Genomic DNA, 103,941 nt, shown 5'->3' on the forward strand with positions numbered 1-103,941 from the left:
TTTTTTATTGTATTACCGATAAGGTCATTTATTGTAAATTATTTTCTTGATTTCACTTTCGCTTAAATCATATATTTCCATTATCCCTATTTCTCTTAACTCTAAGGCTCTATCTTTCATAAAATGGAAGTAAGGACTATAACTACCAACTTTGAGTGTTATAACGACGATTTGACAATTATTTTCTAATTCATGATTTATATTTTCAACGTAAAAATGATTTATTGGAATTAAAGCACTAACAAAAGGTAAATTTATTGTTTCGCCAATTCTTGGAACATGTGTTAGTTTATCAACAGTAAATTGACATCTGTAATTAAAATAAGAAATATAAAAGTGATAAATAGCCTTGTTGAAGCTTAAATTTAATTTGCGTTCATATGTGAAAATTTTTGAATGCATTTTCAATAAAAGCTTTCTTAATATATGTGATTTTAAATTTGTAGCTGCTTCAATATCTTTCATTTTTGGAAAAGGAATATCTAACTCTTCATCAAGATAGTCTTTTGCTAAAACAAAATCGATTATTGGTTTGTATTCTAAATCATCTTTAAAAAGATCTTTCAATTGATTACCAATATAAATAAAGTCTTTAATTATTTGTTTTACTGATACTTGTGTTTCCATGATTTACATTTTTATATAAAAATAATAAATTAAGAAACTAAATGATTGTGGGGATAATGTGGGGATATATTGCAAATAAAAAACCCTAACTAATTGATATTCAATCGTTAGGGTTTTAATTCTGCGGAGAAAGAGGGATTTGTCTACTACAAAATTCACCAATAAAATCAACACTTTACAAAGTATGTTGTTTAAGTGACTCCTCGACTGACTCCTCTTTTATAAGGCTACTATTATTCTAAATTCAAAGTACTCAAATATAAGCATAATTATTTGAATATTAAAGTATCAAGACTAAAAATTGAACTAGTTATTTTAAAGCTTAGTAGTGCTTTTTTGATTAAAATTTGTCTGAAGTATTTTTCAATTTTAACCAAAAATCAAGTGAGTTACTTGTTCATATTTTATGCCACTATATGTACAGAACTCATCAATCGTTAGAAACTCATTTTCGAGCTTATTGAGGTCTTTTTTTATCTTTTGCAACAATCTAGTACTTTGACGATAACTCTTGCCTGTTATACGTTGTATGTCCTTTGGATAGATGCACACCCTCTGATTTTTCAATTTCATACTTTATCTATAGCTTTGATATAGCGATGCTATACTTCTGACGAGCAGAAAATCTTCTGCAATTTAATTATAATTTTTCATACTCATTAATTGTGCCTTTATGCTCATTTAAGACACTTGTGTCGATTTTGGACATATGGTACACTTATGACTTTTTCTTTGCAGAAATGCTTTGTAAACTTTGTATTAATCATTCGAAATGTGGTTGCAACTGATTGAAAGAATGAAGGAGATTTTAAAAGAATGTTTAACGAAATTTTGAAGTTATGGCTAGACAGAAAGGCATAATTAAATTGAAAGGTACTATCGGGGATATTACCTTTTACAAAACGCAAGATGGTCATTTAGCTCGTGAGAAAGGTGGAATTGACGCAAGCAGAATTGCGAGTGATCCTGCGTTTCAGAGAACACGTGAAAACGGTTCTGAATTTGGTAGAGCTGGAAAAGCCGGAAAGATTTTGCGCACCGCTTTAAGACCATTGCTTTTGAATTCTGCTGATGGTAGAATGGTGAGTCGTTTGACTCAAACAATGGTAAAAGTAATTCAAGCTGATGCTGTGAGTGAAAGAGGATTACGAAATGTAATTGATGGAGAAATTGAATTGGTACTAGGTTTCGAATTTAATATTCGTGGAAAATTAGGTACTTCTTTATTTGCTCCATTTACCTCAGCAATTGATAGAGCTGCGGGAACATTGGATGTTTCTATTCCATCGTTTGTACCTGCGAATATGATTGCTGCTCCAAGTGGAACAACTCACTTTAAAGTGATTTCTGGAGGAGCTGAAATCGATTTTACGAACGAAACCTATGTGGTAGAAACTACCGAAACGGCAATTTTGCCTTGGGATGGAACAGCTACAGCTGTAATCAACTTGAGTAATGCCGTTACGGCTAACTCTACTCACCCTTTAGTTTTGGCTTTAGGTATTGAGTTTTACCAAGAGATTAATGGACAAATGTACCCTTTGAAAAATGGTGCTTTCAACCCGTTATCGATTGTTAAAGTTGATGGTGGCGTGTAATGGTTATTTGGTTAACTAGAACTTATTTCCCTGAAGGAACTAATGGAAAACTCGAATGTGAAGGCAAATTGATATGCAATACCATAGAATTGCCTTGGAAGATGAACGAAACAAGAGTTTCCTGTATTCCGGAAGGGAAATATTTTATTAGAAAGCGATATAGCTCAAAATACAAATGGCATTTGGAATTAGTGGATGTTCCGAATAGAAAGTTTATTCTTTTTCATCCTGCTAATAATGCGCAAAAGGAATTACAAGGCTGTATTGCTCCGGTTACTAAACTTTCTGGACCAGGATTAGGATTGTTGTCTAGAAAAGCTTTTGAGAAGCTTAAAAGCATTGTTTACAAAGCTTTGGATAATCATGAAAGTGTTACGTTAATTGTTCAATCTTAAATTATAATTATGAAAAATATAGTTAATAGAGTTTCGGCTCCCACACCTAAGTTTTTTAAAGTGCTTCGTACTATTGGTTTGGTATTAGCGGCAGTTGGTGGAACTATTTTAGCAGCTCCAGTAGCTTTGCCAGTTGTTGTTACAACCATTGGCGGTTATGTTGCGGTTGCTGGAAGTGTTTTGACAGCTGCAAGTCAGTTGACAATTCCAAATGACAGCGAATAATCACACGCTAATAGGTACTGCAGGAGGTACATTTTTAAGTATTGCACCCAATATTCAATCTGAAGATATTGCAAAAACGGTTATCTTAGCCACTATTGGAGCTGTAGTCAGTTTTACTATTTCGTTAGTACTTAAAAGCCTGAATAAGAAGCACAAAAAATAAGTTTAGCCCTTGTTGTGGTGACCTTTGGGTTAAACAAAACGAAAGTCAGGTCTAAAAAGACTTGACTTTTTTTATTTATTAATTATATTTGAATTAACTAATTTATGAATACTAGTAATCCTTAGTTTTTTATCGGTTACTCTTTTTAGATGTCCTCCAGCAACATTTTTCCAGTTTACACTGGGTGGAATAACAGTTTATAACTATATTAAAAATCTAGAAGATATGAATGACATTGGAATTTTTTTGAAAAGGTGGATTGGAGTTAACGCGGACAGACCAAAAGTAAAAAAGTCTAATCGATTTAAAGCTAAGAACGAACATATTGCAGTTAACTTCTCAGGTTCGATCCCTGACTGTCCACAAGAAAATAACCCAGCACTGCTGGGTTATTTAGTATTACAATAACGATATAAAATAACTCTTCGCATATCATTGAAAAGGTTGATGTTATCGTGAAATTGATTTTCTTTTTGCTCCAAAAGTTTGAGAGCTGCAACGTGTTTAATGTGAGTTTCGTGTTCATCCATCATAACTTTAGACTTTATAAAAAACTCCTTTTTAAAATCGTTAAGACGTAAAAATGGAATTACGGAACCAACCAAATGTTGATGCCAAAAGTTAGTTTTCCATAAACTATAAGCAACAAAATAAAGATTTTCACAATCCTGTTCTAAATCAAATATGATTACAAAACAGTTCGTAAATGACTCTTTTTTCGGCTTTCCGCTGTTCATTCCTTTGTTAAGTATGAATAAATGAGGTTTCGAGTAAATCGTGTCTTTTTGGTGGGTTTTAATGATAAAATTCTGCATAACATTAGACTTTAAAATTGATTAGATTTTCAGTTTTTCGCAGATTTCCTATTGAAATGCAGATGTGCCTCGCTACGCTTCGCCCATTAAAATTTTTCAAAAGAAAAAAAAGAAAAAAAGAAAGCCATTCGTCCAAGTGAAAGGTTTCAAAAAAGCAAGTTTTTCAGAAAAAATACTACCCGATACGTGATTGAAATCGGAAATGGTTAAGCAGAATAGAAATGTGTTTTGAAACTTTTTGGGTGGAGATTTTTTCGGAAACCCGAAGGGCTTGAACTTGCTTTTTTGAATACCTAAAACTTATTTTTGCTTCCTTTTTTACTTTATTTTTTTTGAAATATCCAATCGGAATGTTCTTGTTTAATCGGATTGTAGCTAATGAAATGAGTGTTGATTTGAAAGATAGACGTCTTTGGAAAGGGTATCAAATTCTTTGGATGGATTAATTAACCTAATCAGAAAATAATAAAGCTATTTATTCGGTCAAAGAATTTGATACTCTTTCTTGGATTTGATTTTTGAGGATGCCTAGAAATCAGTTGATAGTCGCAGTGTTCAGTTAAAAGAAAAGTGTCTTATGAAAACGGGAAGCATCTTCAAAAAACAATGCATTAAAATACCGAGTGCGATGTGGCAGTAGCGCAAGTAAGGGTATTATTTTTTATTTGCTTACTGTGATGTTTCTGATTGCTTTAGTGGAAAAGCTGATACCTGAGATACAGTTGGCAGTCGCAGTATTCAGTTTGCATAAGATTATCTTAAAAAAAATGTTATAGCATCAGCTTTTCCGTTGGAGCAATAACTGTTTATTTACTGGCAAATAAAAAATGATACTCTTACTGGAAATTTTGGTTTTGTGGGTAATAAAAAGGCTTTTACCATAGGCAAATTAACTGAATTTCAAAGCCATTTTATTACTTACAAAAGCAATGCAAATACTTCCTATTTAACCATAAAGCTAATAAAAACAGTTACGGTGAACGTTCTTAAAATCGATAATAACAGAAAATATTCCTATGAAATAGAGAACGTTGTTAAAGGCAGTGGCGAAGGACTGTGTTTTTTGTAGCTGGGTGATGCGATGGAAGCTGCAAAAAATGTTGTCCTGGAGCCACTGGCAAGAGCGTTGGACGAGCGGCTTTTTTACATAATGTTATTATAATGGCTTGTCCCTTGCCCGAAGGGATTATAATGCCACATTATGTAACTAAGCTTTGGGGAAAGTTTTTGTTGCCTTGTACCATTTATCTATCGGAGGGACAAACTTCTGGCATACAAAAACTTTTGGAGCGTTGGGAAGAAGTGGCAATAAAAATGTTGAAATTGTTTATAACTATTTTTAAAATACTTGTTGACAAATAATATTTTTTTTGTAATTTTGTCAACAAACAGATAGTTTAAATCTTTAATTATGGAAAATGTATTTGCAAATAGACTACAATCAGCCAGAAGGATGGCAGGTTTGTCTCTTCAAGGACTCGCCGACAAACTAGATAACCTAGTTAGCAAGCAGTCTTTGAATAAATATGAGCAAGGTGTCATGAAGCCAGATAGTGAGGTTTTAATTGCATTGGCTAATTCTTTAAGTGTTTCTATAGATTATTTTTACTCGGTGCCTAGTGTGAAAATTGAATTTGAGAGTATTGATTTTAGAAAATACAGTTCAAAGCTGTCTAAGACTGAAGAGGCTTCTGTTATTGAAAAAGCTAAAGACTGTTTTGAAAGGTATTTTGAATTGGAGGATATTCTTCAATTAAATGAGAAGTATGACTATTTTACTTTTGATAAAGAAATTAAGACTGCCGAAGATGCTGAGGATGCTGCAAAAAAACTACGAGAAGAGTGGAATTTAGGATATGACCCTATACCTGATGTTGTTGAAATGCTAGAGGATAAAGGTTATAAAGTGATTGATCTTTTAGTTAATGATGCTTTTGATGGTATGAAAGCTACAGTTGGAGACAAAAAAATCATTGTATTGAAAAAGAGTGTTAATGCTAATGATGATGTGGTTAGAAAACGATTTACTGCATTGCATGAATTGGCACATCACGCATTGACTTTTGCAAAAGATTTGAAGCATGCAGAAGAGGAAAAATTATGTCATGTTTTTGCATGTGCTGTATTGTATCCAGAAGAAATGGCGAAAAAAGAGTTGCATAAACAACGTTTTCACTTCTATCAAAAAGAGTTGGAAATTATAAAAGAACGTTGGGGAATATCGTTTACTGCTATTTTTCATAGAGCACATCGATTAGGGATATTGAACGATTTTATTTTAAGAAAGTTCCATGTTGGCTATAAAAAAAGAGGTTATCATGTTCCAAATTGTGAACCTGGTAGGTACAGGAGTAAAGAAGTACCAACTCGTATGGAACGATTGGTGTATATGGGATTAGCAAAAGAAGTTCTGACAATTAATGAAGCTGCTTATTTTTCAGGTATAACAGCTTGGCAATTGCGTGGTAAAATGAAATTATTGGTATGAAATTAATTATTACAGATGTAAGTGTATTATTTGATCTCTATCAGTTGGAGATTTTACCAGAGTTTTTTGCTTTGAAAGCGGAAATCTCTACTACTTCATTTGTATATAATGAAATTGTAATTGCTAATCAGGTTATTGAATTTGAGGTTTACAAAAGGTCACAAAAATTAAACGTTATTATGTTGACTGACGAAGAGCAAGATGCAGTAAATCAATTTACAACAAAGAGTAGCCTCAAATCGTTACCAGATAAAACAATGCTTTGGAAGTCAATTCAACTTAACTGTGCATTACTTACCTGTGATAGAAAATTAAAATTAGAGGCTAAAGAACACGGAATTGAAGTTCACGGTAGTATTTGGGTTATTGAGAAATTGGAAGAAGAAAATATATTGGATAAGTCTAAAGCTATTGCTTTGTTAGAGAAACTCAAAACAGTTAATGACAGATTACCAATGGAAGAGATAGATAGATTAATTAAGAAATTTAAAACATAAATATTGATAACATAAAAAAACCGAAGCTATGGAATGGTGCTTCGGTCAGAGTAATTTAATTGATTGGACCCGCTTAAATTATTCTGCAAAAGTAATAGAATTCTATTTATTACCTAATTATTCCTTGGGTTTTTAATCAAACGCCTCAGTTTTAAAATGTTTGATGTATTAAATCTGATAGCCATGGCAAAAAATGGTACACCCGGAGATGGGCATCGTAATGGTGCTGTAAAAGGAAGAAGTCAGACTTATAATCCTAAGACTGAACAGTATGTTAAGCGTGACGCTAGTACTGGTCGCTTTATGGATGTTAAGCAAGACGGAACGCCTTTTAAAGGAGTAAGAAAAGAAAAGTAATTTTCTTTTTAGAGTAGTTAGATGTGCTTTACCCAAGAGGGTAAATGCACTTTTGTTTCACCAAAAATAGAATTCTTATGAGTACAATTACTAAAAGATTTCGACACAACCCAAAAGCAACTATTTGCCTTAAAAATAACTGTGTTACAGTTTATGATGAAGTAGCAGAATTAGTGAATGGAATAGCTGTAGTAGCTTCTCTAATTATTGCTTTTTCTCTGGTTGCTAAAGCGTTGAAGTAAGTCATCATTTTTTAGACGAGCTTTTAAGGCTCGTCTAATTTTAAATTAAATAGAATGAATAAATCAGAAAAAGAACGTTTATTGGTTAACATCGGAAGATTTGACCATTATTATGATAGTATCAATAATAAAATTGCAGTTTATATTGCTATAAATACTTTTTTATTAGGAGGTATTATAGGTACTTATTTTACTATTAATTCAAAACTTAGTATTTATAAAACTAGTATAGAATTTTTGATCATATTATTGATTTTAGTAGGATTATTAACTATTGCAGTGTTGATTTATACTAGTATTCCATTTTTAGGATTTAAGTCTTCTTCATTGTATTATTTTGGTACCATATCAAAAAACACTTTTAGTGATTACAAAGAAAAAAGCAAAAAATGTGATGAGAAAGAAGATTTGAACGATTTAAGAGAACAAGTTTATTTCTTATCAAAAGGATTGAGTAAAAAATTTTCAATATTAAGAATAACGGGGCAATCAATGCTTTGTCAAGTTATTGTGTTAATTATTGTATCTCTATTAATTTTTAAAAACAATATTTAAAATGAATATATATTCGGATTATTTTAATGTAATCAAAGAAGCGGTACAGGCAGACCAAAGAAATACTTTATCAAAAGGATTATCTGGAACTAAGCCAATAAATGAAAGCTATAAAGCAACTTTTTCATCAATTAATAATAAAATATCAGATAAAGAACTTGCACCCAGCATGCGTCAATATTCTGAGATTTCTGGCTTAGCCAAACCTAATTACAATCAAACTTTAGGCTTGCATCCTGACTTTGGACATTTGAAGGCAACAAATTCTACTGAAGAGCACTATATTATTTCTTGTTTTGTAGACATTATAGGCAGTACTAATTTATTTAAAAAATTTAGTAAAGAAACGGTTTTCTTAATAACTAATACACTTGTAAAAGCAAATATACATACTGCCTTAATTCATGGTGGTTATATTCAACGTATTCAAGGAGATGGCTTATTTGTTTATTTTGGTGGCAAAAGTATATCAAAAGAAAAAGCTGTTAAGGATGCCTTATTATCTTTAAGCACCTATAGTTATTTTGTTCAAAATGATTTGAAAGATTATTTATTATCTCAAGGAGTTGAGAATATCTCCATAAGAAGTGGTATTGATATTGGAGATGCAGAAGATGTTTTATGGGGTTCTTGTGGAATAGAAAATATTAGTGAGGTTACTACTTGCAGCTTACATACTAGTTTAGCAAGTAAAATGCAGTCTTATGCTAGTAGGTTTGGAATTGTTGCAGGTGACCATGTAAAAAATTTATTGACAAAAAGTGAAGATTATTTTAGCGTGGTTTCTAAAAGAACCGGAAATGAAAACGACCGCTATATTTTCAAAAATCCTGAAGAAGGTTTTTACTATACCCAGCATGATTTTAATTGGGAAAAGTTTTTGAAGGAGCAACCTCATGTTACACTTGATCAAAATGGAAAATTGAATTTTAGACTTCCCGTATCTAATACTATATTAAATCCTTTGCATTTACGACCTATCGCTGAATTGAGTAAACCCTATTTTTATTAATGAATAGAAAATTAAGTAAAGATATTGAAGCGTTCTTGGATATGTATCCTATTTTCTTTTTAGTTGAGAAAACAGAAGTTGCACTTACTTTGGATGGTAAAATTGATATAATTGACGTTGATGGAAATTATTGGGGTAGTTATGATATAAGGATTAAGGTTCCTATCACTAAATATCCCAATACTATTCCTGAGGTTTATGAAATTTCCAAGAAAATAAAACGAGAAAATGACTGGCATATAGCTGCAGACGGAGCTTGTTGTTTGAATATTACTCACCAATTAATACTGTTGAAAAACAAAGGAATTGGTTTGATTTCATTTTATCAAAATAATATCTATCCTTTTTTTGCTAATCATCAATATAAACTTAAAACAGGAAGTTATGCAAATGGTGATTATCCTCATGAATTTGATGGGATAAAATATTATTATGCTCAAGAATTTCATCTTGCAGACACCGAACTCATTATAAAAATTTTAAAATCAATTATTTCAAAAAAAATGCCCAAAAAAGAAGCTGTTTGCATCTGTGGGAAATCCAAATTCAAGCATTGCCATTTACCAGTAGTTACCAAATTATTTTTGTTTGGTATGCATCAATTAAAACAAGATTTATTGTTCTTTGAAGCTGATACTAATTAAAACTATTAGGTTTAAATCTTGATTAATTAAGACCTTGTTTATGTAAGAGATAGAAATAATGATTAAAACTAACTTTAATTAATTTAAAATTTTTTCTTTTATAGTTTGTTTTTTTTACATGAAATTAGCGAAATGAAGCAAACAAAGAATTGATGCTAGGAATACTTGGACTAGAAGCAATTTTTGTGCAGGTGAATGAGATAATTTCATTTTAACTTATTTGATCATTCCATTTTTTTAGTTGGTATAGTGTATTTTTTAAATATTCAACATATTTAGGTAGTTTTTGAATTATTGGTTGGACTGAATTATAGTATGTAAGTGGATTAAAGTCAATTTCAGGGTATCTAGCTAAATTGTTATGGTTGTGTGAAATCAAATTCGAATAATAAAGAATTAATACGTGAAAGTGTTCAGTCATTGTGTTTATAAAGTGCTGCTTTGTACTTTCTATCAATTCATTTAGTTGATTTTCATCTTTTATAAAATCTTTAAAATCTTTTCTAGCTTCTTCTACTTTTACTGGATTTGATTTGTAAATTAAATTAAAAAATAAACCCATCTTCTCAATAAGATGCTTTTTAAAATCAATTGGAAACTCAAAATTAAATTTACTTAATTCTTTAATAATATCTAAAATCTCTTCTAAGATTTCATTTGAATATTCATAAATTTCCTTTCTTTTTGGTAATGAATTTAGACCGCTTTCTAAATTATTTGAGTAATCATCTAAATTTTCAGTACCTATCAATTTTTCAAATTCATAATCCTTTAAAAAAGCAATTTCTTTTTGTCTTTCGTTAGCTGAATCAATAAAAACTTTAAGAGTAAAATGACCTGTGTTATTAGCATCTTTTTCTGACGTATATGTTTTAATCATAAAAGCATAAGCTTTCAACCCTTTTTCAGAAGCTTGCTGAAAATGGTAGAAAGAATTAGAGAACTTTTCATTTTCAAAAAGAATTTTTGAAACTTCTAAATCCTCAATTGCTAAATCAATCCATGTTTGAATGTAATCTTTATTCATTAGAAAATGTATTGTCGAAATATTTTAAAGATTGTAGTTTATAATTATCATCAAGCCAAATTATGTATCTTCTAAATTTTTGAATGTGCTTAACCTTTTTAATTTCATCATTTAAAGGATTTTTTTTAATGAAGTAACTTGTTAACCAAAACAATTTTAAGTTATTACTTTTTAAAGTATCAAATAATTTTCTTTTATTTAAAACAACTAATTCTTGTCTATCACCATAGCTAAATTGTTTAGTGTTTACCTCATGATTAAACCCAATAATTTCATTATCATCATTTAGATACTTATTATTATCTAACTCAGAAATTTCTAGCAGTTCTCTAATCTTTTTTGAAGGTATAATAATTTCTTTTTCTCCATCAACATTATTAGTAATTACCCTTGCTAAGCAATTATAAATCAATTTATTTTCGTAAAATTCAAATTTATTATTCGTTTCATCAATCCAATTCATCCAAAACAAATTAGAAGGATTTGTGTAAGTATCAGTACTAGGACTAGCAAAATGGCTAATTGAAATAGATTTTGGATCTTTTATTATTTTATTAAAAAAATGCTTAAAATCGTTTTCAAGAATTAAATAACCAATACATTCTATTGAAGCGTTAACAGTTTTTGACGAATTTGTAAGCGATGTATGTTGATTAATACACAAATACTCATTTTTATCTTCCAAATCAAAATCACTATTGCTTAAACTTAACCAATTACTAAAATTAATTTTTGGTTCTTGATTGACAATTTCATTTATTTCATTTTGAATGTTTTTTAAATTGTTAATTTCAGGTGCTAATTCTTCTTTAATTATCCATGCTGGTGGATTAAAATATTCATCTATTTGTCTTTCAGTCTCAGCAAGAAAGTCTTCCATAGGATTGTTAATATGAACTATTCTGGAATAATCATCAATCCATTTGAATTCTTTATTTTCTTCATCATATGTATAAGGCAAATAGTCAGACAAATATCCTTTTAAATAATGTACAGCTAACCATACATACTTCTCTTCGTACGTAAACACTTTGCTTTTGCTTCCATGAGTAGCATCGGTAAATGAGCTGCCCTTAACTCTATCAAAACCTAGTGATTTTATATACGCAATTGCAGATGACATACCCCAAGTTCTTGAAGATGTACTGCCTTTAAGAACTTTACTATATTTGTTATAGAAATCATTAATAAAAGTATTGTCTTTTTCGAATGAATGTGAATTGAATCCTGTTGCTACAGATAAAAAGTCATCATAAGCTTCTTTTATTACATACCACGATAAATCGTGTGCTATTGGGTAAAATTCTTCTTTGGGGTTTGCAATATATTTTTTATCAACTTTTAGAATTTTAATATTTTCTTTTTTATACGGTCTTGCTTTCTTAACTTCTTCTTCAGCTAATAAACTGTACTGAAATGCTCTCTCAATAATTGACCTAAAACCATATCTTACAATAATATTTCTATATTTATTAGTATCATTAAAAATATTATTTAAGCACCAGAAAGAAATTTCATGAATAGCTTTTTTGTCTTTACATTTAGTTGCCAAACCTAGGGTAATTGATGCTAAATCTTCATTAATTTGCGGATCATTAATTAATATCATTAGCTCCAAAAGTTTTTTAAACTGAAAAGGTACTAATAAAGCCCATTTATTTAATTTAATTCGAATATTTTCTCTTAATTTTTGATCAACAGTCGTTAAACCCCAAGCATAAATCAATGGAAGTCCATCAAACATATCAGTTTCATCTAAGTCAAAAATATTGTCAAGAATACTAGCAATAGACCATTCATTTAATTCATATTCCCTAACATTTAATTTACTTGAAACTAATCTTTTTTCTGTGCTATCTAGACCTGACCAAAATTTATCCCTTTCAAACACTGTTGGAATATTTTTTAGAATATTATGGAGAAACATTGCATTAAACGCACTTTCTTTATCGTAAGAAAGAGGAATAATTAAATTCTGTAAAATTTGAAATCTTTTTATGTAATCTTCATTGAAAATTTTTGTTATCCAATTTTTAAATAAACAACTTAAATCATTAGGGGCTAGATATAAGGCACTTAATTGGAGTTCGAATATTTCATTTTCAGAAAGTCCAGATGTCAAAAAATTATCAATACCAATAAGCTTTTGACTCTTTACAAAAACATCTGTGATAATATTTTCTATAATTTTTCGATTTGGAATAAAATCTATGTAAGGATTATCATCATCTAATTCATTTGAAAAAGGTATTTTATTAAAAATAATATCTGGTAGACTATCAATTTCTTGATTAATTAAAGAATAACTTATTTTACTTGATACTATATTCTCAAGTATTGATTGATAACTAAAGTTATAGAAACTTTCTTTTTCCTTTAATATTGAATTTGTTGCTTTCTCTCTTTCGTATTTTATTAATATACCGTTGTTTGATATAAATTCTATTAATAATTCTATTTCATTATTATTTAAATATTTTAATTTTTTTTCAATTTCTAAATCATAAATTTGAGTATGACTTACTTCGGAATTGAAATAAAATAAATCTGAAATAATATTTAAAAATTCTTGAACAGGTTTTATTGATTTAGATTTTTTAGTTTCTAAAGATTCTAAATATTCTCTATTTATTCTTTCAACCTTTAGATTAATTAAATCAGCAATAGCAGTTTGTACAGTCTCATTACTTTTAATTGTTCTGTTTTTATAATTATCGCAAAATAATTTTAAAGCAAATAAACTGTCTATTTCTTTAATTAATTGATGATTTTTAATGTTTATATTATAAACTCTAAAATAATCCTTTGAAACATCCTCAACTTTTACATCTCCTTCTCTTTTTAATCTTAATTCTTTAAATTGTTTATTATAAATGGGTAGTTTTTGATTATTGTAAAAATATTCTCTAGCACTAAAAACAAATCTTATTCTTTTGTATTTATTTGATATTTCGATTGCCTCGTTTATTCTGTCAAACCAATTATCCTCATTAAAAACGTCTTCATCTAAGCCATCAATACAAATTAAAACTTTAGTGTTTTCTGCAGTAATTATTTTGTTAGATGATAACTGACAATCTTTTCTGTGAGCTAATATTTCTAAAGCATTGAAAATTTCGTTTTTATTCCAATTACTTAGCTCCAATTCTTTAGATAATAATTGTGTCCAATCTTTAGAATTAGCTTCTTTTGCTTGAATTAATATGGCTGGTGCTGATTTTTTTACGAATTCTTCAACAGCGTAAGCCAAGCCAAGCGTTTTTCCTGTTCCGGGCTTACCCAAAATTAAACTAGTAGATATTAGAATTAAATCGTTTTCAATTTCTAAATATTTATGAATAATCTCTGAATCAAATTCTCTTAAAGAAATTTTTAAATTTTGATAAATAGGTTTCTGAAAATTAGTTGGTCGAATGGCTTCTAGCATTTCAACAGCATCATAAATAGTATTTAAAATTGTTAGTTCCTCCTCGTCATTAATGTTTAAATTTATTTCAACACCATCTATTAATTTTTTTTCTAATTCTGTTGACCTTTTTATCAAGTCCTCAAGAAAACTATTAATTATTTTAAGCTTATTCTTGAATTCATCTGAACTTAAAGTTACATTGATAAACTTGGTAGAAATTCTTAAAGTATAATTTATCTTATTTTTAAGATCTAGTATTTTAGCAACTATTTTTTTTCTAAACGATAAACTATTAAGCTGTTTATCTATTAAATTTTGAATATCTCCTTTTGTATGTAAGTCACCAACATATCTTTCTTTTAGCCAATAATTCGTTTTTTGCAAGTCAAATTTATCTTTTAAAAAACTAGAATGAATTACTTCTTTTTCAAACCAATATTTATTTACCCCTTCGTTTTCTGGTAATTGTAATTCGTTTAAAATAGTCTGCTCAAACCACCAAGTAATCTTTACATTAAGAAAAGATTCTTTTATTTCTTTTTCAAAATTTTTAATTCTAACATCTTCGCTATTTTTTGTTGGCTTTTTACCTCTCCCAATCTTGATAGAGCTAACATTGTGAGGAATACAAATGATATATTCTTTAATATTAGGTCTGATATCTAATGCCCCAGTTATTGACTTTCTTATTTGCTTAATTTCATTAGTATCTAATGCTTGTTTAAACCATTTTGACTGGATAGCAATAAAATCACCATTGGATAATTTCCCATATGCTTCTATTCCTCCATCTCCACCAGCACCATTTATTACTTTGAATTCATCAATTGAATTTGGATACTCCCTTGAAAGGTATCTTTCAAATAATTGATTGCAAAGTGTTTCAAATGAATTTTGATAACTTCCTCCATAAGTATTAAATGAATCCCACATATTTTTTTATTAAACCGATTAATTGAATTTAAGTTTTAAATTAAATAAAAAAAGCCTATGCATGTTTACAATATTTATATTAATAGTAAAACGCTTTTTCCATCAATTCCTGTTCGCTTCTGGAAATTCCGATTTCATTTGCCATTGTTTTCCATTTGGTTGTAACTCCTAAGACTTGCTGGATAATTTCTTCCATTTGATTATTGTTTAAACGGAAATATTCACCTACACTTTTTGCTAAATCGAAATCCAATTCATTGTTATCAGTATCAATATTTAAGGCTAAGCCGTCTTTGTCTATGGAAGGATTGAGGTCATAAGCCGGAGATAAAATCCAACCTTCTTTGGTTAGTATAAATCCGTGATTTCTTAAATGGTCATCGGTGTTAGAAATGGCTATGTTAAAAATTATTCTTCGCCATAGTTGGTGTAGATTAGCTTCTATGTTTGCTCCGTGATTACTGATGAATTCTGCAATATCTAAGTAGCTTGCTTGGTTGTCTCGAATAGTGTCTTCATTATTTCCGGTCATTGTCATTGCGGATGCAAAGTGGATTCGTTCTCCGTTTTCACGGTCGAAACGTTTTGTAAAAAAGGTGTGGTGTTTGCCTAAAATTCTTTCCATACGACAAGGTGCCATTTCAATTCCAGCATTAGTTGCCAATTGATACGCTAAAAATTCCCAAGCTGCTTTGTCAATGGTATCTGTTTTGGATGGAAACTTGGCAATCCAAAGACTTTTATCTGCATCTAGAATATTGGCTTTGGGGCGAGCACCCCCTAATGATGAACCGGGTGCCATCAATACAGTTAGCCATCGATTTACTTCTTCATTATCCGTATCATTTTCAAAGATATGTGCTGCGTTCTGCAATTCTCTAATGGACGACCAAGGTGGTGTGGGAGCTGTTTTATTATTGTCTAAGAAGTCTCCATCTGGATCTGTTTTAAAACGCAATGCTCCCATACGACTTTCATCGTAAACTCCTAACAAATAATCAATGTCGTAGAGTGTTTTAGGCTTTTCTTTTTTCTCTTTTGCCTTTTGTGCTTCTCTACGTTTCATTAATGTACGTCCCCAAGTATCGGGCATACTGTCGAGAAAAATCCCGAAGTTTTCTTTTTGATTTGGATATTGTGGTCCACCATACAATTGTATGTCGGGGTCGAGTAAGAATTGTTGTCCTGATTTGAGCCAGTCCTTATCGTACTCAAAGCTAAATGCTTTTTTGCCTTTGGCTTGTTGTGCAGACAAAATACCAACTATCTTTGGTTCTTGTATTCCAATCCAATGAGCGTAAACGTATATATCGGTTTTTGTGGACATTTTAGACGGTTGTATTTTTTAATTTAAAAGGTTCTCGATACAATTTTCACTCCATTGCATTGCGTGAAAATCACTCGAACTGACGTTTTATTTATATCTTATAGTTATTTTAAAAGTTCTAGGTCTTGGAGTTTTCTTCCCAGTTCATCGTCTGCAGCTAGTTTTAGAAAATCATCCTGTAGGCCTAACACTCGTAGTACATTGAAATAGGCACCCATAGCCACACTTGGGCTTCCTTGCTCAATTAGGTGTAAAGTTGACCTCGCAATATCAGCTCTTTCCGCCACTTGAATCATCGTAAGTTTTCGCCTTTTACGAGCCATCTTTACATTTTCTCCCATCTGCTCTAATACTTTCTCGTATTTTGGAAAAACAGATTGCTTTTTACTGGTAGTTGCCATATTAAATGTTTGTTATTCTGAACAAATATACTATTTATGTTTGAAATAACAAACATAGATGTTTTTTAGTTGTGGTATAACTTTGGCAAAAAAACCTACTTTTTGCCAAAATTATATAGCAGATTTCTTTTGTTGTGTATTGTGATATACTTTGTAGTGCAAACGATAAACTAAAATATTGATTAGTAAACTAATGTGGTTTATTGTGTAAAAATAGGTTTATTATTTTGTTTATGAGGTGTTTACTGTTTAACAATTTTTCCACCCACTTATTCACCCACTTTTAGATGTTAATTTCTCTTGAATTGAGAATGATTATTTTTTATTATTCAATAAATCAATAGTTTTGCTTTATGACATAAAGCGATTTTAGGTTAATTATCTACCCACCTTTTCTACCTACTTTCTTGTTGTCACTACTCTATTTTGTCCCAAGTTTGGTCAAAAATTGGGACAGATATCGAACATTGCGATATGAGATATGGTCTGTGATCATTCATAGTTATTTTGTCAGGTTAAACCTGATTATTTTACTGCGAAACATCTTTTTTATCAGTTAAGCTTTGGCAGTAAACAGTATTTTTTGCCAAAGCTTAATTGTATTCAAAGGAATCAATAAAAAACTTTAAATTGTATAATTCAAGTACGCAATCGTCTTCTAAATCTTCTTTTTTTTGTTGGTCTATTTCTATAAAGGATAGGTCGTTTGCAAAGGATTTTTCGCCTATTAAATGTTCGATGTGAACGTATAGAGCTTCGCGAAGTCTTGGGTTGTCTTTGTGGACGATGTAGTTTTTGAGTAACACTTTTATTCCTAAATCGGTTGGTTTGTTTGGGTTCTCTAATGGGATGAAATACATTTCGCTTATTCGTAAAGTTATGCCGTAATATTCTAGTGGTTTGTCGGTACCGTTTTCGTATTTGGTTAGGTTGGTTTCTGGTTGGAGAAATGCGGTTATTTTCCAACGTTGTACAATTGGTGTATGATGGACTAGTAATTCTACTTCTTTGAAGAGATAGGGATTTCCGTTTGCTGTGATAATTAATTCTGCTCCATTTGTTTTGTTTTTGATGAAGAGGTCTAGGTCTTTGTTGTATTGATGGAGTATCTCGATTAGTTTGTCGAAATGGGTTTTTAGTTCTTTTTTTGGGATTTCGTTTAGGAGTAGAAAAACGAAGTTGTTTTGTTGGAAGTAGTTCCAGAAGTTGGTTATTGTTTTCATTTTGTTACTTTTTGTTGGAACGCGGATGAAACGGATTCGCCAATGCGAAACTCGGATTTACACGGATTTTATCTTTTGTCTTGTACTGTTTTTTCAAATGCAATTAAATTTACCATCTCACGTAAGCGGGAGCGAACTCGATTACCGTAATGGGTTTCTATTTCTGTGGCTGATAGGTTTGTGGTGATATGGGTTTTTAGTTTTTTAGAGATGAATAGATCATATCGGCTTAATATAATTTCTGCCATTACATTACACTCGTTTCCAAAATATTTTAGGTTGTTTTCTGTTCCTAAATCGTCAAAGCAATAGGTTCTTGGTTCGGAGTGGTAGAGTTTGCCGATACTGTATTTGTGGATTATTTGGTAGCCGTCCTGGATAAATTCAAAGCTGATGTCACGACAGGGTTTTACGTAAAATTTGTGTTCGGTTGCTGTTAGGTATTTCATTAGGTTCATTAATGATGTTTTACCGCAACCTATTGGTCCAGATAATAATATTCCCTTGTCGAGATTTATTCCGTATTGAAAACATGTTGGTTCATCCTTCAGGAAATAGGCAATGAGTTTGTAAACGATTGGGTAATCGGTTTCTATTATTTTGAAATGATTGCCGTATAGTTCAATGCCTTTTTTTTCTAGCCATATTATGACTTCTGAATAGCTATAATGGGATTTTATTTCGTTTTCCATATTGTTAGATTTATCCGCGAGGGCTGTAAAGGTTTCACGCAATCCCGAAAGCTTTCGGGACGCAAAACTTGAGATACTGAAACAAGTTCCATATAACAGTAGGGTTATAAAGGTTCAGCATAGTTTTTATCGGTTGTTGTGTTGAGGTGTTGAGGTCGAATTGGTGGTGAATTGGTGGTGTTGTCTTTAAAATTGACGCTGTTAATTATCCAGTTTTGTGCTGCTGCTTGCCAATCGATCATTGGGATTTTGCCTCCGACTAGCCAACCGACACTGGAGAAATAATTGAAGAACTTTTGAGCTTCGAGTTCTGGGAAGTTGTTTTCTTGGAAATAGGTTTTGACAATTTCTATTGTTGGCTTCTCGACTTTGCTCGAAGTGAAAACAAATTCTTTTTCTTCTTTTTTTGCGGAACTTTTTTCTTCTTTTGATTTTTCAATTTTATTATCTGAATCATTTTCAATTTTTTTTGCTCGCTCGTTCAAGTTTGAAACGTTTTTATCGTTTGAACTGTTTGTTTTGTTTATATAGTTTATAGAAGGTACTACTGCTTGTTCAGTACTTGTTTCATTACTGGTACAAGACTTGTTTAGAGCTTGTTCTGAAACAGGTTCAATAAGTGGTTCATTTTTTAGTTTTCTCTCACTTTTTGGAGCTGGTTTTAGGTCTTCGGAAAAATTGAATAAAATGACATGACTTCCCTTAAATGGATTGTAGGACGGCTCGTAGTTTATGTAACCCAAACTGTGCAAGTTCTTCAGGCATTTATGATAGGTTGCTTTGGAACTGATTTTACTTATTCGCATTACCTCATCGCGATTGATACTGATTGGATTTTTGAAACGGTTGCAGTTCCAAAACTGGAATAAGGCCATGTAGAGGCTGACATGGGTTGGATTTAGTGCTTTATCTATTACTACTTTTTCGAAGAAGCCTGTTAGGTGTTTTATGTAGTTCATTTTTTTTGAGTGATTAGTACTTAGTCCTTAGTGATTAGTCCTTAGTGAATAGTAATTAGTGAGTAGTGAATGGTGAATGGTGATTAGTCTTGCTTGAACTGCGTTCAAGAGTTGAGCTGCTTTGCAGGAGGTACTTCGACACTTCGACAAGCTCAGTGCAGGCAGGATCAGTATGGCAATCACCACTTTACTTGAAAAGCGTTGGTATTGCGTTTGTTTTGTTGGTGTTTAGGAGTTTATCTATGTCGGCATTGTCGTAATAGAGGGTGCCGCCGATTTTGGTATAGGTTAATGTTCCGTTAATGCGGAGGTTTTGGAGTGTTCCAGGAGAGATGTTTAGGAGATTGCGGACCTCAATGGATTTGAGCCATTTTTTGGTTTGACCCGGTTTGGAATGGATTAACTCTTGCAGGTCTTTTAGTAATAGTGTTCTAAATTCGTTTAGGTCTTCACGGGTAATAACTTCTACTGTCATAACTTTAATTTTATTGGGTTATGGTGCAAAATTGTTTAGATTGATTTAATTTATTTCAGAAGTGATTCAGAAGGGGAAAACAAAAAAGTTTAATTTTAATTAAGTAATTTTTAAAATAGCTTGTAAAATCAAGGGGTTACAAAGATTTTATTTTTTTAATTTTTTAATTTTTTTACCATATAAGTCATATAAGTTATACTTATTTTTGAAAGAACATATAAGTTTTTGAAAGTCTGAATCGTTACTCTAACTTGTTTTGTTGGGTTTGGTTTGCCGATTTTAATTGTTGGATGAAGGAAGTGGGTGACATTCCGATTCTATTTTTGAAACAGAGGGTGAAGATTTGCGTTGAGCCGAAACCAGCTTCATCTGACAGGGCTTTGTTGGTGTAGTTTCTGAATTTGTTGTTATTAATTAACAGCTCGACTATATAATCGATTTTAAGGTCATTTATATAGGTTGTAGTTTTTTTTCCTCTTTGCTCGGCAATTATCAACGAGGCATATTTGGTATTTGTATCTAGTAATGCGGCAAGCTTTGCCAAGTTCATGTCTTTTTCAAGGAATTTCTTTTGTTTTTCAAATTTCTCCAAGTTTTTCAATAATGACTTGGTTAATTCCGGACTAAGGTTTGTATTCTGGTTGTTTGATGAAAGTATTTTTGCTTTCTTTTTTTCTGCTATATCAGCCATTATTTGATTGAATTTTTCTTTTTCCCTTTTTTTGGAATGCAGATGCCAACCGAACACAGTTAATAGAATTATTATGAGCGATGTTACTACAAGAAAATAGATTTTTCTGTTTGAAGCTAATTCGTTTTCGATTTTTCTCTTTTTTTCTAGTAATGTTTTAGTGTCATATTCTTTATGGACTTTGTAGCTTAGGTATTTGAATTCTTGGTTTATTTCTTTATCAAATTCCATTAGCTTTTTGATGAAGAATAACTCCTTTTTTAATTCATTGGTTTCTCCAAAATATTCTATCAGCATTTCATACCCTTCTCGAAGATCAGGACGACTGTACTTTTGTGTTTGAATCCCATCATGTACTTTTGTAAAATATGTAACCGCTCTTTTTTTCTCGTTTATTTCCCAATAGCATTTTCCGAGGTAAAATTGGGTTGTAATCAGCGTAGCATTGTCGTTTACTTTTTCAAAATGAGGTTTTGATTCTTTCAATAATTTGATTGCATTTTCATAGTCTTTTTGTTTGCAAAGGTTAATACCCTCCGCATTTTTGAAGTAAGGAATCATATCATCCATTTCATATTCACTGGATAGTTCCATACCCAGTTTATTGAAATATGAAGAATGATCATATCTTTCAATTTGTGTGTAACACAAAGCGATTATGTGCATTGATTTTAAATAACCCAAATCATTTTCTTCTTTAAAATAGTTCATGCATTGATTTAGCAATGCAATTGCTTCATCGTAATATCCTAAGAAATATTTTGTTAGAGCAATGGTATATTTTACTTTATGGATTAAGTATTGATCATTTGTTTCTGCTATATAATTGTTGGCGAGAATATATAAATCTAATGCCTTGGTGTATTCGTTGTTGTCATAATGTGCTGCACCAATTGTAAGGTAAGCACTCCCCAAGATATCGCTGTTTTTAGTTGCTTTCGCTTTTTCAAGTAGGCTATCTGCATAAATCATTCTATATTTTTTATCTACAAAATGGATTAATGCTTTATATGCTTTAGTTTGTTGCACTAGGTTTTTTTCCTCATTTGCTTTTTTGAGCCAGTACTTTGCTAACTGCTGTGCTTTGATGCTATCCGTTCGAAATTCTATTACTTTTTCTTCAAAATATTGGTAGTTTTTATTAGCCAGACTGTCAACTGGATTAATCTGTTTTGCTTGAACAATTGTTAAAGAGAAAATTGTGAATGCTATGCTAAGTATAAAGTTATTCATTTTAGTTGGTTAAGGTTTAGTTCAACTTACTATTTAAAAAGTTTGGGGGAATCGAAATGGGTTCAGTAAAAATATTAATTTTTTTAATTAAAATTAAATGAAAACTATAAGCATTTTAATTTGTAAGTGAATCATTGTTTTAATACTTAGTGCATCTTCATCCCTAGTCTTTTTATTGACAAAGACTAGTGTTTTTTATTGTATTGGATTCTAGAATACACTAGTTTGAATTCGGAAATTCGTTAGTAGTTGTGTTGTGGGGGTGGATTTGAGCCGATAGTTTTGTTCTCGAATTCAACCGGTTTTACTTTGGTAGAACCAAGCAAAATACTGTTCAGATTACCCCGGGAGAAATGAACTGATTGAAACTAATCAGTAACATTTAATACCTTACAACCTTATGAAAAATTATTTTATTCTTGTAGTTTATGCTTTTTTATTTATTTCTTGTGAATCGACAGAATCTGAAGAAGTATCCACGGAAACTAGTCATTTTAGCAGGATGTCCAGCGAAGTGTCTCCTGTAAATTCTTCCAATGCTTATGAATTTGTTGGGCAAGCTTATGAAGATGTTTTATACTCTTATTATACAGATTCTTTTTTACCTAAAACTAGTGATAGTATTATTAAAAAAGTAAATTCGAAAGCCAGTAATCATGTTTTTTTTGATGCTTTGTTATTAGCAGATTATGATTTAATACCGGAAAGTAAAATTAATTATCTTGTTTCGGATAGTAATGCTGCTCTTGATACGATTGTATCGCATTTGTCTTTACCCTCAAAAGATAAAGATAATTTTCGCGAGTTTATTTCAAATGTATTATCTAAAGTGGATAACGAAACGAATTATGTCGATATTTACAACTATGTGGTAGAATATGAATCAACCGTGCAGAAATCTTCACAACTTTCGGCTAGTGAAAAAGCTTATCTTTTGACCGTGACATCGATTATTAGACACAGTGTTTATGCCAAAAAGAAAAGACCTAAAAAGAATACTGATCTTGATTGGTATTGGCTGACTGCTAATTTTACAGGAGCTGTTGAAGGAGCTCAATATGGGAACACTCATGCAATTCTTACTGCTTTGAAAGCTGGAATTATAGAAAACAAGTAAACAAAGATTATACTTTTTAAAAAAGGCTATCCGTTAGGATAGCCTTTGGTGTTCATCTACTTGATTCATTCTTTTAATCAGGTTTTCTTTTAGTATACTTATGAATTTAGTTCGCTCGTATTTTCTGTTAGTGATTTCGTAAAATGTTCGGTGGAACTGACCAAGGTCTATGTCAAATGCTTTGCTGAACCCTTGTACAATTTCTTTAATGTCTGCTGCTCCGTGATTGAATACACCTTCTGTGTGTAAGGCATAAATCAGTTCAATTATTCCCACTTTGGAGCCTGTCCATTTTAATACTTTTTCTTGATTGCTATTTTTTGATGCTGTTGGTCTTTTTAATTTTTCAATCAGGTAGATTTGCAGTTTTTCGTAGGCTAAAATCTGAGCTACTTTGTAATCGTGTGATGTTGCAAATGATTTGTCTATTTGAAAGTAGAAGCTATCCATCATCCATTTGTTATCCTGTTGATTTCTTAAAAAATATTTATCATCTAAGTATTGATTTCCTTGTCGATAGTATCTGTAAAACTCTGCGTTATCGATAAAAAACTGTTCTTGTTTTTTTAGTTGGTTGGCGTAGTACTTTCGAATGGTTTTTTCTGAAGCTACCGGTTTGTTGGATTCAATAGTATATATTTCGTTGAAGTAGATTATTTGGCTTGTTAATTTAGGTTTATCCATTTTGAAGAAGTCCATTTCTTCTTCTTGACTAGTTTTACGGCCAATATAAGTGGTTCTTAAGTTTTCGTAACCTTCCATCAGTATATTGATTGCTAGCGAGCAATTTTGAATGGGGTCTTCTTCTACTAATGGGATGATTTTAGTGAGTTGTTGATCGAGTTGATTGAGGAGTTGGTTTGCGTAGTTTTTCATGGTTGTTTCCCTCACCCTAAATCCATCTCCTTCAGAGAGGGACTTTGGAACTGTGTTAAAATTTTATTTTTATTTCTATTGAGCTTTATTCAATTTTGGTTGCTTTTGGTGATGGTAAAACTAAGTTTGGTTTTTGTTTGAGGCAATTGTTTGGGTGTGCAATTCTGGAATTGCATAGTTGGTATTTAACAAATGCATAGTGTTTTTCATTTTAGAACTGAGGGATTTTAAATTTTTTGAATTAGGCTTTTTTTTACTATTTACAACGGTTTCGTTTTCTTATTGAAGTATTGTATTTATTGGAAAACTCTCTTTTTTTTTAGCTGTATTTTTTTTAGCATTTTTCTTAAAACTTAGGTATTGGATTCTAGAATCCAATACCTAAGTTTTAGTTTAGATTGGTATAATTTGATAGGTTTGTTTCACTTTTTACTACTTCTAGCGTTACAAAATCTATCAAATTCTATTGTATGTCCATGCCAAATCAAAAGGAAAAACTCAAGATTATTTATCAGTTGTTGTTTGACTTAGCAACTGGTAGAAAAACTGTTGCTTTGGATATGGGCAGTTTGGATGATGAATATGATTCTATTTTATTGTCTTTATCAGAGCAAGGTGAGCGAATTCGCTCGTTGGTTTTGGAGCAAGGTATGGTTATCCCTTATTCAAATTTTCAGCATTTGTCTCAGTTTGTATTTGTATTGGATGCCCATTACACAATAGTCGATTTTAATTTTACTGTTGTTGATCGGTTAAAGTATACTTCAGAAGCAATTCAGAGTCTGCTATTTGAAAGCTTGTTGGATGATTCTTCGAAATTGGTTTGGAACAATTTACTTCAACAAGTAGGAAGTGATGCTCCTTTTTTTGTTACCACTGAATTACTATTTTTAACTGTTGATGGATTTAAGCTGCCTTTGTTTTGTTCGGTTAGTAGTAGCCTTGTCAATCCGTTCGTGTTTGTATTATCTGCTGAAGTTGTTTTTAAAGATGTGCCTTTTTTGAAAGACATTCCTTCTGTCGCAACAGAGAAAGCTAAAGCTGAAGCTGCTGTGATTGACCAAGTTCATGCTTATATTTTGGAGCATTTAGATGTTCCGTTGCCTTCTTTAAAGTCGATTGCCTTACTGTTTGGTAGTGAGGAGCACAAAATACGTCATGGATTCCGGGAGCATTATCATACCAGTGTGTATCAGTTTTATCAAGATGAACGGTTGAAGAAAGCTTATTTACTCGTTTTGCAAACTGATTTACCTTTAAAGGAGATTGCGTTTCAGTGTGGTTTTGGGGTGTATTTGAATTTTTATAAGGCTTTTCGGAAAAAGTATGGTTTTTCACCGAGTGAACTTTTGAGGGGGTGAGTTGTTGGTTGTCGGTTGTCTGTTTTCTGTTTTGGAATGGGATAACGAAATGCCTGATTTGCATAGTGTTATGAGTATATTTTTTGGAATTTTACAGTAGTTAATTTTCTTTTAGTCACAGATTACGCTGATTTAACGGATTTATTTGGAATACTTATATCAATATGAAAATTAGGAATTATGAATACAGATAAACTAAAAAATGGTACTGTTTTGTTCATTAGCTACTTATTTATTTTGCTATTTGTTTATGCTGCGGTTAGTAAGTTTTTGGATTATGATAATTTCCAGGTGCAGTTGGGTCAATCGCCTTTGTTGAGTGCTTATGCTGGTTTTGTTGTTTGGATGATTCCTCTTTTGGAACTTGTGATTGCTGTTTTGCTGGCTGTAAAACAATTTAGAGTGATAGGACTGTATGCTTCTTTGGGTCTGATGGTCCTGTTTAGCAGTTATATTTACTTAATTTTAAACTATAGTTCCTATGTGCCGTGTTCTTGTGGAGGCATCCTTGAAAAGATGAACTGGCATGAGCATTTGTATTTTAATCTATTTTTTACTTTACTATCCTTATTTGCCTTGTTTTTGCTGCAAAATACTAAAAGGTCGTATGTCATTCGAAGCTTACTTATTGTTTTGGTTGGTTTTTTTCTGGTAGTGCTTTTGTTTATTACTTCGGATTATATTATTCACAAGCATAATAATTTTGTTAGAAACTATATTCCTAAAACCGTACAGCTTGCTACTACGAAAGATTTAGCTTTTAATAGCTATTATTTTGCAGGAAAAAGTACCGCTAAAATTTATTTGGGGAATAGAACTGCCCCTGCACTTATTACTAAATTATCTGCTGATTTAAAAAGTACTCAAAGTTATCACATTGCTATTTCGGACACTTTATATCCGTTTCGCTCTATACAATTGCGGGTGCATCCTCCGTATTTTTATTTGTGGGATGGCACTGTGCCGTGTTTGTTTCAAGGAGATTTGGCTACTACCCAAGCACGATTACTTTCTGACAAAGCTTATGGTTTTACTAAAGCTGAAGTAATCGATTCTACACGCTTAGTTATACGAACCATCAATAATTCGGGAGAAAATGTGTTAGCTACACTTTCGTTGCAAAATGGTGCGATACAAAAGTTTGCTCCTGCTTTATTGGAAAAGCAAATCGATGGTCTATTTGATACCGATGGTACCTTGCACTATAGTGCAGCCCAACAAAAATTTGTTTATCTCTACTATTACCGAAATCAATATGTGGTTGCTGATAAGAATCTTACATTACTTTATAAAGGCAATACTATTGATACCACGAGTCAAGCAAAAATTAAAGTGACCTATGTTAAGCATCGTAATCAAAAAAAGTTTTCGGCACCACCACAGATGGTTAACCGAATCAGTGCTTTGCACAACAATTTATTATTTGTAAACTCAACATTGCCTGGACGATTTGATGTGAAAAAAGTTTGGGATCAATCTAGTGTTATCGATGTTTATGATATAAGTAGTCAAAGGTATTTGATTAGTTTTTACATTAAAAACATTGATGGAGTTACACTAAATGATATTGTCGTTACAGATACCCATTTTTATGCCCTTATAGGAACCCATATTGTTTCTTATTCCTTAGGGGACGAAATTCGGAAACATTATCAAACTTACTAAAGATTAACCGGCCGGTTACAGGGATAAGATCGAAAACCTGTAGAAAAGAGTAGATCACTATTATAAACCAAAATTTAACACATATGAAAAATGTATTTTTAAAAGCAATACTACCTGTATTTGCTTTTGCCTTGGCTTCTGCTGGTGCTGTGAGTACCAGTAATTCAAACTCTAGTTCGGCTACTTTGGCCGTTCAAGGATGGAAACAAGTTTCACCGATAGAGTGTGAGTATATTGCAGATTGTAATAATGAAGGATCTGTGATTTGTATGAGTGGGTCTGACCAATTGTTTGGCAAACCTACTCCAGCTTCTTTTTGTGGAGAAGTATTGACGCATCGACCATAGTAAGGATGCGGTAAATTTATGCAGGCTGTATTCTATATAGCCTGCATTTATTATTTAATACCTTTTATTATCCATTCAGCAGGTGACTGGTCTTTTAGATGGTAGTTTAGCCAATCGTTTAATCGGTTGTACAAATCTACTTGACTTTCTTTTTTTAGCAATGAATGTGATTCATTGGCATAATTGAGTAAAATGACATCTTTATTGAGCCTTCGTAGCGCAAGATAAAATGCGATGGTTTGATTCGGGTTTATTTGTGGGTCTTTTTCTCCTGTCCAAAGTAGTATAGGAGTACTTATATTTTCAACCCACGTTGAGGGTGAATTACGCTCATACCCTTCTCTGTCGTTATATAAGGAATTTCCCATTCGCCATTGTTGACTTTCAAAACGCCACATTTCGGGATCTCCAGTACTATTGCTTATTGACAGGTACCAACTTGGTAAGTCAAAAACAGATGCTCCCGATATCGCCGTCTTGAAAAGGTTGGTTTGTGTACTAATGAAATTCGTTTCATAGCCTCCAAAGGAATGTCCTATTAAGGCTATTTTATCTGGTGATACGATGTCTTTGCGAAGTACTTCATTGGTTGCTGCTACTACACAATCCGTTGCCGATATGCCCGGACTCCCTAATTCATACTCAATGTCTGGTAGTAATACAAAATAGCCTTGGTTGGTTAAATTAGTAACATTAAAACCTGATGGATTGTATTTGGTTGGGCTAAAGTAATAGTGCTTTAAATAATTGAGTTCTTCGTAAATAGAGACCACCATTGGGTATTTTTTGTTTGCCTCGTACTCTACAGGATAATATAAAGTACCTTTCAGTGTTTCGCTTTTGGCATTTTTGTACTGTATCTGTTCCTGTTTGCCCCACAAATAGTTCTGGTAGTGTGGGTTGCTTTGGTAGATCTTGTTTGATCCTTCTGTTTTTGCCTCATACTTATTTAATGCTTGTGGCTGTGAAAAATGTTGGGATTGGTACACGTAGCATGGAGCATCCGAAGCTTTTTGTAACTCTTTGTTTAAGTAATCGTTGTAAACCATCGGTTTGATTGTTCCATTTGGTTTTCTAATAAAATAGCCCGTAGCATTCTCACCTGTAGCTGAAAGTACCATGTCTTTTGTCGTATCGACATCTACGCTTCCTGAAAACTTTACTACGTTGTTTCTTGTAAAATGTATTATCCTAAATGTGATTTCTTTTTCTCTACCGTTTGTTAAACGAATAGGTTTTGTTCCATTCAACGGTATTTTCCAAACATCGTATTGATCATATAGCAATAGGCAATCGTGGTTTGCTCCCCAACCTCCAAAGCGGTACGCACTTTTTTTGCCGTAATCTAAGCTGTTCCAGTTTATTGAAGCTGTGTTTGGGAGCGGTATGTTTTTTTGATTTTTTAGGTCGAACAACTGCCAACTTGTTTCCTTGCAATAGGCTATATATTGGCCGTTAGGAGAAAAACTTAGTAATCCTTCGGCACTGGATTGATTTTCTATTACTAGTTTTTCTTCTCCCGTTTCCAGATTTTTTACATAATAGTCCACTAGTGGTTTCATGGTGTAGTGCGGTTCTTTATCTGAACTACTGTAGGTAATTGCATAATCCATGGTGGGATTGAGTAGGTAAAAAGGCTTACTATCACTTGTTATGCATTGGTATTTATTCTCTTGTGGCCACCAAACGCCATATCGAATCCTTTGTTCAATTGTTGCTATTTTTTTTCTTTTGGGATAGACCATACCATCCGTTCCGCACCATATTTCTACAATTTTTGACGAAGGATCGCTGCTTTGTTGTTTGCGAACTGCCAGAACCACACGTTTGTCATCTGGTGAAATCGATAGGTTTATGTTGTCTACCTCCAAAGAGTAGTCTTTAGGAAAGTTCAACGATTCCTTATTGAATTGCCTTTTTTGTTTAGTCGATACGTCATAAAAACAAATGCTTGCCTCTACGTTGTCCTTTTCTTTTTTTAGATAAGCAAATGAACGACTGCTTGCACTCCATGTTGTATTTGACCATTGCTGTGAAGGTTCTTTTTCTATCACCGTTTTTGTTATGATCTTATCCAGATTAATCCAATAGAGTTGGTTTTCCCCTTCAGTGCTACCCATACCTACCATTGCCTTAGTAGATGGACTCATTTTAAAGGCTGTTATTCCCTTTACAGTTTCTATTACTTGCCCTTTGTCATTTCGGATGCACATTTCTTTTTGATTGGGTTTGTTTTCGAGTGTGATTAAATAGTTGTGTTGGGCTGTCACAGCAAATGCCTTTACGTCTGGAATTCTTTGTTGAAAACCTGTTATTAAGTCTAACAAGTATAAGGTGTTTGCATCATCCATTACTGCATATTTATTTTCTCCCAAAAAATGTCCTTCTCTTGGATGGGCCACTTTATACGTTTTCTTCCCATTTGTTTGGACAATGTGCAAAGTGTCTGGACTCTCCTCATAATGCATGTAAGCTGTTGCCCAAGTCCCCTTATCAGAAACGGTGTGTTTGAACATGGTTCCCCATGCTTTATAATCGGCTTCTGTTATTGGCTTTTTGTGTTGTGCTTGACTGTAAGCGTAGCCTGTTAGGAGCATTATAAGCATAAGCTTGTAGCCCGTTCGTTTTATCTTTTTTATCTCTTGTACTTTCATATTAGTAGCCTGGATTTTGAGGTACTAAAAAAGGATTTGCATCCATTTCTGCCTGTGGTAAAGGCCATAATTGATCTGTGTTTGACCAACCTGGTTTACTTCCTAAAACTGTATCTAGTTGCCCTAATCGTTTTAAGTCTAAAAAGCGATGTCCTAACTCGGTGAATAATTCTAACCTACGTTCTTGCTGTATGGCCGTCAAGATTTCTTCTGCCGTTATAGCAAGCGTGTTGGGAAGTCCTGCTCGCTGTCTGATTGTATTTAGGTCTTCTTTGGCACCAATGAGCTCTCCTTGTTTGGCTCTTGCCTCGGCACGAATTAAATACTGCTCTGCCAATCGCAAGACAATGGAGTTTTCCACAGAGGAAGGTGTTGCCATATCTTTTTTGTACTTGTATGCATGATACCAAACCTGGCTGCCATTTGTTATTTGTTTCACCCAATGCAGCTTTCGCAAATCATTGTTTTCAAATTGAGCCACTAGCTCTGCTGTTAATGCAAACTTACTTGGTGGCCCCGTGAAGAATATAAAAGAATTTCCTTCATAGGTGTTGGCACCTGTTGCCCCTGGAGATAATTGCCAAATTGTTGCACTGGATTGTTTTAAAAACTCTTCGTCTAGGTTCTGTTCTAATTGGTATAATGCAGTTTCATTTAGCACAGCGGAAGCCATATTAGACGCTTCTGCATAGTCGCCATGGTATAAATATACTCTTGCTAATAATGCCTGAATGGCCGCCTTATTGGGACGGATTCTTCCCGAATCGAGATATGTTATATTTACTCTAGAGACTGCATTTTCTAAATCGGAAATTAGTTGTTGAAATACCTGTTCTGTGTCCATGCGTTCCACTGTACTGTTTTGATTGTAGTCTGTAGTTGTGATATATGGTACATCGCCAAAAACGGACATTAACTGAAAGTGTAGCAAGGCTCTAATGAACAACGCTTCTCCTTTGATTTGATTTTTTACCTCTTCTGACAAAGCCGTTGCATTATCGACCCCTTCTATTACGGCATTAGCCGCATAGATTTGGTTGTAACTGTTTCGCCAAAGTGTATTGATACTTGCATTGGTTGACAATAACGCATTGTTGAAAAAGCTTTCTGAGGTATTGTTTCCCACTTCAAACGAAATCAGCTCATCGCTATATGCACCTGCTAAGCAAGTGAAGCCATTGGGTCTGCCGGAAAGAAAGCCATTTTCACGCATTTTTGCATAGATATCTGTTAATGCTACCGTTGCTGTTAAGGCATCTTCAAAAACTGCCGGTGTTGTTAATTGTGAATTTGGTGCGTCTACTGTAACAAAATCGTCACATGCCTGTATCGTTACTGCTAGTATTACCATTATTAGCTGTAACCTGTATTTTTTGATTTGATTTTTCATGGTATTTTTCATTAAAAAGTAAGTTGAACATTCAATGCATATATCTTTAAAGGTGGTAGTAAGCCTCCTTGTGTGAATTCGGGATCAGCTCCTTTGTATTTGGTAAAGGTTAGCAGGTTTTGTCCTTCCAATGCCAAGCGACACCCTATGTTAGGCAGTATACTTTTTGGTAGTGTATAGGCTAACGAAATATTTTTTAATCTGATGAATGAGGCATCACTAACCGCCGCATTGCTTAAACCAAAAAAGTCGCTTCGCTGGGTTGCTTGTTGGTTTGCATTGGTGGCAAACAATTGATATGGTGCTGTATCGCCTGGTTCTTGCCAACTGTTTAGGTACTCGACCGGTTGGTTGATGAAGTGTCCTGCAAACTTTTGGGTATTGGCAAAATTGAAGTTCTGCTGTTTGACAAACTGAAATAAGAAATCCAGTTGGAATCCTTTGTAGGTTAGTACATTTTGCAGTCCACCATAAAAATCAGGATTGACATCTTTGACCACTTGGCGATCGTATTCGTATGAAATTATTCCATCCCCATTAAAATCGGTGAACTGATATAGTCCTGTTTGCGGGTCAACGCCTGTAAATTGAAATAATTTTTGAATCGTTGTTGGTTGACCGACTACATATTGATTGCGGTATGCTGAGGTTTCTAATCCCGGAAATGCGAGTAATTTATTGCCTGCTTTGGTGATGTTGAAATTTGAAATCCATGAAAAATTATCGTTTTGGATGTTTTCTGTTCTTAGGGTGAACTCTATTCCACGATTCTCCACCGTAGCGTTTAAATTGGTTTGAATGGAGGTGAAACCTGTGGTTCCAGGTAGTGGTAAGCCCACCAATTGATTGGAAGAACGGTTTCTGTACGTTGCCGCAGTGAGCAGTATGCGGTCGTTTAAAAAACCCAGTTCTAATGCCGCTTCAATTTTTTTATTTGACTCCCATCCAAAGTTGGGATTGTACAATCTAGAAGGTTGCAGACCGATGATTCCTCCGTAACTAATTCCGGAAGATGAATAGGTGTTTAGGTATTGGTAATCTCCAATTTGGTCACTACCTGTTGTTCCGTAGCTGGCTCTCAGTTTTCCAAAACTAAGAAACGCTTCTGTACCTTTTAAAAAATCTTCTTTATGGAACAGCCAAGCTGTACCAATTGCCCCGAAGGTAGAAAACTGATTACCGGTGCTGAAACGGCTTGAACCGTCTCTTCTGGCTGTAAGGTTCAGTATGTATTTTTTTTCGTAGGTATAATTTGCTCTTCCAAAGAAGGCTTGGTACTTGTATTCTATTTGCTCGTTGTTTCTGATTAAGACTTGTGAAGCGGCCGACAAATCATATAAGAGGCTGTTGCTTGAAAAACCTGTTGCTAACGCCAGTTGTTTGGCACTGGATTGCTTTTGGAACGTTGCTCCCACCAAGATGTCTAGTGTTGCCTTTTCAAATTCTTTATTCCATGTTACTTGGGGTTCCATGATCCAGGAACGTCTTCGCAAACTGTTTAGGTAAATGGATGCATATTGACTGCTTAAATTGAATGAAGGGTTGTAGGTGGTAGAAGGTGTTGCCCGACTATCCTCGTTGTTTAGGTCGGAGATTCCAAAGCTTGATTTTAGGACTAAATTGTCTGCCAGTTTATACGAAAGTACTGTGTTTGCGATTAAATCGGTTGTGAAGGTTAGGCACTTTCTTACGTTGTTTGAGAGTGGGTTTGTCCAAGTGTTGTTTTCCCAATTTAAATTTCCTTCTGCATCATAAAGTTCCGGTGCATTGGGTGCTAATTGGCGGGATAAGGTTACATAGTCTATCCAAGGCAAATCGTTGTTTTGTGCTGTGTAGCTGCCTGAAAATTGGACTGTAAATTTATTGTCTTCCGAGCGGTGATTCATATTTAGACGCGCTCCTCCTCGTTTGTATAAAAAATCTCCGGGAAATACACTGCTTTCGGTTCTGTAATTTCCGCTTACTAGAAAACTGGTTTGTTGGTTTCCACCACTTAGGGTTGCTTGTATGTTGTTGACTTCTGCCGTGCCACCGATTAAGACTTTTTGCCAATCTGTGTAGCGGTTTTGATCCCAGTTGCCGTTGACATCATGGGTATTTGCGGGAAAGTTTGTTATGCCGTCATTGGCAAATGCTTTCTTTCTCATTTGCAGGTATTGTTCGGTATTCATTAAGTCCATCATTTTGCTTACAGAACCCACAGCTGAACTGGTAGTGACTGTGAAGCTTGTTTTGCCGGACTTTCCTTTTTTGGTGGTAATTAGCACTACTCCGTTAGCCCCTCGGGAACCATAAATTGCTGTTGCATCGGCATCTTTTAGCACTTCAATGCTTTCGATATCATTTGGGTTGATGCTTGCCAGAGGATTGCCGTTTCCGATTGTTGAGGTTGAGGTTTGTGGGTCGCTGATGGCTTCTGTACTGTAGGGAACACCATCTATAATGTAGAGTGGATTGTTAGCATCTTCTCTTAAACTATTGACTCCTCTAATATTTATTTTGAATCCACCACCAGCAATACCTGTTTCTTGGACTATGTTTACGCCTGCCATTCGTCCTTGCATGGTTGCTAAAACGTTTGGTACGGGTTGTGTTTCTATGTCTTTTGCGGAGATTCTCGCTATGCTACCAGTGCGTTCTTTGTCTTTTACCGAGTAATACCCTGCATTGAGGACTATTTCTTTGAGTTGAGTGGTGTCTTCTTCCAAGGCTACATTTATTACTGCACGATTGGCAATGGGTACCTCCTTTGTTTTGTAGCCCATATAGGAAAACACTAGTGTGTCTGTGGATCTTGCTGTTATTTGATACTGACCGTTGAAATCGGTTAGGGTTCCTTTTTCTCCTCCTTTTATTATTACGTTGACACCTGGTAAACTGCCACTAGTATCTATTACGTTTCCTTTTATGATAGTAGTTTGGGCATGACTGGCTGTTACGACCAGCAGGGAGAAGATTACGATTAGTTTGGGCAAAAGTGTGGCTGCCCCAATCTTGAAAAGTTGATTTTTATTCATACTTTTGAAATGGTTTTAATGAAACTTTGGTTTTGTTAGTACTTGCTCTCTAGAATGTTTGATCTCAGGCTAGAGGGCTTTTTTTTGAGTCGAAAGTTGAAAGGCAAAAGTCAAAAGTTCGAAAGTCGAACCATGTTTTTTTTATTGCATAGGCAATTGGTTTTGTTCGCTTTGCTCTAGGTTTTGGCACGCAGATGACGCTGATTTGGCAGATTTCCACGGATTTTTTACGCTTCGCTTTTTTTTGCCACAGATTGGAATGATTGGTGCCGATTTTTTTGGCTTTGTTTTCAACTTTGGAGTATTCCATTTTTTTTATTGCATAGGCATTGGTTTTAAAGGTTAAGGAAAGTATGCCGCCCGTGCTTGTTGCAGCCAAGGTTGAGCGACATCTTACCCACTAACTAAAAAATAAAATGATAAGATCCTTATGCGAAAATTTCTGAAAAAAAAAGCAGTGCTAAGAATGAAGTGAGAACCGATTGGGAAATAAAAAAAGCGTGGAACTCAACTTATCGAACGGAGGTACTGGTATACCCTGCAACAATAAGAGAGCCCACGCCAGTATTGACGTGAGCATCATACTTATCATCTCGTTGCTAAAATTACCAGTTTTCCGTTCGAGATTCTAAGCGAATGCTTCAAATTTTGATATGAAGAATCGCAAAATTATATTATAATCGTCAAATATAATAATTTTTTTTAAAAGCAATCTATATGTTGCCTTTTTTCTTTTTTCAAAGTGCGAATTTTATCATATGGAAAAAGAAAACTTTTTAACGGAAAGAAAACTACTGGGAAAAAGAATAATGCAGTTGAGGTATAAATGCATTAATGAAAAGACCAATAAACCAATTTCGCAAGAAGAACTAGGTTTACGCATAGGATTAGTTAAAAATCATATTGGTAAAATTGAGAGAGGTCAAACAAATACCACTGTCGATGTTTTATTTGCAATTGCAAGAGAATTTAAAGTCAATATTTCAGAGCTTTTTAATTTTGATGAAATTTAGAAAGATGCCTATGTATCTTTCTTTATATGTTCGATTCATGTATAGTTTTTGTTAGGAAATAAAGATTTTTTAAAAGTGAAAACTCATTAATATACAAATTGAGATAAATTTTTTAACAATAAATTTGCAACAATAATATTGATTAATACGTTTAATAGTAGTAATGTATGTTCAAAATCTATAATAAATAGTTTTGAATTGTATTTAAATACTATATTTGTAAAACTTAAATAAATATTCAATGACATCAAAAGAACATAAAGAATATGTTTTGGCATTAAAGAAATATTCAGATAATCTCTTAAAATCTGAAAACAATGTCAAAGACTTTTTGGTAGATGCAGGTATCCACACACAAACTGGTCGTCTAACAAAAGTTTATTCATCATCTGAGCCTATTGGGTACAAATCAGAAAAATCTAAGCAAGAAAAATCTAAATAGTATTAATGTACTCTAAGAGATCTGGTTTAATTTTAGGTTTTCATGGTTGTGACAAAGCTGTCAGAGATAAGATAGTTTGTGAAAAAGGAGAAATTCTTAAGCCAAGTGAAAATGTATGGGATTGGTTAGGTCATGGTGTTTACTTTTGGGAAAACAATCATGAAAGGGCTTTAAAATTTGCTCAAGATTTAAAAGATAATCCACCTAAAGGAAAGGAAAATTTGATTAAAGAACCTGCTGTTTTAGGTGTTATTATAGATTTAGGCTACTGTTTAGATTTACTAGATTCTAAATTCTTGGACATTCTAAAAATTGGCTATAATCTTCTTTGTGAATCTCATACAAAATTCGGAAGCAATATACCTAAAAATGTAGTTAGTGAAAAAGGGGAATTACTAAGAAGAAATTTAGATTGTGCAGTTATTCAAACAGTTCATGAAATGAATAAAAAATTGAATAAATCTGAATATGATTCCGTAAGAGGAGTTTTCTTTGAAGGATCTGATTTATATGAGAATGCCGGTTTTAAAGAAAAAAATCATATACAAATTGCAATTAGAAATCAAAACTGTATAAAAGGTTTTTTTATTCCGCGGGAATTTGATGAATAAACTTAATAATATTTTAAAGATGACACATGTGACATCTTTTTTTTTGCTTTTATCGCAAATTATTTTATATGTTTTATCGTTTTGGGATAGTTAAATTCTGGAATTGCATACTCGAATAAAAATTAGGTTTATAATTTGCTCTAATTTTTAATATTCGTGTTATGGAATGGTGGGGAATTATTGGTTTGGCAGTTGTTTGGGTTGTGGGTCTTTATTTAAGGGGTTGGATTTATGAGGAGCGGAATGGGTATAAACGATGGAAGGGAAAGAAATAGAGATTTACATATTGGAAATGGGATTAAGAAAAATTATTTTTCTACTGAACAAAAATAAAGTACTACTACCAATTATAATAATATTAATACAAATGAAGATTATTAAATAAACTGATGTAAATAATAATTAAAAATGAAATACAAAATTGACAACATAGAGAAAGTCGAATATAATGAAGTAGTCAATATTTGGGAAGCCTCTGTTCGAGCAACACATCACTTTTTGAAAGAAGAAGATATTCAATATTTTAAACCACTTATCTTAAATACATATTTAGATGCAGTTGAATTGAAGTGTGTAAGAAATGAGTAAAACAAAATAATTGGTTTTCTTGGCGTAGCAGATCAAAACTTGGAAATGTTATTTATTCATCCGCAGTCCAGAGGTAAACAAATTGGAAAAACATTATTGACTTTTTCAATTGAAAAAATGAATGTTAAAAAAGTTGATGTGAATGAACAAAACGACCAAGCAGTAGGTTTTTATAAAAAATGTGGATTTGAAACAACAAGTCGTTCAGAATTAGATGCCACTGGGAAAGCTTATCCAACTTTACATATGGAATTGACTATCGCTAACAATAGCTCCCATTATTAAAAAAGCATATAACAGACCTCTTTAAAATCAATTTTAAAGAGGTTTGTTGTTGTCAATTCAGGATAACTTCTTGTCCATTCGGGATTAACTGCTTTGAGAATACTAGCATTCTCAAAGCACTGTTCTATTTTTGAGGAATGGAATGGTATAAGATTTTAGGTTTTATAGTTGCTTGGGTTGTGGGTCTCTACATAAGAGGTTGGATTTATGAGCAACGGAATGGGTATAAACGGAATGATAGATGGAGGAATAGGAAGAAATAGAGATGCTTAAGTGTCTTTTTTTGTTTTATAGGGAATTGAAAAATAGGTATTTATACGTATTGATAAGTTAATTTAAAAGGGTTACTTTGGTTTTTTTAAAATTATTTTATTGGAATGCGGAAAGCCGTAATAAACTATAAAAATGCTTTTGTATGTTTGAAATTCAAAAAACATATATTTCGTTAACAAATTGATTATACCTATTTAATTTGTTTTTTATGACAATATTTAATGATTTAAAAACAAAATTCTATTAGAATTTAATAAAAATACGAATATGAAAATAGATATACATACACATACGAAGAAAATAAAGCAAGGCGATTCTGTGCATAGAAATATTGATGTCAATAAATTTTCCGAAATAATTAAAGAAACTGACGTTAAGATATTAGCAATTACAAATCATAATTATTTCGACTACGAACAATATTTACAATTTAAATCTAGCGTTGATGGAATTTGCCAAATATGGCCAGGAGTTGAGTTTGATGTTGTTGAAGATGAAAATAGAGCACACTTAATAGTTATTGTCAATCCTAAAAATTCTGAATCTTTTAATCAGAGAGTAAATGAAGTAATTGGAACTACAACTGCTGACAATTTTACAATTAGCATAGATGATGTTGTCGCAAATTTTGATGATTTAGATGCTATATTTATTGCTCATTATCATTCAAAGAAACCAAATTTGTTAGATAAAGATGTAGACAAACTTTTAGAATTAGTAACTAATCAAAAAAGAGTTTTGAAAGAAGCTTCAAATTCAATTTCCGCTGGAATTTATATAAATCACGGTCATAATTCTATTCACGGTTCAGATGTTCATAATTGGGATAATTATGTTAAGGATTCTAATAACTTACCTGAATTAAGGTTACCAGTTGAAAGCTTTGAGCAATTTTGTTTGCTTTTGGATAAAGACGATACAACTATTAAAACAATTCTAGATAAAAAAACAAAAGAGTCTATTCAAATAAATCCTTTTGGTATTGCAGAACTTATTAACCTTGATATTTACAACGATATAAATATTTTTTTTGGTTCAAAAGGAACTGGAAAAACAGACATTTTAAAGGCTCTTTCAACTTATTACAATGGAAAAGGTTTTACAACAGAAGTTTATGAATCAAATTCAAAAAAGCTTGACGATGTTTTTGACTTAAAAGGAAATCAATTAATTATTGATGTAGAAAATTTAGGTATAGATAATTGTTCCAACGAATTAGCTTCATTAAGAAATGCATCAGAAAAAGAAGTTACAAGTTTATCAACTTATTTGAGATATTATTCAGCAGAAGCAACCAATAAAATAACAAAAAGCATTAAAGTAAATCAATTTACTCTACTTGATGAAAACTCTCCTAAAAGGAGTTTTGAAGAAGTAAAAAACTATTTCAAAAGTTTTAATGATTTTAAAAACTATTTTAATGAAGATGCAAAACTTAAAGAAATTGTTGGTGATGAACTTTTAACTGACTTGGATACTTTAATTACAAAAATTTTAGATAAAATTAATTTAGAAACAGACAAACGTTTTATTGATTTTAAAAGCATTAGCTTTTTTAATAACTTAATTCAAGTATTTGTTTCTGAAATTTCTAAAAAGACAGGACAACCAGAAAAACCAACAAAAACTGGTTTCTCTGAATATGCAAGTAACAGGATTTCTATTGAAAAAAATGTAAAAAAAATACTTGAAAATATTTTAAAATCAATTTCGCCTATAGTTGAAGAAGTTGGCGATTTGGGTGAAAAAGGAAAATTATTTTGTCAAACTAATTTGCTAATACAAAACGGAGTAATTTCTGATTCTGACTACAAACATGTTCAAAGCAAAACCAAAATCCCGCAAAAATCTGTTGCTTCGCAAATAGAAATTATTTCAAAGCACATTTATGCAAACACATTATTTGAAAAAATTGACGAGTTAAAGAAAATAGAGGGGGCTGAGACTGTTGCTTCAATAGATGATTTATTGCTTTTTCATAAACATTTTGTTTTAGACGGTAAAGTTTATACACCTTCTAATGGAGAATCTTCAATGGTTTTGTTACACAATGAGTTGATGAAAGACAAAGAAATTTATTTAATTGATGAACCTGAAAAAAGTTTAGGAAACGATTACATCAGCGAAGTGATTGTACCATTGATTAAAGAATTAGCAAAAAGTGGAAAAAAAATAATTATTGCTACACATGATGCAAATATTGCTGTTAGAACATTACCTTATAATTCTATTTATCGTGAACACGATATTAACGGATATTACACTTATTCAGGTAATCCATTCTCAAATAGCTTAATTTGTAATTCAAGCACAAAAGCAAATTTAGACTGGAAATTAATTAGTATGAAAACATTAGAAGGCGGAAAATCTGCTTTCGGAGAAAGAGGAAAAATATATGGCAACACATAACGCAACAATTGAAAGAAAAGAAACTGGTGCAACATTAAAACTTGCAATTGGTTCGGAAGAATTGAATATTGTTTTAACTGACGATAATCCTAATGAAGTTAAATCAGTTTTTAATAAACTACTAATACATTTAAAAAATGATGAAATTGACTTCAATTTGACAGACGACAAGGAAGATTTATATTTTCATATTTGTAAAGAATACATAACTCAACTTAACGCAGAACTAAAAAGTACTTTTATAGAATTGAATGATAATGGATTATTAAACGACTTGTAAAAAAATTAATACCATGCTAGCCAATCCATCTAATTTTGATATATATGCGAAGGTTTCTCTCGTATATGTACGAGTTGGCAGCAATTTTACCTCATGACTTAACTATGAAAGAACAAAATGAACATATTTGGTACGCAAGTTACGGTTCAAACATTTTAGAAGAAAGATTTCACTGTTACATTCAAGGCGGAAATCCCAAAGGTTCTTCGACATCTTATCATGGATGTAAAGATAAAACACTACCTATTGATAATAAGGATTTTTATATTTCTAGCGAGTTATACTTTGCAAAAAAATCAGTAAATTCATGGAATTCTGGTGGTGTTGGTTTTATATCAAACGAATTTGGTAATGAAAGCACACTTAGCAGAATATATTTAATTACTAAACAACAATTCGTTGACGTTCTCAAGCAAGAATGTAATATTGATCAAGAAATGGAAATTGATTTTGACTCTATTATTTCAAACGGTAGCATTGTTTTAAAAGAGACGAAATGGTATAACAAAATCATCTACTTAGGTAACCAATCTGAAAAGCCAATATTTACTTTTACACATCATGGAGACTATTTTGATGAAATAAATAAGCCAGATGAAAATTACCTTAAAATAATAATGGAAGGCATTAAAGAAATTACGAATTTTAATGAATATGATTTAGCAAATTATTTCGCAAACTTAAAAGGAATTATTGGGGAATATTCGACGGAAGATTTAATAAAAATCGCAAATAAATAATAAAATTACCAAGCAGTAGGCTTTTAAAAAAATGTAGATTTGAAACATCAAGTCGTTCAAAATAAGATGCCTCGGTAAAGCTTTATCCAACTTTACATATGGAATTAACTATTGCTAACAGAATACTCCCATTATCAAAAAAGCATACAAAAAACCTCTTTATTTTTAAAGAGGTTTGTTCTTGTCAATTCGGGGTTAAAACTTTTTAGCACTATTTCACTTTTTGATTCTGTTCTAGTTTGAGGAATGGAATTATATAATACAATAAAGTGGAAGAAATTAGATACTTGATTGTCTTTTTTATATCATTTTTAAAACTTGCTTTTACTCAAAATTTAAATATCTTTGAAATAGTTACTATTTAAGTAACAGAAGACATTTTTCTTGTTAAATAACATTTATGAATGAAGAAGATATTAGAGGTAAAATATTATTACCTTACTTACAAGATTTAGGATTTGATATTTCAGAGATATTTTTAGAGTATACTTTTAGTATACGACTTGGAAAGAGAAAGCATGTTACAGGAAGATCAGATATACTTTGTAAAAAGAATGGTAAAAATCTATTTGTAATTGAACTAAAAAATGATTCAATTAAAATAACGCAGAGTGATATAGACCAAGGAATTTCATATGCTAGATTATTGTTAGATGATATAGCCCCATTTACAATCGTTAGTAATGGAAAACAAACTAGGATTTTTGATTCGATTACTAGAAAAGAACTAAAAGGAAACATCTCTGACCAGTCTGTTTTTTTGACAAATGGTTATAGTTTATCTACAGAAGAAGATCTTAGGATTAGATATGAAGCCCTAAAAAATTTTATTTCGCTATCAACAGAAAATTTAAAAGTATTTTGCGAATCCCAAGTGTATGATAGAATGGGTTCAATCATAGGAGGGATAAATAGTCCCTACTCCAAATTTGTCAAAGAACTTTATGTTCAACGTGATGAATTACAAACTACATTTGAAAATTTTTTAAATTCGCCGGAATCAATATTTGGGCTAGTGGGTAATGCTGGGGTTGGCAAAACAAATACTATTTGTTCATTAGCTCTTCGAAACTTAGAAGATAAGTTTGTTTTGTTCTATAATGCTGCTATCATAAACTCTCCTTTAGAATGTATTTCACAAGATTTGAATATTGCTTTCTCTGGTAGAAGTGAATCGGATGTGGTCCTAAAAAAACTGGATGAGATTGGAAGATTTGCTAATAAAAATGTTCTCGTTTTTATTGATGCAATAGATGAAAGTATAAATCCTAATATCGCGGTTGAACTAAGTGAAATTGCTTTAATTGCTAAAAATCTTGATAAAACAAAAATTATTATTAGTTGTAAATCAAATATTTGGAATGCCATTTTAAAAATAAAAAACAAGCCAACTTATCTCCACCAAGAATTAAACAAATATCATGATATAATAAGTGATTTGGATAACAGTCCAGGTTTTCTATTAAATGATTTTTCAGATAAAGAACTAGAAGAAATAATTCCGCTCTATCAAAAAGCATTTGGTTTTAAAGGTGTTATCTCAAATTCTTTGCTTAAAGAATTAAAAAACGGATTTTTTTTGAAAATTTTCAGTGAGGTATATTCTAATAAAAATGTACCGGATAAAATTAGTGATAAAGACTTAATAAATAAATATTTACAACAAGCATTAAAAGAAACAAATATTGGCTATTTCTCTGGTTTGAGAATACTTTCAGCTATTGGGAATATAATTATTAATTATGAATATGATTCGTGGGCAGCATATAAGGACGAAGGTTTAGATGTGAACCATCTACTAGAAAAATTAGATTTCTCCCTTGATAACAATATTCCTGAAGATCTATTTACCAAAAACATTCTTATCAAGTCTAATAAGGACGATTCATATAATGTTTCGTTCTACTATTCAAAAATTCGTGATTATATAATTTGTTTTCATTCTTATAAACTGGATAAACTTTCTGATGACGAATTTTACAATGTACTTTTTGATTTCTATCAAAACCACATCGGTAAAAGTGCATTGGATTTTTATATCGAAAATGCTAGTACTTCTCATCTGAGAACCTTAGTAAAATTTAAACAAGATAAATCATTGGAATACGTTATAAGTCATAACTCCTACCTGGATGAAAATTTTAGAAAGTTTAAACATAAGTTTGATCCTAACACGGATTGCGAAATTGGAATAATGCTACCCAATGATTTAATCAAAAATGATGGTTATGCACTTTTTCGTATGGCTCCGAATTCAACTCAAAAGATTTCTTATTCAAATTTCAAAGATTTTTCAAACAGTGGTTACGATTTATGGTGGGAAAAAGGAATTAAAACTTTACATGGTAGCAATACATCTTTACTTGTCAAAGATCAGGACAGAATCGTTAAGAAAAATATATTCGAAGAGCTGAAGAAAATACTTAAAAAAGGTGGATTTACGGCTTACAATTCTGATGTTTTATTAATGGAAGAAGTTGCTGTAATTCTTTATCATTATTATAAAAGGTTATATTTTGATAATAAAATTGAAGAATTTTATATGCCAAGATACAAAGAGATTTATCCAATAGATTTAAGAGACTTACAGCATAGGATAAATAGATTTCGACTGACTGAATTTTACAGATACAAAAATTTGGGTCATGCAGTAATGGAAGAAACAATTGAAAAAGCATTACAAGAAAATATTAATATTCCAAAAATTAAAGGAATGGGAGATGTTGCTCCTTTTGAAGAATTATTCAAGGCTACACAAATATTGCTTGAAAAAGGCTATGATCAAATTGTTGAACATTATTTACCGTTACCAGATGTATCAATAAATCAAGCTAAAGAGTTCTATGAGCAAAACCGAAAAGACAATTGGAATTATGTTAGAATAGCACAGTTTAGTGAAATTCAGGCAAAACATTATGTTTCAGAGTTCTTTAGACATTTAGAACTGGCTTATAAAGAATTTGTTGATTATTGTTTCCCCACTTATAAAGACGAATTTGATTTTTATGCAACCATTCCACATGAGTATTTCTTTTATTTGAAGGACTCTGATATTCTTAAATGGGGAACTTTTGGATATCGCCCTTCTCAAACTGGTGAATATGAAATTCATTTTAAGGATAGTAGCGAGTCTGATGAAGCTTTTAAAAGTATTGGGCTAAAAAGCTTGAGAAGCTTTTCGTTAGACCTTATTTTGCGTATCCGTGATGACCATCGTTATCCTGTAAAAACTGTTTATCGAATAAACACAGAAAAAGTCGATCAGTACTGCGTTATTAGAAATTGGGTATACAAATTTCTTGAAAGCGATATGAGGGAGTTATTTGAAGAAAATGAAGTTAGAGTTTAAATTAAATATTATTTAGATAAGACGAAATTTCGTTTAACAGTTAATATATATCTTACAGATTATGTGTTAGTTATAAAATTTTTAATACATTTGAATATATAACCAATTAAAACTTAAAATTATGGCACTTAAACCGGGACCTAAAAGAATAGCAGACTCAACAGGACAACCAGACCGAAGACAACGCGATAATAAAGACACACCAGGCAATACACCGTCATTAAAACCACCTGTGCCGAAGAAGAAATGATAAATTATAAAGATGCTGTGAGGCATCTTTTTTTATAAATAATACTAATTTATTGTTCGTTTCATTTTTGCATAGTTAAACTTTGGAAATGCATACAAGAATAAAATTTCGCTTATTAATTTGAGCAAAATTTTAAAATTTAATTATGGAATGGTGGGAGATAATTGGTCTAGTTGCTGCTTGGTTTTTGGGTCTTTATTTGAGGGGTAGGATTTATGAGGAGAAGAATGGGTATAAGAGGAACGATAGATGGAAAAAGAAGAAATAGATGCTTAGGCATCTATTTCTTCTTTTATAGAAAATTTAAAAATAGGTATTTATACGTATTGATAATGTTGAGTAAAAGGGTTACTTTGGTTTTTTTATAATATTTTGAATGAGATTCAGTTGTTAATAATCTTATCTTTGGAAATTAAAAACAAAATTACAATAGAGGTCCAAGATTATTTTTTTACAGATAATATATATCAAATTTAATTAGTTATTATTAGTTAAATTTTTATAGTTCTTAATCGTAATGCATTAGCAATAACTGATACAGAACTAAAGCTCATTGCTAAAGCTGCAATCATTGGAGAAAGTAATAAACCGAAAACTGGAAATAAAACACCAGCTGCAATTGGAACTCCTAAAACGTTATATATAAAAGCAACAAATAAGTTTTGTTTGATGTTTTTCATTACAGCATGACTTAGGTTTTTTGCTTTTACAATTCCTTTTAAATCTCCTTTTACCAAAGTAATTTTTGCACTTTCAATGGCAACATCGGTTCCTGTTCCCATTGCTATTCCAATATCAGATTGTGCTAAAGCTGGAGCATCATTTATTCCATCTCCCGCCATTGCAGTTATTGGAGGATTTTTAATTGCGTTACCTTTGTTGTTGATTGTTTTGCCTAGTTTATTAATGAAGTTTGTTTCGACAGAAATTTAGGTTTTAAATATTTAAAAAGAAGGAATGTTAATACTCCTTCTTTTTATTAAAACTTCATTCTTTGTATTCTAACTGCATTTAAAATTGCCAACAAAGCTACTCCAACATCAGCAAAAACGGCTTCCCACATTGTAGCTAGTCCACCAGCACCTAGAATTAAAACTATCGCTTTTACTGTAAAAGCTAAAGTGATATTTTGCCAAACAATTTTCTTGGTTTGTTTTCCAATATTTATTGCCATTGGAATTTTTGAAGGTTTATCGTCTTGAATTACTACATCTGCTGTTTCAATTGTTGCATCACTTCCTAAACCTCCCATTGCTATACCTACATTACTTAAAGCTACTACTGGAGCATCATTAACACCATCGCCCACAAAAGCAACCGTTTCGTTTTTGGCTATAATTTCTTTGACTTTATTTACTTTATCTTCTGGTAATAAATCGCCAAAGGCATTTGTAATTCCTAATTTTTGAGCCACAAATTGTACTACATTGTTCTTATCTCCACTTAACATAGTAGTTTTGATTCCTAATGCTTTTAATTTATCAATTGTGATTTGTGCATCTTCTTTTATACTATCTGCAATGGTAAGATAACCCACGAATTTTTTATCGTAAGCAACAGCAATCAGCGTGTAGACAATACTTGATGGATCAATATCATATTTAATAGAAAATTTATCCATTAGTTTGAAATTACCCACTAAAAGTTCTTTTCCATTTACATTAGCTTTTAAACCGTGTCCAGCTATTTCTTCAACTTCCTTAAGACTGATTTTACTATCTATTTCTCCAACAAAATCATGTATTGCTGTTGCTACTGGATGCGTACTTTGACTTTCTAAAGCGTTTACTAATTGAAGTATTTTATTTTGGTCAAAATCAGCTTTAAAAACGACTTCTTGTACTTTAAAAACACCTTCAGTCATCGTTCCTGTTTTGTCCATCACAACGTTTTGAATAGAAGCCATTACATCTAAAAAATTACTTCCTTTGAAAAGGATTCCGTTTTTAGAAGCTGCACCAATTCCACCAAAATATCCTAAAGGAATACTTATCACTAATGCGCAAGGACAAGAAATTACCAAGAAAACTAATGCTCTATACAACCAATCATTGAAAATGTAGTTTTCCACAAATAGCATTGGAATTAAACAGATCCCGATTGCTAAAAAGACTACAATTGGAGTATAAATTTTAGCAAACTTTCGGATGAATAGTTCTGTTGGTGCTTTTTTAGCCGTTGCATCCTGAACCATTTGTAATATTTTGGACAATTTGCTGTCTGTGTATGCTGTAGTAACTTCGACGAGTACAACTTTGTTGAGATTAATCATACCTGCCAGTACAATTTCTCCTTTTTGTTTGGTATCCGGTTTACTTTCTCCTGTTAAAGCTGCTGTATTTAATGAAGCATTGTCTGAAAGTAATTTTCCGTCTAAAGCTAGTTTTTCACCAGGTCTTAATTGGATAATTTCTCCAATAGTAATTTCTGATGCTTTTTTAGAAATTGCATTTTCTCCCTCCATTACCATTGCTGTATCAGGTCTTTGATCTAACAGCGATTTGATGTTCTTTTTAGCTCTTTGAACTGCCAATGTTTGAAAAATTTCGCCAATAGCATAAAATAACATTACTGCAACACCTTCGGGATATTCGCTAATTGCAAAAGCTCCAATGGTAGCAATACTCATTAATAAGAATTCCGAAAATATTTCTCCTTTACGAATACTTTCAACCGCTTCTTTAAGTACTGGTAAACCTACTAGTAAGTAAGCTACTATATACCAAACTATTCGTACCCAATCTGTAAACCAAGATTGTGGAAAATAATTATCGAATGAAATTGCAACAATTAAAAATATAAAACTCATGATAGCTGGCAAGAACAATTGAAATGTTGTGCGTTTGTCTACTGAATGGTCGTGTCCATCATCATCAGCATGTTCAGATTTATAGTCAACGGTGCAACATCCCGCTTGATTATCGGTTATTCTATTTATTTTTTCTTCAAGTGTACAACAAAGCTGTTTTCCGTTTGCATCATATTTGTGGTGGTGTTGTGATTCAGTATTTTTCATATGTTTTATTTTAAATAATAAGTTTTAGTATTTTTAGGAGGTTCAATAGCTTTATTGCTAATAATTTCTGATATGTTATTTTCTATCACCTCACATAGCGCAGTCATTGGTATATCTGTAGGTTGATTCTCAAAGGGGTCTTGCATAATAATTGCTGTTTGTTCTACAGCAATTAATAATAAAGGAATAATTATAGTTAATAAAATTTCGAGAATAGGGTAATTATCATCCAAGCCAAATGGTAGTATAGATGCAAGAACATATATAAGAAAGTGAATTAGTAGACTGTATGATTTTGGAAAAACTGTATTTTTAATTCGTTCACATTTTCCCATTGCATCATTTAATCTTGAAATTGTCGTGTCAATCTGTACTTGCTTATTATCATTTAAGTTAAATTTTGTTGCTAGTGAAGCTAAATGTTCACAATGTACGTTTAGTAATTTTGCAGGGATATTATTAGCTTTTATTTTATTCTTTTCTAAATGTAAAGAAACAACTGTTGAGAATTGTTTTTTTCGCAGGCTATCTGATAAAGCGTAACACCATACAATTTGTCTTTCAGCAAAGTCTATAAGTTCTTTATCGCTATCAGTATTTGGTAGAAATTGTTTTATTTGTCTGATGAGAGTTCTTGAATCGTTGACGATTTCACCCCATATTTTTCTTGCCTCCCACCAGCGATCATAAGATTGTGCAGTTCGAAATGCTAACAATAAAGATACAATTGTTCCTGTAATAGCTGTTATTGGTAACGGAATTGATATTTTTTTAAGAAATGTGTTATGATCTATAGTCCCAATAATAATAGCATATATTACTATGATTAAAATATCAAACCACATATATTTTAAAAAATATAAAATCGAATTATAATTATTTTTAACAAGCATAATATTTATTATTGTGTTTATACTTTTTTAGGTAGTAAATAGATTTTTAATTTAATATTTTAAAAAAAAATTAAAAATATTCATCTGAATTTATAATCCATTCTTTTGCTTTTTCTCTGTCAGGCAAGTCAAAATACATCACTGTTGCTTTTGTAAATGGTTTCATAATTGAACGCATACAGTTTTCCCATTTTTTTGTACCTACTAAAGCAATTTTTTCTATATCTGTAGTATGTTTAAAATTCATTTTTCCATAATTAAATTCTAGTATACCATCTTCCCAAAAGCCAGTTGAATTAGAAATAGAACCGTCGTCCATTTCAAAGTACCATCGAACTTTTTCTCCTGTACCTATTATATTATGAATGAATGGGTGTATTTTTTCATAATCTCTAAGGCCTAATAAATCATTAGCTCTTGTAGCTATGATATTTTTACCTGTAAAATCTAAAAGTTGTAGCATAATTAATATTTTTAAAGTTTATAGAAATTATTTTACTATGAATTCATTAGTTATTTAATTTCTCTTATTAGTTGTTGTAAATCTTAATCAAAAACATTGATTTTTTCATTTTTTCTAGTATTCAAATTTCATTTTAACAGGTCATAATTTATTTAGACCTAATTACTAGTATGAGTATATTCTTTTTTTAAATGAATTTATAGTTTAAGCATTAGTAGAAGTAGAGTTTTAAGGTAAAATAATAGTTGTTTTTAATTATCGTCATTTTCTTTTTCGCCCTCATGTACCATTTTTTGCTTCCATTTTAAATACCATTTTTGATGATGTAATGAAAGTAAAAAATACAAGGCTAATGATGCGACTATAGAAATTATGAACATATTTAATCCCACTGCAACACCTACTGCTGAAGTGCACCAAATTGTAGCAGCAGTTGTTAACCCGTGAGATGTTCCTACACTGTTATTACGATAAATAATTCCCGCACCAAGAAAACCAACACCTGTAATGATATTTGCTACTACTCTTAAAGCCTCTCCTGGATTGTTGACTAAGTGTGCTGCGATAGCTGTAAATAAAGTTGCTCCTATACATACAGCTGCATAAGTTCTAATTCCAGCATCCCGACCGTGTCTTTCTCTATCAAAACCTATAAAAGCTCCTAAAAAAAAGGAAATTATAAGTTTTGAAACTATAATTAATTCCGCATTTATATCCATTATTAATTTATATAAATTAAGTGTCTTTAAAAAGTAGATTTTTATAGACTCTAATTTTTTAATCTTTTTCTTCTAATTGTATTACCGTTATTTTCCAAAAAAAACATACCCAATGTAAAGTGCTAAAAAATATTTTTTAAAATTATAAAGGTTAAATAATCCTGTAATCTCTAATTTTTTTAGGGTAGAGATTACAGGAGTTAATACAATAAATAAAAAATTATTCTTTTTCTACTTTATTGATTTTTTCATCTATTCTACAACATTTTGAATCATCTTGTAATTTGTGAGTGTTTTTCATAATTTATAATCCTTTTTAATGAACGTGCTCTCCACCACCTTTTGAAGCTGCCAATAAATAAAATGCACCTTTAATAACAATTTTTGAATTTGTTGGAATCTCTTCTACTAATTTAATTTCCGTATAACCTAAATCGGTTGTTCCTGGAACTACTTCTATTGCTTTAAAGTGTACTTCGTTGTGTTCTTCTTCCTCGCCAACAGCTTCTTCAGAATGTGCTTCGCCTTCTTTGTGTTCGTGTGCTTCTGCTTTTTCAGCTGTGGCTTTTTCTACATGTTCTTCTTGTATGTAAATATAATATTTATCTCCGTTTCTCACAACTGCGTCTTTAGGCAGTGCTTGAACCGTTTGATTGGTAATGTTAATATTAGCTGCAACATACATTCCAGAAATTAAACCTTTTGTATCATTTTCATTAATCTTGGCATGTACTGCCACCGATTTACTTTCGTTTGAAAAGGATTTATTAATACCAAATATTTTCCCTTTAATAGATTTGTTAGATTGATTGGTTAACACGAAATCAACTTCTTGACCAATAGATATTTTACCTAAATCTTTTTCAAAAACATTTAAATCAAGGTGCATTTGTGTGTTGTCAATTACTTCAAAAAGACTTATTCCTGTATCTGCAAAAGTTCCTTTTGTAATGCCTATTTTACCCACATAACCACTTATTGGAGCAATAATTGGAATTAAAGATGAGTTTCCTGATAAACTTACATTTAATGCTTGTAATTTGTTTTTAGTGGATTGTGCTCTTGCTCTTTCCACTGCCAATTTTGCTTTTACTTCTTGAAATACTTTACGAGGATTTACATCTTCTTCACTCAATGTTTTTTGACGATTGTATTCCAGTTGTAAGTATTCAATATTCGCTACAGCTGAATTGTAATCTTCTTGCATTTCAGCAACTTCAAGGTTTTGAAGTGTAGCCAATGTTTTTCCTTTTGCTACATAAGTCCCCTCTAACACATAAATCTCTTTAACAACTCCACCAATTAAAGTAGAAACATTTGCCATGTTTTGTGGAGGAACAGTTGTGTAACCATTAGCTTTGATGATTGTATTTAGGTTTTTCATTTCAATACTACCTGTTTCAATTCCAACTGTTTCAAATTGCGTTTTAGTCAATGCTACTTCTGTTTCCGATTTTTCTTCTTCGTGAGCTTCTTCTGTTTTCTTTTCTCCACATGAATTTAGAATCAAGAAAGAAGAAAGAAGAAAGATTTTAAAAAATGAGCTTATTTTATAATTTGATTTTAAAAATATATTTATCATTATCGTGAGTATTAATTGTTATTGAAAGATGGAAATTGCATTTGAATAGCACTTTGATTGTAAGCGTTTACTGCTTCGATGTTTTGCTTTTTAATGTCAATGGCTTGATTAAGAAAACTGATGTAAGACCAGTAACTCATATCGCCATTGGCATAACTTTTTTGTGCTGTAGAGATGATCTGTTCTGCATATTTTAAACCTTCGTTTTCAAAATATTGTATTGCTTTTTGTTGTTTTGCAAATTGGTTTACTAATTCTTCTTTTTGCAATTTTAGAGTCAATTTTGTTTTATCGAATTCTAATTGCGATTGTGACTTACTTATTTCAGAAGCTTTAGCTCGAGCTGTATTTGCACCACTAAACAAAGGAATTTGTAAACCAACTGTAAATCCTTGAAAATAAGACTCTTTGTTTAACGTTTGACCAAAATAACCCAAGCCTAATTTTGGTGCTCGCATTTTTTTGAAAGCATTTGCTTCTTTTTCATAAACCATAGCTTGTTGGCTATAATAATCACTTACTAATGTTTCTGCTTTGGATTCTTCTAAAACCGATGAACTAGCATATTTTAAAGAAGTTGAAGCTTCTGGAAGTATATTTTCATTTGTCTGTATAAAATATTGCAACTGCTTTTGATAAATTACCAAATCAAGTAGAATTTGTGCTTTTAAGGTTTCAATTTCCTTTATTTTAGCTTTAGCACTAATAGCTTCAATACTACCGCTCTCACCAGTTTTAAATCGCAGTTCAGCATTTTTAAGAAATTTTGAATACACCTCATACAATTCATCATTTAACTTTTGAATTGAAATACCATATAAATATTGATAATAGGCAATAGTTACTGCTTTTTCGATTTCATATTCCGATAATGCTTTTTGTTTTTCAGCCAGTTTTGCCAATTCTTCTTGAAGTTGTCTGTTTGCTTTTGTACTACCACCAATGGGGAAATATTGTTGAATACTAACATTATTGTCATAATCTACGCTATTGTATTGTCCACCCATGTATTCAATTTGCAAAGGATCTGCTTGAAAAGCTGTTTTCTTAAGAACTGTTTGTTTTTCAATTTCCTTATCGGCAATTTTTAAATCCATATTATTCTCTTTAGCCATTGTAATAGCTTGTTCTAAAGTTATGGGTTTGCTGTTTTGAGCAAATGAAAATGTACTAATGAATAATACGATTATGGTAATAATTGAATTTGACATTTTTTTTCTTTTTTTAATACCCTTCTCAAAAAGTAAATATAAAATTGGCAATACGATTAAGGTTAGTAAGGTTGCTGAAAACAAGCCACCAATAACAACCGTAGCTAATGGTTTTTGCACTTCTGCACCACCACTGGTTGATAATGCCATTGGTAAAAACCCTAATGAAGCAACAGCAGCAGTCATTAAAACTGGTCGCAATCTGGTTTTTGTGCCAATTAAAACGCGTTGTAATGGGTCTGTAATTCCTTCTGATTTTAATTGGTTGAAATAAGAAATCAGTACAATTCCATTTAGTACTGCAATACCAAATAAAGCAATGAAACCAATACCTGCTGAAATACTAAAAGGCATTCCTCTCATCCATAAAGCAAAAACACCACCAATTGCTGATAATGGTATGGCTGTAAAAATTAATACCGCTTGTTTCATGCTATGGAATGTGAAGAATAACAACACCATAATTAATGCCAATGCAATTGGTAAGGCTACAGAAAGTCTTTTGTTTGCTTCTACTAAATTTTCAAATTGTCCACCATAGGTTATATAATATCCTGCTGGAAGTTCAAAATTTGTTTCTAATTTTTGTTGAATTTCTTCAACAACACTTTTTACATCACGACCACGTACATTTAATCCTATGGTTATTCTTCGCTTTCCATTTTCACGAGAAACCTGAACTGGTCCTTGCTCGTATTCTACAGAAGCTACTTGATAAAGTGGTACTTGTTGGCCGCTTGGTAATGGTATAAAAAGATTAGATACATCTGAAATATCACTACGATTTTCGGCATTCATTCTAACTACTACATCAAAACGTTTACTTTCTTCATAAATTTTACCTGCACTTTCACCCGCAAAAGAGGATCTGATGATTTTATTTACATCTGTAATATTTAGTCCATACAAGGCAATTTTATCGTAATCATATTTAATAGTGATTTGTGGTAACCCTGTTACTTTATCGGGTTTTAAATCACCCACTCCTTGAATATTATTTATTTTTGAAATTAATTCTTTTGCTTTTTCATCTAATACTTCTAAATCATCACCAAAAATTTTTATAGCAATATCACTTCTACTACCAGTCATTAATTCGTTAAAACGCATTTGAATAGGTTGAGAAACTTCAATATTTGCTCCAGGAATAACCTCTATTTCTTCTTTCATCAAGTTAGCTAGATCTTCCCAGTTTTCAGCCGAACTCCATTCTGATTTATCTTTCAAAACAATAATAAAATCACCACTTTCAATAGGCATAGGATCTGTAGGAATTTCTCCACTACCAATTTTTGTTACAATAGTTTTAATTTCAGGAAATTTTGCTTTTAAAATTTTTTGACATTTAGTTGAAGTTTCAATAGTTTGAGTAAGCGAACTTCCTGTCATAATTGTAACATTTATTGCTAAATCTCCCTCTTCAATTGTTGGAATAAATTCACCACCCATATTTTGGAAAACTAGTAATGCCATTACAAATAATCCGATTGCAATACCCAATACTGCTTTTTTTATTTGTAATGCTTTGTCTAAAAACGGAGTATATATTTTTTCTAACCATGCTATCAATTTATCACTGAAATTTTCAGTATGTTCTGTCTTTTTAGACAAGAACATTGCACTCATCATGGGCACATAAGTTAAAGAAAGGATGAAAGCACCAATTACAGCAAAGCCAACAGTCATAGCCATAGGTTTAAACATTTTACCTTCTGTTCCCACTAATGCTAATATTGGTAGATATACGATTAAAATAATTATTTCTCCAAAAGCAGCACTGTTACGAATTTTAGAAGCAGATTGGTACACTTCAACATCCATTTCTAATTGAGTCAAATTCTTTTTCCTTTTAAGTTTCTGTAAATGATGCATTGTGGCTTCCACAATAATTACTGCACCATCGACAATAATCCCAAAATCGATAGCCCCTAAACTCATTAAATTTCCACTTACTCCAAATTGATTCATCAATATAACTGCAAATAGCATTGACAACGGAATTACCGAAGCTACGATTAGTCCTGCACGAAGATTTCCTAAAAATAAAATCAATACAAAAATTACAATTAATGCTCCTTCTAATAAGTTCTTACTAATTGTACCAATGGCATTCTCTACTAATTTACCTCTGTCAATAAAAGCTTCTGCAACAACTCCTTCTGGAAGTGTTTTATTAATCTGAACCATTCTTTCTTTAACTCTATCTACAACTGCTTTTGAGTTTTCACCTTTTAACATTAATGCCATTCCACAAACAATTTCTCCTTTACCATCTTTTGTAGCTGCACCATATCTCATAGCATATCCCTCTTTAACCGAGGCGACATCACGAATTAAAACAGGTGTACCGTTTCTATTTTTTACAACAACATTTTCCAAATCATTACTTCCAGTTGCCATACCTACCCCGCGAATAAAGTAGGTCATTTGATCCTTTTCTATATATGCTCCTCCTGTATTTTGGTTATTTTTTTCTAAAGCTTCAAAAATTTCAGTGATCGTTACATCTAAACTCTTTAAGGTATTTGGTTTAACAGCTATTTCAAACTGTTTTAATTTACCACCCCAAGTAGCAACTTCTGCAACGCCTTCAACTCCTTGTAATTGTGGAACTATAATCCAATCTTGAATAGTTCTTAATTTGGTAGCGTCGTATTTATCTTCATATCCTTTTTTCGCATATACATCATATTGATATATTTCTCCTAAACCAGTAGTTATTGGAGCCATTTCTGGGGAACCTGCATAATCTGGAATGTTTTCTTTAGCTTGACTTATTCTTTGAAAAATTTGATTCCTTGCCCAATAAATATCTACATCATCTTTAAAAACTACTGTAACTACAGAAAGTCCAAAACGAGAAATACTTCTCAATTCTATAATTTTTGGAATTGTTTTTAAAGATTGCTCTAATGGATATGTAATGAGTTGCTCAATTTCTTGACTGGCTAAAGTAGGTGCATTTGTAATAATTTGCACTTGATTATTAGTAACATCTGGTAATGCGTCAAGTGGTAATTGTTTTATTGAATAGCTTCCCCAAGCTACTAACACAAGTGTAAAAAGTAGTATAACGAATTTGTTCTTTATACTGAATTGTATGATTTTGTCTAACATTGAAAATATTATAATGAATTAGAAATTAGCAAATAAAAATTTGCCATAATTTGTGCTATGAACACAAGTTTCTAACCCGAATCCCGAAGAAGCATCGGGACGGGCTTCATTATACTATTTGAGGGGGTTGCCAAATACTCCCAAAGAAATTGGCATACAAATTAGATTTGTAAATGGAGTTTAGCGTTTGAATTTCTTCAATTGAGGTATGAAAATTAAAAACTACTGTAGGTACATAAGACAATACACTTTGTCCACAGCAGTTACAGATACAAAAAGGAGAACATGCATCATTTTCCTGATCGTGTGAATGATTATCAGAGTTTGTCTCTATTTTACTTGCAGTATGCGTAAAATTAGATGCTTCCACATCTGCACATGGCAAACATGAAAGTATCACTAAATAGATTGATAATATGTAGCTTAAAAATTTCACAGCTGTAAAAGTAGTAAAATTATTTAATTTTATTTTAAGATTAGAAATGATTTATATAATAATACAATAACATTGCTGCAATATAAAACTAAATTATGAAAACGGAAGTTTGTCCATTGCATGAATTCTATAGTATGTTATAAAAATATAATTTTATTTTTTACTTATTTTTCTTTTTAAAAGTTGAGCGTTAATTGCAACGATAATTGTGCTTAAACTCATAAAAACAGCTCCAATTGCTGGACCTAAAACAAAACCAGATGAATATAAAACTCCTGCTGCTAATGGAATTGCAATAACATTATACCCAGTTGCCCAAATAAGGTTTTGAATCATTTTATTATAAGTGGCTTTTCCAAACAGGATTAAATTTGCTATATCTTGAGGATTGCTATTTACTAAAATAATATCCGCGGTTTCTGCAGCAACATCTGTTCCTGAACCTACTGCAATTCCTACATTAGCTTGTGCTAGGGCAGGTGCATCATTAACACCATCACCTGTCATTGCTACAAACTCACCTTTGGCTTGAAGGTCTTTTATTATTTCTACTTTTTGATGTGGTAATACTTCTGCAAAATAGCCATCTAAACCTAACTTATCACTTACTGCTTTTGCTGTGATTTCGTTATCTCCAGTAGCCATTAATACCTTAATATTATTCTTTTTAAAAATTCTAATTGCTTCTGCTGATTCTGGTCTGATTTCATCTGCTAATGCAATAAAACCTACTAACTTATTGTCGATTACAATAAAAACTACTGTTTCTGCTGCATCACTGTAAGCATCTTCTGGAATTGAAATATTATTTTCACGTAAATATCCTGGACTTACTACTTTTACTTCTTTTCCTTCTACAATAGCTTCTACACCTTTACCTGTAATTGCTTTAAATTTTTCAAGATTAGGTATTACTACTTTATTTTCTTTTACTTTTTTAATAATCCCAACTGCAATAGGATGTTCTGAACTTTGTTCTAAAGCACTAGCTAGTCTTAAAACTTCCTCTGTAGTAAAATTTTTATCTACCGTTTCAATTCTTGTAACACCAAAATCTCCTTTGGTTAATGTTCCTGTTTTATCAAATAATAATGCCGAGATTTTACGAGATTCTTCAAATGCAGTTCTATTTCGAATTAACAAACCATTTTGAGCAGAAACCGCTGTTGAAATTGCAACAACTAAAGGAATAGCAAGACCTAAAGCATGTGGACAAGCAATTACCATTACCGTTACCATTCTTTCTAAAGCAAAAACAAAAGGAAATCCTAAAAGTAACCATGTAGCTAAAGTTCCAAAACCTATAACTAAAGCAATATAAGTAAGCCATTTTGCAGCTCTATCGGACAAATTTTGCATTTTTGATTTGGTCTTTTGAGCTTCTTCTACCATCTTAATCACTTTATTAAGATAGCTGTCTTTTCCTGTATGTTCTACTTTAACATTTATAGTACTATTTCCGTTTACAGAACCACCAATGACTTTATCATTTACTTCTTTTTTAACTGGTTTTGACTCTCCAGTTAACATTGATTCATTTAAATAACTGGTGCCTTCTGTAATTATTCCATCTGCTGGAACTTTTTCACCAGGTTTTATAAGTATTATATCATCTTTTAATAATTTATCAAGAGCTATATCTTCAATTTTATCTCCAGTAACTTTATGTGCTTCGGCAGGCATCATACTTACCAAAAGTTGCAAAGCTTTGGATGCTCCTAAAACACTTTTCATTTCTATCCAATGTCCAATTAGCATAATAGCTATAAGTGTAGCCAACTCCCAAAAAAAATCAACTCCTTTAAGCCCAAATACAGTTGCAGAACTATAAAAATATGCAACACTAATTGCCATTGATATTAATGTCATCATACCTGGAGCACCACTTTTTATTTCTGACCAGAATCCTTTTAGAAAAGGCCAACCACCATAAAAATATACAATTGTTCCAAAACCAAAAAGGACATAAGAATTTCCGGGTAGTAAATATTCATACCCAAAAAAATCTTGTATCATTGGAGATAAAAATAATATGGGAATGGTTAAGAATAAGGTTACCCAAAAGCGTTTTTTAAAATCATTAATCATCATTTGGTGGTGGTCATGACCTGCCATTCCCATTGGAACGCTACCATGATCGTGCTTCATTTTTGAATGATCCATTTTTGAATGGTCTTCTGTTTTATGATTCATTTTAGAATGATCCATTTTTTGGGGTTGTTTGTTATTTTCCATTTTAATAAATTCTTTAGTTATTTGGATATTTTAGATTAAGATTTTTTAAATGTTCTGTTAGTATTTTTGCTACTTGATAGTTACGATACCATTTTTTGTTTGCAGGAATTATATTCCAATCTGGACTATCGCAATTATTAATTATGCTATTATAAGCCGTTTGATATTTATGCCATAATTTAGCTACATTAGTATCTTCTTTGCTGTATTTCCATCGCTTATGAGGTTTGGTTAATCTTTCTTTAATTCTTTTTTCTTGTTCTTCTTTTGATATATGTAAAAACATCTTGATTACAGTAATGTTATTTTGCTCAAAATGCTCTTCAAGGTTTTTAATAAGTTTACAGCGATGTATCATCATTTTATCAGAACTTTTATTTTCTATTATGGGCATGATGATATCTTCATAATAAGAACGATTGAAAATCTGAATTACACCTTTTGGTGGAACATGTGAATATACTCGCCACAAAAAATCATGACTTAATTCTTCTTCTGTTGGTTTTTTAAAAGATTTTACCTGAACACCTTGTGGGTTCATACTACTAAAAACATGTCTTATTGTACCATCTTTACCAGAAGTGTCCATTCCTTGTAGTATTATAAGTAAAGCAAATCTTCCATCTGCATAAAACTTATTTTGCAGTTCAAAAAGTTCTTTTCGCAACTTTTTTAATGCTTCCTTTGCTACATCTTTAGACAGATTGTTTACGGGTTCTACTGAAATATCATTAAGAGTATTCATTTTAGTGTTTTATTGTAAGTTTCTGTATCATTTCTTCATTTAAATTTTCGCTATACATACCATAAGCATCGACTAATAAACCTTTAATTCCTTCTTTAGATGATATTGCATATAGTATACTATTATCATCTGTACTGCTCATTCCCTCAAATCGATAAAAGGCATCAACCTCAAAATCTTCAGGATGTATTTTAATTTTAAGTGAAGCACATTTTATGCAATCAGGATTCAAATTGAAATCATAGGTATAACCTCTACTTATTAAATCGTTTATTGCTTCTGAAAGCGTGTCGTAATTTGTCATTTTTTTTATTTATAGTACATTGTGAAATAGCTACCATCCTTTTCGATAAATTTTTGATAAGAGAGCAAACCATCTGAATTTAACTTTTCAGTTATTGTATAATTCAATTGTTTTACTCTTATACCCAAAGTGTAAGCTTTAATATTAATTTTTGACTTTATGCTTAAATTAGTGCCATTTATTTCTTTTTTTCTATCATAAATTTTTATGGTACTCTTTGAACCCAAAAAATTCATCAATCCTGAATCAAAACTTAAATCTATTTCCACATTATTTAGTTTTTCTATATTGTACAATTCTTTAAAATTTAAAGATTTTGAACTTATTTCAGTTTCTTTAGATTTTGGATTTGCAAACGGAAAAACAAATACTACAATACTAAATTTGTCCGGTTTACATTTATAGATTGTTTCATATTTATCCGTTGCTATTTTATTTTTATCAAATAATTCTGTTGTGACCTTTATCGCATAATTACCATTTTTTTTAATAACTTTTCCCGCTTCAAAGATTTGCTTATTTAGTAAATCACCCTTTTCATTGAAGTTTTCTCTTGTAATTGTTCTGCCTTCAATTTGATCAATAAACATAGTGCCCTGTGATTGTGCATTTGAATATATTCCAATCATAAATAATACTAAAAGCTTTATTTTTGCTTTACTAAAAGAAGTTTGTTTATGGTTATTGTTAGCCATTGTTTTGGTTTGTTTTATAAATTATTTAATAGATATTTTACCCTTTCTAAAGGAGGTAAAACCGGAACAAAAACAATTGAAAAACCTAGATTTTTATATACGTCAATTATTAACTGATGAATATTTTTTTGGTCTTCTTCATTTTCTGTTCTTGCATAATCTTTTGTAAAAGGTAATCTGTCTAAAATGAAGATTTTTTTATAAGAAACTTCTTTTATTGCTTTTGTTAATTTCTCATCATAATCTAATTTCAAAAATTGATAATATGCTTGTGCATCTGGAATTGCTCTATCTAAAAAGACCATGTCCTCTTTATTAAGTGAAGCTTCTTGTTCAATTTGCATGTCTAAAACACCTAATTGAAATTTTCTTTTATTACTCCTAATTTCTTCAACAGTCTGTCCATCATCATGCATCGTATCAATATAATGTCTGGCATGTTCTATAGTGGTTTTGTATCCTTTTTTTTGAAGTAAATCAATTATTGTAGTTTTACCTGTACTTGGACCACCAGTTATGACATACCAATTGGTCTGTTTTGTGTCGTTTGTTATACTTTTCATGCTATTAAATTTGTTTCAACATTATATTTCTTCAATACTGTAGAGTTGCGGTATTTCAGCATCCCAACCATAACTTTCTTTTATCCCTTTTTGCAATGCCACTGCACCTTCATTTTCACCGTGTACAATAAAAATTCTTTCTGGTTTTTTCTTTAATTTGCTCATCCATCCTATTAGTTCAGCATGGTCTGCATGAGCTGATAATCCTTCGATTTCTGCTACTTGCATATTAAAAGGCACTATTTTACCATACACTTTTAAATCTTTATTACCTTCTAATAATTTTCTTCCACGAGTTCCTTCAGCTTGATATCCAACAAAAAGCAAGGTGTTGTTAGGGTTTTGCGCTTGTGTTTCTAGATAGTTGAGCATTCTACCACCCGTAAGCATTCCGCTTCCGGCTATTACAATTTTTGGTTTATTATCAGCACGTAATTCTAATGTTTCACGATAACTACTTACAACTGTGAAGTTAGCACACATTTCGTCGCATTCATTATCTTTCAATCTGTGCCAATCTCTTGTGCGATGAAATAGTTCTAAAACATTTGCACCCATTGGACTATCCATTATCATTTGCACTTTTGGTATTTTCTTTTCTTTGAGTAATTTCCAAAAAATAAACATCATTAGTTGTGCTCTTTCTACAGAAAAGCTTGGAATGAATAAGCTACCTCCATTATTAATGGTTTCATTTACTAATTTTTCTATTTGCGGAATAGCTTCTATTTCATCTGGATGAAATCTTCCACCATATGTTGATTCTATGAAAAGAACATCGGCTTTTTTAGGTTTTAATGGAGGATATAATAATAAATCATTTGTTCTTCCTATATCTCCGGAGAATACAAGTCTTTTTCCGTGAATATCTAACTCGATAAATGTAGCTCCTAAAATATGTCCGTTGTATTGAAATCTTGCTTTTATACCCTCAAATAATGGAATCCATTGTGCTTGAGGTATCGCTTTAAAGTGAGGTAATGTATTTTCTACATCTTTTAAATCGTATAACGGTTCTGCAGGACTATGTTTTGAGTAGCCTTCCTTATTTGCACGTTCTGCTTCTTGTTCTTGTATTTTGGCACTATCATTTAGTATGATTTTTGCGATATCTAAAGTTGGATTGGTTCCATATATTGGACCATTAAATCCTTGTTTAACTAATCTTGGAAGATAACCCGTATGATCCATGTGACCATGAGTAAGCAATACAATATCAATTTCTGAAACATTAACAGGTGGATATTCCCAATTTTTTAAACGTAGTTCTTTTATTCCTTGAAAAAGTCCACAGTCGATTAATATTTTTTTATCTCCTGTATCTACTAAATATTTTGAGCCAGTTACTGTGCCTGCTGCACCCAAAAAGTGAATGTTAATTTTATTATTTTTCATTTGTCAATACTATTTAATGGTTACTACATAAATCATTTGAATCATCTAAAATATTTTTTTGCCTTGTTTTTGGAATACCGATTTGGTCTAAAATAGTTGGGTTTTCGTGAAGCTCTTTACAAAGCACTATTCCTTTGTCTAATAATTTTGTTTTTTCGTTTTTTGTTAAGGTTGTTAAAGCGGTTAATGGGTGCAAACCAGAGGTGTCTATTCTGTCTTTTAAACCATTACCATACGGGTAATCCCAACTTGTCATTAGTAAACCAACACATTTGCCATATTGTATGGCATCTGTAGTAAATCGAGTATTGGTATAAACTCCTCCTTTATGAAGTTTTGCTTCATGACCTTTTTGACGTTCCCATTGTTTTTCTACATCTAAAAATCTCGAATGGATGTATAAAGGAATTTTTACATTACAAAATCTACCTTGATCACTATGGTATTTGCATTCAATCATATAATGGTTGTTCTCTTTTTGAGCTATTACATCTATCTCATGCTGCACACAATTACCCTGTACAATTACCCCAACCTCTGTAGCAAAACCTTCATGTTCCATTAGTTTACCAACTAATTTTTCAAAAGGAAAACCAGTAGGACCTAATTCCATAAGTGCTTTTTTAAGTTTATAACGAGAGGCACTCACTGAAGACTTGCCTTTAAGCATTTTAAAAGCCATCTTGTAAATTTGTTTGGTTGTCATACCATCATAAAGTACAGCTTCAACTTGCTCTACAATTTGTTGAATAAGTGTTTCGTTAGCTTGAGAACGTCTTAAAGAATAGATAAGTTTTTCAACTTGAAAAAGAGCTTTATCTCCGTTTGCTTTTATGATGTTTATATTATTCATTTAGATGTATTTTTTTGATATTTGTTAATGCAAAAACTATAATAAAAAAACTTAAAAATATTTCAAGCATGATAACAAATTTAGCAACATCTGATACTGGAGTAATATCACCAAAACCTACTGTTGAAAATGTAATTACGCTGAAATAAAAGAAATGATATATATTATATAGATATGTATTTGAAAAGTCTGGAACACCTTCAAAAGCGGTTTGATTGAATTGATATAAACAAGTATAATCTGTTGCAAAGGAGAAAATAATAATTACTATTATAAATCCAAAAATCACTAGTAATCGCTCTAATGAATGGCAAATTTTTATAAGTTTTGAGAGCTTCTTTAAAGTAGTTAGGGTAATTACGATGGTTTTTACTAATGCTGCAACTGCAACTACAATATGAAAAGGTAATGTACTGTGGTCTATCATCGTCATTAAAACAACATAAATTAATGCGATTCCAACAATAATGATAATTGGAAATGCTGTTTTTCCAAAAAGCATTTTATAAAATGCTTTTTCTTTGATATAATTTAGACTACTTGACATCATTATAATTTTAAATAAGTATTGTCATTACTGGTAAATTTGAATGATTTGTTATTCCTTCTGCTATGCTTTTAGAAAATAAACTTAAAAAACCTGTTTTACCATGAGTAACCATTGCTATTAATTCGACTGGTTGTTGCTTTATAAATGTATTAATACCAATTTCTACAGAATCTTCATTATAAACTGCTTTTGAATAATTTTTAAAATCTGGAAATTTTTTCAATAGTAAATCGATATTTGTTAAACTACTTTCAACACTGTTAAAATCTGTTTTTGTGTTTATTTGTAATAAATGAATTTTTGCACTGCATTTTTTAGCTATTGAAATTACTTGTTTAAAGGCATTAGTTACATCTTCTTCAAAATTTGAAACAAAAACAATACTTTTAAATGGAAATTTTATTTCTTCATCTTTAACGACTATAACTGGAACTTTAGCTTTACGTACAATATCTTCAACATTACTACCTGATATTTCTCTAATTACTCCCTTTGTTCCACTACTTCCTGTTATTATAAAATCGTGTTGAAAATGACCAGAATGGTCTAAAATACTTTTATCATCTACATCATATTGAAGAAAAGTTCGACATTTAAGTCCTTGATTTTCTGCACTTCTTTCTAATTCTCGCAAATTTGCTTTAGCACTTCCAATTTGTTTCAAAGTTTCAGGGTATCTTTCTTCTTTTAATTTATCTAATTTTACCCAATCTACAGGTGTTTTTATATAGTGTAAAAAATGAATTTCCGAATTATATAATTTGGCTATTTCAATGGCAAGTTCTGCAGCTTTTTGGCAGTTTTCGGTGAAATTGGTGGGTACAAGTATGTTTTTCATTTTATTTATTATTTTGAACCATTTATATTTACCTCATTTCCTGAATTTATTTGCTTTTCAAAACAGTCTAGATTATATATGGTGGTTTCAGCGATATTGGTTAGTGCAGTTTCTGTTAGGAATGCTTGATGACTTGTGATTAACACATTGCTGAAGGTCATCAAACGAGCAATTACATCATCTTGTAAAATGTCTTCAGAATGGTCTTCAAAGAATAATCCTTCTTCTTCTTCATAAACATCTATTCCGAAATAGCCAATTTTTTTAGTTTTCAGTCCTTCAATAACTGCTTTTGTATCAATTAATCCACCACGGCTGGTGTTTATAAGCATTACATCATGTTTCATGAGTGAAATATGTTGCTTATTAATCAAATATTTGCTTGAAGGTGTTAATGGCAAATGCAGACTAATAATATCCGATTGCTTACAAATGGTTTCGCAATCTGTATATTTAACTCCATATAAATGTATTAAACTCTTATCTTCAACTATATCTTGAGCCAGGATTTTACAACCAAAACCATGAAGAATTTTAACCATAACTGCTCCAATTTTACCAGTTCCTATTATACCAACCGTTTTTCCATTAAGGTCAAAACCTGTTAATCCATTTAATGAAAAATTTTGTTCGTGAACTCTATTATTAGCTTTAATTAATTTTCTGTTTAAAGCCAATATTAAAGCAATGGCATGTTCTGCAATAGCATAAGGAGAATATGCTGGAACGCGAGCAACTTTGATCCCTAATTTTGCAGCTTGTTCTAAATCAACGTGATTAAAACCAGCTGAACGCAAAGCAATATTTTTGACTCCTAAATCGTTCAATTCTTTTATTACTTCAGCTGAAGCATCATCACCTGTAAATAAACTTACCGTTATAGCGCCATTTGCAAGTATAGCTGTTTCTTTAGTTAAGCGAGTCTCAAGCATTTTTAGTTCATGCTTTCCTTTATTGGCTTTGACAAGATATTGCTCTTCAAATTTATGGGTACTAAATAGGGTTGTTTTCATTTTCTTTATTTAATTAATATGTATACAATACCGACAATTACAACTGTAGTAAAAGTTAGTATTACTAATTTTCTTGTCTTTAGTGAACCTTTAAAATAAGTAATTGCAAGTTTAACAATCATATTACTTAAAGTTGCTGTAATAATGACATTGGTAGCTAGCTTTAATTTTTCTTCTAAAGAACCAAATTTTGCCATGCTTATTGTGATTGCATCTGTGTCAGCTAATCCAGCAAATAAAGCAGAATAATATAAACCACTTTGACCAAAAAAGTCATTTGCATAAAAAACCACAAATTGGATTATGATGTAAATAACTCCAAATCCAAAAGCATTCAAGATATTAAGTGGATTACCCAGATTTATATCTGTCTTTGTTACATATGAATCTTTTTTGATAAAAAAAAGTACACTAACTAAACATATAAGAGTTAGTATAGTGAAAGGAATTATTAAATAAAAAAGAATAGCCTTATTGAAAATGTAAGCTAATATTGCTAATCTTGGAAACATTATGGCAGAAGCTATAATTATACCTGCTGCATACTTTTTTGAGAGTTCAGGAGATTCCTTACTTCGGGAAGCGTAGATCCAAGCTACTGCGGTGCTAGAAATTAATCCGCCTAAAATTGCTGTGAGTAAGATACCTCTTTTAGAACCTACATATTTTACAAGAAAGTATCCAATAAAATTCAAAAATGATACAATAACTATAATGGAACCTATTTCAAAAGGATTTAACAAACCTTCTGGTCCGTAGTTTTGATTAGGTAAAAAAGGTAAAATTAGAAGCGCAATAATCGAAAATTTAATAAATGCGAAAAGTTCTTCAGAAGTAATATTTATTATAAAAGTATTAAAAGTGGTTTTTAGTGATAATAAAGTAGCCACAACTACTCCAGTAGCCACGGCTTCCTTATGCAAATGATTAGCAACCATAACACCTAAAATTAATGTCACAAATAATGCCATATTAGTAGTAATCCCCGTCATTAAATGTTTTTGAACAATAGAAAGATGACTAAAAGCCAGAAATAATAAAAATGTTGCTGAGACAATAATGACAAACCAAGGAGTATTATAAGTTATAGACATGTTCCCTAAAATAAAACCAATAATTGCGACAATAGGGAAAGTTCTTATACCAGCAAAACCCTGCTCTTCTTTCAGTTTATCATATTCACGTTCCAATCCCAGAATAAGACCAATGCCTAAACTAATAAGTAGTCCAAGTATAAAAGGATTAATATTTTGTAAGGTTTCTGTCATTTTTTACTTTTCAAATAATACTAAAAGTTGTTTTAATTCATTGTTAATTTGGTGTTGTTTTATTACCTCTTCAAAAGGAGTGAAATGTAATTGGTTCTTTACAATACCAACCATAACATTCTTTTTAGACTGTATGAGAGCTTCAACTGCCGCTACTCCAAATCTAATACCCAACATTCTGTCTAAAGCAGTAGGATTGCCACCTCGTTGTACGTGTCCTATTCGGGTTATACGCAATTCAACATCTGAATTCATTTCCTTGATTTTTGTTGCAACCAGTTCAGCTCCCAATTCGTCTCCTTCAGATACAACCACAATAAAAGCTTCTTCACTTTCATAGTTTTTAATTTTATTCAATAATTGAATATAATCTTGAGCACTTTCCGGAATCAAAATAGCATCAGCACCAACAACCAATCCTGAATAGATAGCAATGTAACCAGAGTCCCTGCCCATCACTTCTACAATAAATACACGGTTATGTGATTCAGCTGTATCCCGTATTTTATCAATATTCTCGATAGCTGTATTTACAGCAGAATCGAAACCTAGGGTAAAGTCTGTACCACAAATGTCATTGTCGATTGTTCCTGGAATACCAATAACTGGGATATCACATATTTCAGAAAAAGCCAGCAATCCTCTAAAAGTACCATCTCCACCTATGGCAATCAAGGCATCAATGTTGTTTTCCTTTAGCGTTTTTAGGGCTTTTTTTCTGCCTTCCAATTCCATGAAGCGCTTGCTTCTAGCCGTTTTTAGAATAGTACCCCCTTTTTGAGTTAATTTCTGTAGTTGGTGTGCTTCCAAATTAATAAAATCGCCATCAATTAACCCTTCATATCCTTTTTTAATACCTGTCAATTTTATACTATTTTTTTCTGCTGCTTTTGCTATTGCATACAAAGCAGCGTTCATTCCTGGACTATCTCCTCCAGATGTAAATACGGCTATATGTTTAATTAAATTAGTTTTCATTAAATGTTAATTTTTGGTTTTTTTCTGAAAAGCTATGATTTTTTATGGTCTGCCAGACAAAATTTGTTTCTTTTAGAAAGAATTGATGATCACCTTCTTTAGAAGATATAAATTTTGCCTTTGTAAATACTTTTGATAATTGTAAAGCATTTTTTAAAGGTGCTATTTTATCTTGTTTACCATGAATAAAAAGAACTTCTTTTTCTTTAATTGTATTTGCTAATGAATTTAAATCTGTTTTTAAAACGACTTCTGTTAGTGAATAATAATAACTCTGCCAATTATGTTTTTTTGCATCTTCATAAACTTCATTTGTTAAGTTATCTGGTTTAAATACGCTTGACATAAAAACTGGGTGAATCATACACAAGTATTTTGAGAATTTACCTGTAGAAATTCTGTCAACAAAAGAATTTTTAGACATAATCTTTTTAAACTCATCTGCATTTTTATAAACAGGAGTGCTTATAAAAACTCCTGTTTTAAACCAATAAGGATTCTTTTCTAATAAAGCCATTGAAATAATAGCTCCCATAGAGTGACCAACTATAATAACTTTACCATTATTAAAACTTTCTTTGTTAATTATTCTTTCCAATGCTTCTAACTGAATGTTAAGACTATAATTACAATTAGGTTTCGGTGAGTCTCCAAATCCTAATAGATCCACTAACAGTACTTGATGTGTTTTACTAATGGTTTCTAATTCTTTTTTCCAATAATTTTTAGATCCTGTTAATCCATGAATAAATACAAATGTCTTTTCACCTGAACCCATAATTTCGTAATTTAATTGCATAATTTCAGGATTGTATTTAGGAGCATTAATTACTTTAAAATATTCATTACTACCAATAATGACAATTGATACAGTAAGAGTTAAAAAAACAATTAATAAAATCATTTTTACAAATATTAAGATTTTACTTATTTTTATGTAATACATTTTTTTAAAGCTATCTATCCATTATTAGCTATGCTACTGTAATTTTATCATTTAAATATACACTTTGGACAGATTGCAATACTTTTACTCCTTCATTGAATGGCTTTTGAAACGCTTTTCTACCTAATATCAGACCTGAACCACCGGCACGCTTATTTATTACTGCAGTTGTAATAGCTTCAATCAAATCAGAATCACCATTAGAACCGCCACCAGAATTAATTAATCCTATTTTGCCCATATAGCAATTAGCGACTTGTAATCTGCAAAGGTCTATAGGATGATCTGTAGTGAGTGTTTTGTACATTTCATCATCATATTTACCAAAACCGATATTTTTAAATCCAAAATTATTTGTTGGGAGTTTCTGTTTGATGATATCTGCTTGTATTGTAACACCTAAATGATTGGCTTGCCCAGTTAAATCAGCTGATGCATGATAATCTTCTTTATCTGTTTTAAAAGCATCATTTCGAAGGTAACACCATAAGATAGTTGCCATTCCTAAATTATGTGCTTCTTCAAAAGCTTCGGCTATTTCGTTGAGTTGTCTGTTGCTCTCTTCTGAACCAAAATAGATGGTTGCACCAACTGCAACTGCACCCATATCCCAAGCTGATTTTACCTTTCCAAATAGTGTTTGGTCATATTTATTAGGGTAAGTCAATAATTCATTATGATTAATTTTTACAATGAAAGGAATTTTGTGTGCATATTTTCTAGCATTAAGACCTAGTACACCAAAAGTTGATGCTACACCATTACAACCCGCTTCTATAGCCAATTTTATAATATTTTCTGGATCAAAATAATCTGGATTTTTATAGAAAGAAAAGGCAGCACTATGCTCAATACCTTGATCCACTGGAAGAATACTTAAATAACCTGTTTTACCTAAATTTCCATGATTGTATAATTGCGAAAGACTGCGAAGTACTTGAGGATTTCTATTACTTTGAATAAATATTTTATCAAGACTTGTTTTAGATGGTGTTTGTAATTCATCCTTGGTTATCTTTTTACAAACATGGTCTAAATAAAATGACGCTTTTTTCCCTAGAATTCCTGTTATATTCTCATTTGTTTTCATCTCAATAGCATTTAATTTATTCCTAAACTTATATTGGTTTTCGTAATGGATTTTAATGCATCCGTTTCAATTCCTGTGAGTGCACGAATGGCATCGATAGTTTCAGGAATAACAATAGCTTGGTTATCTACTACATAGGCATAGAAAAGTTCATCGCCCACTATTTTTAGCATATCTTCCCAAAGAGCCACTTCGTACATATCACCCCATGGTCTTCCCATATCCAAGAACATTTCCTTAATGGTGTTGTTAGAAACCAAACCTTGATCGTAGCGAATTAGTTTAATACGACTGGATGTCTTAAAAGCTTTTAGCACTTCTTCTTTAGTAGTATTTTTTTTCAATTTTACATTCCAATAATGCATGTGACTTAACGTTTCGGGTACTTTTACAGCAGAAGTAATCACATCTAAATCTGGGTCTACACTTTTTGCATCAGGACCTTGATGACTTGGAATTTCTCTTTCGGGTACCATAGTATTCATTATACCTCCTAAATGACTTTCCCAAGGGTCAGTCGCTCTTCTCAACAATGTTCCTCTCGCATACTCTAATAAGCCAGCTTTTTTTAAAGTTGTTAATGTTCTTAAAATGGAAGTAGTATTGCAGGAAACAACTCTAGTTGCCTCTAAATTTAATGCTGATTGGTAATTATTTTCGGCACTAAATGAATGATTAGTAGTTTCATGTTTTTCACCACCTTGTAAAATGAATTTTATATTTTGTGTTTTGTAAATTATCACATTTTGTTCTGCAATTTTTTTTGGTGTACAATCTACAACGAGATCTGATTTTTCTATAAGCAACTGCATATTACCTTTTACAGTAATTCCTTCAGCTTTCATATTATCTGCTGCTTCTGGAGTTGCCGCATAAATATCATACTCCTTTCTTACGGCATTTTGAATGCGCCAATCGCTTATGATATCACAAACTCCTGAAAGCTTCATGTCGTCTTGTTTACTTATAGCATCAGCCACTCTTTTTCCAATTACTCCGTATCCTATAACTGCAATATTTTTCATGTAATTTTATTTTTAAATTAATTATGTTTTATTATTAGTTTCCATTCCCATTTGCATGTCGCCATCATCATCTGTATGTGAAATCATAAAAATACGTTCTGAAACAATCATTAGAATAATTCCAATTGCTGCTACTATAAGCACTAAAGGATCGTTAATGTATTTTACGAAAAGAAATGCTGAAAGTACTGCTGCGTCCATAATAATTGCCATAATTGGTATTATAGGAAAGAAATCCACTTCCTTTTTAAGGTGACGGAAAAGTCCCCAATGTATTGCAATGTCCATAATTAGGTAAAAAATAACTCCAATGGATGCAATTCTCGTTAAATCGAACAAAATTGTTAGTAAAATTGCAAGAGAAACTGTAAATATGAGTGCAGGATTTTTAAAATTTCCAAGTCTTTTTAAGGAAGGAACTTGTTTCATATTGCTCAACATACCCAATAACCGAGAGGAAGAAAACACACTTGCAATGACACCTGAAAAGGTTGCAATAATTGCAATAGCAACGGTAATCCAAGTACCCCATTTCCCAAAAACAGGTTCTGCAGCTGCTGCTAAAGCATAATCTTTTGCCATAATTATTTCAGGTATACTTAATCCTCCTGCAACAGCAAGTGCTAAAGCGACATAAATAATAGTACAGATAAAAATAGATGCTATTATAGATCGTCCTAGGTTTTTGTGTGGGTTAGCAATATCACCACCTTGATTTGTAATAGTAGTGAACCCTTTGTAAGCAAGAATTGCTAATGCTAATGAAGCAATAAAACCAATTCCTATTGGCAATTTTTCGGTGTTTTTTGGGATGTAATTTCCAGTAATATCTGGAAAACCTGAAACTATTAAACCTGCAATTGCAAGTAATGCGATACCGAGTACCTTTATAATTGCTGTAAAAGTAGCTGTTGTTCCAATCACTTTGTTTCCTAAAACATTGACGATAAATACTACAACCAAAAGAAACACACCGAGAATAGAAGCGTAATCTGCAAAACGTTCTGGAAATAACCGAAGTGTGTAGGACCCAAAAGTACCAGCTACCAAACTCTGTGAAACGACCATCGAAACGTACATTAATAATGAAAAGACACCAGTTGTAGTTCCAGGACCATACGATTTATTTAAAAACTTGACAACACCACCAGAGGAAGGAAAAGCGTTTGAGAACTTAACATAGGAATAAGAACTAAAACCTACAACAACAGCACCTGCAATAAAAGCAATTGGGAATAAATCCCCTACCAATTCTGCAATCTGTCCCATAAGGACAAATATGCCTGCTCCAATCATTGCTCCTGTACCAAGAGATATTGAACCTATTAGCGAAAGCTTATTGTTTTTATCAGTAGTATTTTTCAATTTGATTTTATTTTTTCTTGTTATAAGTGGATTATATTTATCTTAAATAATTATGTTCTAAATTCAGCAAGTCTTCTCTATCACCAAACTGCTTATTGAATATTTTATTAAATGAATATACTAATGCCAATTGAATTCGATGCTCATTCTTACCAAATAAACCTTCAGTAAAACCCCTATTTTCAGTATAACGATATTGTAACCCAATATCAAAATTTTCTCCAATACGATAAAAACTATTTGCTATAAATATTAATTGACTCGAATCTACTTCTAAATTGGGTAAAGATTTGTATCCACCACCAATAGATATTTGATAATTAGGTCTTTCTAACTTTTGTTTTAAATAACGAAACGTACCAAAGAAGGTTGATGATTCTGTTCTTGTATAATCAAAATAGTCGTTCAATGCACGCACTTCATTCCATCCAAAATTTTGAATGGCTTGAAATCTAAAGTCGATAAAATTTATTGGATCTGGTTTTAAGTTCAATGTTGTACTAAACAGAAGATTTTTAACAGAAGCATCAAAATCGCTTGAGTAACCAATTCTGTCAGTAAAGTAGTTGTTATAACTTAAACCTATTTCTTGAATTACATCTCTATTCCACCTTTGACTTGATGGAACTTTATACATAAGTGATAATCCTATTGAATTTAATCTAAAATCATCTGGTTTCAAACTATTATAAAAATTTTCACCATGCATAGAAATAAAAAAACGTTGTTTAAATATATGTGCATATTCTAATACATTAGCATACTGATCCCATTCTGTATTTACGCCATCCGAAAATGGATTTAAAGCATAGGTAAATTGTTGTGCATCATCATCTCGAAGTGTAGGAAATTGATTTAAGTTTGTTTTAGCGAGAGTTCTACCAAGTTTTACTATGTTTTTTTGATCTTCTAAACGAATAAAAATATTATTGTAAAACACTTCTCCGAGTTTAGAGTTTGCATCTGGGAATTGAAGCCCTAAAACAAATTGTGCTCTCCAATTATTATAAAGTTTTTGACGTAAGCCCATTAATAACTGGGTGTCCGAAAAATCTGATACAGCACTTGGTTCATCTGAATTGATGTTTAAATTTCCCGAAAAAACACCTTTAGTTCCAATTTCAAATTCTGGTGTAATTTGAGCATTTGCTAGCCCAGAAAATAAGATTACGATATATATGATTTTTTTCATTTTAATCTATTTAATTAATTATTCGTCAAGAGCAATTTTTGGTAGTTTATCTTCACCAAACATCATTTTGTTCATGTTTCCCATAGCATCCATTCCTTTCATATTTCCCATGCCAGCATTTGAATTGTAAATAGGGTTTCCAGAATGTTTTGAAATAATTAATTCATCAGCTGGTAAATCTTCATATACCAAAGCCAGTAAGTTTCCACCAGGATATAATCCGTTGTTAGTTACTTTACGTGTATCATGATCATGAAATGTCCAAATACCTCTATTTTTACCTTCTACAATAATATCAAAAGTTTTTCCCGGTGTAAGAGGTACCGTATTTCGCTTCCAAGGATTGTCAATAGGCACTCCATCATCAGCCACCATCCAAAAATCGTGACCGTGTAAATGTAGATGATGTGTTTCTGCACCTGCATTTATAAGCCTAATACGTATATTTTCTCCAGACTTAATAAATACATACGGAGTAGACGGGTAAGACTTGCCGTTTACAGTAAACCAATTTGCTTGAGGTAACTCAGAATTTGATCTTCTGTTTGTAACATATGGTGGTTGATATCCGTTATCGATACTTTCTAATAACTGCTCTTTAGAGTCAAAAACTGAAAACTGTTCGGGATCAAATCTTCCTTCTTTCATTAAATAACTACGTTGTTTCATACGTTCTAGCATCCCGTTCATTTCACTTCTAATATAGTTTGTGTCATGTGAAGAATAGACTAATGTATATTCACGTTCATAAGGGAATCGTTGCTTTATAGAATCATTTGGTTTTTCAATAATTAAACTTCCGAACATTCCTGCTTGCATATGCATTAAAGTTCCCCAATGGCAATGGTAGAAATGTGTTCCTTCAGGTTCTGCAATAAATTCGTAAATGAATTCATTTTTTGGCATTACTGGGAGTTGTGTTACAAAGGGTACTCCATCCATTCGCCAAGGAACATAAACTCCATGCCAATGTATGGTATGATTTAAATCTGTTTTATTAACAAATTTCACTCTTACTTTATCACCTGCATTTACTCTAATTTCTGGACCAGGAATCATATCATTAAAAGCTAATGTATGGTATTTAAACCCTGGTGCAGGTTCGTGTATATGTATATCAATATACAGTTCAAATTCTTTCCATTCTCCATCCATCTTGTAAGATAAAGGTTGAACTAGTTTTTGTTTATTAATTATTTTTGCTTCAGAAGCTAATAAATTGCCAGGGAAAAACAACATACCTGCAGTTGAGACAGCACCAGTTGCTATAAAATTTCTTCTGTCCATAATCTTTCTATTTGTTTTTTATTTGAACATTATAAAATACTCCAATACAAGCGCCTATTAACCACCATAAAATAAATGTTTGTACAATTCCAAGTAATGCTTCAGTAAGTGAAACATCCATTCTTATAATAGTTGTAGTATCTAAACCGTGTAACAAGCTGTTAAAAAAAGTAATAGTTCCTTCTTTTCCTGCAGTTGCCATTACAATCATACAGCCGAGATAAAGAAAGGCAGCTGTTAGACCGAATGCAAAACCAAGTTTTTTTACGTTTAATTGATACATAGTATTGGGATTTTAAGTTATTTGCTCGCGTTTAAAATCTTTTTCGATTCTTCAAATTCTTCCTTTGTAATTTCTCCTTTAGCAAAGCGTTTTTTTAAAATATCGAGTGGGGAATCTTTTTTTGCTCTTTGCCCAGGAATACTCCATGGTGTTGCAAAAATCCATATGATTAATACCATCCATATAATCCACCATATAAGGTGCATTCCTCCATAATGTGCTTCGTTTAAATGCATAATAATTGTTTTTAAGTTGTTTCTTTAAATTCAGTAATGGTATATCCTTTTAGCGTATTGAGTTGCTCTTGTAATTCATCAACCGTAAGACTTTCACTCATTGTTATGATAGCAGCTCCTTTAGGTTCTAAGAAAATTTGGGCTCTCTCAATATTAGGATGTACTTCCAAAGTTTTCTTAACACTTGCTATGCATCCACCACAGCTAATTCCGTTTATTTGATACTTCTTTTTCATTTCTTAGATATTAATGGTTATGATGCCCTTTGTGCTCCTCTTTATTACTTTGAGTATTATCTTGTTTTTATTCCCCGTGATTATGATTACCATGTCGATGCGACCCATGAGGCATAAACAGGTGACAGGCAAACATAAAAATGATGAAAAGGAAAAGTGAGGAACTACTTCCTATGCCAAGAGTAGGTGCTAAAAAGATGAATAGTAATGGTAGGACACAGCCTAAAACCATCCAAATCCAGTGATTATTTTTCATAGTGTGCTGGTTTATAATACTCCTAAAGGTATTTACTCCTATCTTAAATCAGCTACACAATTTTCGTTAAAATCTATAAAATTTCATCGTAATGATTTCGTTTTGAATCGTCATAATTTTTATATTCTGTCATACTCATTCCAACAATTTCTTTAAATTGTCTTGATAAATGGTTGACATTATTATAATCCAATAAATATCCTATTTCAGAAAAAGTATGTTGTTTCAATTGAATTAACTCTTTGACTTTTTCAATTTTTAATCGAATGAAGTATTTTTCAATTGTAATTTTTTCTGAATGTGAAAATAGTTTACTTAATGATTTATATTCATGATTGAGTTCTGCACTCAAAACTTGTGATAAATTCACTTTGATATCCAATGGTAATTCTTCCAATTTATTAAATAGAAAATGTTTGATTTTTTCGACAAGAATTTCTTCTGAACTATGAATTATTTCAAAATTATTGGAATGCAATACTTTTTCAATTTGAAAGATAATATCATCATGATTACTATTTGAATCATCAATAACTAATTCTCCAAGTTCAATAGATGTGACTTTTATTTCTAGTTCTTCAAGCTCTTGTTTTATCACTTTTAAGCAACGACTACAGACCATGTTTTTGATATATAATTTCATGATTTTTTATTTTTAAATTGATTTTGCAATTTTATCCATTATGGAAAGATCAGTACCAAACTTGCAAATGGCATCGCAATTTTCTCTTAATTCTGAAAACAAAATATATTTGATGAGCATTTTAGAATTTTTGATTACAGGGCGATTTAATTGCTGTATGACATCTTTTTCGCGACTGTTTGGGATAATTATATAAAATACTTCATTACCATTTGAGATACTGAAATATAAATCAGACAATCTTAAAATCCCTGAATAGATACTCGTACTTTTTTCTACTTCAAATGCTCCAACAATGGTATTTGTTCCTTTTTTAAACCAAAGCACATCAATTAGTTTAATCGTATTTTGTGTTTCTTTATCGCAAGGAAGTTCTGGGAATTTAGAAAGTGAAATAAATGAAAAACTTTGTCCGCCAAATGATTTGCTTTTGTCATTACTAGCTGGAGTTACATCATACCCTAATGAAGCACCTATTTTTAGTAGGTGGTATTGCATTTCGTTATGTAAATTTTCTTCCTGTTTTTCTTCTTGAATTTCTTTTTGACGTTTTAAAATATTCTTTTCAAATTTTGTGCGTTCTACTTCACTCAAATATTCATCGTTACCAATAAGCATTTTCTGTGTACCAATTTCAAAACATAAGCCAGCAATTGCACCTAAATCATTAGATAAATCAGTTTTATGTTTATTATTTGTTTCAACTACTGTTTCCCTTATTTTTAGGTATTCTGACCAACTACCTAATTTTTTTTTGTCTTTGAATAAAAAGTTAAATCCATTGAGAATTGCTGTATTAAAAGGAGGAAACCATGTTGGATGTAAAAAGTATAAAATACTAGCAACAGCTGGGCCAAGTCCTTTTATTTTGAGTTCATCTAGCTTTACTATTTCTTTTACAACTTGTTCTTCTGATTTTGCATTAATACAGTTTTCTAAAAATTGGCCAAAAGCGATTTTATTATTTTGGTTTTCATAAATATCTGGGATACGCAATTTTGGTTTCCAATAGAAGGGATGAGCTACACCTACAAATATTTGTTTTTGCTCTGCAATGCAACTCAATACAAATTCTAAACTACTGCCTTTAAAATCGTTAGGAAATGTTTTGTTTTTAATATCTTCCACAACTTGAATAACACCACGACGTATTGTTCTAAAAGCTTTTAATCGTTGGTCATTATCTATAAACCAAGTATTGTATACACTTTCGGTATCGTTTTTATATTGATTGATTATTTGGTTAAGGTTGTTCATTGATGATGTTACTATTTGATAATTATTTATTTTGCTTTTAAAATTTATATTTCATCTGCCGTTTGACAAGGAAATGTTATTAATAGATTTATCATTCTTCACTTATACAAGCTATTAATATTAAAAGCCTTTTTTTTAATTTATTGTGCCTAACAAGGGAAGGAGATCAGACTAATTATCCATTTAACCCTTCCCAAACTAGGACTTTTCTAACACCATAAAAGGGATCTTTTATAAAAATGTGAATCAATAATGAAAACCTTATTGTCCTTTTAGGAATTAGATATCTCATTCCTTTACTCTAAAAGAAGTACTCTAATTCTTAATTTCCTTTTGCACTTTTCCACAATTTGGCATTTTACTACCATAATATGGGTTTTTTACTTCCTTATTTGTGCTTAACCACGAACTACCTTTATCATACATTGGGCAGAACTGTTGGTAGAGTGTGTTTTCAGTTCCAGTAATAGTAATCATGTCAGTAATATCTTTACTCAACGTCTTGAAATGTTCTCTTTGATGATCGAGTTCACTTTTAGCAATATGTTCTGCATGTTCTATTGCATCTTCAATAATTTCTATAAGTTCCATTTGTTCCATACCTCTATAGGTAGTTCTATCAAAGGCTTTAAAAGAGGCTACTAATTTAGAAGCTACAGCAGCTGCTTTTTTTGTATCATCCGCTACCAATGCGTCTTTTAAGTTAATGTAATCGCTTAGGATTGCTTCCGCTTTAACATCATTATTTTGCTTCATTTTACTATGTTTCATTTTATCATGGTTATGATTATGCCCATCTTGTGCATAAGTAAAAGAAATAGCTAATAATAGCATTATTGTTATACTTGTTTTTAAAAATTTCATCTTTTTAAATTATTAAATTATTATAAACTATCTTTTAATTCTGAGATATAATTTAGAATTTCTTGCCTCTTAGTGTTATCCAATACTGCTTCTTTATGAATAAATGTATACGAACTTAAAGGCATCTTGTTATCTTTAATTTGACTAACAATCGATTTTAATTTACTTTTTTTTCTTCTGTTTGAGTAGTTATCCCATTCACTAAAATTTAATTCTGATTTTCCTTCTTCGATATGATTTTCTAAAAACCAAGCTACAGGCTGTACTGTATTGTACCACGGATAGGACGTGTTATTACTGTGACAGTCATAACAAGAAGTTTGTAATGTAGCTTTAATATTATTAGGCACATTATTAACTATCATAAAATCTGTATTGGGTACACTTTCACTTTGATTGCGTTTTGTGGGAATGAATTGAATTCCCACAAACACAATCAGTAAAATCAGTAAGATGATTTTAGAAATTTTCATTTAGTTAATTTGCTTTTTTACACTTCCACATTTTAGCATTTTTGAACCAAAATATGGGTTTTTAATTTCTTTCACTTCACTTAACCAATTTGCTCCTTTATTGTTATTTGCCATTGGGCAAAAATCTTGATAGACTACTTTATCCGTTCCAAGAAGTGCTACTAAATCGGTAATATCTGTACTTAAAGCTTCAAAGTGTTCTCTTTGATGATCGATAGGACTTTTTATAATGTGCTCAGCATGTTCTTTTGCACTTTCTGCAATTTCCATATACTCTTTATGTGTCTCACCTGATAATTTTGACATGTCAAATTTAGAAATAGCTGTTAAAAGAGAATTTCCTCCATTTGCCGTTTTTTCTTTACTGTCTGCTACCAAACCATTTTTGATTTCAAAGTAAGCGTCAAGCATAGCTGATGTAGCATTGTTTTTTGTACTGTTTTGAGTGATTTCTCTTTCTGTACTTTCGCTATTACCATGGTCATGTCCATCTTCATGATTCATTTCTGAATGATCATGTGTTTCAACAGCTTCTAAATCCATTCCGCATTTTGGGCATGAACCCGCTTTGTCATACATTTTATCGTCTTCGCATTTCATTGGACATGCATATTTTGTATGATTATCACTCATTTCATTATGCATTTCCTCTTTTTGCTCTTCTTGTTTGTTGTCTTTACAAGAAACTGTTACGCTTAATAAAGCTACTGCTAAAATTCCGATTACTTTTTTCATGATTTTAAAATTTATTTATTGCCTACTCTTATCAGTTTTCGGCTTACCTGTTTATTTTGTGTTTTTTATGGCTACAATTTATTTTTTACTTTCTTGACGAATTATGGCTTATCACAATTTTCCATTCATCGTTTTCTTTTTTTAATACTGATGTGACTACACATTTTCGTTTAAACTCTTTATTGTCTTTCGCAATTACAATGGTATAGTTGTATGTTTCGATAGCATAAGCAAGAGTGCTTTCAACAACAGTCTCAACTTTATAATCGGTAATTGTAAATGATTTAAATTCTTTAAACTCTGGTGCTAAATGATGATCAAAATAATGCTCATAACTTCCTTCACTACCACCACTTTCAAAAATTTGTGAGTTGGTAGCAAATAGTTGTTTGGTGTTAGACAAATCCATTTTTTGAGTTGCCTCATTGTATTTTTTTAAAACACTTTTTACTGCTTCTACATCTGTTGTTTGCGAAAATGCTGTTGTTGATATGATGATAAGCATTATCAATAGAAATCTTTTTTTTACGAAATTCAATTTTTCCATTTTGTTTAGTTTATTAATTAAAAATATTATTTACTGGCAACATTTTTTAATGAATATTTTCTTAAAAATCCATTTTAGAACATTTAGTGTTTTTTCCATTTTTTTTGTTTTTTTTGTTTATCCTAATAGGAGTTTACCTTTTAAAGCATACCTTTTGCAATCTCATTATTGATAAGTTTCCCCCTAGGATTTTTTGCAATAAATACACCATTGCTATTAAACAATAGAGTTGTCGGTATCTCTCTAATTTTCAATAGTTTTCCTAATTTTTCTTTAAAATCTTTAGGTTGATTTAATTGTATGTATGTCATTTTATCTTTATCTATTGCAGCTAACCATTTTTGTTTATCCCTATCTAAAGAAATGCCGATTATTACAAAATTTTTGTCTTGATTAAGTTTGTAAAAATTAGCTAATTTCCTGTTAGATATTCTACAAGCACCACATGAAGAAGCCCAAAAATCAATCAGAATAGTTTTCCCTTTAAATGAAGCAATATTTATTTCTATATTTTTCTCATTCATCAAATTAATATCAGGGAGCATTTCGCCAACTTTAAGTTGTGCATTTACACTCAAAGCACTTACCATTAAAGAAATTATTAAGATGTATATTTTCATTTTTTTTAATTATCAATAGTTAAAGGTTGCTCCTAAACCTAATCCCATATCGCTATCATAGTGCGTTGTAATACCAAAATTTCTTTTGATTATATATTTTACAGCTGCCATATATTCTTTATCGGTATTCCACATTAAACTCATTCGTACTCGTTTTGATACTGGAATGTCTTTTCGTTCAAATTGTAAACGAACATTTCCATCAGTAAAAATTTCTGCTTGTGCAACAATAAGCATTGGTAAGGTATAATTGACCCCTGCACTAAGTAATGCCCTATTATCTTTGGTATTTGTTTGTCCAAAAAGATTTTGTTCTTGTTGGTCTATTCCTAATTTTCTGTACCTCCAATCAAATCCAATGAAAGGCATAAGCCATTGCATTTTTCCAATATACCGTCCAATGTGCGTTTCGGTTTCGTAACCGTGCATGTCGTTATATCCCAAACGCCATTCTGTTCCAATACTCCAACGTGTGCTTTGATACATTGCCTCGCCATCATTACCATTAGTTGCAAAATCATTTTCTGCCATAAAATGAAACTTTCTGTCATCTGCAAATAATTTTCGTCTTGCTAGTTTAGGATTTGGAATTTCTGGATTAGGAGCTTGATTTTCGTAGGTAAAAACTCTACCCATTCCGCTCATCATGTGATACAGAATGTGACAATGAAAGAACCAATCTCCTTCAACATTTGCATTAAATTCCAATACATCAGTTTCCATTGGCATAATATCCACAACGTTTTTTAGAGGAGCATAATCTCCTTGACCATTTAAAAGTCTAAAATCATGACCATGTAAGTGCATAGGATGACGCATCATAGAATTATTATGAATTGTGATGCGAACATTTTCTCCTTTTTTAATTAATATTTTATCTGATTCAGAAACTACTTTGTTGTCTAAACTCCAAACATAGCGATTCATATTTCCTGTCAATTCAAATTTTAATTCTCTTACCGGTGCATCTTTTGGAAGTGAAGTTTTAGTGGGTGATTTTAACATTGCGTAATTTAATGTTGTAATATCCGATAGCGCATTACTGTTATAATCCGCTTCGGTCATCTTCATATCTTTCATTTTTTCTTCACCTTTCTTTTTTTGTTCGCCTGTAATTTCTGGGTACATTACTACATTCATATCCATTTGATTATAAGACATATTCATACCCATATCATCTAAATCACCATTCATTTTCATCATCCCGTTCATCATTTTCATTCCTTCAAAATATTTAAGTTTGGGAAGTGGTTTGATAAGTTGTTTGATTCCGTCTCCAATAAAATAAGAAGCTGAATACAATCTATCTTCGGTCGTGGCTAAAAATTCAAAAGCAGTTTTATCGTTTGGAATAGTAACAACAACATCGTAAGTTTCAGAAACACCAATAATTAATCGGTCTACTTCTACAGGTTCTACATCGTTACCATCGTTTGCAACTACTGTTATTTTTCCACCAGCATAAGTAAGCCAAAAATAGGAGGAAGCACCGCCATTTGAAATACGCAAACGTACTTTATCACCACCTTTTAAAGGCTTTCCATCAATATTTTTCACATCTGTACTTTGCTTTCCATTCATAAGAATTTTATCGTAAAAGACATCGCTTACATCCATTGCGTTCATCCTTTTCCATTCATTTTTTAGTTTTACACCTAAATAACCTTGTTGTATAGCTTCTGCATAACTTTGGGTTGTTCCTTTTTTAATAGCTGGATAATCGTTAGCGTTATGCAACATTCTATGTACGTTCTCGGGTTTCAAATCTGTCCATTCGCTTAATACTATTGGTACAGTTGGTAAATTGTCAATACCGTTTCTAAAAGTAGGGTCTTCAGCTCTTTTGTTCATCACAAAATTACCATACATTCCGATTTGCTCCTGCAGTCCAAAATGGCTATGATACCAATGTGTTCCATGCTGAATTATTGGAAATGTATACTTATGTATGGTATGTGGTGGAATGGGCATTTGTGTCACATTTGGAACCCCATCTTCTTTATTAGGTAAAAACAATCCGTGCCAATGCAGTGAAGTTTCTTCGTCTAGTTCATTATGTACATATATTTCAGCAATATCACCTTCGGTAAACGTTAAAGTAGGCATTGGGATTTGTCCGTTTACGGCAATGGCTCTTTTAGGTTTTCCTGTAAAATTCACGATAGTATCTCGCACATAAAGATCGTAACGCACTGTTTTTGAAACTGTTTTAACTGGCTTTAATGTTTTTATTGAATCTGATTTTATCTCTGGTTCGGGCATTGTCAAATTAACCGTTTGTTTATTGGTAATTTCAGGTTTCTTTGATTTTTTGCTAGCAGGCATTTTCATATCCATTTGCTTTTTTGCATTGGTCTTGGTTTTTTCTTTTACCAAATCCATTCCGCACTTAGGACATTTACCTGGTTGAATAGCATGAATTTCTGGGTGCATGACGCAAGTGTAAGTAACTTGTTGGGTTTCTTTTTTACTCATATCCATACCTTTCATATTTTGCGCTTGTGCAAAATTATTCCAGATGAGGAGTATTACTATTAGTGTTGTTTTTTTCACTTTGTTAATTATTACTTTATTTAATTGTTTCTTTTACTTCTCCACATTTTATCATTGAAGCTCCAAAATATGGGTTAACTACTTTATTCTCTTTACTTAACCAATTGGCACCTTTATCACTATTAGCCATAGGACAAAACTGAACGTATGCACTCTCAGTTAAAGGATTAAAAGCTTTTGTCATTGCTATCATAACATTTGATATAGGTTCAAAAGTCATTCTTAATTCTTTAATGTTTTTAATATGTGTAGCATGAAGTGTCTGTTTTTTCAGCTCTGTTTGATAATTCATCCATACTTTATGAGATTCACCTTTAAATACGCTCATGTTTATTTTATTGAAAGATTTTTCAAATGCTAACAAAGCTTTTTTAGCCGCATTAAAATCATCTTTTGTTAAGGCATCTTTCAATTCAAAATAATCTTTATATATTGGTTGTAAACTCTTTTTAGCTTCAGCACTAATCGTTGTTTTGTCTGCTTTTAATGCTGCTTTTTTATCTTCATTCATTGGCATTGTTGCACCTCCATGATTATGACCTGTGCTTACTCTGCCACCTTCAAGATTCATCATGCTTGGTTTACCGGCTAATTGTGCAGCTGCATCTACATTAAAAGTACCATTAGCTACAATTTCTTCACCAACTTCTAAACCTTGTTCAATTATATAATCATTCCCTAAAAGAGGTCCTAATGTCACTTCACGTAGTTTGAATGTTATTCCCTTATCGGTTTCATTTTTAATATAAACAATAGAGCGTTTTCCTGTCCACATTACAGCTGATTTAGGAACACTTAATGTCGCTTTATTGCCAACTACTTTAGTTTTTAAAGTACCCGTTGCAAACATTTCAGGTTTGAATTTTAATCCAGAATTAGCTACCTCAACTCTTGCCTTCGCGATTCGTGTCATTGGGTTTATAAATGGGTCAATAAATGCAATTGTTCCTGAAAATGTTTCTCCTGGAAAAGATGCTACTGTATAGTTAATTTTATTTCCTTTTTTAACCCAACTCATATCCGATTCGTAAATTTCAAAAAGTACCCAAACGGTTGACAAATCAGCAACATCATATAAGGTTTGCCCTTTTTGAAGATAATCGCCAAGCTCTACATTTTTCTTAATAATATATCCTGAAACATCAGCATAAATAGGAAATCTATCTTGTGTTTTTCCTGAAGAAATAATACTGTTTATGGTAGCGTCTGAAACTTTCCAGTTTTTCAATTTCATTTTTACCGATTCAAATAATTGTGGCTGAATTTCTTTTACACTATAGGCTTCAATAAGTTCTTGTTGTGCACTAGCTAGCTCTGGAGAATACACATAAGCTACTACTTGACCTTTTTTTACATATTCGCCTACAAAAGTAACTTGAATTTTTTCAATACGACCTGGTATGTGTGAGGATTGGCTGTAAACTGTTTTCTCATTTACTTCAATTTTTCCATTCAGTGCTATTTCTTTGATACCATCCGTATTTCCTACTTTATAAGTAGAAATTCCTGCAATAATCATGGCTGATTCCGACATACTAATTGCGTCTGGGTCAATATCTTCATTACCAGCTTCTAACGGGATTAAATCCATTCCACAAATAGGACAATCTCCTGGTTCTGGTTGTCTAATTTGTGGGTGCATGGAACACGTCCAAACTTCTGCTTTTGATTTGACTTCAGTTTTATTATCTTCTTCTTTAGTGCTTCCACCAAAGAATAGAGCACCTAATAATAGCCCAACTAATAAAGTTACTGCTAATAGTATTTTTGTTTTTTTATCTATGTTCATGATTAAAATTGTTTTGCTGTTAAATAATCCAATTCCGCTAATTTTATATAAAAAGTACTAATGCTTGACAACTGCATTTTTTGATACTTTAAAAGCTCTTGTTGCATGCGTAATACTTCTTCAAAATCTTTGTTTGCATTACTGTAATAAGCAAATAATAGATTCAAACTTTTGGAGAGTGTTATTACTTGACCTTCATATAATTTTAATAAATCTCTTTCCTTTTCTAATTCAAAAACAAGTTTATAATATGTACCGTTTAGTTTGTTTTCATACGCTTCTTTTTGAAAAGAAAAACTTTCTTGCATTAGTTTTGCTTCTTTCGTTGCTGCATTGTATTTTTTTCTAAAGATTGGCAAACTAACCGAAACCATTGGCATGATAATATCTTTTCCTGAATCTGGAAAGTTATTCATTCCTTTCCCTACCAAAACATAATCTAAACCAAGACCTAATTTAGGTAAACCTTGCTTTCTGGCTACTTCAATAGCTACTTCTGAAGCTTGTTTTTTTAATTCAAGCTCTTGTAGTATTGGGTTAGTGGTTATAGAATCTTTGCGGTATTCCATTGGTAATTCCATAATTTGCAAATCTTTAGAAATAACAATTTTTTCATTGTACTTTCTATTTAATATACTATTCAACCAAGATGTTAATGCAGGTTCTTTTTTAGTTAAAATATCTAAATTAGTTTGTGCATCTTTTATCATAATATCCACACGCAAGACATCTACTAAACTTCCTTTACCATTTTCAAATTTCGCATTGGCAATGTTTTTGTATGATTCTAGAATTTTGATGTTTTCTTGTTCAATATCTTTTAGTTTTAATAGCTCATACAAAGGATAATAAGCAGTAGCAACTTGAGAATACAATTGATTTTTAGCATTTAAAAAGGCTTGGTATTTACTTTCTGCCATTAAAGTTGCTGCATTTTTTTGAGCTTTTAAAGTACCAAACCAAGGAAACATTTGCGAAAGTGAAAACCGCATGTTTTGAGGGCCAAGTCTTGTTTCTACGGGTGAAATAAAATACCCCATAGAAAGATTAGGATCTGGTAAAGAACTCACTTGTGGTATTTTTTGCATGGCTGCTTCAAACTCTTTATACTTTGCTTTTAATTCAGGATTATTTTCTGCTGCAATAGTATAGTAATCGTTTATAGATTGTCCTTCAACATTATAAGCAAAAAATAAAAGTGATATAATTATTAGTTTACGCATTTCTCTTTTCTTTATTTTTAATTACAGTTTCTCTCCAATATGCTTGTAATACTGGCACTACAAACATGGTCATAATTTGAATGGTCATTCCTCCAAAAGTTGGAATAGCCATTGGGATCATAATATCTGAACCTTTTCCTGTTGAGGTTAAAACTGGTAGCAAGGCAATGATTGTTGTAGCCGTTGTCATCACAGCAGGTCTAACTCTCATTTTACCAGCTTCAACTACAGCATCACGAACTTCAGACACTGTTTGCGGATCTTTTTCTTCAAAAACTTGGTGAATATAAGAACCCATAATTACACCATCATCAGTAGCAATTCCAAATAATGCTATGAAACCTACCCAAACGGCAACGCTTAAATTGATGGGATGCATTTGAAATAAATCGCGCATGTTTACATCTGCAACAGCAAAATTCATGAACCAATCTTGTCCGTATAACCATAGCATTATAAATCCACCTGCAAATGCAACAAATACTCCAGAGAAATGGATTGACGATGCAATAACAGTCTTGAATTGAAAATAAAGTAATAAAAAGATAACGATTAAACAAATAGGAATTACAATTGAAAGTCTTTTCATTGCTCTTATTTGATTTTCATAACTTCCTGAAAATTTATAATTTACACCTTGAGGCACTACCAATTCGCCTGAATCAATTTTAGTTTGAATTGCTTTTTGAGCATCATTTACTACATCAACTTCGGCATAGCCATCATTTTTATCGAATAAGACAAAACCAACCAGAAAAGTATCTTCACTTTTAATGGCTTGAGGTCCTTTTTTATATTCAAACTGAACTAATTGACCTAACGGAATCTGTGCGCCAGTAGGAGTAGCTATTAATATTTTTCCTAATGCTTCAGGGCTATCTCTTAATTCTCTAGGATAGCGAACTCTTATAGGATAGCGTTCTCTTCCTTCAACAGTTGAAGAAATTTTCATTCCTCCAATTGCTGTTTCAATAGCTTGTTGAACATCTTCTATATTTAAGCCAAATCGAGCAATTTTTTCTCTATCAATATTTAAATGTAAATAAGGTTTTCCTACGATTCTATCAGCAAAAACAGCTTCGCTTTTTACAGAAGGAACTTCTTTAATAATGGCTTCTAATTCTAATCCAAATTCTTCAATAGTTTTTAAATCGGGTCCAAAAACTTTTATTCCCATAGGTGCTCTCATTCCTGTTTGAAGCATAACCAAACGAGTTTCGATAGGTTGTAATTTGGGAGCAGATGTAACACCTGGTATTTTAGAAGCTTTTACAATTTCATTCCAGATATCATCGGGTGATTGAATTATATCGCGCCAATTTCTATAGAAAGAACCATCTTCGTCTGGTATTAAATTTTTTACAGTAATTGCCTGTTTTAGTGCTTCATCATGTGAAAGTGTATCACCAGATTTTGTAATGTAACGACCTTTATTATCGGTTTTAAATCGCATTCGATGTCCGTTAGCATCCAAAATATATTCTGGCTTATAATTGATAACGTTTTCATACATTGAAATTGGAGCAGGGTCTAAAGCACTTTCTACACGTCCTAATTTCCCAACTGCCATATCAACTTCGGGAATGTGGTTTAGAATCATATCCAATTGACCCACTACTTTTCTGTTTTGTTCTACACCTGCATGCGGCATAGAAGTAGGCATTAATAAGTAGCTTCCCTCATTAAGTGTTGGCATAAATTCGGAACCAATGCCTGGAAAAGTATGTGACGGAACTGACCAAATTTTCGAGGATCTAATATTCCAGCCTACTTTATCCAATCCATTAGCAACAAAGCCAAAAGTACTATCAAATCCTAACCAAACTAAAAGTCCAAAAAACAAAGTCATTATTGGTAATAACATAAATTTACCTTTGTTTTCTAAACACCAACGCAGTACTCTTTCATAAGAACTGACTATATATAAAAGTGCAGCTAATATTATTCCTAAAAGTACAATTACAAAAAGATAATTACCTATCACACTTATTTGTGGGCCTAATGGCATCCATTCTTCTGTTAAGAAAAAAGAAATAATAAATATTACCAATATTAAATTGAAATGCTTTGTATAGGACTGAAATTTCAAAGGAATTTTATGATTAAACAGGTCATATAAACCCATTAAGGTTAATCCTAAAGGAAGCCAAATTTTGAAATAAACACTTAGTAAAATACCTCCCGAAATAAACACATATCCCCAAAAACGTTTTACTCTTTTTTTATCATAATCAATACCGAAAATATAGTGAGCTAAAGATGGTAGGATAACTAACCCTAAAACAAAAGCACCTAATAAAGCGAATGTTTTAGTAAATGCTAAAGGTCTGAATAGTTTTCCCTCAGCTGATTCCATAGCAAAAACTGGAATGAAACTAACAACTGTAGTTGCTAAAGCAGTTGTAATTGCAGAAACTACTTCTGTGCTTGCCTCGTAAATTACCTGCATTAATTTTTTGCCTTTTGCGCCATGGTTTTCTGGCATTTCGAGATGTCGAATAATATTTTCGACAAACACGACGCCTACATCTACCATTACTCCAATTGCAATAGCAATTCCTGATAAAGCCACTACGTTAGCATCTACACCAGCATAACGCATTACAATGAAAGTCATTAATACTCCAACGGGTAATAAACTGGAAATGATTAAAGAAGCTCTTAAATTTAAAACTAAAAGTAAAACTACAATAATACTTATTAATACTTCATGCGAAAGAGCCGTTTCTAAGGTTCCAATTGTTTCCTGAATTAATTCTGTTCGATCATAAAATGGAACAATTGTTAATTGGCTTACAATACCATTAGCTAATGTTTTTTTAGGTAAACCTGGTGCAATTTCATTGATTTTAGATTTTACACCATTAATTACTTCTAATGGATTAGAGCCATATCGTGCAATAACAACACCACCTACGGCTTCAGCACCTCCTTTATCTAAAATTCCTCTTCTTGTTTCAGGTCCTAATGCAACTACACCTATATCTTTTATACGAATTGGAACATTGTCTTTAACTGCTACAACTGCCAGTTCAATATCTTCTACTTTTTTAACATAACCAAGACCTCTAACTAAATATTCGGCCTGGTTGATTTCTATGGTTTTTGCACCAACATCTTTGTTTGATTTTTGTACTGCAGTCATTACCTGCATCAAACTAATATTGTAAGCTTTCAATGCGTCTGGATTGACATCAATTTGATATTCTTTGACAAATCCACCAATAGATGCTACTTCTGAAACTCCTTGCACAGCATTTAAACCGTACTTAATATAGAAGTCTTGTGCTGTTCTTATTTCTTGTAAATCCCATCCACCAGTTGGATTTCCATTTTTATCTCTTCCTTCAACTGTGTACCAATATACTTGTCCTAATGCTGTTGCATCTGGACCAAGTGATGGTTTTACATTTTCGGGTAATAAACTATTAGGTAGTGAATTTAATTTTTCAAGTATTCTGGATCTTGACCAGTAAAATTCGATATCATCATCGAAGATTATGTAAATACTTGAAAAACCAAAAATGGAATTACTTCTAATCGATTTTACACCTGGAATACCTAATAAATAAGTAGTTAATGGATAAGAAATTTGGTCTTCAATATCTTGGGGTGATCTACCTGGCCATTGTGTAAAAACAATTTGTTGATTTTCACCAATATCAGGAATAGCATCAACAGCAACTGAATCAGAAGGCAGGAAAGGTATTTTCCAGTTAAATGGAGCTGTAGAAATACCCCATAAAATCAGCACCATCAGAATAAGTACAGTTACTAATCTATTTTCTAGGAAATATTTTATTATTTTATTTAACATCTGAATATAAAATTTATAACCATGGAAATACTATTTAGCAAATATTTTGTCAAACAATTTTTCAATATTCCTCTAAAGTATTTTCTACTTTAGAGGAATAGGTTAATTACAACTTATTAAAGTACAATTACTCGCGGTCATACTGACAACATCCCGGAAGGTTGTCGTAATCTTCATCTTTTGCTTTAACAAGCTCTGAATCATATCCAGCTAAAGCTATACGCTTTGCTATTTCTTCTTTATTTGTTTTAGATTCATCATAAGTTACTGTTGCTATTTTAGTTTCTTTGTTCCATACTACTGTAGCAATATCTTTGATGTTTCCTGCTTTTTCTATCGTTTTTTTACACATTCCACAATTACCTGAAACTTTCACTTCCTCTGTTTTTGTGTTTTTTGTTTGTGCGTTCATTGTGGTTGATAACAATACAGTGATTGCTATCATTATTTTTAATAATGATTTTTTCATTTTATATGATTTTAGTATTCAAAAAGATTTTTTTTTGAATGAATTTTTGAAATAAATTTAAATTGAATAGCAGCTATAATGAATTAAATACGCATGTTAAACATGAATAATTTAAGATTCAAAACTGTTATAAAAAAATAGCAAATGCTATAAATTTGACATAAGTATGGCTGTCAAATTTTAAATTTAGCTTATTTTAGGTATAAGCCATATAGAAGGAAAACCATCTGAAAGTAAATTTTCAGAATGGTAAAATTTTGATTTACTTGTAGAAAAATCAAAATTATTATTTGTAAATTCTATTTCATTATAAATAAATAAACTAAAACCAACAGAAGAGACAGTAGTACAGTTTGAGTGACCACAACTTCCATTACATTCTTTATTATCATTGTTATTATCACAACAGCTTTTTTCTTTTGTTTTAGTAGTGGAAAGTTCTTTTTCACAAGATTGCTTTTCACTACCACAAGCAAAAGTATTATTAGGAATAAAAAATACTCCTAAAAACAAAATTATTATGATGTATGATTTTTTCATTTATTGTTCTAAAACATACCAAAGTTAATCAAAACAAATTAAATATTTTAAAAAAAATGTTAAAATCAATTTGTTTTATGATTTAACTGTACATTTTTGCCTAAATATTTTTCTTTTAAAATTCGCATATCATCACTTACTTTTCTATCCAATACTTTTGCGTAATGTTGTGTTGTTCTCAAATTTTTATGTCCGAGCATTTTACTAACACTTTCTATTGGAACACCATTTGTGAGCGTTACAGTCGTTGCAAACGTATGTCGGGCAATGTGGAAGGTTAATTCTTTTTCTATCTCGCAAACACCAGCTATTTCTTTTAGATAGGCATTCATTTTTTGATTACTCAAAATAGGTAATAGCTTATCTTCATTATTGCTTTGTGGATGTTCAGCATATTTATCAATAATCATTTGTGTTACTGGAAGAATTGGAATTTTAGAGGCTGTTTCCGTTTTCTGTCTATGGGTAAATATCCACTTCTCACCATCAATTCCGAAGCTTATATGCGACTTTGTTAAGTTTTTGACATCTATGTAAGCCAAGCCAGTAAAGCAGCTAAAAAGGAATATATCGCGAACTAATGATAATCTTTCGGTTTTGAAATCTTTTTCAATGATATTTTGAATTTCTTCTTCAGATAAATAAACTCGCTCGACTTCTTTAACTTTCGATTTGTAGTTTGCAAAAGGATTTTTGTCTAGCCAGTCATTGGCCAAACATATTTTGATAATTTTATTGAAATTCTTGATATATTTTACAGCTGTGTTATTTGCACAATTTCTAACACTTCGTAACCAAAATTCATAATCAGTTATAAAAGCGTGATCAATCTTCATAATATCAATATCGGAAACATTATATTTCCATTGCATAAACTCAATGGTATGCTTCAAAGAAGTTGTGTAACGTTCTAATGTTCCTGGTGCGTATTCTTTACCTACCAATTCTTTAATTTTGTTGTTGTGATCTTGGAATATTGGAACTAACATTCTAGCTCTTTCATCAACTCCAAGTAACAAACTTTTAAAACTCTCGGCAGTAATTGGAATTTTTTTATGGACTAATTCCATTTGAGTATCAATTATTTGAATTTTCAACATATCCAGATGGCTATTAATTGAACGAGCCTCTTCTGAATTACCTTTAATTTTGTTGGATTTAGTGCACCATTTAGATATTTCTATAAATCTATTGGTACTTAACTCAATCCTTTTTCCATTGACTGTAATTCTTGTGTAGATTGGAACTAAACCGTTGACATTGGCTTTTGCTTTTTTAGCATAAAAAAGAATAGAAACTTTTGCTTTCATAATGGTGACCTTTTTATTAGTATTAAATTTAATTTTAATATTCAAGGTTCACAAGATGTACAAGTTTTAAACTGGTTATTGAACTGGTTGTAACATCCTATGAACATTAGGTTAAGTTAAAAATCGGTTACCCAAAATATGAGTTTTTTAGGGTAACCGAATTTATCCCTTTAGGTTCACGAATTAATGAATGTTTTGAAGGTTGTGAAAATAAAAAAACCCTTAAAATCATACGATTTTAAGGGTTTTAATTCAATTTGCTTTTCAGCTCGCGGAGAAAGAGGGATTCGAACCCCCGGACCTGTTACAGTCAACAGTTTTCAAGACTGCCGCATTCGACCACTCTGCCATTTCTCCAATAAGTTGCTATCATTTCCTGATTGCGAGTGCAAATATAGAAACCTTTTTCGAGTTTCAAAAAGAAAATTTAAAAAAAATACACTTTTTTTTGAATAAAATTACAACTAATTCATTATCAACTGTTTTTAAAGTTTCACACCTTTAAAGCAACAATTCAAAAAAGCATATAAATAAAAAATCCTACATTTCTGTAGGATTACATTTCTGTGGGCGATGAGGGGTTCGAACCCCCGACCCCCTCGGTGTAAACGAGGTGCTCTGAACCAGCTGAGCTAATCGCCCCAATAAATCGCAATCATTATTCTTTTATTAACTCACAGTCTTTATTTACTAAAGGTGTTCGTTGAACTTGTTTGCGGGTGCAAATATAAGACAGTTTTTATTATTTGCAAATCTTTTTTATTATTTTTTTATACTATTTCTGCAACCACAAATGTACTTCCTCCTACATAGATAAAATCTTCTAAAGTCGCTTCAGCCTTAGCTTTTTCAAAAGCAACTGAAACTGAAACACATACCTCTCCATTCAATCCAAAAGTTTGGGCTTTGTGTTGTAAAATAGAAGCATCCAATCCTCTATCTAAATTGGGCTTACAAAAAAAATATTTTGCTTTTTTAGGAAACAATGGCAATATGGAATCTAAATCTTTATCATTCACAACACCTAAAACAAAAAATAATTCTTTATAGGTTTCTCTTTTAATTTGATTCATTACAATTGACAAACCATGACTATTGTGTGCCGTATCGCAAACTATTTTAGGTTGCTGTCCTAAAACTTGCCATCTGCCCAATAATCCTGTATTTTGAATCACATTTAAAAAACCATTTCGAATATGTTGCTCACTTATATTAAAACGTTCTTTTACTACTTTTAACGCTTCCAAAACCCCTTTTTTATTTGCTTTTTGATATTCCCCTAACAAAGCACTAGGTAGTTCTTCCCATTCTTCATCTTGTGCAAAATAAATAGGTGCTGTTTCCAATTTTGCCTTCTCTAAAAAGACTTTTTTTGTTTCTGGCACGTATTCACTCACAACCACAGGTACATTCTTTTTTATAATTCCCGCTTTTTCAGTAGCAATCGCTTCTAAAGTGTTTCCTAAAAATTGTGTATGATCCAAACCGATGTTGGTAATCACAGAAACCAAAGGCGTAATTACATTGGTAGAATCTAGACGACCACCCATCCCAACTTCTATTACAGCGACGTCTACTTTTTCTTTCGCAAAATAATCAAAAGCTAAACCAACTGTCATCTCAAAAAAACTGAGTTGGTGTGCTTCGAAAAAAACTTTATTTTTAGCTACAAAATCGACAACAAACTCTTTTTTGATTTTCTTTCCATTGATTCGAATGCGTTCTCTATAGTCTTTTAAATGAGGTGAGGTATACAAACCTACTTTATAGCCCGCTTCTTGCAATACCGAAGCTAATAATGAAGATGTAGAACCTTTTCCATTGGTTCCAGCCACATGTATGGATTGAAATAGGGTTTCCGGATTTCCTAGATGATGCACTAATAAAAGGGTATTGGACAAATCCTTTTTATAGGCTGAAGCACCTTGTTGTTGAAACATCGGCAACTGTTTAAAAAGCCATTCGGTTGTTTCTTGATATGTCATTTTGAAATTCTGAAGCGAATGATTCGGTGTTTTTGGTTTCCATTTTCCCGCTATACTTTACAATCTAGGTAAACCTAGGATTTTCATTTCTATCGGGGCTATTAAAATACAATTTGGGTTTCTTTGGGATTATTGCCCTAAAGTAAAGTTCACTACCACAAAACCAATTTGGGTTTCTGGAGCATTGGCATCGGCTTGCCATTTAAAACTTTTAGCAGTTTCTAATGCCGGATTTACCAAACAAGGATTCGTATTTGTAGTTCCCTGACTTCTTTCTGCTTTAATAACATTTCCGCTTCTATTTACCCAGATTTTAACAACTACTTTTCCTTCTTCGTTACAATCTTGTTGTCTTTTACTATTTCCAGATAATTTTCTACCGGCTAAACCCCAACCTGTTCCATTTCCTGAACCTGTTCCATTTCCTGAACCATTACCATAAAAGCTATTTGCATAAATACTACCATTTGGATCTCCTTTATCACCAGGCAAACCATCATCTCCATGACCGCCTTGTGCAGTTCCCTCTGAAGGTTTACCATTTAAAATACTACTTAAAGCACTATTGGTTTGCTGTGAAGGTTGTTTAGGAGTTTCTTTTGGCTTAACATTTTCTTTTGGTTTTTCCTCTGGTTTTTTAGTTTCCTTTTTTGGAGTTACAACTACAGGTGCGTCTTCATCTTGTGTCAAGATTTCATCTTCCACTGCTTTTACTGGTTCACTAACCGTAGGTTGTGGAGCGGATTGTATGGGTTCTGTAGGTTGAATTTCTCCTTGACCTACGTCGCTAGTTCCAAAATTAATAGCAATGCCATTTTCGGGTGGTGGATCCATATAGGTTAACCCTAGAAAAATACATAAGAAAAGTAGTATTGCAAAAATCACACTGGTAATTGCAAACGATTTTTTTTCTTCTGGTGTTTCAAGAAATTTCATTTCTCAGCATTTATGTTTTATACGACACTACTTGTATTACTTCCTATTTTCCTAGCCCTGATAGCAGTGGAAATCCTTTTATTTTTTTCTTCAACCAATCAATTAAAGTAGAAAAAATAAAAGATTGCAACGAATAGCAGGAAACAGCTCCAAAAAATTATTTTGGATTAACTGCGACTACCATTTTTATCCCATTCCTGTAAGCAATATCCATTACGTATACTACTTTTTCATGAGGAACTGATTTTTCGGCACGCAACACTATGGCTTTGTTCTCATTATTTTCAAGGATCGCCAATAATTGATTTTCCAATTGTGTTTCTTCTACCTTGTCTTTATCAATAAAAAAAGTTAAATCTTTATCGATACTAACCGAAATATTTTTGTTACTATCGGTTTTTCCTTTTCCTTTTGGCAAAACCAAATCTAAGGCATTCGTAGTAACCATTGTAGAGGTTAACATAAAAAAGATCAACAACAAAAACACGATGTCAGTCATAGACGACATGTTGAATTCCGTTGAAACTTTATTTTTATTTTTACCAATCTTCATTATACAGGTTCATTTAATAAATCCAAGAAATCTACCGCATTAGCTTCCATTTGATTCACCACTTTATTGGTTTTTACTACCAAGTGGTTGTAACCAATATATGCAATAATACCGACAATTAACCCTACTACGGTAGTAGTCATTGCGGTGTAGATACCTTCTGCAAGCGAGCCCACTTCAATTTGTCCGCCACCGCTTGCCATTTTATGAAAAGCAAGAATCATACCAACAACTGTTCCTAGGAAACCAATCATTGGGCCAGCACCAGAAATTGTAGCCAACATACTGGTGTTTTTTTCTAGCTTGTACAATTCTAAATTACCCGCATTCTCAATTGCGGTGTTGATATCTTCAAGTGGTTTTCCTATACGAGAAATTCCTTTTTCGATTAATCGAGCTACTGGAGAATTAGTTTGTGCACAAAGCATTTTTGCCGCATCGATTTTCCCTGTAGTGATATTCATTTTAATATTATTCATAAAACTAGCATCTATTTTACTGGCTTTATTAATTGCCATTAGCCTTTCAAAATAAAGAAACAAAGCAAAGAACAATAAAATGAACAACACTAAAATGATAACTTGACCACCTATACCGCCACTGGTTAATAATTCCCAGATGGAAAGTGTTTTTTCAACAGGTTGATCCTCTAATAAAGCTTCGTTAGCAACCGCTAAACTATCTACTTGAAGAAATATACTCATACAAATTATTTTATAAACTAATAACGTTAAACTACTTAAAAAATTATATTTAGTGTACTACGTTTAAAAGAAAGTCTCTAATAAAAACAAATCCGATAGCACCTGCTAAGAAACCAACTAATGCCAACCAACCTATTTTCTTTAAGTACCAAACAAAATCGATTTTTTCCATTCCCATAGCTACCACACCAGCTGCAGAACCGATGATAAGCATACTTCCTCCAGTACCTGCTGCATAAGCAATAAAATGCCACGCTGGTTCATCTGTACCAATTTGAAACATTCCAATACTCGCCGCTACTAAGGGCACGTTATCAATAACAGCTGAACCCGCCCCTAACAATAAAACCACTAAATCAGAAATTTTTGTAGAAGCATGTTCCGTACCTAAATAAGGCACATTATTTTCTAATATTCCAGCAAAATCAAACAACATCCCTAACGATTCCAAAGCGGCAACCGACATTAAAATACCTAAGAAAAACAATATACTTGGCATTTCAATTTTAGAAAGCGATTTATGAACTGGACTATGATGTGACCCTGAATCCTCTCCTGCATCACTGACGGTAAATTTTCGATTACTTAAAAATTCTGCTACTGCTGCTACAACCGCTAGAGATAACATCATTCCTACATAAGGAGGTAAATGTGTGATGGTTTTAAATACCGGCACAAATAAAATAGAACCTAACCCTAAATAAAACATTAAACTACTATATTTAGGTGATGCCAATCCGTCTTCCGCTTCAGGTTCGATATAGCCTTTAAAAATTTTCATTCGAGCTGCGATGAATGTTGGCACTGCAAAACATAAAATAGAAGGAATTAAAACATGCTCAATTAATTGAGATGCTGATACTTTATTTGCAATCCATAACATGGTTGTAGTAACATCTCCAATAGGAGACCAAGCTCCACCCGCATTTGCAGCAATAACTATTAAACCGGCAAACCATAAACGAGTTTCCTTTTCTTTAATAATTTTTTGCAGAATAGTTATTAAAACTATAGTTGCGGTTAAGTTATCGATAATGGCAGATAAAACGAAAGCTAAGATGGTAAACAACCACAAGAGTTTCGATTTACTTTTTGTTTTTATAAACGATTTAATCGTTGAAAACCCATCAAAATAATCGATAATTTCAACAATGGTCATTGCTCCCATTAAGAAAACTAAAATTTCAGCTGTTTTTCCAAGATGATGCAATAATACACCTTCTAAATGATGCGGTTCTTTTCCAATTCCAGGAACCACGTCAAACACCTGCAAATGATTTACTGCAATTAAAGCCCACAATACAGCCATCATTGCTAAAGCAGGAATTAATTTATCGATTTTTAAAGAATGTTCCATAGCTATGGCTAAATAACCAAGAACAAATATTACTATTAGTAAAATTTCCATTTTTTATTAAGTTAAATTCGGGTTTGGTTTTAGATAAGTTGTTTTAGGGCAATTTCAAAAGCACGAGCGCTTATATTTTTCTTATCTGGACTAAGATTATATACTTTTTGTAAAGCATTTTTAATTACAGTTGAAGTATCTGAAAAAATAGCATCATCAGTCATTTGTACTTTTTTCTCCATGAAATAAGCAAAGACTCTAGCCATTCCACAATTTGCAATAAAATCAGGAATCAAACTTACTTTAGAATCCGTTTCTTCCATAATTGCTCCAAAGAAAATTTCTTTATCTGCAAAAGGGACATTGGCACCACTAGATATCACTTCTAATCCAGAAGCAATCATTCGATCCACCTGAGATTTTGTTACCAATCTAGAAGCTGCACATGGAGCAAAGATTTGGGCTTCAATAGACCATATTTTTTCATTTATTTCTTCAAAAGGAATCATATTTTGCGCCACTAATTTATTCCCATCTTTGTTTAAGAAAAGTGATTTAATTTCTTCAAATGTAAAACCATTTTCATTAATTAACCCACCATCTCTATCAATAATACCGACTACTTTTGCTCCCATATCCGCCAAATAAAAAGCCGCAGCTGAACCTACATTACCAAATCCTTGAACAATAGCTTTCTTACCTTTCACATCACCCCCAAAAATAGAATAATAATGCCTTACTGCTTCCGCTACACCATAACCCGTAATCATATCGGCAACTGTATACTTACGATTTACATTAGGAGAAAAACTCGGGTTTTCGATTACTTTTATAACACCTTGGCGTAATTGTCCAATTCTATTGATTTTATCAGCTTCTGTTGGCTTAAAATGACCATTAAAAACGCCTTCTTGAGGGTGCCATACTCCACAATCTTCGGTCATTGGAATTACTTCATGAATTTCATCCACATTTAAATCTCCTCCTGTTCCGTAATAATTTTTTAATAAAGGAGAAACTGCTTTATACCATCTTTCTAAAACTCCTTTTTTACGCGGATCATTTGGATCAAAATTAATTCCAGATTTTGCGCCACCAATAGCTGGTCCAGACACTGAAAATTTCACTTCCATTGTTTTTGCTAGAGAAAGCACTTCATTCATATCTAATCCTTTTCTCATACGAGTTCCACCACCTGCAGCACCACCTCTTAATGAGTTAATAACTGTCCATCCTTCTGCTTCTGTTTCTGGATCTTTCCAATTGAATACTATTTCTGGTTCTTTATTTTCAAATTTTTTAAGTAATTCTTTCATTATGATATTAAAATTGGTAGACAAATTTAAGTTTTTACTTTTTTTTAAAAGGTATTTTTAAAGTAATATTTTCGAAGAGCTTATTATTTAACAATTTATTCACATTATTTTACCTTTTTTAAAATTTTACAACAATTTCTTTTATTATTAGATACCAATTGGTATCTTTGAATATGAGGAAGCCAGAACAAACGAAAGAAAAAATTTTAAGAGAATCTTCTATACTCTTTAACACCAAAGGTTATAAATCTACTTCTATTAGTGATATAACCAATGCAACTGGTTATACGAAAGGAGCGATTTACAGGCATTTTGAAAATAAAGATAATTTAGAAATACAAGCTTATGAGAAAATGATTCGTTACATCTTTACCAATTTAAAAACTAAAATTAAGGAAGCGAAAAATACGAAAGACAAACTTTTCATTTTTTTAAATCATTTTGAAAACTATATTATTAATGAAAATTTTGCAGGTGGTTGTCCTTTATTAAATGTTTCCATTGAAGTAGATGACACCAATTATGACCTGAAATACAAAGCACAAAATACACTTACCGTTTTTAAAGAGACCATTATGACTATTCTAACAAATGGAAAAAAACACCAACAAGTGCAATCTAATTGCAACGAAGAATTAGTAGCCTCAGTTATTATAGCTTCATTAGAAGGAGGGATAATGATGAGTAAATTAACACAATCCGAAAAAGATATTAAAAATGTAGTAACCCATCTCAAAACGTGGATTGAAAAAGATATTTTATTATAAAAAAAATTTAAAATAAAAAATACCGATTGGTATCTTAATTATGAGAAAAAAAATTAAAAAAATTATTCAGAAAAGTGTTGGCTATTATTTCAATGCATTAGCTTATGTAAGTCCTAAAACATTGGAAAAACAAGGTTTTCAATTATTTTGTAATCCAATGGCTAAAACTATAAAAACACATCAATTGCAATTTTTAGAAAAAGGCAAAAATGAAATTTTAATAGTTGAAAATGAAAAAATACAAACCTATAAATGGGGAAATGGCAGTAAAAAAATTGTATTCATTCATGGTTGGGCAAGCCATTCGTTTCGATGGAAATCGTACATTGAGAATCTAATAGAAAATGATTTTACAGTGTATGCATTTGATGCTCCAGCGCATGGATTATCCACAGGAAAAATGCTTCATGTCGTTTTATATGGCAAAGCTATTAATCAAATGCTACTTCAAAACCAAGAAATTGAATATATGGTAAGCCATTCCATTGGGGGTTTTGCAACTACGTATTGGTTACAACATTACAAAAACAATGCTCAGAATATTAAAAAAGTTGTAATTATGGGCGCACCTGGTGAAGCCAAAGATTTTTTTGATTTTTACCAATCTATACTCGGCTTATCACAAAAAGCAATTGAAATTATTAGTCGTTCTTTTACCAAAAGATTGGGTCATGAACCGAGTTATTTTTCTGCATCAAAATTTGCAACAGATTTAGAAAAAGACTGCTTAATTATTCATGATAAAGAAGACAAAGATACCAATCCGAATTATTCTATTGAATTGCATAAAAACTGGAATAAAAGTCAATTAATTTTAACCGAAGGATTAGGTCATAATTTAAAAAGTAAAAATTTAGAACAAAAAGTAATCGATTTTATTCTTAATTAACATTATAAATCACACCCGAACTATGATCCCGTACCGCTCCAGTTACTGAAGCTAATACATTATTTTCATTTCTTAATTTTAAAACACCAAGAAACCCAAAGATGAGTGCTTCTTTAAATTCAATTAACTGGTTATCGGGCACAACTAAAAGTACGTTTGGCAAATAATACTGAATTCTTTCAATTAAAAATTCATGATAGGCACCGCCACCCGTAATTAAAATTGTTTTAACATTACTTTTACAATTGTGTGCTATTTGAAAAGCAATATGTTCTACGAAAGATCTCAAAACAGTTTCAATTGGCAAACTAAAACTTTCAATAATAGGAAGTATATTTTTATGCACAAATTCCATTCCTAAAGATTTCGGAAAAGGTTCATTGTAAAATGATATCTGATTCAATTTTTCAAATAAATTACTATCTAAAAGACCTGATTTAGCAATTTTACCTTTATCATCGTAATCTAATCCTAATTGATTCACATAATAATTCAATACGGTATTAACTGGCGAAATATCATACGCAATTCTTTTTCCATTATATTCAAATGATATATTAGAAAAGCCTCCTAAATTCAAGCAATAATCATAATTTGAAAACAATAACTGATCCCCAATTGGCACTAAAGGAGCGCCTTGACCACCTAAGAGTACATCTTGTACTCTAAAATCACATACTATAGGGTAATTTAACAAACTTCCTAATTTAGGCAAATTTCCTACTTGTAAAGTAAAACCATTCTCTGGCTGATGTAAAATCGTATGCCCATGACTACAAATAGCATCTATCTTAACTAAACTATATTTTTCAATGAATTCTAAAATAATAGTAGCTAATAAACCAGTATAGGATTCATTTAAAGAAATTAATTCATTTTCATTAAGATAGAAGCCATTTTTTAATTTATTAAGCCAATCTCTCGAGTAAGGGATAGTTTCTGAAAACAATATTTTGAAAGACCAAGATTCCTTTTTTTCAAAATTAATATAGGCTAAATCTACTCCATCTAGCGAAGTTCCCGACATAACACCTATAACGTTGTAGTTTTCTTTAAACATGGGTTAAAATTACAAATTGTTATTGAAAAATAAGCAATAAATACCTACATTTGGTACGGATTTTAAAAATAATTAAATAGTATTCAATAAAATGGATTTTAAGCTAACCGAAGAACAAATAATGATTCAACAGGCGGCAAGAGATTTTGCTCAAACAGAATTATTACCTGGAGTCATAGAAAGAGATGAACATTCAATTTTTCCAACAGAACAAGTAAAAAAAATGGCAGAACTTGGTTTTCTTGGTATGATGGTTGACCCAAAATACGGAGGAGCAGGTCTTGATAGTATTTCATATGTTTTAGCAATGGAAGAAATTGCTAAAATTGATGCTTCAGCTGCAGTTATCATGTCTGTAAATAATTCTTTGGTTTGTGCTGGAATTGAAAAATATTGTAGTGAAGAACAAAAACAAAAATATTTAGTACCTCTAGCTAAAGGAGAAGTAATTGGCGCATTTTGTTTGTCGGAACCAGAAGCAGGGTCTGATGCTACTTCACAAAAAACAACTGCAATTGACAAAGGTGATTATTATTTATTAAATGGTACCAAAAATTGGATTACCAATGGTGGGACAGCTTCTACATATATTGTTATTGCTCAAACTGACGTAGAAAAAGGACATAAAGGAATTAATGCTTTCTTAGTTGAAAAAGGTTGGGAAGGTTTTTCAATAGGTCCAAAAGAGAAGAAAATGGGAATTAGAGGATCTGACACACATTCATTAATGTTTTCTGATGTTAAAGTACCAAAAGAAAACAGAATTGGAGCTGATGGTTTTGGATTCAATTTTGCGATGGCTGTGCTAAATGGTGGTCGTATTGGTATTGCATCTCAAGCATTAGGAATTGCTCAAGGTGCTTATGAATTGGCTTTAAAATATGCTCAAGAAAGAGTAGCATTCAAAAAACCTATCATGCAACATCAAGCAATTGCATTTAAATTAGCAGACATGCATGTTCAAATTACTGCTGCTAGAATGTTATGCTTTAAAGCTGCTTCTGAAAAAGACAATGGAGAAGATATTTCTCATTCTGGAGCTATGGCTAAATTATTTGCTTCAGAAACTGCAATGAACACAACAATTGAAGCAGTACAGATTCATGGAGGTAATGGATATGTTAGCGAATATCATGTAGAAAGAATGATGAGAGATGCTAAAATCACTCAGATTTATGAAGGAACTTCTGAAATTCAAAGAATTGTTATTTCAAGAGGTTTAACAAAATAAAAAATTATAAGCTTGATTTATAAGAGTTCAATAGTATATATTGAACTCTTTTTTTTTATTAATTTTAAAGAAAAATGTTATTTACAGATTGGCAAGCTATTTTACAACCTCTTATTGAAAAATACAAAGATTACAAACATCCATTACATTTTAAAAACCCTTACCAACTTGTAATAATGGTCATTCTTGCTGCTCAAGATTCGGATGCCAATATAAATATTGTTTGCAAGCCTTTCTTTAAGACATATCCAGATTTCAAAAGTCTATCTATTACCACTTCTAATGATCTTTTGGTTTATTTCTCAAGTGTAAAGAATTATTCCAATAAAATCAACTGGATTTTAGATACCGCTAGTGTTTTAAAAGACAGAACTATTCCTAAAAGACTGGATGAACTGATAAAATTAAGAGGTATTGGTCGAAAATCAGCTAATGTTATCTTAAGAGAAACCCATCAAAAGCCAGAAGGAATCTTAGTTGACTTACATGTTATACGAGTAGTGCCTCGATTTGGATTAACTTCAGAATTTAAAGATGCCAATAAAATTGAAAAAATACTTATGGAAAAACTTCCTTATTCAATGTGGAATGATATTGGTATGGCTTTCTCTTTTTTAGGTAGAACTATTTGTAGACCTACAAATCCAAAATGTACTATTTGTCCCATACATACAGATTGCGCGTATTTTAAAAAGATTACAAATCCGTAAAACTAATTTTATTTTAAACCATATAAAAACAAAAAACCCTTATCGATTAGATAAGGGTTTTCAAAAGAAAGGCGACGACATACTCTCCCACAAGATTGCAGTACCATCTGCGCAGTCGGGCTTAACTTCTCTGTTCGGAAAGGGAAGAGGTGAGCCC

Annotated in this window: 94 protein-coding genes, 2 tRNA genes, 1 rRNA gene and 2 pseudogenes; 30 read left to right on the plus strand and 69 right to left on the minus strand. The window is 31.7% G+C overall.

The genetic code is table 11. The features are described 5' to 3' along the window. Nucleotides 1-24 precede the first annotated feature (24 nt). Nucleotides 25-627, minus strand: a complete 603-nt coding sequence (locus FHG05_RS02325) for a hypothetical protein (protein WP_140996388.1) — start codon at nt 625-627, stop codon at nt 25-27. Nucleotides 628-1,466: 839 nt separating this feature from the next. On the opposite strand from FHG05_RS02325, the gene FHG05_RS02335 reads away from it, so the two are divergent. The 5 genes from FHG05_RS02335 (at nt 1,467) to FHG05_RS02350 (ending at nt 3,416) form a co-directional block, all read left to right on the plus strand. After that, on the plus strand, nt 1,467-2,225 hold the full coding sequence (locus tag FHG05_RS02335; protein WP_072780835.1) for a hypothetical protein: 759 nt from the start codon (nt 1,467-1,469) through the stop codon (nt 2,223-2,225). Beyond that, complete coding sequence (locus FHG05_RS02340) at nt 2,225-2,620, plus strand: DUF5675 family protein (RefSeq protein ID WP_072780838.1); 396 nt, start codon at nt 2,225-2,227, stop codon at nt 2,618-2,620. The genes FHG05_RS02335 and FHG05_RS02340 overlap by 1 nt, the downstream gene beginning before the upstream one ends. 9 nt (nt 2,621-2,629) lie before the next feature. After that, the gene (locus FHG05_RS02345) at nt 2,630-2,845 is read left to right on the plus strand and encodes a hypothetical protein (protein WP_072780841.1); all 216 of its coding nucleotides are present in this window, start codon (nt 2,630-2,632) and stop codon (nt 2,843-2,845) included. Continuing rightward, nucleotides 2,832-3,008 carry a hypothetical protein gene (locus tag FHG05_RS18305; RefSeq protein ID WP_170108208.1) on the plus strand — a complete coding sequence of 59 codons (177 nt, stop codon included), beginning with the start codon at nt 2,832-2,834 and terminating at the stop codon, nt 3,006-3,008. The genes FHG05_RS02345 and FHG05_RS18305 overlap by 14 nt, the downstream gene beginning before the upstream one ends. A gap of 225 nt (nt 3,009-3,233) precedes the next feature. After that, on the plus strand, nt 3,234-3,416 hold the full coding sequence (locus FHG05_RS02350; protein ID WP_109569968.1) for a hypothetical protein: 183 nt from the start codon (nt 3,234-3,236) through the stop codon (nt 3,414-3,416). Here FHG05_RS02350 and FHG05_RS02355 read toward each other — a convergent pair. Next, entirely contained in the window at nt 3,398-3,823 is a 426-nt protein-coding gene (locus FHG05_RS02355) for a DUF6943 family protein (protein ID WP_140996389.1), read from the minus strand. The two genes, FHG05_RS02350 and FHG05_RS02355, sit on opposite strands and share 19 nt — an antisense overlap. A 1,411-nt stretch (nt 3,824-5,234) precedes the next feature. On the opposite strand from FHG05_RS02355, the gene FHG05_RS02360 reads away from it, so the two are divergent. The 7 genes from FHG05_RS02360 to FHG05_RS02385 all read left to right on the plus strand — a co-directional run bounded on the left by FHG05_RS02360 (nt 5,235) and on the right by FHG05_RS02385 (nt 9,618). After that, complete coding sequence (locus FHG05_RS02360; protein ID WP_140996390.1) at nt 5,235-6,311, plus strand: helix-turn-helix domain-containing protein; 1,077 nt, start codon at nt 5,235-5,237, stop codon at nt 6,309-6,311. Beyond that, nucleotides 6,308-6,808, plus strand: a complete 501-nt coding sequence (locus tag FHG05_RS02365; protein WP_140996391.1) for a hypothetical protein — start codon at nt 6,308-6,310, stop codon at nt 6,806-6,808. Before FHG05_RS02360 ends, FHG05_RS02365 begins: the two co-directional genes overlap by 4 nt. 156 nt (nt 6,809-6,964) lie before the next feature. Continuing rightward, complete coding sequence (locus FHG05_RS02370; protein ID WP_140996392.1) at nt 6,965-7,165, plus strand: hypothetical protein; 201 nt, start codon at nt 6,965-6,967, stop codon at nt 7,163-7,165. A gap of 77 nt (nt 7,166-7,242) precedes the next feature. Beyond that, complete coding sequence (locus FHG05_RS18310; protein WP_157504147.1) at nt 7,243-7,407, plus strand: hypothetical protein; 165 nt, start codon at nt 7,243-7,245, stop codon at nt 7,405-7,407. 54 nt (nt 7,408-7,461) lie between these two features. Further along, on the plus strand, nt 7,462-7,962 hold the full coding sequence (locus tag FHG05_RS02375) for a Pycsar system effector family protein (RefSeq protein WP_140996393.1): 501 nt from the start codon (nt 7,462-7,464) through the stop codon (nt 7,960-7,962). Between the two features lies 1 nt (nt 7,963). Next, entirely contained in the window at nt 7,964-8,974 is a 1,011-nt protein-coding gene (locus FHG05_RS02380) for an adenylate/guanylate cyclase domain-containing protein (protein ID WP_140996394.1), read from the plus strand. Further along, nucleotides 8,974-9,618 (plus strand): hypothetical protein, encoded by a 645-nt coding sequence (locus FHG05_RS02385; protein WP_140996395.1) that lies wholly within the window; start codon nt 8,974-8,976, stop codon nt 9,616-9,618. The genes FHG05_RS02380 and FHG05_RS02385 overlap by 1 nt, the downstream gene beginning before the upstream one ends. Nucleotides 9,619-9,829: 211 nt before the next feature. Here FHG05_RS02385 and FHG05_RS02390 read toward each other — a convergent pair whose 3' ends face one another. From FHG05_RS02390 to FHG05_RS02430, 9 genes are all read right to left on the minus strand, one after another. Then, nucleotides 9,830-10,645 carry a HEPN domain-containing protein gene (locus FHG05_RS02390; protein WP_140996396.1) on the minus strand — a complete coding sequence of 272 codons (816 nt, stop codon included), beginning with the start codon at nt 10,643-10,645 and terminating at the stop codon, nt 9,830-9,832. After that, nucleotides 10,638-14,987, minus strand: a complete 4,350-nt coding sequence (locus FHG05_RS02395) for an NACHT domain-containing protein (protein ID WP_140996397.1) — start codon at nt 14,985-14,987, stop codon at nt 10,638-10,640. The genes FHG05_RS02390 and FHG05_RS02395 overlap by 8 nt, the downstream gene beginning before the upstream one ends. 79 nt (nt 14,988-15,066) lie before the next feature. Beyond that, on the minus strand, nt 15,067-16,314 hold the full coding sequence (locus tag FHG05_RS02400; RefSeq protein WP_140996398.1) for a type II toxin-antitoxin system HipA family toxin: 1,248 nt from the start codon (nt 16,312-16,314) through the stop codon (nt 15,067-15,069). Between the two features lie 104 nt (nt 16,315-16,418). Beyond that, nucleotides 16,419-16,715, minus strand: coding sequence for a helix-turn-helix domain-containing protein (locus FHG05_RS02405; RefSeq protein ID WP_140996399.1), 297 nt, complete (start codon nt 16,713-16,715; stop codon nt 16,419-16,421). A gap of 593 nt (nt 16,716-17,308) precedes the next feature. After that, nucleotides 17,309-17,938 carry a hypothetical protein gene (locus FHG05_RS02410; protein WP_140996400.1) on the minus strand — a complete coding sequence of 210 codons (630 nt, stop codon included), beginning with the start codon at nt 17,936-17,938 and terminating at the stop codon, nt 17,309-17,311. 68 nt (nt 17,939-18,006) lie between these two features. Then, complete coding sequence (locus FHG05_RS02415) at nt 18,007-18,630, minus strand: P-loop NTPase family protein (protein WP_140996401.1); 624 nt, start codon at nt 18,628-18,630, stop codon at nt 18,007-18,009. Between the two features lie 104 nt (nt 18,631-18,734). Continuing rightward, nucleotides 18,735-19,589: a transcriptional regulator gene (locus tag FHG05_RS02420; protein ID WP_140996402.1), complete on the minus strand. Its 855-nt coding sequence runs from the start codon at nt 19,587-19,589 to the stop codon at nt 18,735-18,737. Between the two features lie 187 nt (nt 19,590-19,776). Further along, nucleotides 19,777-20,064, minus strand: a complete 288-nt coding sequence (locus FHG05_RS02425; protein WP_140996403.1) for a helix-turn-helix domain-containing protein — start codon at nt 20,062-20,064, stop codon at nt 19,777-19,779. 241 nt (nt 20,065-20,305) lie between these two features. Continuing rightward, nucleotides 20,306-21,988, minus strand: a complete 1,683-nt coding sequence (locus tag FHG05_RS02430; protein WP_140996404.1) for a tetratricopeptide repeat protein — start codon at nt 21,986-21,988, stop codon at nt 20,306-20,308. Nucleotides 21,989-22,388: 400 nt separating this feature from the next. On the opposite strand from FHG05_RS02430, the gene FHG05_RS02435 reads away from it, so the two are divergent. After that, nucleotides 22,389-23,105, plus strand: coding sequence for a hypothetical protein (locus FHG05_RS02435; protein ID WP_140996405.1), 717 nt, complete (start codon nt 22,389-22,391; stop codon nt 23,103-23,105). 33 nt (nt 23,106-23,138) lie between these two features. Here FHG05_RS02435 and FHG05_RS02440 read toward each other — a convergent pair whose 3' ends face one another. Next, entirely contained in the window at nt 23,139-23,981 is an 843-nt protein-coding gene (locus tag FHG05_RS02440) for an RteC domain-containing protein (protein WP_140996406.1), read from the minus strand. 470 nt (nt 23,982-24,451) lie between these two features. On the opposite strand from FHG05_RS02440, the gene FHG05_RS02445 reads away from it, so the two are divergent. The 3 genes from FHG05_RS02445 to FHG05_RS02455 all read left to right on the plus strand — a co-directional run bounded on the left by FHG05_RS02445 (nt 24,452) and on the right by FHG05_RS02455 (nt 27,354). Next, nucleotides 24,452-25,342: a helix-turn-helix transcriptional regulator gene (locus FHG05_RS02445; protein WP_140996407.1), complete on the plus strand. Its 891-nt coding sequence runs from the start codon at nt 24,452-24,454 to the stop codon at nt 25,340-25,342. Between the two features lie 180 nt (nt 25,343-25,522). Next, entirely contained in the window at nt 25,523-27,007 is a 1,485-nt protein-coding gene (locus tag FHG05_RS02450) for a MauE/DoxX family redox-associated membrane protein (protein ID WP_140996408.1), read from the plus strand. A gap of 83 nt (nt 27,008-27,090) precedes the next feature. Further along, on the plus strand, nt 27,091-27,354 hold the full coding sequence (locus FHG05_RS02455; protein WP_140996409.1) for a DUF6520 family protein: 264 nt from the start codon (nt 27,091-27,093) through the stop codon (nt 27,352-27,354). A gap of 50 nt (nt 27,355-27,404) precedes the next feature. Here the strand turns inward: FHG05_RS02455 and FHG05_RS02460 are convergent, their stop codons facing one another. From FHG05_RS02460 to FHG05_RS02475, 4 genes are all read right to left on the minus strand, one after another. Beyond that, nucleotides 27,405-30,008, minus strand: coding sequence for a S9 family peptidase (locus FHG05_RS02460; protein WP_140996410.1), 2,604 nt, complete (start codon nt 30,006-30,008; stop codon nt 27,405-27,407). 1 nt (nt 30,009) lies between these two features. After that, nucleotides 30,010-31,134 carry a RagB/SusD family nutrient uptake outer membrane protein gene (locus FHG05_RS02465; protein ID WP_235889671.1) on the minus strand — a complete coding sequence of 375 codons (1,125 nt, stop codon included), beginning with the start codon at nt 31,132-31,134 and terminating at the stop codon, nt 30,010-30,012. A gap of 275 nt (nt 31,135-31,409) precedes the next feature. Further along, the gene (locus FHG05_RS02470; protein WP_140996412.1) at nt 31,410-34,415 is read right to left on the minus strand and encodes a SusC/RagA family TonB-linked outer membrane protein; all 3,006 of its coding nucleotides are present in this window, start codon (nt 34,413-34,415) and stop codon (nt 31,410-31,412) included. A 64-nt stretch (nt 34,416-34,479) separates the two neighbouring features. After that, nucleotides 34,480-34,794, minus strand: a complete 315-nt coding sequence (locus tag FHG05_RS02475) for a hypothetical protein (RefSeq protein ID WP_140996413.1) — start codon at nt 34,792-34,794, stop codon at nt 34,480-34,482. A gap of 379 nt (nt 34,795-35,173) precedes the next feature. Between FHG05_RS02475 and FHG05_RS02480 the strand changes: the two genes are divergently transcribed. From FHG05_RS02480 to FHG05_RS18630, 10 genes are all read left to right on the plus strand, one after another. Next, nucleotides 35,174-35,428 (plus strand): helix-turn-helix domain-containing protein, encoded by a 255-nt coding sequence (locus FHG05_RS02480; protein WP_140996414.1) that lies wholly within the window; start codon nt 35,174-35,176, stop codon nt 35,426-35,428. Nucleotides 35,429-35,669: 241 nt separating this feature from the next. Continuing rightward, on the plus strand, nt 35,670-35,870 hold the full coding sequence (locus FHG05_RS02485; protein ID WP_140996415.1) for a hypothetical protein: 201 nt from the start codon (nt 35,670-35,672) through the stop codon (nt 35,868-35,870). Between the two features lie 5 nt (nt 35,871-35,875). Continuing rightward, on the plus strand, nt 35,876-36,481 hold the full coding sequence (locus FHG05_RS02490) for a hypothetical protein (RefSeq protein ID WP_140996416.1): 606 nt from the start codon (nt 35,876-35,878) through the stop codon (nt 36,479-36,481). A gap of 408 nt (nt 36,482-36,889) precedes the next feature. Further along, nucleotides 36,890-37,069, plus strand: a complete 180-nt coding sequence (locus tag FHG05_RS18655) for a hypothetical protein (protein WP_317130123.1) — start codon at nt 36,890-36,892, stop codon at nt 37,067-37,069. A gap of 9 nt (nt 37,070-37,078) precedes the next feature. After that, nucleotides 37,079-37,354, plus strand: coding sequence for a GNAT family N-acetyltransferase (locus FHG05_RS18660; protein ID WP_317130126.1), 276 nt, complete (start codon nt 37,079-37,081; stop codon nt 37,352-37,354). 540 nt (nt 37,355-37,894) lie between these two features. After that, nucleotides 37,895-40,036, plus strand: a complete 2,142-nt coding sequence (locus FHG05_RS02500; RefSeq protein ID WP_140996417.1) for a hypothetical protein — start codon at nt 37,895-37,897, stop codon at nt 40,034-40,036. Beyond that, entirely contained in the window at nt 40,023-40,316 is a 294-nt protein-coding gene (locus tag FHG05_RS02505) for a hypothetical protein (RefSeq protein WP_140996418.1), read from the plus strand. Before FHG05_RS02500 ends, FHG05_RS02505 begins: the two co-directional genes overlap by 14 nt. A 44-nt stretch (nt 40,317-40,360) precedes the next feature. Then, complete coding sequence (locus FHG05_RS02510) at nt 40,361-41,056, plus strand: hypothetical protein (RefSeq protein ID WP_140996419.1); 696 nt, start codon at nt 40,361-40,363, stop codon at nt 41,054-41,056. 400 nt (nt 41,057-41,456) lie between these two features. Then, the gene (locus FHG05_RS02515) at nt 41,457-44,405 is read left to right on the plus strand and encodes a type I restriction enzyme HsdR N-terminal domain-containing protein (protein ID WP_140996420.1); all 2,949 of its coding nucleotides are present in this window, start codon (nt 41,457-41,459) and stop codon (nt 44,403-44,405) included. Nucleotides 44,406-44,526: 121 nt separating this feature from the next. Further along, the gene (locus FHG05_RS18630) at nt 44,527-44,655 is read left to right on the plus strand and encodes a hypothetical protein (RefSeq protein ID WP_262710427.1); all 129 of its coding nucleotides are present in this window, start codon (nt 44,527-44,529) and stop codon (nt 44,653-44,655) included. 491 nt (nt 44,656-45,146) lie between these two features. On the opposite strand, the pseudogene FHG05_RS02520 reads toward FHG05_RS18630, so the two are convergent. From FHG05_RS02520 to FHG05_RS02775, 51 genes and pseudogenes are all read right to left on the minus strand, one after another. Continuing rightward, nucleotides 45,147-45,506: pseudogene (locus FHG05_RS02520) on the minus strand (HAD hydrolase family protein); the annotation flags it as partial. 128 nt (nt 45,507-45,634) lie between these two features. After that, entirely contained in the window at nt 45,635-47,671 is a 2,037-nt protein-coding gene (locus FHG05_RS02525) for a heavy metal translocating P-type ATPase (protein WP_140996421.1), read from the minus strand. A 5-nt stretch (nt 47,672-47,676) separates the two neighbouring features. Continuing rightward, the gene (locus tag FHG05_RS02530) at nt 47,677-48,564 is read right to left on the minus strand and encodes a bestrophin family protein (RefSeq protein WP_140996422.1); all 888 of its coding nucleotides are present in this window, start codon (nt 48,562-48,564) and stop codon (nt 47,677-47,679) included. Between the two features lie 70 nt (nt 48,565-48,634). Next, entirely contained in the window at nt 48,635-49,027 is a 393-nt protein-coding gene (locus FHG05_RS02535; RefSeq protein WP_007139476.1) for a SpoIIAA family protein, read from the minus strand. A 251-nt stretch (nt 49,028-49,278) separates the two neighbouring features. After that, nucleotides 49,279-49,746, minus strand: coding sequence for an MgtC/SapB family protein (locus tag FHG05_RS02540; RefSeq protein WP_140996423.1), 468 nt, complete (start codon nt 49,744-49,746; stop codon nt 49,279-49,281). Between the two features lie 316 nt (nt 49,747-50,062). Beyond that, nucleotides 50,063-51,328 (minus strand): efflux RND transporter periplasmic adaptor subunit, encoded by a 1,266-nt coding sequence (locus tag FHG05_RS02545; RefSeq protein WP_140996424.1) that lies wholly within the window; start codon nt 51,326-51,328, stop codon nt 50,063-50,065. Between the two features lie 11 nt (nt 51,329-51,339). Continuing rightward, nucleotides 51,340-55,656 (minus strand): CusA/CzcA family heavy metal efflux RND transporter, encoded by a 4,317-nt coding sequence (locus tag FHG05_RS02550; protein ID WP_140996425.1) that lies wholly within the window; start codon nt 55,654-55,656, stop codon nt 51,340-51,342. Nucleotides 55,657-55,765: 109 nt separating this feature from the next. Next, complete coding sequence (locus tag FHG05_RS02555; protein ID WP_232338040.1) at nt 55,766-56,092, minus strand: DUF6660 family protein; 327 nt, start codon at nt 56,090-56,092, stop codon at nt 55,766-55,768. A 153-nt stretch (nt 56,093-56,245) separates the two neighbouring features. After that, nucleotides 56,246-58,327: a copper-translocating P-type ATPase gene (locus FHG05_RS02560; protein WP_140996426.1), complete on the minus strand. Its 2,082-nt coding sequence runs from the start codon at nt 58,325-58,327 to the stop codon at nt 56,246-56,248. A gap of 13 nt (nt 58,328-58,340) precedes the next feature. Beyond that, the gene (locus FHG05_RS02565) at nt 58,341-59,072 is read right to left on the minus strand and encodes a PPK2 family polyphosphate kinase (RefSeq protein ID WP_140996427.1); all 732 of its coding nucleotides are present in this window, start codon (nt 59,070-59,072) and stop codon (nt 58,341-58,343) included. 1 nt (nt 59,073) lies between these two features. After that, nucleotides 59,074-59,376, minus strand: coding sequence for a phosphoribosylpyrophosphate synthetase (locus tag FHG05_RS02570; protein ID WP_140996428.1), 303 nt, complete (start codon nt 59,374-59,376; stop codon nt 59,074-59,076). A gap of 5 nt (nt 59,377-59,381) precedes the next feature. Then, entirely contained in the window at nt 59,382-60,071 is a 690-nt protein-coding gene (locus FHG05_RS02575; protein WP_317130124.1) for a hypothetical protein, read from the minus strand. 14 nt (nt 60,072-60,085) lie between these two features. Then, nucleotides 60,086-60,634, minus strand: a complete 549-nt coding sequence (locus tag FHG05_RS02580) for an AAA family ATPase (protein WP_140996429.1) — start codon at nt 60,632-60,634, stop codon at nt 60,086-60,088. 21 nt (nt 60,635-60,655) lie between these two features. Next, the gene (locus tag FHG05_RS02585; RefSeq protein ID WP_140996430.1) at nt 60,656-62,029 is read right to left on the minus strand and encodes an MBL fold metallo-hydrolase RNA specificity domain-containing protein; all 1,374 of its coding nucleotides are present in this window, start codon (nt 62,027-62,029) and stop codon (nt 60,656-60,658) included. 13 nt (nt 62,030-62,042) lie between these two features. After that, on the minus strand, nt 62,043-62,882 hold the full coding sequence (locus FHG05_RS02590) for an ATP cone domain-containing protein (RefSeq protein WP_140996431.1): 840 nt from the start codon (nt 62,880-62,882) through the stop codon (nt 62,043-62,045). Beyond that, on the minus strand, nt 62,875-63,429 hold the full coding sequence (locus FHG05_RS02595; RefSeq protein WP_181369131.1) for an ion channel: 555 nt from the start codon (nt 63,427-63,429) through the stop codon (nt 62,875-62,877). The genes FHG05_RS02590 and FHG05_RS02595 overlap by 8 nt, the downstream gene beginning before the upstream one ends. 10 nt (nt 63,430-63,439) lie before the next feature. Then, a complete protein-coding gene (locus FHG05_RS02600; RefSeq protein ID WP_140996433.1) occupies nt 63,440-64,270 on the minus strand; it encodes a universal stress protein in 831 nt (276 codons plus the stop codon). A gap of 8 nt (nt 64,271-64,278) precedes the next feature. Then, nucleotides 64,279-65,283 carry a 2-hydroxyacid dehydrogenase gene (locus FHG05_RS02605; RefSeq protein ID WP_140996434.1) on the minus strand — a complete coding sequence of 335 codons (1,005 nt, stop codon included), beginning with the start codon at nt 65,281-65,283 and terminating at the stop codon, nt 64,279-64,281. Between the two features lie 5 nt (nt 65,284-65,288). Continuing rightward, nucleotides 65,289-66,551: an MgtC/SapB family protein gene (locus tag FHG05_RS02610; RefSeq protein WP_140996435.1), complete on the minus strand. Its 1,263-nt coding sequence runs from the start codon at nt 66,549-66,551 to the stop codon at nt 65,289-65,291. A gap of 3 nt (nt 66,552-66,554) precedes the next feature. Beyond that, a complete protein-coding gene (locus tag FHG05_RS02615) occupies nt 66,555-67,529 on the minus strand; it encodes an ATP-dependent 6-phosphofructokinase (RefSeq protein WP_140996436.1) in 975 nt (324 codons plus the stop codon). Beyond that, on the minus strand, nt 67,519-68,433 hold the full coding sequence (locus tag FHG05_RS02620) for an alpha/beta hydrolase (protein ID WP_140996437.1): 915 nt from the start codon (nt 68,431-68,433) through the stop codon (nt 67,519-67,521). Before FHG05_RS02620 ends, FHG05_RS02615 begins: the two co-directional genes overlap by 11 nt. Before the next feature lie 70 nt (nt 68,434-68,503). Then, nucleotides 68,504-69,565 carry a class I fructose-bisphosphate aldolase gene (locus tag FHG05_RS02625; RefSeq protein WP_140996438.1) on the minus strand — a complete coding sequence of 354 codons (1,062 nt, stop codon included), beginning with the start codon at nt 69,563-69,565 and terminating at the stop codon, nt 68,504-68,506. A gap of 11 nt (nt 69,566-69,576) precedes the next feature. Further along, entirely contained in the window at nt 69,577-70,590 is a 1,014-nt protein-coding gene (locus FHG05_RS02630; RefSeq protein WP_140996439.1) for a type II glyceraldehyde-3-phosphate dehydrogenase, read from the minus strand. A 21-nt stretch (nt 70,591-70,611) separates the two neighbouring features. Further along, the gene (locus tag FHG05_RS02635) at nt 70,612-71,955 is read right to left on the minus strand and encodes an APC family permease (RefSeq protein ID WP_140996440.1); all 1,344 of its coding nucleotides are present in this window, start codon (nt 71,953-71,955) and stop codon (nt 70,612-70,614) included. A gap of 37 nt (nt 71,956-71,992) precedes the next feature. Further along, nucleotides 71,993-73,147 (minus strand): hypothetical protein, encoded by a 1,155-nt coding sequence (locus tag FHG05_RS02640; protein ID WP_140996441.1) that lies wholly within the window; start codon nt 73,145-73,147, stop codon nt 71,993-71,995. An 18-nt stretch (nt 73,148-73,165) separates the two neighbouring features. Further along, nucleotides 73,166-74,434: a multicopper oxidase family protein gene (locus FHG05_RS02645; RefSeq protein WP_140996442.1), complete on the minus strand. Its 1,269-nt coding sequence runs from the start codon at nt 74,432-74,434 to the stop codon at nt 73,166-73,168. A 7-nt stretch (nt 74,435-74,441) separates the two neighbouring features. Further along, nucleotides 74,442-74,717, minus strand: coding sequence for a DUF5676 family membrane protein (locus FHG05_RS02650; RefSeq protein ID WP_140996443.1), 276 nt, complete (start codon nt 74,715-74,717; stop codon nt 74,442-74,444). A 17-nt stretch (nt 74,718-74,734) separates the two neighbouring features. Next, nucleotides 74,735-74,953, minus strand: coding sequence for an SHOCT domain-containing protein (locus FHG05_RS02655; protein ID WP_140996444.1), 219 nt, complete (start codon nt 74,951-74,953; stop codon nt 74,735-74,737). Nucleotides 74,954-74,964: 11 nt separating this feature from the next. Further along, the gene (locus FHG05_RS02660; protein WP_140996445.1) at nt 74,965-75,189 is read right to left on the minus strand and encodes a heavy-metal-associated domain-containing protein; all 225 of its coding nucleotides are present in this window, start codon (nt 75,187-75,189) and stop codon (nt 74,965-74,967) included. Nucleotides 75,190-75,518: 329 nt separating this feature from the next. Then, complete coding sequence (locus FHG05_RS02670) at nt 75,519-76,088, minus strand: helix-turn-helix domain-containing protein (protein WP_140996447.1); 570 nt, start codon at nt 76,086-76,088, stop codon at nt 75,519-75,521. 12 nt (nt 76,089-76,100) lie between these two features. Further along, entirely contained in the window at nt 76,101-77,345 is a 1,245-nt protein-coding gene (locus tag FHG05_RS02675; RefSeq protein ID WP_140996448.1) for a hypothetical protein, read from the minus strand. A 315-nt stretch (nt 77,346-77,660) separates the two neighbouring features. After that, nucleotides 77,661-78,209 carry a DUF3347 domain-containing protein gene (locus FHG05_RS02680; RefSeq protein WP_140996449.1) on the minus strand — a complete coding sequence of 183 codons (549 nt, stop codon included), beginning with the start codon at nt 78,207-78,209 and terminating at the stop codon, nt 77,661-77,663. A 20-nt stretch (nt 78,210-78,229) separates the two neighbouring features. Further along, a complete protein-coding gene (locus tag FHG05_RS02685) occupies nt 78,230-78,682 on the minus strand; it encodes a heme-binding domain-containing protein (protein ID WP_140996450.1) in 453 nt (150 codons plus the stop codon). Next, nucleotides 78,683-79,417: a DUF3347 domain-containing protein gene (locus FHG05_RS02690; RefSeq protein ID WP_232338041.1), complete on the minus strand. Its 735-nt coding sequence runs from the start codon at nt 79,415-79,417 to the stop codon at nt 78,683-78,685. An 85-nt stretch (nt 79,418-79,502) separates the two neighbouring features. Continuing rightward, nucleotides 79,503-79,922 (minus strand): nuclear transport factor 2 family protein, encoded by a 420-nt coding sequence (locus tag FHG05_RS02695; RefSeq protein ID WP_232338042.1) that lies wholly within the window; start codon nt 79,920-79,922, stop codon nt 79,503-79,505. A gap of 182 nt (nt 79,923-80,104) precedes the next feature. Beyond that, nucleotides 80,105-80,584: a TlpA family protein disulfide reductase gene (locus tag FHG05_RS02700; protein ID WP_140996451.1), complete on the minus strand. Its 480-nt coding sequence runs from the start codon at nt 80,582-80,584 to the stop codon at nt 80,105-80,107. A 12-nt stretch (nt 80,585-80,596) separates the two neighbouring features. After that, nucleotides 80,597-83,137 carry a multicopper oxidase domain-containing protein gene (locus tag FHG05_RS02705; RefSeq protein ID WP_140996452.1) on the minus strand — a complete coding sequence of 847 codons (2,541 nt, stop codon included), beginning with the start codon at nt 83,135-83,137 and terminating at the stop codon, nt 80,597-80,599. 16 nt (nt 83,138-83,153) lie between these two features. Beyond that, the gene (locus tag FHG05_RS02710; RefSeq protein WP_140996453.1) at nt 83,154-84,926 is read right to left on the minus strand and encodes an efflux RND transporter periplasmic adaptor subunit; all 1,773 of its coding nucleotides are present in this window, start codon (nt 84,924-84,926) and stop codon (nt 83,154-83,156) included. A 2-nt stretch (nt 84,927-84,928) separates the two neighbouring features. Next, a complete protein-coding gene (locus tag FHG05_RS02715) occupies nt 84,929-86,149 on the minus strand; it encodes a TolC family protein (RefSeq protein WP_140996454.1) in 1,221 nt (406 codons plus the stop codon). Continuing rightward, on the minus strand, nt 86,142-89,966 hold the full coding sequence (locus FHG05_RS02720) for an efflux RND transporter permease subunit (RefSeq protein ID WP_140996455.1): 3,825 nt from the start codon (nt 89,964-89,966) through the stop codon (nt 86,142-86,144). Before FHG05_RS02720 ends, FHG05_RS02715 begins: the two co-directional genes overlap by 8 nt. 133 nt (nt 89,967-90,099) lie before the next feature. After that, nucleotides 90,100-90,435, minus strand: a pseudogene (locus FHG05_RS02725) (heavy-metal-associated domain-containing protein); the annotation flags it as partial. A 186-nt stretch (nt 90,436-90,621) separates the two neighbouring features. Then, on the minus strand, nt 90,622-90,975 hold the full coding sequence (locus tag FHG05_RS02730) for a hypothetical protein (RefSeq protein WP_140996456.1): 354 nt from the start codon (nt 90,973-90,975) through the stop codon (nt 90,622-90,624). A 65-nt stretch (nt 90,976-91,040) separates the two neighbouring features. Beyond that, complete coding sequence (locus tag FHG05_RS02735; protein WP_140996457.1) at nt 91,041-92,285, minus strand: site-specific integrase; 1,245 nt, start codon at nt 92,283-92,285, stop codon at nt 91,041-91,043. Nucleotides 92,286-92,557: 272 nt separating this feature from the next. Beyond that, nucleotides 92,558-92,642: transfer RNA gene (locus FHG05_RS02740), tRNA-Ser, on the minus strand. A 210-nt stretch (nt 92,643-92,852) separates the two neighbouring features. Further along, nucleotides 92,853-92,927 (minus strand) — tRNA-Val (locus FHG05_RS02745). 128 nt (nt 92,928-93,055) lie between these two features. After that, nucleotides 93,056-94,270, minus strand: a complete 1,215-nt coding sequence (locus tag FHG05_RS02750) for a bifunctional folylpolyglutamate synthase/dihydrofolate synthase (protein WP_140996458.1) — start codon at nt 94,268-94,270, stop codon at nt 93,056-93,058. 129 nt (nt 94,271-94,399) lie between these two features. Continuing rightward, nucleotides 94,400-95,206, minus strand: a complete 807-nt coding sequence (locus FHG05_RS02755) for an energy transducer TonB (RefSeq protein WP_140996459.1) — start codon at nt 95,204-95,206, stop codon at nt 94,400-94,402. 157 nt (nt 95,207-95,363) lie between these two features. Further along, a complete protein-coding gene (locus FHG05_RS02760) occupies nt 95,364-95,759 on the minus strand; it encodes an ExbD/TolR family protein (protein WP_140996460.1) in 396 nt (131 codons plus the stop codon). Continuing rightward, a complete protein-coding gene (locus FHG05_RS02765; protein WP_140996461.1) occupies nt 95,759-96,463 on the minus strand; it encodes a MotA/TolQ/ExbB proton channel family protein in 705 nt (234 codons plus the stop codon). Before FHG05_RS02765 ends, FHG05_RS02760 begins: the two co-directional genes overlap by 1 nt. Nucleotides 96,464-96,512: 49 nt before the next feature. Further along, a complete protein-coding gene (nhaD, locus tag FHG05_RS02770; protein WP_140996462.1) occupies nt 96,513-97,871 on the minus strand; it encodes a sodium:proton antiporter NhaD in 1,359 nt (452 codons plus the stop codon). 29 nt (nt 97,872-97,900) lie between these two features. Continuing rightward, on the minus strand, nt 97,901-99,127 hold the full coding sequence (locus FHG05_RS02775) for a Glu/Leu/Phe/Val dehydrogenase dimerization domain-containing protein (protein WP_140996463.1): 1,227 nt from the start codon (nt 99,125-99,127) through the stop codon (nt 97,901-97,903). Between the two features lie 173 nt (nt 99,128-99,300). Between FHG05_RS02775 and FHG05_RS02780 the strand changes: the two genes are divergently transcribed. Both FHG05_RS02780 and FHG05_RS02785 read left to right on the plus strand, forming a co-directional pair. Continuing rightward, nucleotides 99,301-99,894: a TetR/AcrR family transcriptional regulator gene (locus tag FHG05_RS02780; RefSeq protein ID WP_140996464.1), complete on the plus strand. Its 594-nt coding sequence runs from the start codon at nt 99,301-99,303 to the stop codon at nt 99,892-99,894. 40 nt (nt 99,895-99,934) lie between these two features. Then, a complete protein-coding gene (locus tag FHG05_RS02785; RefSeq protein WP_140996465.1) occupies nt 99,935-100,783 on the plus strand; it encodes an alpha/beta hydrolase in 849 nt (282 codons plus the stop codon). Here the strand turns inward: FHG05_RS02785 and FHG05_RS02790 are convergent. Beyond that, on the minus strand, nt 100,776-101,843 hold the full coding sequence (locus FHG05_RS02790) for an anhydro-N-acetylmuramic acid kinase (RefSeq protein WP_140996466.1): 1,068 nt from the start codon (nt 101,841-101,843) through the stop codon (nt 100,776-100,778). The genes FHG05_RS02785 and FHG05_RS02790 overlap by 8 nt on opposite strands. A 91-nt stretch (nt 101,844-101,934) precedes the next feature. On the opposite strand from FHG05_RS02790, the gene FHG05_RS02795 reads away from it, so the two are divergent. Both FHG05_RS02795 and FHG05_RS02800 read left to right on the plus strand, forming a co-directional pair. After that, nucleotides 101,935-103,074 (plus strand): acyl-CoA dehydrogenase, encoded by a 1,140-nt coding sequence (locus FHG05_RS02795; RefSeq protein WP_130733979.1) that lies wholly within the window; start codon nt 101,935-101,937, stop codon nt 103,072-103,074. Nucleotides 103,075-103,148: 74 nt separating this feature from the next. Then, nucleotides 103,149-103,784, plus strand: a complete 636-nt coding sequence (locus tag FHG05_RS02800; RefSeq protein WP_140996467.1) for an endonuclease III domain-containing protein — start codon at nt 103,149-103,151, stop codon at nt 103,782-103,784. A gap of 66 nt (nt 103,785-103,850) precedes the next feature. Here the strand turns inward: FHG05_RS02800 and rrf are convergent. Continuing rightward, nucleotides 103,851-103,941: ribosomal RNA gene (gene rrf / locus FHG05_RS02805) — 5S ribosomal RNA — on the minus strand; the annotation flags it as partial.

Origin of the sequence: Flavobacterium profundi, from assembly GCF_006491645.1 — a bacterium.
GTDB classification, from domain to species: domain Bacteria; phylum Bacteroidota; class Bacteroidia; order Flavobacteriales; family Flavobacteriaceae; genus Flavobacterium; species Flavobacterium profundi.

Bases quoted from the DNA above. Each gene is read 5' to 3' on its own strand.
- FHG05_RS02325 (WP_140996388.1), bottom strand. From the start codon at position 627: ATGGAAACACAAGTATCAGTAAAACAAATAATTAAAGACTTTATTTAT.
- FHG05_RS02335 (WP_072780835.1), top strand. From the start codon at position 1,467: ATGGCTAGACAGAAAGGCATAATTAAATTGAAAGGTACTATCGGGGAT.
- FHG05_RS02340 (WP_072780838.1), top strand. From the start codon at position 2,225: ATGGTTATTTGGTTAACTAGAACTTATTTCCCTGAAGGAACTAATGGA.
- FHG05_RS02345 (WP_072780841.1), top strand. From the start codon at position 2,630: ATGAAAAATATAGTTAATAGAGTTTCGGCTCCCACACCTAAGTTTTTT.
- FHG05_RS18305 (WP_170108208.1), top strand. From the start codon at position 2,832: ATGACAGCGAATAATCACACGCTAATAGGTACTGCAGGAGGTACATTT.
- FHG05_RS02350 (WP_109569968.1), top strand. From the start codon at position 3,234: ATGAATGACATTGGAATTTTTTTGAAAAGGTGGATTGGAGTTAACGCG.
- FHG05_RS02355 (WP_140996389.1), bottom strand. From the start codon at position 3,823: ATGCAGAATTTTATCATTAAAACCCACCAAAAAGACACGATTTACTCG.
- FHG05_RS02360 (WP_140996390.1), top strand. From the start codon at position 5,235: ATGGAAAATGTATTTGCAAATAGACTACAATCAGCCAGAAGGATGGCA.
- FHG05_RS02365 (WP_140996391.1), top strand. From the start codon at position 6,308: ATGAAATTAATTATTACAGATGTAAGTGTATTATTTGATCTCTATCAG.
- FHG05_RS02370 (WP_140996392.1), top strand. From the start codon at position 6,965: ATGTTTGATGTATTAAATCTGATAGCCATGGCAAAAAATGGTACACCC.
- FHG05_RS18310 (WP_157504147.1), top strand. From the start codon at position 7,243: ATGAGTACAATTACTAAAAGATTTCGACACAACCCAAAAGCAACTATT.
- FHG05_RS02375 (WP_140996393.1), top strand. From the start codon at position 7,462: ATGAATAAATCAGAAAAAGAACGTTTATTGGTTAACATCGGAAGATTT.
- FHG05_RS02380 (WP_140996394.1), top strand. From the start codon at position 7,964: ATGAATATATATTCGGATTATTTTAATGTAATCAAAGAAGCGGTACAG.
- FHG05_RS02385 (WP_140996395.1), top strand. From the start codon at position 8,974: ATGAATAGAAAATTAAGTAAAGATATTGAAGCGTTCTTGGATATGTAT.
- FHG05_RS02390 (WP_140996396.1), bottom strand. From the start codon at position 10,645: ATGAATAAAGATTACATTCAAACATGGATTGATTTAGCAATTGAGGAT.
- FHG05_RS02395 (WP_140996397.1), bottom strand. From the start codon at position 14,987: ATGTGGGATTCATTTAATACTTATGGAGGAAGTTATCAAAATTCATTT.
- FHG05_RS02400 (WP_140996398.1), bottom strand. From the start codon at position 16,314: ATGTCCACAAAAACCGATATATACGTTTACGCTCATTGGATTGGAATA.
- FHG05_RS02405 (WP_140996399.1), bottom strand. From the start codon at position 16,715: ATGGCAACTACCAGTAAAAAGCAATCTGTTTTTCCAAAATACGAGAAA.
- FHG05_RS02410 (WP_140996400.1), bottom strand. From the start codon at position 17,938: ATGAAAACAATAACCAACTTCTGGAACTACTTCCAACAAAACAACTTC.
- FHG05_RS02415 (WP_140996401.1), bottom strand. From the start codon at position 18,630: ATGGAAAACGAAATAAAATCCCATTATAGCTATTCAGAAGTCATAATA.
- FHG05_RS02420 (WP_140996402.1), bottom strand. From the start codon at position 19,589: ATGAACTACATAAAACACCTAACAGGCTTCTTCGAAAAAGTAGTAATA.
- FHG05_RS02425 (WP_140996403.1), bottom strand. From the start codon at position 20,064: ATGACAGTAGAAGTTATTACCCGTGAAGACCTAAACGAATTTAGAACA.
- FHG05_RS02430 (WP_140996404.1), bottom strand. From the start codon at position 21,988: ATGAATAACTTTATACTTAGCATAGCATTCACAATTTTCTCTTTAACA.
- FHG05_RS02435 (WP_140996405.1), top strand. From the start codon at position 22,389: ATGAAAAATTATTTTATTCTTGTAGTTTATGCTTTTTTATTTATTTCT.
- FHG05_RS02440 (WP_140996406.1), bottom strand. From the start codon at position 23,981: ATGAAAAACTACGCAAACCAACTCCTCAATCAACTCGATCAACAACTC.
- FHG05_RS02445 (WP_140996407.1), top strand. From the start codon at position 24,452: ATGTCCATGCCAAATCAAAAGGAAAAACTCAAGATTATTTATCAGTTG.
- FHG05_RS02450 (WP_140996408.1), top strand. From the start codon at position 25,523: ATGAATACAGATAAACTAAAAAATGGTACTGTTTTGTTCATTAGCTAC.
- FHG05_RS02455 (WP_140996409.1), top strand. From the start codon at position 27,091: ATGAAAAATGTATTTTTAAAAGCAATACTACCTGTATTTGCTTTTGCC.
- FHG05_RS02460 (WP_140996410.1), bottom strand. From the start codon at position 30,008: ATGAAAGTACAAGAGATAAAAAAGATAAAACGAACGGGCTACAAGCTT.
- FHG05_RS02470 (WP_140996412.1), bottom strand. From the start codon at position 34,415: ATGAATAAAAATCAACTTTTCAAGATTGGGGCAGCCACACTTTTGCCC.
- FHG05_RS02480 (WP_140996414.1), top strand. From the start codon at position 35,174: ATGGAAAAAGAAAACTTTTTAACGGAAAGAAAACTACTGGGAAAAAGA.
- FHG05_RS02485 (WP_140996415.1), top strand. From the start codon at position 35,670: ATGACATCAAAAGAACATAAAGAATATGTTTTGGCATTAAAGAAATAT.
- FHG05_RS02490 (WP_140996416.1), top strand. From the start codon at position 35,876: ATGTACTCTAAGAGATCTGGTTTAATTTTAGGTTTTCATGGTTGTGAC.
- FHG05_RS18655 (WP_317130123.1), top strand. From the start codon at position 36,890: ATGAAATACAAAATTGACAACATAGAGAAAGTCGAATATAATGAAGTA.
- FHG05_RS02500 (WP_140996417.1), top strand. From the start codon at position 37,895: ATGAAAATAGATATACATACACATACGAAGAAAATAAAGCAAGGCGAT.
- FHG05_RS02505 (WP_140996418.1), top strand. From the start codon at position 40,023: ATGGCAACACATAACGCAACAATTGAAAGAAAAGAAACTGGTGCAACA.
- FHG05_RS02510 (WP_140996419.1), top strand. From the start codon at position 40,361: ATGCGAAGGTTTCTCTCGTATATGTACGAGTTGGCAGCAATTTTACCT.
- FHG05_RS02515 (WP_140996420.1), top strand. From the start codon at position 41,457: ATGAATGAAGAAGATATTAGAGGTAAAATATTATTACCTTACTTACAA.
- FHG05_RS18630 (WP_262710427.1), top strand. From the start codon at position 44,527: ATGGCACTTAAACCGGGACCTAAAAGAATAGCAGACTCAACAGGACAA.
- FHG05_RS02525 (WP_140996421.1), bottom strand. From the start codon at position 47,671: ATGAAAAATACTGAATCACAACACCACCACAAATATGATGCAAACGGA.
- FHG05_RS02530 (WP_140996422.1), bottom strand. From the start codon at position 48,564: ATGCTTGTTAAAAATAATTATAATTCGATTTTATATTTTTTAAAATAT.
- FHG05_RS02535 (WP_007139476.1), bottom strand. From the start codon at position 49,027: ATGCTACAACTTTTAGATTTTACAGGTAAAAATATCATAGCTACAAGA.
- FHG05_RS02540 (WP_140996423.1), bottom strand. From the start codon at position 49,746: ATGGATATAAATGCGGAATTAATTATAGTTTCAAAACTTATAATTTCC.
- FHG05_RS02545 (WP_140996424.1), bottom strand. From the start codon at position 51,328: ATGATAAATATATTTTTAAAATCAAATTATAAAATAAGCTCATTTTTT.
- FHG05_RS02550 (WP_140996425.1), bottom strand. From the start codon at position 55,656: ATGTTAGACAAAATCATACAATTCAGTATAAAGAACAAATTCGTTATA.
- FHG05_RS02560 (WP_140996426.1), bottom strand. From the start codon at position 58,327: ATGGAAAATAACAAACAACCCCAAAAAATGGATCATTCTAAAATGAAT.
- FHG05_RS02565 (WP_140996427.1), bottom strand. From the start codon at position 59,072: ATGAATACTCTTAATGATATTTCAGTAGAACCCGTAAACAATCTGTCT.
- FHG05_RS02570 (WP_140996428.1), bottom strand. From the start codon at position 59,376: ATGACAAATTACGACACGCTTTCAGAAGCAATAAACGATTTAATAAGT.
- FHG05_RS02575 (WP_317130124.1), bottom strand. From the start codon at position 60,071: ATGGCTAACAATAACCATAAACAAACTTCTTTTAGTAAAGCAAAAATA.
- FHG05_RS02580 (WP_140996429.1), bottom strand. From the start codon at position 60,634: ATGAAAAGTATAACAAACGACACAAAACAGACCAATTGGTATGTCATA.
- FHG05_RS02585 (WP_140996430.1), bottom strand. From the start codon at position 62,029: ATGAAAAATAATAAAATTAACATTCACTTTTTGGGTGCAGCAGGCACA.
- FHG05_RS02590 (WP_140996431.1), bottom strand. From the start codon at position 62,882: ATGAATAATATAAACATCATAAAAGCAAACGGAGATAAAGCTCTTTTT.
- FHG05_RS02595 (WP_181369131.1), bottom strand. From the start codon at position 63,429: ATGTCAAGTAGTCTAAATTATATCAAAGAAAAAGCATTTTATAAAATG.
- FHG05_RS02600 (WP_140996433.1), bottom strand. From the start codon at position 64,270: ATGAAAAACATACTTGTACCCACCAATTTCACCGAAAACTGCCAAAAA.
- FHG05_RS02605 (WP_140996434.1), bottom strand. From the start codon at position 65,283: ATGAAAACAACCCTATTTAGTACCCATAAATTTGAAGAGCAATATCTT.
- FHG05_RS02610 (WP_140996435.1), bottom strand. From the start codon at position 66,551: ATGACAGAAACCTTACAAAATATTAATCCTTTTATACTTGGACTACTT.
- FHG05_RS02615 (WP_140996436.1), bottom strand. From the start codon at position 67,529: ATGAAAACTAATTTAATTAAACATATAGCCGTATTTACATCTGGAGGA.
- FHG05_RS02620 (WP_140996437.1), bottom strand. From the start codon at position 68,433: ATGATTTTATTAATTGTTTTTTTAACTCTTACTGTATCAATTGTCATT.
- FHG05_RS02625 (WP_140996438.1), bottom strand. From the start codon at position 69,565: ATGAAAACAAATGAGAATATAACAGGAATTCTAGGGAAAAAAGCGTCA.
- FHG05_RS02630 (WP_140996439.1), bottom strand. From the start codon at position 70,590: ATGAAAAATATTGCAGTTATAGGATACGGAGTAATTGGAAAAAGAGTG.
- FHG05_RS02640 (WP_140996441.1), bottom strand. From the start codon at position 73,147: ATGAAAAAAATCATATATATCGTAATCTTATTTTCTGGGCTAGCAAAT.
- FHG05_RS02645 (WP_140996442.1), bottom strand. From the start codon at position 74,434: ATGGACAGAAGAAATTTTATAGCAACTGGTGCTGTCTCAACTGCAGGT.
- FHG05_RS02650 (WP_140996443.1), bottom strand. From the start codon at position 74,717: ATGTATCAATTAAACGTAAAAAAACTTGGTTTTGCATTCGGTCTAACA.
- FHG05_RS02655 (WP_140996444.1), bottom strand. From the start codon at position 74,953: ATGCATTTAAACGAAGCACATTATGGAGGAATGCACCTTATATGGTGG.
- FHG05_RS02660 (WP_140996445.1), bottom strand. From the start codon at position 75,189: ATGAAAAAGAAGTATCAAATAAACGGAATTAGCTGTGGTGGATGCATA.
- FHG05_RS02670 (WP_140996447.1), bottom strand. From the start codon at position 76,088: ATGAAATTATATATCAAAAACATGGTCTGTAGTCGTTGCTTAAAAGTG.
- FHG05_RS02675 (WP_140996448.1), bottom strand. From the start codon at position 77,345: ATGAACAACCTTAACCAAATAATCAATCAATATAAAAACGATACCGAA.
- FHG05_RS02680 (WP_140996449.1), bottom strand. From the start codon at position 78,209: ATGAAATTTTTAAAAACAAGTATAACAATAATGCTATTATTAGCTATT.
- FHG05_RS02685 (WP_140996450.1), bottom strand. From the start codon at position 78,682: ATGAAAATTTCTAAAATCATCTTACTGATTTTACTGATTGTGTTTGTG.
- FHG05_RS02690 (WP_232338041.1), bottom strand. From the start codon at position 79,417: ATGAAAAAAGTAATCGGAATTTTAGCAGTAGCTTTATTAAGCGTAACA.
- FHG05_RS02695 (WP_232338042.1), bottom strand. From the start codon at position 79,922: ATGCTTATCATCATATCAACAACAGCATTTTCGCAAACAACAGATGTA.
- FHG05_RS02700 (WP_140996451.1), bottom strand. From the start codon at position 80,584: ATGAAAATATACATCTTAATAATTTCTTTAATGGTAAGTGCTTTGAGT.
- FHG05_RS02710 (WP_140996453.1), bottom strand. From the start codon at position 84,926: ATGAACATAGATAAAAAAACAAAAATACTATTAGCAGTAACTTTATTA.
- FHG05_RS02715 (WP_140996454.1), bottom strand. From the start codon at position 86,149: ATGCGTAAACTAATAATTATATCACTTTTATTTTTTGCTTATAATGTT.
- FHG05_RS02720 (WP_140996455.1), bottom strand. From the start codon at position 89,966: ATGTTAAATAAAATAATAAAATATTTCCTAGAAAATAGATTAGTAACT.
- FHG05_RS02730 (WP_140996456.1), bottom strand. From the start codon at position 90,975: ATGAAAAAATCATACATCATAATAATTTTGTTTTTAGGAGTATTTTTT.
- FHG05_RS02735 (WP_140996457.1), bottom strand. From the start codon at position 92,285: ATGAAAGCAAAAGTTTCTATTCTTTTTTATGCTAAAAAAGCAAAAGCC.
- FHG05_RS02750 (WP_140996458.1), bottom strand. From the start codon at position 94,270: ATGACATATCAAGAAACAACCGAATGGCTTTTTAAACAGTTGCCGATG.
- FHG05_RS02755 (WP_140996459.1), bottom strand. From the start codon at position 95,206: ATGAAATTTCTTGAAACACCAGAAGAAAAAAAATCGTTTGCAATTACC.
- FHG05_RS02760 (WP_140996460.1), bottom strand. From the start codon at position 95,759: ATGAAGATTGGTAAAAATAAAAATAAAGTTTCAACGGAATTCAACATG.
- FHG05_RS02765 (WP_140996461.1), bottom strand. From the start codon at position 96,463: ATGAGTATATTTCTTCAAGTAGATAGTTTAGCGGTTGCTAACGAAGCT.
- nhaD (WP_140996462.1), bottom strand. From the start codon at position 97,871: ATGGAAATTTTACTAATAGTAATATTTGTTCTTGGTTATTTAGCCATA.
- FHG05_RS02775 (WP_140996463.1), bottom strand. From the start codon at position 99,127: ATGAAAGAATTACTTAAAAAATTTGAAAATAAAGAACCAGAAATAGTA.
- FHG05_RS02780 (WP_140996464.1), top strand. From the start codon at position 99,301: ATGAGGAAGCCAGAACAAACGAAAGAAAAAATTTTAAGAGAATCTTCT.
- FHG05_RS02785 (WP_140996465.1), top strand. From the start codon at position 99,935: ATGAGAAAAAAAATTAAAAAAATTATTCAGAAAAGTGTTGGCTATTAT.
- FHG05_RS02790 (WP_140996466.1), bottom strand. From the start codon at position 101,843: ATGTTTAAAGAAAACTACAACGTTATAGGTGTTATGTCGGGAACTTCG.
- FHG05_RS02795 (WP_130733979.1), top strand. From the start codon at position 101,935: ATGGATTTTAAGCTAACCGAAGAACAAATAATGATTCAACAGGCGGCA.
- FHG05_RS02800 (WP_140996467.1), top strand. From the start codon at position 103,149: ATGTTATTTACAGATTGGCAAGCTATTTTACAACCTCTTATTGAAAAA.